This window comes from Caballeronia grimmiae, from assembly GCF_022879615.1.
Classification (GTDB): domain Bacteria; phylum Pseudomonadota; class Gammaproteobacteria; order Burkholderiales; family Burkholderiaceae; genus Caballeronia; species Caballeronia grimmiae.
In genome coordinates this window covers 57,672-171,458 of record NZ_CP084271.1, presented here as the reverse complement: position 1 = coordinate 171,458, position 113,787 = coordinate 57,672, and the positions used below count along the sequence as shown (strand labels likewise).

The 113,787-nt window shown below is 63.3% G+C and carries 100 protein-coding genes, 1 tRNA gene, 3 pseudogenes and 3 riboswitches (2 of these 107 running past the window's edge); of the genes and pseudogenes, 33 read left to right on the top strand and 71 right to left on the bottom strand.

Annotation, left to right across the window (positions count from 1 at the left end; translation table 11 throughout):
* The 5 genes from metF to LDZ21_RS00765 form a co-directional block, all read right to left on the bottom strand.
* A protein-coding gene (gene metF / locus LDZ21_RS00785; RefSeq protein ID WP_035962263.1) for a methylenetetrahydrofolate reductase [NAD(P)H] crosses the window boundary here: on the bottom strand, positions 1-599 show its 5' portion. 241 nt of this gene lie to the left of the window's left edge; only the first 599 of its 840 coding nucleotides appear in the window; its start codon is at positions 597-599; its stop codon lies off the left edge, out of view.
* 28 nt (positions 600-627) lie between these two features.
* Complete coding sequence (locus tag LDZ21_RS00780; protein WP_035962261.1) at positions 628-981, bottom strand: phage holin family protein; 354 nt, start codon at positions 979-981, stop codon at positions 628-630.
* A gap of 83 nt (positions 982-1,064) precedes the next feature.
* Positions 1,065-2,486, bottom strand: a complete 1,422-nt coding sequence (ahcY, locus tag LDZ21_RS00775) for an adenosylhomocysteinase (RefSeq protein ID WP_244793826.1) — start codon at positions 2,484-2,486, stop codon at positions 1,065-1,067.
* A gap of 32 nt (positions 2,487-2,518) precedes the next feature.
* Positions 2,519-2,660: riboswitch (S-adenosyl-L-homocysteine riboswitch) on the bottom strand.
* Positions 2,661-2,730: 70 nt separating this feature from the next.
* Positions 2,731-3,453, bottom strand: coding sequence for an LrgB family protein (locus tag LDZ21_RS00770; protein WP_035962430.1), 723 nt, complete (start codon positions 3,451-3,453; stop codon positions 2,731-2,733).
* Between the two features lie 17 nt (positions 3,454-3,470).
* The gene (locus LDZ21_RS00765; protein WP_404980550.1) at positions 3,471-3,929 is read right to left on the bottom strand and encodes a CidA/LrgA family protein; all 459 of its coding nucleotides are present in this window, start codon (positions 3,927-3,929) and stop codon (positions 3,471-3,473) included.
* Positions 3,930-4,051: 122 nt separating this feature from the next.
* Here LDZ21_RS00765 and LDZ21_RS00760 point away from each other — a divergent pair, with 122 nt between their 5' ends.
* Positions 4,052-4,981 (top strand): LysR family transcriptional regulator, encoded by a 930-nt coding sequence (locus LDZ21_RS00760; protein ID WP_244793825.1) that lies wholly within the window; start codon positions 4,052-4,054, stop codon positions 4,979-4,981.
* An 86-nt stretch (positions 4,982-5,067) separates the two neighbouring features.
* On the opposite strand, the gene LDZ21_RS00755 is transcribed toward LDZ21_RS00760, so the two are convergent.
* Together LDZ21_RS00755 and LDZ21_RS00750 are read right to left on the bottom strand one after the other, a co-directional pair.
* A complete protein-coding gene (locus tag LDZ21_RS00755; protein ID WP_244793824.1) occupies positions 5,068-6,516 on the bottom strand; it encodes an OmpA family protein in 1,449 nt (482 codons plus the stop codon).
* Positions 6,444-6,767: a DUF937 domain-containing protein gene (locus LDZ21_RS00750; protein WP_244794732.1), complete on the bottom strand. Its 324-nt coding sequence runs from the start codon at positions 6,765-6,767 to the stop codon at positions 6,444-6,446. Before LDZ21_RS00750 ends, LDZ21_RS00755 begins: the two co-directional genes overlap by 73 nt.
* A gap of 339 nt (positions 6,768-7,106) precedes the next feature.
* Here LDZ21_RS00750 and LDZ21_RS00745 point away from each other — a divergent pair, with 339 nt between their 5' ends.
* Complete coding sequence (locus LDZ21_RS00745) at positions 7,107-8,816, top strand: isovaleryl-CoA dehydrogenase (protein ID WP_244793823.1); 1,710 nt, start codon at positions 7,107-7,109, stop codon at positions 8,814-8,816.
* A gap of 21 nt (positions 8,817-8,837) precedes the next feature.
* On the opposite strand, the gene LDZ21_RS00740 is transcribed toward LDZ21_RS00745, so the two are convergent.
* The 5 genes from LDZ21_RS00740 to fliE form a co-directional block, all read right to left on the bottom strand.
* Positions 8,838-9,140 (bottom strand): EscU/YscU/HrcU family type III secretion system export apparatus switch protein, encoded by a 303-nt coding sequence (locus LDZ21_RS00740; RefSeq protein ID WP_035962253.1) that lies wholly within the window; start codon positions 9,138-9,140, stop codon positions 8,838-8,840.
* Positions 9,137-10,411, bottom strand: a complete 1,275-nt coding sequence (gene fliK, locus LDZ21_RS00735) for a flagellar hook-length control protein FliK (protein ID WP_244793822.1) — start codon at positions 10,409-10,411, stop codon at positions 9,137-9,139. Before fliK ends, LDZ21_RS00740 begins: the two co-directional genes overlap by 4 nt.
* 44 nt (positions 10,412-10,455) lie before the next feature.
* On the bottom strand, positions 10,456-10,785 hold the full coding sequence (locus LDZ21_RS00730) for a flagellar protein FliT (RefSeq protein ID WP_035962249.1): 330 nt from the start codon (positions 10,783-10,785) through the stop codon (positions 10,456-10,458).
* 30 nt (positions 10,786-10,815) lie between these two features.
* Entirely contained in the window at positions 10,816-11,235 is a 420-nt protein-coding gene (gene fliS / locus LDZ21_RS00725; protein ID WP_035962247.1) for a flagellar export chaperone FliS, read from the bottom strand.
* A gap of 235 nt (positions 11,236-11,470) precedes the next feature.
* The gene (fliE, locus tag LDZ21_RS00720) at positions 11,471-11,836 is read right to left on the bottom strand and encodes a flagellar hook-basal body complex protein FliE (protein ID WP_035962245.1); all 366 of its coding nucleotides are present in this window, start codon (positions 11,834-11,836) and stop codon (positions 11,471-11,473) included.
* 255 nt (positions 11,837-12,091) lie between these two features.
* On the opposite strand from fliE, the gene fliF reads away from it, so the two are divergent.
* The 6 genes from fliF to LDZ21_RS00690 are packed head-to-tail and all read left to right on the top strand — an operon-like array spanning position 12,092 to position 19,004.
* The gene (fliF, locus tag LDZ21_RS00715) at positions 12,092-13,867 is read left to right on the top strand and encodes a flagellar basal-body MS-ring/collar protein FliF (protein WP_244793821.1); all 1,776 of its coding nucleotides are present in this window, start codon (positions 12,092-12,094) and stop codon (positions 13,865-13,867) included.
* Entirely contained in the window at positions 13,857-14,852 is a 996-nt protein-coding gene (gene fliG / locus LDZ21_RS00710; protein WP_035962242.1) for a flagellar motor switch protein FliG, read from the top strand. Before fliF ends, fliG begins: the two co-directional genes overlap by 11 nt.
* Positions 14,845-15,513, top strand: a complete 669-nt coding sequence (fliH, locus tag LDZ21_RS00705; protein WP_244793820.1) for a flagellar assembly protein FliH — start codon at positions 14,845-14,847, stop codon at positions 15,511-15,513. Before fliG ends, fliH begins: the two co-directional genes overlap by 8 nt.
* The gene (fliI, locus tag LDZ21_RS00700; RefSeq protein WP_244793819.1) at positions 15,507-17,033 is read left to right on the top strand and encodes a flagellar protein export ATPase FliI; all 1,527 of its coding nucleotides are present in this window, start codon (positions 15,507-15,509) and stop codon (positions 17,031-17,033) included. The genes fliH and fliI overlap by 7 nt, the downstream gene beginning before the upstream one ends.
* A gap of 58 nt (positions 17,034-17,091) precedes the next feature.
* Complete coding sequence (gene fliJ / locus LDZ21_RS00695) at positions 17,092-17,541, top strand: flagellar export protein FliJ (RefSeq protein WP_035962237.1); 450 nt, start codon at positions 17,092-17,094, stop codon at positions 17,539-17,541.
* A 56-nt stretch (positions 17,542-17,597) separates the two neighbouring features.
* Complete coding sequence (locus tag LDZ21_RS00690; RefSeq protein ID WP_244793818.1) at positions 17,598-19,004, top strand: flagellar hook-length control protein FliK; 1,407 nt, start codon at positions 17,598-17,600, stop codon at positions 19,002-19,004.
* A gap of 826 nt (positions 19,005-19,830) precedes the next feature.
* On the opposite strand, the gene LDZ21_RS00685 is transcribed toward LDZ21_RS00690, so the two are convergent.
* Positions 19,831-21,027, bottom strand: a complete 1,197-nt coding sequence (locus LDZ21_RS00685) for an IS256 family transposase (RefSeq protein WP_244793817.1) — start codon at positions 21,025-21,027, stop codon at positions 19,831-19,833.
* Positions 21,028-21,246: 219 nt separating this feature from the next.
* Here LDZ21_RS00685 and LDZ21_RS00680 point away from each other — a divergent pair.
* From LDZ21_RS00680 to fliR, 8 genes and pseudogenes are all read left to right on the top strand, one after another.
* Positions 21,247-22,393: pseudogene (locus LDZ21_RS00680) on the top strand (IS481 family transposase).
* 376 nt (positions 22,394-22,769) lie between these two features.
* Positions 22,770-23,261 carry a flagellar basal body-associated protein FliL gene (fliL, locus tag LDZ21_RS00675; protein WP_035962232.1) on the top strand — a complete coding sequence of 164 codons (492 nt, stop codon included), beginning with the start codon at positions 22,770-22,772 and terminating at the stop codon, positions 23,259-23,261.
* 35 nt (positions 23,262-23,296) lie between these two features.
* Entirely contained in the window at positions 23,297-24,298 is a 1,002-nt protein-coding gene (gene fliM / locus LDZ21_RS00670) for a flagellar motor switch protein FliM (protein ID WP_244793816.1), read from the top strand.
* A complete protein-coding gene (gene fliN, locus LDZ21_RS00665) occupies positions 24,291-24,725 on the top strand; it encodes a flagellar motor switch protein FliN (RefSeq protein ID WP_035962228.1) in 435 nt (144 codons plus the stop codon). The genes fliM and fliN overlap by 8 nt, the downstream gene beginning before the upstream one ends.
* Positions 24,722-25,234, top strand: coding sequence for a flagellar biosynthetic protein FliO (gene fliO, locus LDZ21_RS00660; protein WP_035962226.1), 513 nt, complete (start codon positions 24,722-24,724; stop codon positions 25,232-25,234). The genes fliN and fliO overlap by 4 nt, the downstream gene beginning before the upstream one ends.
* A gap of 237 nt (positions 25,235-25,471) precedes the next feature.
* Positions 25,472-26,212: a flagellar type III secretion system pore protein FliP gene (fliP, locus tag LDZ21_RS00655; protein ID WP_229754047.1), complete on the top strand. Its 741-nt coding sequence runs from the start codon at positions 25,472-25,474 to the stop codon at positions 26,210-26,212.
* Positions 26,213-26,229: 17 nt separating this feature from the next.
* Positions 26,230-26,499 carry a flagellar biosynthesis protein FliQ gene (gene fliQ, locus LDZ21_RS00650; RefSeq protein WP_035962223.1) on the top strand — a complete coding sequence of 90 codons (270 nt, stop codon included), beginning with the start codon at positions 26,230-26,232 and terminating at the stop codon, positions 26,497-26,499.
* Positions 26,500-26,509: 10 nt separating this feature from the next.
* Positions 26,510-27,304, top strand: a complete 795-nt coding sequence (gene fliR, locus LDZ21_RS00645) for a flagellar biosynthetic protein FliR (RefSeq protein ID WP_244793815.1) — start codon at positions 26,510-26,512, stop codon at positions 27,302-27,304.
* A 139-nt stretch (positions 27,305-27,443) separates the two neighbouring features.
* On the opposite strand, the pseudogene LDZ21_RS00640 reads toward fliR, so the two are convergent.
* The 13 genes and pseudogenes from LDZ21_RS00640 to flgB all read right to left on the bottom strand — a co-directional run bounded on the left by LDZ21_RS00640 (position 27,444) and on the right by flgB (position 42,042).
* Positions 27,444-28,588 (bottom strand): annotated as a pseudogene (locus tag LDZ21_RS00640) (IS481 family transposase).
* A 799-nt stretch (positions 28,589-29,387) separates the two neighbouring features.
* Positions 29,388-30,626 (bottom strand): flagellar hook-associated protein FlgL, encoded by a 1,239-nt coding sequence (gene flgL, locus LDZ21_RS00635; RefSeq protein ID WP_244793814.1) that lies wholly within the window; start codon positions 30,624-30,626, stop codon positions 29,388-29,390.
* 11 nt (positions 30,627-30,637) lie between these two features.
* Positions 30,638-32,581, bottom strand: a complete 1,944-nt coding sequence (gene flgK, locus LDZ21_RS00630) for a flagellar hook-associated protein FlgK (RefSeq protein ID WP_244793813.1) — start codon at positions 32,579-32,581, stop codon at positions 30,638-30,640.
* Between the two features lie 1,012 nt (positions 32,582-33,593).
* Positions 33,594-34,346: a flagellar brake protein gene (locus LDZ21_RS00625; RefSeq protein ID WP_244794731.1), complete on the bottom strand. Its 753-nt coding sequence runs from the start codon at positions 34,344-34,346 to the stop codon at positions 33,594-33,596.
* Positions 34,347-34,542: 196 nt separating this feature from the next.
* On the bottom strand, positions 34,543-35,589 hold the full coding sequence (gene flgJ / locus LDZ21_RS00620) for a flagellar assembly peptidoglycan hydrolase FlgJ (protein ID WP_244793812.1): 1,047 nt from the start codon (positions 35,587-35,589) through the stop codon (positions 34,543-34,545).
* A 12-nt stretch (positions 35,590-35,601) separates the two neighbouring features.
* The gene (locus LDZ21_RS00615) at positions 35,602-36,729 is read right to left on the bottom strand and encodes a flagellar basal body P-ring protein FlgI (protein WP_035962211.1); all 1,128 of its coding nucleotides are present in this window, start codon (positions 36,727-36,729) and stop codon (positions 35,602-35,604) included.
* A 2-nt stretch (positions 36,730-36,731) separates the two neighbouring features.
* Positions 36,732-37,415, bottom strand: a complete 684-nt coding sequence (locus LDZ21_RS00610) for a flagellar basal body L-ring protein FlgH (RefSeq protein WP_244793811.1) — start codon at positions 37,413-37,415, stop codon at positions 36,732-36,734.
* A gap of 75 nt (positions 37,416-37,490) precedes the next feature.
* Positions 37,491-38,279 (bottom strand): flagellar basal-body rod protein FlgG, encoded by a 789-nt coding sequence (gene flgG / locus LDZ21_RS00605; protein ID WP_035962205.1) that lies wholly within the window; start codon positions 38,277-38,279, stop codon positions 37,491-37,493.
* A 27-nt stretch (positions 38,280-38,306) separates the two neighbouring features.
* Positions 38,307-39,059: a flagellar basal-body rod protein FlgF gene (gene flgF, locus LDZ21_RS00600; RefSeq protein ID WP_244793810.1), complete on the bottom strand. Its 753-nt coding sequence runs from the start codon at positions 39,057-39,059 to the stop codon at positions 38,307-38,309.
* A gap of 38 nt (positions 39,060-39,097) precedes the next feature.
* Positions 39,098-40,315 (bottom strand): flagellar hook protein FlgE, encoded by a 1,218-nt coding sequence (gene flgE, locus LDZ21_RS00595; protein WP_244793809.1) that lies wholly within the window; start codon positions 40,313-40,315, stop codon positions 39,098-39,100.
* Positions 40,316-40,362: 47 nt separating this feature from the next.
* Positions 40,363-41,079, bottom strand: a complete 717-nt coding sequence (locus LDZ21_RS00590) for a flagellar hook assembly protein FlgD (RefSeq protein ID WP_244793808.1) — start codon at positions 41,077-41,079, stop codon at positions 40,363-40,365.
* 22 nt (positions 41,080-41,101) lie between these two features.
* Positions 41,102-41,527, bottom strand: a complete 426-nt coding sequence (gene flgC, locus LDZ21_RS00585) for a flagellar basal body rod protein FlgC (RefSeq protein ID WP_035962196.1) — start codon at positions 41,525-41,527, stop codon at positions 41,102-41,104.
* A 26-nt stretch (positions 41,528-41,553) separates the two neighbouring features.
* A complete protein-coding gene (gene flgB / locus LDZ21_RS00580; protein ID WP_035962194.1) occupies positions 41,554-42,042 on the bottom strand; it encodes a flagellar basal body rod protein FlgB in 489 nt (162 codons plus the stop codon).
* A gap of 256 nt (positions 42,043-42,298) precedes the next feature.
* On the opposite strand from flgB, the gene flgA reads away from it, so the two are divergent.
* From flgA to flhA, 5 genes are all read left to right on the top strand, one after another.
* Positions 42,299-43,639 (top strand): flagellar basal body P-ring formation chaperone FlgA, encoded by a 1,341-nt coding sequence (gene flgA / locus LDZ21_RS00575; protein WP_244793807.1) that lies wholly within the window; start codon positions 42,299-42,301, stop codon positions 43,637-43,639.
* Positions 43,640-43,849: 210 nt separating this feature from the next.
* Positions 43,850-44,176, top strand: coding sequence for a flagellar biosynthesis anti-sigma factor FlgM (gene flgM / locus LDZ21_RS00570; RefSeq protein ID WP_244794730.1), 327 nt, complete (start codon positions 43,850-43,852; stop codon positions 44,174-44,176).
* Between the two features lie 82 nt (positions 44,177-44,258).
* Positions 44,259-44,693: a flagellar protein FlgN gene (locus tag LDZ21_RS00565; RefSeq protein WP_035962189.1), complete on the top strand. Its 435-nt coding sequence runs from the start codon at positions 44,259-44,261 to the stop codon at positions 44,691-44,693.
* A 178-nt stretch (positions 44,694-44,871) separates the two neighbouring features.
* Entirely contained in the window at positions 44,872-46,080 is a 1,209-nt protein-coding gene (flhB, locus tag LDZ21_RS00560) for a flagellar biosynthesis protein FlhB (protein ID WP_035962188.1), read from the top strand.
* Complete coding sequence (gene flhA / locus LDZ21_RS00555; RefSeq protein WP_035962186.1) at positions 46,077-48,182, top strand: flagellar biosynthesis protein FlhA; 2,106 nt, start codon at positions 46,077-46,079, stop codon at positions 48,180-48,182. Before flhB ends, flhA begins: the two co-directional genes overlap by 4 nt.
* Before the next feature lie 125 nt (positions 48,183-48,307).
* Here the strand turns inward: flhA and LDZ21_RS00550 are convergent, their stop codons facing one another.
* From LDZ21_RS00550 to LDZ21_RS00520, 7 genes are all read right to left on the bottom strand, one after another.
* Positions 48,308-49,696: an L-serine ammonia-lyase gene (locus LDZ21_RS00550; protein WP_244793806.1), complete on the bottom strand. Its 1,389-nt coding sequence runs from the start codon at positions 49,694-49,696 to the stop codon at positions 48,308-48,310.
* A 20-nt stretch (positions 49,697-49,716) separates the two neighbouring features.
* Entirely contained in the window at positions 49,717-50,835 is a 1,119-nt protein-coding gene (locus LDZ21_RS00545) for an alginate lyase family protein (protein WP_404980551.1), read from the bottom strand.
* Positions 50,836-50,945: 110 nt separating this feature from the next.
* A complete protein-coding gene (gcvP, locus tag LDZ21_RS00540; RefSeq protein WP_244793805.1) occupies positions 50,946-53,876 on the bottom strand; it encodes an aminomethyl-transferring glycine dehydrogenase in 2,931 nt (976 codons plus the stop codon).
* 55 nt (positions 53,877-53,931) lie between these two features.
* Positions 53,932-54,312: a glycine cleavage system protein GcvH gene (gene gcvH / locus LDZ21_RS00535; RefSeq protein WP_035962176.1), complete on the bottom strand. Its 381-nt coding sequence runs from the start codon at positions 54,310-54,312 to the stop codon at positions 53,932-53,934.
* A 64-nt stretch (positions 54,313-54,376) separates the two neighbouring features.
* Positions 54,377-55,501, bottom strand: a complete 1,125-nt coding sequence (gene gcvT, locus LDZ21_RS00530; protein ID WP_244793804.1) for a glycine cleavage system aminomethyltransferase GcvT — start codon at positions 55,499-55,501, stop codon at positions 54,377-54,379.
* Between the two features lie 115 nt (positions 55,502-55,616).
* Positions 55,617-55,750: riboswitch (glycine riboswitch) on the bottom strand.
* An 18-nt stretch (positions 55,751-55,768) separates the two neighbouring features.
* Positions 55,769-55,863: riboswitch (glycine riboswitch) on the bottom strand.
* A gap of 61 nt (positions 55,864-55,924) precedes the next feature.
* Positions 55,925-56,773: a hypothetical protein gene (locus LDZ21_RS00525; protein ID WP_244793803.1), complete on the bottom strand. Its 849-nt coding sequence runs from the start codon at positions 56,771-56,773 to the stop codon at positions 55,925-55,927.
* Between the two features lie 120 nt (positions 56,774-56,893).
* Positions 56,894-57,940 carry an oxidoreductase gene (locus LDZ21_RS00520; RefSeq protein WP_244793802.1) on the bottom strand — a complete coding sequence of 349 codons (1,047 nt, stop codon included), beginning with the start codon at positions 57,938-57,940 and terminating at the stop codon, positions 56,894-56,896.
* Positions 57,941-58,168: 228 nt separating this feature from the next.
* On the opposite strand from LDZ21_RS00520, the gene LDZ21_RS00515 reads away from it, so the two are divergent.
* Positions 58,169-60,256 carry a UvrD-helicase domain-containing protein gene (locus LDZ21_RS00515; RefSeq protein ID WP_244793801.1) on the top strand — a complete coding sequence of 696 codons (2,088 nt, stop codon included), beginning with the start codon at positions 58,169-58,171 and terminating at the stop codon, positions 60,254-60,256.
* A 109-nt stretch (positions 60,257-60,365) separates the two neighbouring features.
* On the opposite strand, the gene LDZ21_RS00510 is transcribed toward LDZ21_RS00515, so the two are convergent.
* Positions 60,366-61,259: a c-type cytochrome gene (locus LDZ21_RS00510; RefSeq protein ID WP_244793800.1), complete on the bottom strand. Its 894-nt coding sequence runs from the start codon at positions 61,257-61,259 to the stop codon at positions 60,366-60,368.
* A 283-nt stretch (positions 61,260-61,542) separates the two neighbouring features.
* Here LDZ21_RS00510 and LDZ21_RS00505 point away from each other — a divergent pair.
* Positions 61,543-61,618: transfer RNA gene (locus LDZ21_RS00505), tRNA-Arg, on the top strand.
* 729 nt (positions 61,619-62,347) lie between these two features.
* Here the strand turns inward: LDZ21_RS00505 and LDZ21_RS00500 are convergent.
* From LDZ21_RS00500 to flhF, 3 genes are read right to left on the bottom strand one after another with little or no spacing between them, the layout of a single operon-like run.
* Entirely contained in the window at positions 62,348-63,079 is a 732-nt protein-coding gene (locus LDZ21_RS00500) for an RNA polymerase sigma factor FliA (protein WP_035962420.1), read from the bottom strand.
* A 20-nt stretch (positions 63,080-63,099) separates the two neighbouring features.
* Positions 63,100-64,017, bottom strand: coding sequence for a MinD/ParA family ATP-binding protein (locus LDZ21_RS00495; RefSeq protein ID WP_244793799.1), 918 nt, complete (start codon positions 64,015-64,017; stop codon positions 63,100-63,102).
* Positions 64,010-65,734, bottom strand: a complete 1,725-nt coding sequence (gene flhF, locus LDZ21_RS00490) for a flagellar biosynthesis GTPase FlhF (RefSeq protein ID WP_244793798.1) — start codon at positions 65,732-65,734, stop codon at positions 64,010-64,012. Before flhF ends, LDZ21_RS00495 begins: the two co-directional genes overlap by 8 nt.
* A gap of 18 nt (positions 65,735-65,752) precedes the next feature.
* Between flhF and LDZ21_RS00485 the strand changes: the two genes are divergently transcribed.
* The 4 genes from LDZ21_RS00485 to LDZ21_RS00470 all read left to right on the top strand — a co-directional run bounded on the left by LDZ21_RS00485 (position 65,753) and on the right by LDZ21_RS00470 (position 68,559).
* Positions 65,753-65,935 (top strand): hypothetical protein, encoded by a 183-nt coding sequence (locus tag LDZ21_RS00485; protein WP_244793797.1) that lies wholly within the window; start codon positions 65,753-65,755, stop codon positions 65,933-65,935.
* Between the two features lie 49 nt (positions 65,936-65,984).
* Positions 65,985-67,676: a thiamine pyrophosphate-binding protein gene (locus LDZ21_RS00480; protein WP_244793796.1), complete on the top strand. Its 1,692-nt coding sequence runs from the start codon at positions 65,985-65,987 to the stop codon at positions 67,674-67,676.
* Between the two features lie 77 nt (positions 67,677-67,753).
* The gene (locus LDZ21_RS00475; RefSeq protein WP_244793795.1) at positions 67,754-68,017 is read left to right on the top strand and encodes a PepSY domain-containing protein; all 264 of its coding nucleotides are present in this window, start codon (positions 67,754-67,756) and stop codon (positions 68,015-68,017) included.
* Between the two features lie 20 nt (positions 68,018-68,037).
* On the top strand, positions 68,038-68,559 hold the full coding sequence (locus LDZ21_RS00470) for a cytochrome b/b6 domain-containing protein (RefSeq protein WP_244794863.1): 522 nt from the start codon (positions 68,038-68,040) through the stop codon (positions 68,557-68,559).
* A gap of 119 nt (positions 68,560-68,678) precedes the next feature.
* Here LDZ21_RS00470 and LDZ21_RS00465 read toward each other — a convergent pair whose 3' ends face one another.
* Positions 68,679-69,827, bottom strand: a complete 1,149-nt coding sequence (locus tag LDZ21_RS00465; protein WP_244793794.1) for a branched-chain amino acid ABC transporter substrate-binding protein — start codon at positions 69,825-69,827, stop codon at positions 68,679-68,681.
* Between the two features lie 97 nt (positions 69,828-69,924).
* Positions 69,925-73,854: a trifunctional transcriptional regulator/proline dehydrogenase/L-glutamate gamma-semialdehyde dehydrogenase gene (gene putA, locus LDZ21_RS00460; protein ID WP_244793793.1), complete on the bottom strand. Its 3,930-nt coding sequence runs from the start codon at positions 73,852-73,854 to the stop codon at positions 69,925-69,927.
* Positions 73,855-74,151: 297 nt separating this feature from the next.
* On the opposite strand from putA, the gene LDZ21_RS00455 reads away from it, so the two are divergent.
* A complete protein-coding gene (locus LDZ21_RS00455; RefSeq protein WP_160174715.1) occupies positions 74,152-74,310 on the top strand; it encodes a hypothetical protein in 159 nt (52 codons plus the stop codon).
* Between the two features lie 6 nt (positions 74,311-74,316).
* On the opposite strand, the gene LDZ21_RS00450 is transcribed toward LDZ21_RS00455, so the two are convergent.
* Together LDZ21_RS00450 and hemE are read right to left on the bottom strand one after the other, a co-directional pair.
* Positions 74,317-76,551: a primosomal protein N' gene (locus tag LDZ21_RS00450; protein WP_244793792.1), complete on the bottom strand. Its 2,235-nt coding sequence runs from the start codon at positions 76,549-76,551 to the stop codon at positions 74,317-74,319.
* Between the two features lie 418 nt (positions 76,552-76,969).
* Positions 76,970-78,055, bottom strand: coding sequence for a uroporphyrinogen decarboxylase (gene hemE, locus LDZ21_RS00445; protein WP_280519415.1), 1,086 nt, complete (start codon positions 78,053-78,055; stop codon positions 76,970-76,972).
* Positions 78,056-78,235: 180 nt separating this feature from the next.
* On the opposite strand from hemE, the gene LDZ21_RS00440 reads away from it, so the two are divergent.
* Positions 78,236-79,066: a transporter substrate-binding domain-containing protein gene (locus LDZ21_RS00440; protein WP_244793790.1), complete on the top strand. Its 831-nt coding sequence runs from the start codon at positions 78,236-78,238 to the stop codon at positions 79,064-79,066.
* 4 nt (positions 79,067-79,070) lie between these two features.
* On the opposite strand, the gene LDZ21_RS00435 is transcribed toward LDZ21_RS00440, so the two are convergent.
* From LDZ21_RS00435 to LDZ21_RS00295, 29 genes are all read right to left on the bottom strand, one after another.
* Positions 79,071-80,018, bottom strand: a complete 948-nt coding sequence (locus tag LDZ21_RS00435) for an alpha/beta hydrolase (RefSeq protein WP_244793789.1) — start codon at positions 80,016-80,018, stop codon at positions 79,071-79,073.
* A gap of 115 nt (positions 80,019-80,133) precedes the next feature.
* Positions 80,134-80,406, bottom strand: coding sequence for a hypothetical protein (locus tag LDZ21_RS00430; protein ID WP_244793788.1), 273 nt, complete (start codon positions 80,404-80,406; stop codon positions 80,134-80,136).
* Between the two features lie 214 nt (positions 80,407-80,620).
* Positions 80,621-82,351, bottom strand: coding sequence for an AMP-binding protein (locus LDZ21_RS00425; protein WP_244793787.1), 1,731 nt, complete (start codon positions 82,349-82,351; stop codon positions 80,621-80,623).
* A 175-nt stretch (positions 82,352-82,526) separates the two neighbouring features.
* Positions 82,527-82,952, bottom strand: a complete 426-nt coding sequence (locus LDZ21_RS00420; protein WP_035962143.1) for a F0F1 ATP synthase subunit epsilon — start codon at positions 82,950-82,952, stop codon at positions 82,527-82,529.
* Between the two features lie 91 nt (positions 82,953-83,043).
* Positions 83,044-84,438 (bottom strand): F0F1 ATP synthase subunit beta, encoded by a 1,395-nt coding sequence (atpD, locus tag LDZ21_RS00415; RefSeq protein ID WP_035962142.1) that lies wholly within the window; start codon positions 84,436-84,438, stop codon positions 83,044-83,046.
* Positions 84,439-84,479: 41 nt separating this feature from the next.
* Positions 84,480-85,364: a F0F1 ATP synthase subunit gamma gene (atpG, locus tag LDZ21_RS00410; RefSeq protein WP_035962140.1), complete on the bottom strand. Its 885-nt coding sequence runs from the start codon at positions 85,362-85,364 to the stop codon at positions 84,480-84,482.
* A gap of 62 nt (positions 85,365-85,426) precedes the next feature.
* Complete coding sequence (gene atpA, locus LDZ21_RS00405; protein ID WP_244793786.1) at positions 85,427-86,968, bottom strand: F0F1 ATP synthase subunit alpha; 1,542 nt, start codon at positions 86,966-86,968, stop codon at positions 85,427-85,429.
* A 57-nt stretch (positions 86,969-87,025) separates the two neighbouring features.
* Entirely contained in the window at positions 87,026-87,568 is a 543-nt protein-coding gene (locus LDZ21_RS00400) for a F0F1 ATP synthase subunit delta (RefSeq protein ID WP_035962136.1), read from the bottom strand.
* A gap of 2 nt (positions 87,569-87,570) precedes the next feature.
* Entirely contained in the window at positions 87,571-88,041 is a 471-nt protein-coding gene (locus LDZ21_RS00395; protein WP_035962134.1) for a F0F1 ATP synthase subunit B, read from the bottom strand.
* A 135-nt stretch (positions 88,042-88,176) separates the two neighbouring features.
* Positions 88,177-88,443 carry a F0F1 ATP synthase subunit C gene (gene atpE, locus LDZ21_RS00390; RefSeq protein ID WP_035962415.1) on the bottom strand — a complete coding sequence of 89 codons (267 nt, stop codon included), beginning with the start codon at positions 88,441-88,443 and terminating at the stop codon, positions 88,177-88,179.
* A gap of 90 nt (positions 88,444-88,533) precedes the next feature.
* Complete coding sequence (gene atpB, locus LDZ21_RS00385; protein ID WP_035962133.1) at positions 88,534-89,385, bottom strand: F0F1 ATP synthase subunit A; 852 nt, start codon at positions 89,383-89,385, stop codon at positions 88,534-88,536.
* A 180-nt stretch (positions 89,386-89,565) separates the two neighbouring features.
* Positions 89,566-90,090, bottom strand: coding sequence for an ATP synthase subunit I (locus tag LDZ21_RS00380; RefSeq protein WP_152562543.1), 525 nt, complete (start codon positions 90,088-90,090; stop codon positions 89,566-89,568).
* A gap of 283 nt (positions 90,091-90,373) precedes the next feature.
* On the bottom strand, positions 90,374-91,474 hold the full coding sequence (locus LDZ21_RS00375) for an SLC13 family permease (RefSeq protein ID WP_244794862.1): 1,101 nt from the start codon (positions 91,472-91,474) through the stop codon (positions 90,374-90,376).
* 50 nt (positions 91,475-91,524) lie between these two features.
* Complete coding sequence (locus LDZ21_RS00370) at positions 91,525-92,430, bottom strand: ParB/RepB/Spo0J family partition protein (RefSeq protein WP_244793785.1); 906 nt, start codon at positions 92,428-92,430, stop codon at positions 91,525-91,527.
* Positions 92,427-93,242: a ParA family protein gene (locus LDZ21_RS00365; protein WP_244793784.1), complete on the bottom strand. Its 816-nt coding sequence runs from the start codon at positions 93,240-93,242 to the stop codon at positions 92,427-92,429. The genes LDZ21_RS00370 and LDZ21_RS00365 overlap by 4 nt, the downstream gene beginning before the upstream one ends.
* Before the next feature lie 59 nt (positions 93,243-93,301).
* Positions 93,302-93,952, bottom strand: coding sequence for a 16S rRNA (guanine(527)-N(7))-methyltransferase RsmG (gene rsmG, locus LDZ21_RS00360; protein ID WP_244793783.1), 651 nt, complete (start codon positions 93,950-93,952; stop codon positions 93,302-93,304).
* Entirely contained in the window at positions 93,949-95,904 is a 1,956-nt protein-coding gene (gene mnmG, locus LDZ21_RS00355; RefSeq protein WP_244793782.1) for a tRNA uridine-5-carboxymethylaminomethyl(34) synthesis enzyme MnmG, read from the bottom strand. The genes rsmG and mnmG overlap by 4 nt, the downstream gene beginning before the upstream one ends.
* A gap of 154 nt (positions 95,905-96,058) precedes the next feature.
* Positions 96,059-96,808, bottom strand: a complete 750-nt coding sequence (locus LDZ21_RS00350) for an ABC transporter ATP-binding protein (RefSeq protein ID WP_244793781.1) — start codon at positions 96,806-96,808, stop codon at positions 96,059-96,061.
* The gene (locus tag LDZ21_RS00345; protein WP_244793780.1) at positions 96,805-98,589 is read right to left on the bottom strand and encodes a branched-chain amino acid ABC transporter ATP-binding protein/permease; all 1,785 of its coding nucleotides are present in this window, start codon (positions 98,587-98,589) and stop codon (positions 96,805-96,807) included. Before LDZ21_RS00345 ends, LDZ21_RS00350 begins: the two co-directional genes overlap by 4 nt.
* A 4-nt stretch (positions 98,590-98,593) precedes the next feature.
* Complete coding sequence (locus tag LDZ21_RS00340; RefSeq protein ID WP_244793779.1) at positions 98,594-99,649, bottom strand: branched-chain amino acid ABC transporter permease; 1,056 nt, start codon at positions 99,647-99,649, stop codon at positions 98,594-98,596.
* Between the two features lie 142 nt (positions 99,650-99,791).
* Positions 99,792-100,964 carry an ABC transporter substrate-binding protein gene (locus tag LDZ21_RS00335; RefSeq protein WP_244793778.1) on the bottom strand — a complete coding sequence of 391 codons (1,173 nt, stop codon included), beginning with the start codon at positions 100,962-100,964 and terminating at the stop codon, positions 99,792-99,794.
* A 239-nt stretch (positions 100,965-101,203) separates the two neighbouring features.
* Positions 101,204-102,370, bottom strand: a complete 1,167-nt coding sequence (locus tag LDZ21_RS00330) for an ABC transporter substrate-binding protein (protein WP_244793777.1) — start codon at positions 102,368-102,370, stop codon at positions 101,204-101,206.
* Positions 102,348-102,560 (bottom strand): hypothetical protein, encoded by a 213-nt coding sequence (locus tag LDZ21_RS00325; RefSeq protein WP_152562542.1) that lies wholly within the window; start codon positions 102,558-102,560, stop codon positions 102,348-102,350. Before LDZ21_RS00325 ends, LDZ21_RS00330 begins: the two co-directional genes overlap by 23 nt.
* A 338-nt stretch (positions 102,561-102,898) precedes the next feature.
* The gene (locus LDZ21_RS00320; RefSeq protein ID WP_244794861.1) at positions 102,899-103,870 is read right to left on the bottom strand and encodes a branched-chain amino acid ABC transporter permease; all 972 of its coding nucleotides are present in this window, start codon (positions 103,868-103,870) and stop codon (positions 102,899-102,901) included.
* Positions 103,870-104,754, bottom strand: a complete 885-nt coding sequence (locus LDZ21_RS00315) for a branched-chain amino acid ABC transporter permease (RefSeq protein ID WP_035962113.1) — start codon at positions 104,752-104,754, stop codon at positions 103,870-103,872. Before LDZ21_RS00315 ends, LDZ21_RS00320 begins: the two co-directional genes overlap by 1 nt.
* Before the next feature lie 72 nt (positions 104,755-104,826).
* On the bottom strand, positions 104,827-106,047 hold the full coding sequence (locus LDZ21_RS00310; protein ID WP_244793776.1) for an ABC transporter substrate-binding protein: 1,221 nt from the start codon (positions 106,045-106,047) through the stop codon (positions 104,827-104,829).
* Positions 106,048-106,103: 56 nt separating this feature from the next.
* Positions 106,104-106,865, bottom strand: coding sequence for an ABC transporter ATP-binding protein (locus tag LDZ21_RS00305; protein WP_035962109.1), 762 nt, complete (start codon positions 106,863-106,865; stop codon positions 106,104-106,106).
* Positions 106,862-107,641 (bottom strand): ABC transporter ATP-binding protein, encoded by a 780-nt coding sequence (locus tag LDZ21_RS00300; protein ID WP_244793775.1) that lies wholly within the window; start codon positions 107,639-107,641, stop codon positions 106,862-106,864. Before LDZ21_RS00300 ends, LDZ21_RS00305 begins: the two co-directional genes overlap by 4 nt.
* Positions 107,642-107,934: 293 nt before the next feature.
* On the bottom strand, positions 107,935-109,605 hold the full coding sequence (locus LDZ21_RS00295) for a GMC family oxidoreductase (protein WP_244794860.1): 1,671 nt from the start codon (positions 109,603-109,605) through the stop codon (positions 107,935-107,937).
* Between the two features lie 225 nt (positions 109,606-109,830).
* On the opposite strand from LDZ21_RS00295, the gene LDZ21_RS00290 reads away from it, so the two are divergent.
* A complete protein-coding gene (locus LDZ21_RS00290) occupies positions 109,831-110,733 on the top strand; it encodes a LysR family transcriptional regulator (RefSeq protein WP_244793774.1) in 903 nt (300 codons plus the stop codon).
* 60 nt (positions 110,734-110,793) lie between these two features.
* Positions 110,794-111,329, top strand: a pseudogene (locus LDZ21_RS00285) (class IV adenylate cyclase).
* Here LDZ21_RS00285 and LDZ21_RS00280 read toward each other — a convergent pair.
* Positions 111,305-111,790 carry an Lrp/AsnC family transcriptional regulator gene (locus LDZ21_RS00280; protein ID WP_035962102.1) on the bottom strand — a complete coding sequence of 162 codons (486 nt, stop codon included), beginning with the start codon at positions 111,788-111,790 and terminating at the stop codon, positions 111,305-111,307. The pseudogene LDZ21_RS00285 and the gene LDZ21_RS00280 overlap by 25 nt on opposite strands.
* 507 nt (positions 111,791-112,297) lie before the next feature.
* Here LDZ21_RS00280 and LDZ21_RS00275 point away from each other — a divergent pair.
* Together LDZ21_RS00275 and LDZ21_RS00270 are read left to right on the top strand one after the other, a co-directional pair.
* A complete protein-coding gene (locus LDZ21_RS00275; RefSeq protein ID WP_035962098.1) occupies positions 112,298-112,984 on the top strand; it encodes a response regulator transcription factor in 687 nt (228 codons plus the stop codon).
* An 89-nt stretch (positions 112,985-113,073) separates the two neighbouring features.
* Positions 113,074-113,787, top strand: partial view of a sensor histidine kinase gene (locus LDZ21_RS00270; RefSeq protein ID WP_244794859.1) — the beginning only. 771 nt of this gene lie beyond the right edge of the window; the window shows 714 of its 1,485 coding nt (coding positions 1-714); its start codon is at positions 113,074-113,076; its stop codon lies beyond the right edge, outside the window.

Below are 113,787 nucleotides of genomic sequence, written 5' to 3'. Positions count from 1 at the left end.
TTCGTGATCGGCATGATGCCCGGCGTGATCGGCACATCGACGCCGAGCTTCTTCGTTTCGTCGATGAACTCGAAGTACGCGTCGGCGTTGAAGAAGTACTGCGTGATCGCGGCGTTCGCGCCCGCTTTCACCTTGCGCGCGAAGTTCTCGAGATCGGCGCGCGGCGAACGCGCTTGCGGATGAAACTCCGGATACGCGGCCACTTCGATGTGGAACCAGTCGCCGTGCTCCTGGCGGATGAACGCCACGAGCTCCGACGCATAGCGCAGTTCGCCGACTTCGCCCATGCCCGAAGGCAGATCGCCGCGCAGCGCGACGATATGGCGAATGCCGTGCTCGCGATACGCGCCGAGAATCGCCCGCAGGCTTTCCTTCGACGAGCCGATGCACGAAAGATGCGGCGCCGCCTCGAAGCCTTCCGCCGCCATTTCGAGCACGGTGTCGAGCGTGCCTTGCTGCGTGGAGCCGCCCGCGCCGAAGGTCACGGAGACGAACTTCGGCGAGAGCTTCGCCAGTTGCGCGCGCGAAGCCCGCAACTTGTCCACGCCTTCCTGCGTCTTCGGCGGGAAAAACTCGAATGAGAGTTCGATCGGTTTCATGTTGGTGTGTGCGCGGGAAGCGCGGCGGCTACCCGAAGTTGCGCTGCCCGAAGATGAGCGCCGACAGCAGCCACGAGACGATGCTGTACAGAATCGAGCCGAAGAACGCGGACCAGAATCCCGATACTTCGAAGCCCTTCAGCAAGGACGAGCACAGCCAGAAGCACAGCGCATTCACCACGAGGATGAAGAGGCCGAGCGTGAGGACGGTGACCGGCAGCGTAAGGACGATGAGGATCGGGCGCAGCACCGCATTGATCAGCCCCAGCACGACCGCGATGATGAGCGCCGTGCCGAAACTGCGTATGTGAATCGACGGCACCAGATATGTGATGATCAACAGCGCGAGCGCATTGATCAGCCATGTCAGCAGCACGGTCATCGAGGTTCTCCGGGATGGTCGTCGTTAGGCGCAACGGCGCGCGGATGCACGAGGCGCCCGCGCGCGACAGCCGCCGCGTCCGATTAATAGCGGTAGTGGTTCGGCTTGAACGGACCGTTCTTTTCTACGCCGATATAGCCGGCCTGCTCATCCGACAGCACGGTCAGTTCCGCGCCGATACGGCCGAGGTGCAGGCGCGCCACCTTCTCGTCGAGTTGCTTCGGCAGCACGTAGACCTTGTTTTCGTAGTGGTCGCCACGCGTAAACAGTTCGATCTGCGCGAGCGTCTGGTTCGTGAACGAGTTCGACATCACGAACGACGGATGGCCCGTCGCGCAGCCCAGATTCACGAGACGCCCTTCGGCCAGCAGAATGATGCGCTTGCCGTCCGGGAAGATGATGTGATCGACCTGCGGCTTGATGTTGTCCCACGTGTACTGGCGCGTGGACGCAACGTCGATTTCGGAATCGAAGTGGCCGATGTTGCAGACGATCGCGTTGTTGCGCATCGCCTTCATGTGGTCGTGGTTGATGACGTGGTAGTTGCCCGTCGCCGTCACGAAGATGTCGGCCTTGTCGGCGGCATATTCCATCGTGACCACGCGATAGCCTTCCATCGCTGCCTGCAGCGCGCAGATCGGATCGATTTCGGTGATCCACACGGTCGCGCCCAGACCGCGCAGCGATTGCGCGCAGCCCTTGCCCACGTCGCCGTAGCCGGCCACGACCGCGATCTTGCCCGCGATCATCACGTCGGTTGCGCGCTTGATGCCGTCCACGAGCGATTCGCGGCAGCCATACAGGTTGTCGAACTTCGACTTCGTGACCGAATCGTTGACGTTGATGGCCGGGAACGGCAGACGGCCTTCCTTCTCCATCTGATACAGGCGATGCACGCCCGTCGTCGTTTCTTCCGTCACGCCCTGGATGTGCGCGAGGCGCGTGGAGTACCACGTCGGATCGGCGTCGAGGTGGCGCTCGATCGACTTGTACAGCGCGACTTCTTCCTCGTTCGTCGGCTTGGCGATCACCGAGCGATCCTTCTCCGCCTTCGAGCCAAGGATCAGCAGCAGCGTTGCGTCGCCGCCGTCATCGAGAATCATGTTGGCGAATTCGCCATTCGGCCATTCGAAAATGCGGTGCGAGAATTCCCAGTATTCGTCGAGCGATTCGCCCTTGAACGCGAACACCGGCGTGCCGCCATTGGCGATCGCGGCGGCAGCGTGATCCTGCGTCGAGAAGATGTTGCACGACGCCCAGCGCACGTCCGCGCCCAGCGCCTTCAGCGTTTCGATCAGCACGCCGGTCTGAATGGTCATGTGCAGCGACCCGGCGACGCGCGCGCCTTTCAGCGGCTGCTGCACCTTGTACTCTTCGCGGATCTGCACGAGGCCCGGCATTTCCGTCTCGGCGATGTCGAGCTCTTTGCGGCCCCATGCGGCGAGCGACATGTCGGCGACGACGAAATCTTTGGTGTTTTGGGAATCGAGAACTGCGGCGTTCATCACGCCCTCCTTTTCTAAAAAGACTAGAAATGTTGACGTGAGCGCCGTTCGAATGCGGTGGCTCTGCGTGCGCGTTCAGTGCTGAAGCGCCTTCGAACCGTCCGGATTGAATGCCTCCGAGCCTGGCAGATGGTGCTTTTCAGCGAACCGTCCGTCGCAACGCTCCTCGGGGGCGAAGGTCGATTGTAGCAAAGTCTTGTGAGATGGTTTGGCTCTTGATGCGCCGATTTTGTCGCGCGCTTGCTTAGAACGGCAACACTTGCAGCAAGGGCGCGAGCAGCACCATCACGACGCCCGCGATCATCATCGTGAGACTGGAGACGACGCCCTCTTCGCTCCCCAATTCGCGCGCTTTCGCGGTGCCGACGCCGTGCGCCGCCGCGCCGAACAATGCGCCACGTGCGAGCCGCGTGCGCAGCGGCACCAGCGCGAGCACGAGTTCGCCGAACAGCATGCCGCATACGCCCGTCGCGATCACGAAAAGCGCGGTGAGATCCCTGGAAGCGTGAATCTTGTCGGACACGGCGAGCGCAAACGGCGTCGAAACCGAGCGCGTCGCGAGGCTGCGCTGCAATTCCGGCGACAGATGCAGCAGTTTCGCGAGCGCGAGCGATCCGCCGACGCCCACGAGAATCCCGACCGTCACGCCGACCGTCAGCGAAATCCAGTGACGCTTGAGCAACGCGCGATACTCGTAGATCGGCACCGCGAACGCAACGGTCGCGGGACCGAGCAGCCACATCAGCCAGCGCGTGTCGGCGAAATAGACGGAATACGGGATGCGCGCGGTCACGACGATCAGCGCGAGCACCGCCGGGACCGCCAGAAGCGGCGTGAGCCACGGGCTTTTGTAGCGCGCGTACAGGCGCTTCGACGCGAAGTACAGCGCGACGGTCAGCACGAAGCACCCCGCCGCGATCAGCCGGCCGGCGTCGTCACCGAAAAGGGAAGCGTAGAAGTGGCTCATCGTCGCTTGGTCGCCGATCACGCACGCGCCGCGTGGCGGGCGACAAGCGCGCGCCGCAGCGCAAGACGCCGCTCGAGCCGTGCCGCGCGGTCGACGGCGAAGGCGACCGCGACCATCACCATCAGCGTCCCGCCGACGACGACCAGCGCGAGCCGCCAGCCGTCTTCCTTGAACAGCCCGCCGTATTGCACGACGGCGACCGCCGCCGGGATGAAGAACAGCAGCATGTCGGCGAGCAGCCAGTCCGCGCCGGCCTTGACCCAACGCGGTGCGATGCCGCCGCTCATCAGCAGGATCAGCAGCGCGACCAAACCGACCACACTGCCCGGCACCGGCAACGCCAGCGTGCGCGCGACGAAGTCCGCAGCGAACCAGATTGCGGCAATGCCCGCCGATTGCACCGCCACGCGAACGAACCGCGCGGCGCTGGCGCGGGTGTTCATTACGGGCGTTTGATTCGAGAGGACGGCGGACATGGCGTATTCCGGTAGAAGAATGACTAGGGTTAACCTTGAGTCCGAGTATATGGGCTGCCTTTCCATAAAAAAAATGACTTAAAATTATTTGCATCATTCCGATCTGGAATCCGGAGGCTGCGATGGAATTGCGTGCACTGCGTTACTTCGTCGAAGTGGTGAAGCAGAAGAGCTTCACGACGGCGGCCGAGCACATGTTCGTCACGCAGCCGACGATCAGCAAAATGGTGAAGGCGCTGGAAGACGAGGTCGGCTCGCCGCTGCTGCTGCGCGAGGGCCGGCAGATGGTGCTGACGGATGCGGGGCAGATCGTGTATCAGCGCGGCATCGAAGTGCTCGCGGCTCATGCGCGGCTCGAAGCCGAACTGAACGACCTTGGCACCTTCGGTCGCGGGGCGCTCACCATCGGCATTCCACCGATGGGCGGCTCGCTTTTCACGCCCGCCATCGCGGCGTTTCGGCAGCGGTATCCGAAAGTCGAGCTGAAACTGTTCGAGCGCGGATCGAAAGCGATCGAAGCCGCGTTGATCGAAGGTGAACTCGAACTGGGCGGCGTCTTGCAGCCGGTCGATACCGACATGTTCGACGTGCTGCCCGTCAGCCGCCAATTGCTGTGGCTCGTCGCGCAGAAAGGTTCGCGCTGGGAGGACATGCACGAAGTGCCGCTCGCCGATCTCGCCGCCGAACCGTTCGTGTTTTACGGGGAAAGCCTCGCGCTCAGCGATGTCGTGCTGCACGCCTGCCGCGAGGCGGGCTTTTCGCCGACGATCGTCGGCCGCAGCGGGCATTGGGATTTCATGGCGGCGCTGGTGCAGGCGGGCGTTGGCATCGCGCTGCTACCCGCGCCGTATTGCCGCCGCCTCGATACGGAGGCGTTCACCTGCCGCCCGGTGGTCGCGCCCGAGATTCACTGGGACATGGCGGTCGGCTGGCGGCGCAACGGATATCTGTCGCATGCGGCGCGCGCCTGGATCGAAGTTGCGCGCGAAACCTTGCCCGCGAATCTGGATCAGGACTTCATGGCCGATGGCCTGGCCCGCGGACGCCGCTGAAACGCGGCCCTGAAAGCGAAACGCGCCGGAACCGCCAATGGCGGCCCGGCGCGTGAATCAGCACGGGAACGGAACAGGAAGCCGAATCAACGCACTTCGTGGAACTCGATCCGGCGATTTGCCATGCGTCCGGCACGCGTCGTGTTGCTGGCGATCGGGCTGGCTTCGCCGAAGCCTTGCGCCGTGAGCGAACTTGCCGGAATGCCGTGCTTGACCAGGTAGGCACGCACCGCTTCCGCGCGCTTCTTCGACAGCGCCACGTTCAACGCCGGACTGCCGGTGTTGTCCGAATAGCCGGCGATCTCCAGCTTGATCGGCGACACGCGTTCGTCGCACGCCTTGAGCGTCTTGGCGGATTTGGCGAGCGCGGCCATCGCGGCGGCGGGAGGCGTGTTCGAGCCGATGCGGAAGTTGATCGGCTGCAGATTCAGCGTCCGGGCGATCGCCGGCGCGGTGCACGCTTCGGAATTCGCCGCGACGGAAACGGCGGAGGCAGCCGATGCAGCCGATGCCGGCGCATCGACGCTGCCCTTCGCAGCACCGATGTGCCAGCCCGAGCCCAACAGCGACGTCAGCTTGGCCGCCCAGCCGAGCTTCGCGTCGGCGGCGGGGCCTTCCAGTTCGATGTTGTCGCCCGCGATGCGCACGCGTGCGCCCGGCAGCTTCAGCACGGGAAGCAGCTTGTCGAGCTTGCCGATCCACGCGGACGGCTTCGTGTCCGGATCGACCGTCACGTTTGCGTGGAACTTGTCCGCACCGAGCGCGGACGACAATGCAGCGATCAGGCGTTGCCGCTCTTGCTCGCTGCCGACCTTGGCGGTGAGCGTCGGCACGCCGGACGCGTCGACCGTGAAAGAAGCCACCGCGTCCTTGCCGGCCGGCAGCGCCGGCACCGAAGCCTGAACCGGCGCGGATGCGGACGCATCCACGGCGATCGCGGCGGTCGAATCAGCCGTGGAATCCGACGCGGCCGAAGCGTCTGCTTGCGCATCGGCGGCCTGTTCCTTCGGCTTGTCGTCGGTCGAGCAGCCACGCGCGACGAGCGCCGCGAACAGCGCGAGCGCCGCCGCATTCGCCACCCACAGCCATTTGCGCTTGCCCGACGTGTCTTTCGCTTCGTCGTCCGCTTCGGGCGCGGCCGGGCGATCGCTATGAATCGGGAACGCCGCCGCTTCATGCGTCGCCGGATGCTCCAGATGCGACGACACCGCCTTCAGCCGTGACGCCACTCCCGCGAGAAACGCGCCGACGGAGCCGAGGCCGAGCGCCTGCGCGAAGGAGTCCGTCATGTTTGCGCGCACGACGGGCAGTTGATGCCCGAGCAGCGTCGGCAAGGAGCCGACCTGCCCGTTGTTCTGCGTAAAGTAGCGTTTCAGCAGCCCGAGGATGGTGGCCCCCACCACGCCCGTCAGCGTGCGGGTCGCGCCCGCCGCGACGCCGGTGTGCTCGGCGATGCGCTCACTCAGCAAGTCGAGGCTGTCGTGCGACGCAACCGCGCCTTCCACCGACGCACCCGTTGCCAGCAGCGACTGCATGCCTTCGTCATGGACGACGAAGCGCGGCGTTCGTCGGCGATATGCGTGTTCACGCTCGGCGACATGACCGATGCGAAGAGGTTGCGCGCGCCATCGAGCGACGACGCCTTGTTCATCATCGAGCCGATGAGCGCAGGACCGCACAACGAGATGACGCGCTTGGCGGATTCCGGCGTGCAGCCGACGCGTGAAGCGAGCTGCTGCAACACGCTTTCGTTTAAAGCGCCCTGCACCAATTGATTGAGGTTCATGCTCATTGCGGTTACTTCCTGAAAAGGCGTGGTCGCGCGGGCGATCGTGCCCGGCAAGTCGAGCCGATTATAGGTTCGCGCGACACCCAGTCAGCGTGGACGCCTAAACAATCGGAATTCTCTCAGCGCGCAACGCTTTCAGACTGCGCCCAAGAAAAGTTGACGATCTGTGACAACCGCGCCGCCACGCCCGGCCCGATTGAAGAGAGCGATGCCTCTACACTCCAGCCGAAAGCACGGCCTATGATGGATGAATTCGAGATGGCGACGATGGACCGGGCGACTGTCGCTTGGAAAAGACAGCGCCGTTGCCGCGTCACCGACGACGGAGACCGACGCATGGATTCGCCCTTGGCTGGCTCACACGATCACCCTTTCGGCGCGACACATCACGTGACCAACCAGGCGCCGCCGCTTTGCGATTACGACGCTTTCGCCGCCGATTGCGCGCTTGCCGCCGCCGTCGAACGCGAGGGCGCGCAGTGGCATGCCGGCGCGCTGTCCCGCGATGGCCGCGCGCTCACGCAGCCCGATGTGCTCACGCTCGCGGACCTCGCGAACCGCCACGCGCCGGAGCTCGCGACGCACGATTCGCGCGGCGAGCGCATCGACGCAATCGAGTTTCATCCGGCGTGGCACGAGTTGCTGCGGCGGCTGCGTCACGAGGGCCTGCAGGCGCTTCCGTTCGAACCGCAGGCGCGCGCCGGTTCGATGGCCGCGCGCTGCGCAGGCTACTTCCTGCATGGCCAGCTCGAATCCGGGTCGCTGTGTCCGATCACGATGACCTTCGCGAGCATTCCCGTTTTGCGCAACGAACCGGCGCTTTATGCGCGGCTCGCGGGGCCGTTGCTGTCGCGCGAACACGATCCGCGCGACATTCCGCTGGAAGCCGGCAAGCGTTCGATGATGATCGGCATGGGCATGACCGAGAAGCAAGGCGGCTCGGACGTGCGCAGCAATCGCACGCGTGCGCATGCCGTCGATGGAGGCGGCGGGCGCGGCGGCGCCTATCGGCTGATCGGCCACAAGTGGTTCTTCTCGGCGCCGCAATGCGACGCGCATCTCGTCCTCGCGCACACCGCCGACGAAGGCGGGCTGTCGTGTTTCTACGTGCCGCGCTTTGCGCCGGACGGACGCAAGAACGCGGTCCACGTGCAGCGGCTGAAGGACAAGCTCGGCAATCGCTCGAATGCGAGCAGCGAAGTCGAATTTTTCGATGCCTACGGTGTGATGATCGGCGATGAAGGGCGCGGCGTGCCGACGATCATCGAGATGGCGAACTTCACGCGGCTCGACTGCGTGATCGGCAGCGCGGCGCTGATGCGTGCGGCGCTCGTGCAGGCCATTCATCACGCGCGGCATCGAAGCGCGTTCGGCGCGCGGCTCGTCGATCAGCCGCTGATGCGCAATGTGCTGGCGGACCTCGCGCTCGAATCGGAAGCGGCGACGCTGCTGTTCATGCGGCTCGCGGGCGCGTTCGAGCAGAGCGCGGCGGGCAGCGCGCCGCACGAGCGCGCGTGGCGGCGCATCGTGACGCCCGCGGCGAAATTCTGGGTGTGCAAGCGCGCGCTCGAATTCACCGGCGAGGCGATGGAAGTCTGGGGCGGCAACGGCTACGTCGAAACCGGGCCGATGGCGCGTTTCTATCGCGAAGCGCCGGTCAATTCGATCTGGGAAGGCTCCGGCAATGTGATGTGCCTCGACGTGCTGCGCGCGTTCGAGCGCGAACAGGACGCCGCCCACGCGCTTTTCGACGACTGGCGCGAGACTGCGGCGCGGCATTCGGCGCTTGGCGCGGCGTTGCAGGGACTCGTCGCGATGCTGACGGGCGACCCCGCGTCCCGCGAAGCGTCGGCGCGCGGCATCGCGCAGCGACTGGCGTTATGCGCGCAAGGCGTGCTGATGGCGCGGCATGCGCCGGCGGACGTGGCGCAGGCTTTTATCGACACGCGGCTCGGCGATGCGCGCGGCGATACCGGGCGGGTGTATGGGACGTTGCCGGCGCGGTTCGATCACGAGGGGATCATGGCGCGGGCGTTTGCGGGGTAGCGCGCAGCGGTGCAGCCGCCGTCAGCGGATCGTCCGCCCCGCCTCCCGAATCGGCTCCTCGTTCTCCAGCCGGTAAACCCACGACAGCAATTCCGCCACCGCCTGATAAAGCGCGGGTGGAATATGCGCGTCCAGATCGACCTGCATCAGCAGCGACACCATTTCCGGCGAGTCGTGGACGTACACGCCCGCTTCCTTCGCGCGCTGCACGATCATTTCCGCGACGAGCCCGTAACCCTTCGCGACGACACGCGGCGTCGTCTCGCGATTCGCGGAATCGTAGGTCAGCGCCGTCGCCTGCTTGCGGCTGTAGGGCGTGCTCATGCCGAACCTCCGTCGCTCCGGAATAAATGCTCGAGCGGCGAGCGCACCGGCTTCGCGCTTGCCTCGTGCTCGCCCAAATCGATGTCGGCTGCACCGTCCGCCGCACGCACGGAAAACGACGTCAGCGCGATGCCCGCCGCATCGAGCTGACGCGCGAACGCCGCGCCCTCCGACGCCAGGCGGCTCGCGCCGCGATCGCTCGTCCGAATGCGCACCGCGAGTTGCTCGCCGGTCAGCACCAGTTCAGCGTCCACCGTGCCGAGCGCGGGCAGCGAAAGCGTCACACGGGTGCGCCAGGCGCGATCGTCGGCGGGCGATTCAGGCGTGCGGGCGTCGCGCGGCTCACGGCTGACTTCCCATTCGAGGCGCGTCCCCGGCCACGCCTCGCCCTGCCAGCGGAACTGTCCGTTGGCGAGCACGTCGAGTTGCTGACGCACGACATCGAGCGTCGCGGGATGAATGCCCGCGGTCACGGACGCCTGCACCGCCGATTCATGCGATCCCGGCTGCGCAGCCAGGGACGGCGCAGGACTCGCGGTCTGCGAATTCGACAGCACCGAAGGCGGCGCATCCCGCACCGACGCCGCGAGCGCGGCCGCCTGCTGCGGCGTCTGCGGCATCGCGACGGGGCGCGCGGGCATCGGCGGGGGCGTGTCGGGAATATCGGGGGCGGAGTGGAAATCGTCGGCGAAGTCGAGCGGCGCCGAGCGGGAATCGACGTGCGCCTGCGGCTCGTTGCCGAGCGATGCCGCGCTGCGCTGCCCCGCCAGCCACTGCGCGAGATGCGATTCGTAGAAGAGCCCGCTCTCGCCGACGGTTTTCGCCAGTTCGCCCGCGAGCACCGAAGCCGGCAGCGGCGGCAAGTTCAAGCTCGCGGCGCGCGCTGCGGCGACGGCGGCTGCGTTGGAAGAGAAAGCGGTATCGAAAAGGCCGGTCGTGAGCGCGGCGAAGGCGCTCGCGGGGCGCGGAGGCGTCGGCCATAGAGGCGTATCGCCGAGGACGGCGGGCGCTGCACCGCCCAGCCGGGAAATCACGTCGAGCGTGCGCGCGACGTCCGAAAGTTCGGTTTTCGCCGATGCCGCCGCGTTCGCCGCGACCGATGCGGGCGTGACGGGCGCATCGACGGAATGCGATGTGTCCGCTTGTGTGGTCGTCCGGCCAGCGGCGGCGCCGGCCGCGCCGTTGACGCCATCGGCCGCGCGGATCGCGGACAGGACGAGGTCGGTGCGGCTCGCAAGCAGCGCCGCCAGCGTGGAGTCGAGTCCTGTCATGCCGAAATCCTCAAGTGCGTCCGCTCAAGCGCGCGGCGCGTCGTTCAACGCAGTCCGACCATCTTCTTCAGAACGCGCGCCGTGCTGTTGACCGTGAATAGCGCCGACAGGCGCGCGAGACTCGGCGAGCTCAGATCGCGAATGGCGGCGTCGTCGGCGAGAATCTTCTTCACCAGGTCCAGCTTGCGCGCCCGGGCGCTTTCGTCGAGCTCCGAGCCGGCATCCGTCTCCTGCAACTGGTCGACCAAGCCGCGATACACGCCCTGCATCGCCTTTAGTTCGCTCCATTCGCCTTCGCGCGCCGCCACCAGCATCTGGGCGGAAAGCGCGGCGATGGCTTCGTAGTGAGCGAAGTATTCTTGTGTGGTTTTCATTCTTCTCTGGCAGTCGCCCGCCACTTCCGTTCAGACGGCTGCCGCGGTCATCTGCGCCACTTCCGGTCCAATTCCAACCCACGCTTCCTCGAGCGTCGCGAGCAAGTCGTCGACTTCAACGAGCATCTTCTCGTCCTGCTTCAGGTTCGCTTCCAGAAGCCGGCGCGTCATGTACGAGTACAGCGCGTCCAGCCGCTGCGCGATTTCGCCGCCCGCTTCCTTGTTGAGCGCCTGCTGCAAGCCGCTTTCGACGATGTTGATCGCCTTGCCGATCGCCGCTCCGCGTGCGCCGATGTTGTTCTGCTGCTGATGCATCCGCGCCTGCGCAATGGCCTGCCTCGCGCCCTGATAAAGCATCACGATGAGCCGGTGCGGGCTGGCTCCCATCACGCCCGTCTGAACGCCGACGCGCGCATATGCGTTGGCTCCCGCCTGTCCCTGCGAATACATCGATGGCTCTCCCTGAATGCAATGCCCGCGCGGCCCTCGCCGCCCGTCCGGACGCCCGTTGCGTGTCCGGCAATAAATCGGTGCCGGCGGAAATCACGAAGGCGCTGCCCGCTGTCGCGAGCGAACCATCGTTCGCCGTGCTGTTATCGGGGTTATCGGAGGAACGCGGCAAAGCTTTAGGGCGCAAGGCTTCGGGGCCAAAACGGCGGGCTCGCGCGGACGGCGCCTGAACGCGTCAGACGGAGATCTGCATGATGTCGTTGTACGCCGACACCAGCTTGTTGCGGACCTGCAGACCGAACTGGAGACCGACGTTCGCCTTTTGCATGTCGACCATTACGTCGTTGAGCGAGACGTTCGGCGCGCCGATTTCGAACGCGTGCGCTTCGCCGAGCGCCTTGGTCTGGTTGTCGCTGATTTTGTCGATCGACGATTTCAGCGCATCCGCGAAGCTGCCCGCGCTGACCGCGCCGGAGCTTCCGCGTGCCTTGGAGACCCCGCCGGTGACTGCGCCCGACGCCGACGCGCCGCCGGCCGCCTCCGCGGACATCGACTGGATGGCGCTCATCGCGGCGGAAAGCGGATTGATCGGAAAGTTCATGTTGACTCCGTGTGACTGCAACGCTATCTCAAAGAACAGAAGGGTGTCCGGGCGGCGCTCGGCAGCCTCTTCCAGGTTTGAAAAAGATTAGCAGCGGGGGCGTTTCCAAACCGTCCGAAGAACGGGGGAAACCCGGCTCTATTCATCGAATCGACTTGCAATCTTGTGCGGATAATCCCCATCGTGAAAAGACTCCTCAACCGCTGACGGACAGCGGCGACAGGAAGACGCCAAGATTCGGAGCATCGACGCCAAATGGAAACGCCCAACAACTCTTTGATTACGCCCGACGCCAGGATGGGCCTGGCCGGCGCGCAGCCTGGCGCGGCCGGCAGCGCCGCTGCGGGCGCGGGCCTTCCGGGCGGTAATTTCGGCGGCTTTGCACAGCGCGTGCCGATGCTTTCGCAATTCCGCTCGAACCCGCGCGTGCCGCTGATCATCGCGGTCGCCGTGCTCGCGATGGTCGTCGCCGGGCTGCTGTTGTGGTCGCGCCAGCCGGACTATCGCGTGCTGTTCAGCAATCTGTCGGACCGCGACGGCGGCGCAATCGTTACCGCGCTCCAGCAGGGCAACATTCCCTACAAGCTGTCCGAAGGCGGCGGCGCCATCCTCGTTCCGGCCGAGCAGGTTCACGAAACGCGCCTGCGTCTCGCGAGCCAGGGCTTGCCGAAGAACGGCTCGGTCGGCTTCGAACTGATGGACAACCAGAAGTTCGGCATCAGCCAGTTCGCGGAACAGATCAACTATCAGCGCGCGCTCGAAGGCGAACTGGAGCGCACCATCGGTTCGATTTCGTCGGTGAAGTCGGCGCGCGTGCATCTCGCCATTCCGAAGCCGAGCGTCTTCGTGCGCGACAAGGAACTGCCGACCGCCTCGGTGATGGTGAATCTCTATCCCGGCCGCGTGCTCGACGAAGGGCAAGTGCTCGCGATCGCGCACATGGTGTCGTCGGGCGTGCCGGACATGCCGGTGAAGAACGTGAACATCGTCGATCAGGACGGCAACCTGCTCACGAGCCAGAGCGCCGCAAGCGGCCTCGACGCATCGCAGCTCAAGTACATGCAGCAGATCGAGCACAACACGCAGAAGCGCATCGACGCGATCCTCGCGCCGCTGTTCGGCGCCGGCAATGCGCGGTCGCAAGTCAGCGCGGATATCGACTTCTCCAAGCTCGAACAGACTGCCGAAAGCTATGGCCCGAACGCGAATCCGCAAAGCACGGCGATCCGCAGCCAGCAATCGAGCGAATCGAGCGAAACGTCGGGCAGCGGTGCGACGGGCGTGCCGGGCGCGCTGTCGAACCAGCCGCCGCAAGCGGCATCGGCACCGATCGACGCCGCCGCATCCGGCGCGGCCGCCACGAAGTCCACGCCGCAAAACCTGCGCAAGGACACGACGACGAACTACGAAGTGGATCGCACCGTGCGCCACTTCGAGCAGGCGACGGGCGGCATCAAGCGCCTTTCGGTGGCGGTGGTCGTCAATTACGAGAAGAAGGTCGATGCGAAGGGCAACGTCACGATGACGCCGCTCGCCGCCGACAAGCTCGCGCAAGTGCAGCAGCTCGTGAAGGACGCGATGGGCTACGACGAGAAGCGCGGCGATTCGGTCAACGTAGTGAACAGCGCGTTCTCGTCGGACCTGAACTTGACGCCGGACGTGCCTTGGTGGCGCACGCCCGACATGATTGCGCGCGGCATCTCGCTGGCGAAGTACGTGGGCATCGGCATCGTCGCGCTGTTCCTGTACTTCAGCATGGTGAAGCCGGCGATGAAGCGCGCCTTCCCGCCGCCGCCCGAAATCGCGCCGACGCTAGCTGGCGCACCGGATGAACTCTCGCTGCTCGACGGCCCGACGATGGACGGCGAGAAGAAGGACGAAGAAGAAAAGGATGCCGAGGTCAGTCTCCTCGGTCATGAAAGCAACAAAGCCAAATTCGATCGCAATCTCGACTACGCCCGCATGGTTGCGCGGCAGGACCCGAGAATCGTTGCGACCGTCGTGAAGAACTGGGTGTCCGATGAACGCTGAAGGCCTGAATAAAGCCGCTCTCCTCCTGATGTCGATCGGTGAGGAAGAAGCCGCCGACGTTTTCAAATATCTCGCACCGCGCGAGGTCCAGAAAATCGGCGCGACGATGGCGGCGCTCAAGAACGTGACGCGCGAGCAGCTCGACAACGTGCTGACCGAATTCGTGCTGGAAGCGGAAAAGCACACCGCGCTGTCGCTCGATTCGAGCGAGTACATTCGCTCGGTGCTGACGAAGGCGCTCGGCGAGAACAAGGCCGGCGCGCTGATCGACCGCATTCTGCAAGGCAGCGATACGAGCGGTATCGAGGGCCTGAAGTGGATGGACTCGGGCGCGGTTGCGGAACTCATCAAGAACGAGCATCCGCAGATCATCGCGACGATCCTCGTGCACCTGGACCGCGATCAGGCTTCGGAAATCGTGTCGCTGCTGAACGACCGGCTGCGCAACGACGTGCTGCTGCGCATCGCAACGCTCGACGGCATCCAGCCCGCCGCGCTGCGCGAACTCGACGACGTGCTGACCACGCTCCTGTCCGGCAGCGACAACCTGAAGCGCGCGCCGATGGGCGGCATCCGCACGGCGGCGGAGATTCTCAACTTCATGTCGAGCAATCACGAGGAAGGCGTGCTGTCGAACGTGCGCGACTACGACGCCGAACTCGCGCAGAAGATCATCGACCAGATGTTCGTGTTCGAGAACCTGATGGATCTGGAAGACCGCGCAATCCAGTTGCTGCTGAAGGAAGTCGAGTCCGAAACGCTGATCGTGTCGCTGAAGGGCGCACAGCCCGGCTTGCGCCAGAAGTTCCTGTCGAACATGTCGCAACGCGCGGCCGAACTGCTCGCCGAAGACCTCGATTCGCGTGGTCCGGTGCGTGTGTCGGAAGTCGAACAGCAGCAACGCAAGATTCTGCAGATCGTGCGCAATCTCGCCGAAGCCGGCCAGATTCAGCTAGGCGGCAAGGCGGAGGACGCATATGTCTAACGCTGCTGCCGCGAAGACCAACGTGTCGGCGTATCAACGCTGGGAGATGGCGTCGTTCGATCCCGTCACCGTCGACAACAGTGCGGCCGACCAGGCCGCGCTCGAAGCGCATCTGCGGCGCGTCGAGGAAGATGCGCACGCGCAGGGGCTGGCCAAGGGGCACGTCGCCGGTCAGGCGCTCGGCTTCAAGGCGGGCTTCGAGCAGGGCGAGGCGCGCGGCTTCGAGGAAGGCCGCAAGGAAGCGCTTGCGCAGGCCGCGCAACTCGCACAGATCGCCGATACCTTCAAGACCGCGCTGCAGGCCGCCGATGCCGCCATCGCGGAATCGCTTGCCGCGCTTGCCATCGATATCGCGCAGCAGGTCGTGCGTCAGCATCTGACGCTCGATCCGACCGCGCTCGTCGCCGTGGCGCGTGAGGTGATCGCCTCCGAGCCGGAGCTTTCGGGCGCGCCGACGCTGGTCGTCAGTCCGGCGGATTTGCCGGTCGTCGATTCGTATCTGAAGGAAGAACTCGAAGCCGCCGGCTGGACGGTGCGGCCCGATCCGGCCATCGAACGCGGCGGCTGCAAGGCGCACGCCGCGACCGGCGAAATCGACGCGACCAACGTATCGCGCTGGGAGCGCGTCGTGGCGGCGCTCGGGAGGAACAAGCCGTGGTGAACAATCGAATCACGCAGGATGGCCTGAGCGCGCTGGAACAGGAACTCGCGCGGGCGTCGTTTGGACCGCTCGCAGGCGATGACGCTATCGCCGGCGATCTGCCCGATGACCACGCCGCGCGCACGATCGCCGAACTCGCCGCGCTCGCGGGCAATCCGCATATCGACACGTGGCGCGACAAGCTCGATGCGCTGAAGTCGCGCAACGCGATCGCCAAGCCGCTGCGTCCTTGCGGGCGCCTGACGCGCGCCGCGGGCCTGGTGCTCGAAGCCGTCGGCCTGAAGATGGGCGTGGGTTCGGAATGCATGATCGAGTTGCCGCCCGGCAGCGCGATCCCGACCGCCGAAGCGGAAGTCGTCGGCTTCGCGGGCGACAAGCTGTTTCTGATGCCGACGACCGAAGTCGCGGGCCTTTTGCCGGGCGCGCGGGTGTATCCGCTGGAAAGCGCGCCGATCAACGATCCGATGGCGGGCGCCAAGCGTCTGCCCGTCGGCTGGGAGATGCTGGGCCGCGTGGTCGACGCATCCGGCCGCCCGCTGGATGGCCTCGGCCCGCTCGGCGCGAAGATGGATGCGCCGCTGGCCGGGCCCGTGATCAATCCGCTGAACCGCGAGCCGATTCACAAGGTCCTCGACGTCGGCGTGCGCGCGATCAATTCGCTGCTCACGGTCGGACGCGGTCAGCGCATGGGCCTTTTCGCGGGCTCGGGCGTGGGTAAATCCGTGCTGCTCGGCACGATGGCGCGCTATACGAGCGCGGAAGTCATCGTGATCGGGCTGATCGGCGAGCGGGGCCGCGAAGTGAAGGAGTTCATCGAGCAGATTCTCGGTGAGGACGGACTCGCGCGCTCGGTCGTCGTGGCCGCGCCGGCGGACGTGTCGCCGGTGCTGCGGATGCAGGCCGCCGCGTACACGACCTCGCTCGCGGAGTATTTCCGCGATCAGGGCAAGCACGTGCTGATGCTGATGGACTCGCTCACCCGCTACGCGATGGCGCAGCGCGAGATTGCGCTCGCGATCGGCGAGCCGCCTGCGACGAAGGGTTATCCGCCGTCGGTGTTCGCGAAGCTGCCCGCGCTCGTCGAGCGTACCGGCAATGGCCCGGAAGGCGGCGGCTCGATCACGGCGTTCTACACGGTGCTCACCGAAGGCGACGACCAGCAGGACCCGATTGCCGATTCCGCCCGCGCGATTCTCGACGGCCATATCGTGCTGAACCGGTCGCTCGCGGAGGCGGGGCATTATCCGGCGATCGATATCGAACAGTCGATCAGCCGCGTGATGACGTCGATCATCGACGACAAGCATCTCGAGCGCGTGCGTCTCTTCAAACAGATGCTTTCGCGCTATCAGCGCAACAAGGATTTGATTAATGTCGGTGCGTATTCGCACGGACGGGACGCGTTACTGGACCGCGCGATTGCGTTATATCCGCGCATGGAGTCGTTTTTACAGCAAGGCTTTCGTGAGCAGGCAAATTTTGAACCGAGCCTCGATTTGTTGCACCAGCTTTTCGAATAGTATTCGGGCCATTCCTCAGAAGAACGCGTAGAACCACGACCACAGAGACCGCACGTCCATGTCCAAGAATCTGCCGATCACCACGCTCATCGAACTCGCGCAAGAAGAGCTCGACACCGCCACCAAAAAGCTGGGCAAGTTGCAGCAGGAAAAAACTGAAGCCGAGGCGCAGCTCCAATCGCTCGTGACGTATCGCGACGAGTATCACGCGAAGTTCACGGCATCCGCGCAGCAAGGCACGACGGCGCAGACGCTGCGCAACTTCCAGGCGTTCGTCGATACGCTCGATGCGGCCATTGCGCAGCAACGCGCGGCGATCGTGATGGCGGATCACCGCATCGAGGCGATGAAGCCCGAATGGCGGCTGAAGAAGCAGAAGGTCGGCAGTTACGAGGTGCTTGCGGCGCGTGGCGAAGCGGTGCTCGCGAAGCAGGCGGCGCGCGTCGAACAGCGCGAGGCCGATGAGCATGCGGCGAAGGTGCTTCGGATGCGTGCCGCGAGGGCCTGAGTTTTTTAGCGGCGTTTGTCCGCTTGTAGTTCATTTATCGAATTTCAGAGACTGATATGTCCTCCGTTTCATTCACTGGCGCGCTGACGGGTGTTTCGTCATCGTCATCGTCATCGTCTTCTGGCGCATCGGCGGCCAAGCGCGCGGCGAGCGCGGGCGCGTCGTTCGGGCTGACGCTGCAGAGCATCACCGATCGCGCCAATGCAGAGGCGCAAGCGGCGCAGGCGCAGACATCGTCCGACCAGTCGAGCGTGCATGACGCGCCGAAGCCCGACGACAGCGCCGCGAGTCAGGATGACGACGTGCAGGCTTCGTCGTCGTCGGATGCGAGCGCCAGGACGGACGCTGCGGCGGACGCATCGAAGCCCGCGGACAAGACCGAGAGCGCGGACGCATCAAAGGCGGCTGCATCGACCAAGCCGGCGGCATCCGCCGATGCAGCGGCCAAGGCTGCCGCCGACGCGAAGGCGCGGGCGGATGCCGCGAACGCAGCGAATGCGGACACGAACGCGGTGGCTGACGACGCCACGCTCGCCGATCTTGCAGATGCGGCAGCGAGCGGTTTGACGACGGCATCGACGGACGACGATGCATCCGCTACTGGCGACACGAAGAAAACCGGCGATGCGAAAGCGGCGCCGGACCCGTTGCAAGCCGCGCTCGCGGCGATGAACAACCCGCCGGCGGCTGCGGTCGTGACGGCGCCGGCTGGTCATGCGGGCGCGGATGGCGGCAAGGCTGGCGACGGCGACATGCCGCGTGGCGCGAAGGGTGCGCGGGGCGCGCTGCTGGCGAATGCGTCGGCGGGCGATGGCAAGAATGCCGCTGCGAGCGCGCAGGCCGACGCGACCGCATTGACCAATGCACAGGCGGCGCTGACGCCGGTTGCTGCCGATGGCGGGACGGCCGCGTACAAGCAGGCCGCGGATGCGGCGGCGCACGCGGTGGCGATGCAGACGGCATCGGCGAGTTCGGCGGTATCGAATCCGCAGGGCGCGATGACGGCGGCCACGAGCGCGGCGATTGCACCGCACGTGGGAGCGTCGGGCTGGGACGATGCGTTCAGTCAGAAGGTGGTGTTCTTGTCGAATGCGGATCAGCAGAGTGCTGAACTCACGCTCAATCCAAAGGATCTCGGGCCTTTGCAGGTGACTTTGCAAGTCGCCGATAACCACGCGCACGCGCTGTTCGTGTCGCAGCATGCGCAGGTCCGGGAGGCGGTCGAAGCCGCCATGCCGAAGCTTCGTGAGGCCATGGAGGCTAATGGCATCAGCCTCGGAAGCGCTTCGGTTTCCGATGGGTCTGCGTTTGCTCGTCAGGGGCAGTCGGGCGGGGATCGGTCGGAAAGTGGCGGCGGGCGGCGTGGGGGTTCTTCTGGCGGGGGTGGAGTGGGTGCTGCCGGCGGTTCGGGTTCTGTTTTGCCTCAGCGGCGGGTTGTTGGACTCGTGGATACGTTTGCCTGAGGGTTTCAGGCGGCTCTTTTTCGTTGAGCTTGTATTCGTGTCGGTTTATTAGCTCGCCCCTCCCCGGGGCGGGGGTCACTTTCTTTGCCGCTGCAAAGAAAGTAACCAAAGAAAGCAGCTTTTTTCTGAACCGCACGAAGCACTAAGTTGTGTGGTTACTTCGTAGAACATCCGTGGCACTCAGCTTGAAAGAGCCTTGAATCACCTTCCACGCCCACTGACTACTAACGTCCTCCGAGCCCCTTGGCTCGTCAACACCGACTGCGCGCTAGGCGCCACGCAAAAACTAAGGGCTGGCCGGATTCCCTCGAGACATGCTTACCAAGGCCTCTGCCGCTCAAGCTCTGCCTCCATTTACTGATTGCACCGCTTTTGTCGCGCGACGCTCGTGATGAGTCGGCCTGCCGCCGAGCCGCGTTCGATCCTGCAAAGGTATTCCCGCCTTTGGAAGGTGATTACTGCATGACCTTGCCGCTGTGCTCCTTACCTGTTCCGTATTCAAAACGTTCGATCAGCGTTGATGGTGTGTGGCACGTGGCGCGCGGCGCTCCACTGGTGTTGTCGAGCCAAGGGGCTCGGAGGACGTTAGTCGTCAGCGGGCGCGGAAGGTGATTCAAGGCTCTTTCAAGCTGAGTGCCACGGATGTTCTACGAAGTGACCACACAACTTAGTGCATCGTGCGGTTCGAAAAAAAGCTGCTTTCTTTGGTTACTTTAGTTGTGTGCGTCAAGTTGTGCAGAAACCGGATGCCGGTGGTTTCAGTTGATCCATCTGCGCTGAGTGCGGCGCGGAGGGCGTAGCCCGCAGCGCCGAACCCGCGCGCCCGCTATGCAGCCGCGCGCAAGAACTCCTTCTTCTGCTCGGCCAGCAAGGCCATGTTCAGATAACGGCTGTCTTCCAGCCACGTTTCATGCGTTTCGCTACACAGGGCCCTGATCAGCCGAAGGCACGACGCTTCGTTGGGAAAGATGCGCACGATACGCGTGCGCCGCCGGATTTCCTCATTCAGTCGCTCCAGCATGTTGGTGGACTTCAGGTGCTTGTGATGCGCGCGCGGCAATCGGTAAAACGTCAACGTCTCAGCGATGTTGCCTTCGACCCAGTCCACCAGCTTCGGATATTTTCCCTGCCACTTGCTGATCCACGCAGCCAGATCCCGTTGCGCTTCCTGCAGGTCGCGACGATCGTACATCCAGCGCAACTCCTGCAGGCAGTCGTCATCGGCCTTGCGCGGCAGATAGTCCAGCGCGTTGCGCAGGAAGTGGACGTAGCAGCGCTGCCAGGCGGCTTCCGGCAGCACCTCGCCGATCGCCTTCTTGAGCCCCGCGTGGTCGTCCGAGGCGACGAACTCGACGCCTGACAGGCCGCGCTTCTTTAGCGCCAGAAGGAACTCTTTCCAGCTCGAATGGCTTTCGCGGTTGGCCAGCTCCACAGCCAGCACCTGCCGGTGGCCTTCCCAGTTGATGCCGATGGCGATCAGCACCGCCTGCGACCGGATCACGCCCGACTCACGCACCTTCTCATAGCGCGCGTCGACGATCAGATACGGATACGCTTCCTCCAGCGGCCGGTGTGCAAACTTTGCCAGCGTCGCATCCAGCCCTTTGTTGATCGCCGAAATCGCCGAGGCCGAAAAACTGTGACCGCACAGCTCTTCGGTAATCGCCTTGACCTTGCGCGTCGACACACCCTGCACGTACATCTCGGCCAACGCCGCCACCAATGCCTTCTCGCTGCGCGCATAGCGCTCGAACAGCGCCGTTGAGAATTCGCCATGCCGATCACGTGGCACGCGCAACTCCAGTTTGCCGATGCGCGTCACCAGAGCGCGGCCGTAGTAGCCCGCACGATAGCCGCTTCGCGTCTCGCTGCGCTCATTGGGCGCAGCGCCCAGCAGCTCTGTCATTTCCGCTTCGAGCACTTCCTGAAGCGCATCCTTCATAAGCGCCTTCATCAGATCCCGGTCGCCGGCAACCAGCGCTTCCGCTGACGGCCGGTTAGTACTACGCTTGGTCGTGGCCATGGTGCAAGCCCTCCCGAGGGCAGGTTGACGAACTGGACATTCATCAACTTACACCACGGCCACCCCCGCCTCTGCGCTCCTGACGCCTCAGCGTTTTTGCACATCGTTCAGCACACTACCGTTACTTTCTTTGCAGCAGTGTATAGACCGGAGACATAGGTAACACCTGTTCCAGGACATAGGTAACACTTCGGACGAATGGTTCGTCCGGAGTCGAGCATGTCCTGGGATAGCAAAAACACCATGGAATTGCGGCTTGAATTCGTGCAGTTCGCGACGCAGCAAGGCGCCAATCGGCGCGCCTTGTGCCGCCATTACGGCATCAGCGCGAAGACCGGTTACAAGTGGATCCGACGCTTCGAGCAGGGCGATACCGCCTTGGCCGACCAGTCCCGACGTCCCCGCAGCAGTCCGGCGCGCACGGCGACCGAGCTCGAAGCGAAGGTGGTCGACATGCGTGAGGCGCATCCCGCGTGGGGCGCGGCCAAGATTGCCCGCCGCCTGAGCGATGTAGGGTGTGTCCAGACGCCGTCGCCCAGCACCGTGACGCGTATCCTGCATCGGCATGGCCTGATCACGGCCGAGGCCAGCGCCGATGCATCGTGCTGGCAGCGATTCGAGCACGCGCATCCCAACGATCTGTGGCAAATGGATTTCAAGGGCTGCATCGAGCTCGACCATGGCCGGCGCTGCCTGCCGCTGACGGTGCTCGACGATCACTCGCGCTTCGATCTGGCGCTCGATGCCTGCGGGCGCACGCCCACGCGGGTGGTGCGCGAGCACTTGCGCGCGGTGTTTCGCCGCTACGGGCTGCCGCTGCGCATCAACGCGGACAACGGGCCGCCGTGGGGGGAGTCCATCGAAACCGGGCCAGTTGACCGAGTTGGCGGTTTGGCTGATCCGGCTGGGCATCCGGATTTCGTACAGCCGCCCGAGGCACCCGCAGACGAACGGCAAGGACGAGCGGTTTCATCGGACGCTGAAAGCCGAACTGCTGGCGGGGCGGCACTTCAGGGATCTGAAGAGCGCGCAGCGCGCCTTCGATGCGTGGCGTCGCGTGTACAACCACGAGCGCCCGCACCAGGCGCTGGGCATGGCCACGCCGATTTCGCGCTATCGCCCGAGTGCGCGCGCGTATCCGGAACGGCTGGCGCCAATCGAGTACGGCGAGGCCGACGCGGTCGTTCGGGTGGGCACCGACGGCGAGGTGCGCTTTGGCGGGCGACGTTTCAAGGTATCGAATGCGCTCGCGAATCTGCACATCGCCTTCAGGCCGTGCGCAGAGTTCGACGGTGGTTACGATATGTACTTCGCTCATCACCGAATCGATTCGATCAGCTTGAAGCGAAGCGGTGAAGGGAGTTGAATGTGTTACCCATGTCCTGACACAGGTGTTACCTATGTCTCCGGTCTATACACAGCAGCAAAGAAAGTGACCCCCGCCCCGGGGAGGGGCGCGCCAATAGACCGACACGAATACAAGCTCAACGACAAACGAACGCCAGTTGCAAGGCAAAGAAAAAAGCTGCTTTCTTTGGTTATCCCCGCCCCGGGCAGGCGCAGGGGCGAGCAAACAGACCGACACGAATACAAGCTCAACAACAGAAAGAACACCGGCGCGGTTGCGCAAAAGAACCGAAAACCCCAAACGTACGAGATAGCCCCGAAACCCCCCTCTATTCCCCCCATCACAACCACCCGCGATAGCGAACAATGCATCCTATCGAAAGAGGCACGCATTCATGGCTACCACGACCGCAAACCAGCAACCCATCGTTCCCGCGAAGAGCGGCAAACTCAAGCGCATCCTGATCATCGCGATCGGCGCAATCGTCCTGCTCGGCGCAGGCGCCGGCGGCGCCTACTTCCTGCTCGGCAAGACGAACCACGGCCCCGCGAAACCCGCGCCGGTGCCGCCGCCCGTGTTCTTCCCGCTCGACTCGCTCACCGTCAACCTGCAAGCCGACGACGGCATCATGCACTACCTGCGCGTCGGCCTGACGCTCAAGCTCAAGGACGCAAAAGGCCAGGCCGCCCTCACCGAACGCATGCCGGAAATCCGCAGCCGCGTGCTGCTCATCCTGTCGGCCAAGCATCCGGAAGAACTCGCGACCATCGACGGCAAACGCAAGCTCGCAACCGAACTGCGCAGCGCAGTCGAAACCATCGGCAGCACGCCCGAGCAGCCCGCCCACGTCGATGATGTGCTCTTCACCGAGTTCGTCGTCCAGTAAGCCCGCGGCATCAATCTTAAGAAACGGAAAGAGTCATGGGCCACGAAGAATTCATGTCGCAAGAGGAGGTCGATGCCCTCCTCAAAGGCGTCACCGGCGAAATAGACCAGGTCTCGGACGAGAACAAGCCCGGCGCCGGCGTGCGTCCCTACAACATCGCGACGCAGGAACGCATCGTCCGCGGCCGGATGCCCGGCCTCGAAATCATCAACGACCGCTTCGCGCGACTCATGCGCGTCGGCATCTTCAACTTCATGCGGCGCTCGGCGGAAATCTCCGTCGGTCCCGTGAAGGTGCAGAAGTACAGCGAATTCACCCGCAATCTGCCGATCCCGACGAACCTGAATCTCGTCCATGTGAAGCCCCTGCGCGGCACGTCGCTGTTCGTGTTCGATCCGAACCTCGTGTTCTTCGTCGTCGATAACCTCTTCGGCGGCGACGGGCGGTTTCATACGCGCGTCGAGGGCCGCGAGTTCACGCAGACCGAGCAGCGCATCATCCACAAGCTGCTCAACCTCGTGTTCGAACACTACGCGGCGTCGTGGCGCAGCGTGCGCCCGCTGCAGTTCGAATACATGCGCTCGGAGATGCACACGCAGTTCGCGAACGTCGCGACGCCGAACGAAATCGTCATCGTCACGCAGTTCACGATCGAATTCGGCTCGACGGGCGGCACGCTGCACATCTGCTTCCCGTACTCGATGATCGAACCGATCCGCGACGTGCTCTCATCGCCGATACAAGGCGAAGCGCTCGAAGTGGACCGCCGCTGGGTGCGCGTGCTGTCGCAACAGGTGCAATCGGCGGAAGTGGAACTGACGGTGGAACTCGCGGAGGTGCGCTCGTCGTTCGAAAAGCTGCTCAACATGCGCGTGGGCGATGTCTTGCCGATCGACATTCCCGAGCACGTCGTCGCCAAAGTGGATGGCGTGCCCGTCATGGAATGCGGCTACGGAATTTTCAATGGTCAATACGCGCTGCGCGTCCAGAAGATGATCAGCGCAAGCGATTCCCCGAAGGAAGGTAGTTATGAGTGATTTGATGCAGGAAGACACGCAGCCCGGCGCGACCGTTTCGAACAACGAGGAAATGGCCATGGACGATTGGGCCGCCGCGCTCGCCGAACAGAACGGCAACGATACGCCCGTCGCCTCCGCCGGCGTATTCCAGCCGCTGTCGAAGGCCGCGACGCCGTCGACGCGCAACGACATCGAGATGATCCTCGACATCCCCGTGCAGATGACGGTGGAGCTGGGACGTACGAAAATCGCCATTCGCAATCTGTTGCAGCTCGCGCAAGGCTCGGTCGTGGAACTCGACGGTCTCGCCGGCGAGCCGATGGACGTGCTCGTGAACGGCTGCCTCATCGCGCAAGGTGAAGTGGTCGTCGTGAACGACAAGTTCGGTATTCGCCTGACGGACATCATCACGCCGTCCGAACGTATCCGGAAGCTGAATCGATGAAACGCATTGCCGCTGGCGCGCTGTTCGCCGCGCCCCTCCTCGCTCGCGCCGCCGACATGAACGCGGTGAATCATGCCGCGCAGATCGCATCGAGCGTCGGCGCGGGAAGCGCGGTGCCGTCGCTCGGTTTCGGCGCCGTGTTGCAGACGCTGCTCGGCCTCGTCATCGTGATCGGCTTCGTGTTCGGCTGTGCGTGGCTCGCGCGCAAGCTCGGCTACCAGGGCGGCAAGCGGAGCGGACTCGTGAAAGTGATCGGCGGCGCATCGCTCGGCAACAAAGAGCGCGTCGCGGTCGTCGAAGTCGGCGGTACGTGGCTCGTGCTCGGCGCGGGGCCCGGCAACGTGCGGCTCTTGCATACGATGCCCGCGGGATCGGCTGAAGTGGAAGGCGTCACGGATCAAGCGCCGTCGTCCGCGCAAACGTTGCAAGGCTCGTTCGGTCAGCGCTTCCGCGATGCTCTCGCGGGCGAAGCGAACAAGCGCATGCAGAAGTTCGTCGGCGGCAAGTAAGTCTTCGCAGTGCAGCGGTACAGGGCGCGCGGTCCGCGAGGATCGCGCGCCTTTGCGTTTCATCGCTCGAAAACGCGCTGAGACGTCGCTCGCAATGGAGCGAGTTAGCCCCAAATCCCCCCTCTTTTCCCGCCATCGTTTGCGAGCGGCGTGGTCAACAATTCAGCCTGTCGAACATGACTACGTTTTCGTAGGCGGGAGCAAGTAATGCAGTTCAGTCGGAACATCGTGCGCGGAATGAAACTCGCGCTGCCCGTTGTCATCGCGTTGATGCCGTACGCGGCCTTCGCGCAAAGCACGGCGGGTCTGCCCGCTTTCAACACGAGCCCCGGCCCTAACGGCGGCACGACGTATTCGCTCAGTGTGCAGACGATGCTGCTGCTCACGATGCTGTCGTTTCTCCCCGCGATGGTCCTGATGATGACGAGCTTCACGCGCATCATCATCGTGCTGTCGCTGCTGCGTCAGGCGCTCGGCACGTCGAGCACGCCGCCGAATCAGGTGATCGTGGGCCTGGCGCTCTTTCTCTCGTTCTTCGTGATGTCGCCCGTTCTCGACAAGGCGTATAACGACGCGTACAAGCCCTTTTCTGAAGGCACCATCGCGATGGAACAGGCGATGACGCGCGGCGTCGCACCCTTCAAGCAGTTCATGCTGAAGCAGACGCGCGAATCGGATCTTGCGCTTTTCGCCCGCATTTCCAAGGCTCCGCCGATGAACGGCCCCGAGGACGTGCCGCTGTCGCTGCTCGTGCCGTCGTTCGTCACCAGCGAACTGAAGACGGGCTTTCAGATCGGCTTCACGATCTTCATTCCGTTTCTCATCATCGACATGGTGGTAGCAAGCGTGCTGATGTCGATGGGCATGATGATGGTTTCGCCGTCGACGATCGCGCTGCCGTTCAAGCTGATGCTGTTCGTACTCGTCGATGGCTGGCAATTGCTGATCGGCTCGCTCGCGCAGAGCTTCGTTTCCTGATTCCGTGAGACTTTGAGATGACACCCGAATCCGTCATGACGATGGCGCATCAGGCGATGTATGTCGCGCTGTTGCTGGCTGCGCCGCTGTTGCTGGTGGCGCTCGTCGTGGGCCTGGTGGTGAGCCTGTTTCAGGCGGCCACGCAGATCAATGAGTCGACGCTATCGTTCATTCCCAAGCTGATTGCCGTTGCGGTGACGCTGGTCATCGCCGGGCCGTGGATGCTGTCCACGTTGCTCGACTACATGCGGCACGTGTTCACCATCACGCCCGGCATCACGGGCTGAGTTCGCCGCGATGTTCTCCGTCACTTATGCGCAGCTCAATGTCTGGCTGACCGCGTTCCTCTGGCCGTTCGTGCGTATTCTCGCGCTCGTGGCCACCGCGCCGATCCTGAGCCACATGGCCATTCCGATGCGGGTGAAGATCGCGCTGGCCGCCTTCGTGACGCTGATCGTTGCGCCGACGTTGCCGGCCATGCCGGACGCGACGGTGTTTTCGGCGGCGGGCGTGTGGATCATCGTGAATCAGTTTCTGATCGGCGCGGCTATCGGGATGACGATGCAGATTGCGTTTGCAGCCATCGATGCCGCTGGCGAGTTCATCGGGCAGCAGATGGGCCTCGGCTTCGCGATGCTCTATGATCCGCGCGCCGGCGGGAATGCGGTGGTTATATCGCGATACCTCAACACGCTGGCGATGCTCGCGTTTCTCGTCTTCGATGGGCATCTGCAGTTGATCGGCGCGCTTGTGACTACGTTTCAGAACGTGCCCATCGGGGCGAATGTCGTTGCTGCGGCTTCTCATGCACTGGGGTGGAAGGTGCTTGTTGGCTACGGCGGAAGCATCTTTGCCACTGGGCTTTTGCTGGCGCTGCCGGTTGTTGCAGCGTTGCTCATCGCCAATCTCGCGCTTGGGATTCTTAATCGGGCTGCGCCGCAGATTGGGATTTTCCAGGTTGGATTTCCTGTCACTATGCTCGTTGGGTTGCTTCTCCTGCAGCTCATGGTGCCGAATCTTTTGCCGTTCTTTTTAAGGGTCTTTGATTCGGGGATCGCACAGGTGGGGCGTGTTGCGCAAGGGATGTTCTGAAGGGCTTTTTTCTGTTGTTGAGCTTGTATTCGTGTCGGTCTATTAGCGCGCCCCTCCCCGGGGCGGGGGTCACTTTCTTTGCTGCTGTGTATAGACCGGAGACATAGGTAACACCTGTGTCAGGACATGGGTAACACATTCAACTCCCTTCCCCGCTTCCCTTCAAGCTGATCGAATCGATTCGATGATGAGCGAAGTACATATCGTAACCACCGTCGATCTCTGCACACGCCCTGAAGGCGATGTGCAGATTCGCCAGCGCATTCGACACCTTGAAGCGTCGCCCGCCAAAGCGCACCTCGCCGTCGGCGCTACCCGAACGACCGCGTCGGCCTCGCCGTACTCGATTGGTGCCAGCCGTTCCGGATACGCGCGCGCACTCGGGCGATAACGCGAAATCGGCGTGGCCATGCCCAGCGCCTGGTGCGGGCGCTCGTGGTTGTACACGCGACGCCACGCATCGAAGGCCCGCTGCGCGCTCTTCAGATCCCTGAAGTGCCGCCCCGCCAGCAGTTCGGCTTTCAGCGTCCGATGAAACCGCTCGTCCTTGCCGTTCGTCTGCGGGTGCCTCGGCCGGCTGTACGAAATCCGGATGCCCAGCCGGATCAGCCAGACCGCCAACTCGGTCAATTGGCCCGGTTTCGATGGACTTCCCCACGGCGGCCCGTTGTCCGCATTGATGCGCAGCGGTAGCCCGTAGCGGCGAAACACCGCGCGCAAGTGCTCGCGCACCACCCGCGTGGGCGTGCGCCCGCAGGCATCGAGCGCCAGATCGAAGCGCGAGTGATCGTCGAGCACCGTCAGCGGCAGGCAGCGCCTGCCATGGTCGAGGTCGATGCAGCCCTTGAAATCCATCTGCCATAGATCGTTGGGATGCGCGTGTTCGAATCGCTGCCAGCACGAGGCTTCGGCGCTGGCCTCGGCCGTGATCAGGCCATGCCGATGCAGGATACGCGTCACGGTACTGGGCGAAGGCGTCTGGACACACCCTACATCGCTCAGGCGGCGGGCAATCTTGGCCGCGCCCCACGCGGGATGCGCCTCACGCATGCCGACCACCTTGGCTTCGAGCTCGGTCGCCGTGCGCGCCGGACTGCTGCGGGGACGTCGGGACTGATCGGCCAACGCGGTATCGCCCTGCTCGAAGCGTCGGATCCACTTGTAACCGGTCTTCGCACTGATGCCGTACTGGCGGCACAAGGCGCGCCGATTGGCGCCTTCTTGCGTCGCGAACTGAGCGAATTCAAGCCGCAATTCCATGGTGTTTTTGCTATCCCAGGACATGCTCGACTCCGGACGAACCATTCGTCTGGAGTGTTACCTATGTCCTGGAACAGGTGTTACCCATGTCTCCGGTCTATACACCGCTGCAAAGAAAGTAACCAAAGAAAGCAGCTTTTTTTCGAACCGCCCAAAGCACTAACTCGCGTGGTCACTTCGTAGAACATCGGTGGCCCTCAGCTTGACAGAGCCTTGAATGACCTTCCGCGCCCACTGACTACTAACGTCCTCCGAGCCCCTTGGCTCGTCAAAACCGACTGCGTGCTAGGCGCCACGCTACAACTCAAGTGCTGACGGACTGACTCGAAGCTGCTTACTGAGGCTGCCGCTCAAACTCCGCGCTCCGTTGCTATTGCACCGCTTCTGTCGCGCGCCGCTCGTGATGAGTCGGCCTGCGCCGCCGAGTGGCGTTCGATCCTGCAAAGGTATTCCCGCCTTCGGAAGGTGATTACTGCATGACTTGCCGCTGTGCTCCATACCTGCTCTGTGTTTCGAAGGTTCAGTCAGCGTTGATGGTGTGTGGCACGTGGCGCGTGGTGCTCCACTGGTGTTGTCGAGCCAAGGGGCTCGGAGGACGTTAGTTGTCAGCGGGCGCGGAAGGTGATTCAAGGCTCTTTCAAGCTGAGGGCCACCGATGTTCTATGGAGTGACCACACAACTTAGTGCTTTGGGCGGTTCGAAAAAAAGCTGCTTTCTTTGGTTACTTTCTTTGCAGCAGCAAAGAAAGTGACCCCCGCCCCGGGGAGGGGCGCGCTAAAAGACCGACACGAATACAAGTTCAACGAAGAAAAAGCGGCAAACCTCAACCACCCAAATAATCAAACAACGACATCTTCTGAATTTGAGTAAAAGCCATCTGCGCGGCTTGAAGCGAAGTCTGTGTCAACTCATAAGAGCTAATCGCCGACACGAGATCGATGCTAGCGAGATTCGCCAGATCCGACGCGGTCTGCGTCTGCGTCGTCTGCATCGCCGCCTGCGTAGACTGCACTTCCTGCTCGCGTCCGCCCACAACCGTCTGCGCCGACAGCACGTTATTGAACGTATTGGTGATCTTGGTCCCGGCCGTCGTCAGCGCATTGACGAGCGCCGCCTGCGCGCCAGACGTACCCGTCGGCTGCTTCAGCGCATTAACCAGGTTATCCAGCGTCGCAAAGATGTCGTTGTTGTCCGTCGCCGCCGGCTGCACCGTGAACGTGTCGTTGTTCGAAGGCACGCCGCCGATCGTCACCTTCTGTCCGCCAAGCGTAATGTCCGTCTTGCCCGTGTACGCAGTCGGCGTCGTCGGCAGCGATGAATCCGGCGGCGTCGCCGTCACCAGATAGCTCGTCGTGCCAGCAGTCGCATCGACCGAAAACTTGATCGTGTACGTGCTCGCGTTGTTCGGATTGCTCGTGTCCTCCACGCTCACGGCACTGATCGTGCCCGTGCCCGTGTTGCCCAAAGCCGCACTCGATACCGGATCGCTCTCCGTCGCCGATACGCTGCGGAAAATCGATGCGCCCGTATCGCCCACGGCAATCGAGCGGCCCTCGCTGATCTGCATCGTGCGCTGGCCGTAATCGCCCGAATAGGTCGTGCCCACACCCGACGGATCGTCCGAGAACGGCTTCGTGCCGCCCTTCAGTCCCGAGAAGATGTAGTTGCCGCTGCCGTCCGTCGTGTTGGCCAGGCCCATCAACTGGTCGCGATAGCCCTTGATCGCATCGGCGACCGCCGCACGGTTCGAATCGTTGAGCGAGCCGTCGCCCGCCTGAACGAGCTTCGACTGAATGCTCTGCATCACGCTGCTCACTTCGCTGAGCGTCGAGTCTTCCTGCTGCAACGCGGACAGCGCCGTCGTCTGATTCGTGCTGTATTGCGAAAGCGCGCCGCTACGCAGCGTCAGCTGCACGGCCTGCGCGGCGCCGAGCGGATCGTCCGATGCGGTCAGAATGCGCTTGCCCGCCGAGATCTGCTGATACATCGACGCGAGCGTGCTCTGCTGGTCGCTCATCGAAGCGACGTTCATGTTGAAGTACTGGGAACTGGAAATACGCATCGCGGTTCGCCTTAATTGAAGATGCCGAGCAGCGTCTGGAACAGGCTCGACGCCGTCTGGATCACCTTGCTGTTCGCCTGGTAAAGCTGCTGATACTGAATCAGATTCGCCGCTTCCTCGTTCAGGTTCACGCCCTGCACGGATTGCTGCGCCGTCGTCGCCTGATTGAGCAGCGCGGTCTGCGACGAACTCGTCGCCTTGAGCTGGTTCGTCTGATTGCCGATGGTGTTCACGTACGCCGCGTACGAGTTCGTCAGCGTTTCGCTGCCGCCATCGAGCGATTTCGCCGACACGAGTTTCGCCATCGCGAGCGCATTGCTGCCATCGCTCGTGCCGCCCTTGTTCGGGGCGATGGTGAACGCGTCGTTATCGGCGGGCTTGCCGCTGATCGTCGCGGTGATGCCGTTCGACGTGACCGTCAAACCCTTCGACGAGTCGTAGGGAATCGTCGAATTCGCGGCATACGTGGTGCCGTTCACGGTCACATCGACATTGGACGTGAAGCCGCTCGCCGCCGAGTCGTACGTCAGCGTGATGCCCGATCCCGTCGGCATGGTATAGCCCGCCGCGGCCGTCGCCGATGTGATCGCCGCCGTGCCCGTATTGCTCGTCGACGCCGACGACACCGCCGGCGATGCCGCCGCAATCGCGCCGGCGCTGGTCGTCGCGAGTGCGAAGTTGTCGAGCGCGGCGCGCGTCGGCTGGATCGAGAAGGAATCGCCCTTCTGCATCGTGCCGGACACGGTGATCTTCAGGCCCGCGACCGTGCCTCCGCCATCGGCGGCGGAGAAGCTGCCGAGCGCCTTGCCCGATGCGCTGTCGGTCACCTGGTAGTCGGTGCCGTCGAAGGTGACGTCGAAGTCGCTGGTCGTCGGCTGGGTCGGATCGGCGAACGAAACGGAGACGCTGCCCGTGCCCTTGTTGCGAGCGTCGGCGTAAATGACGGGATCGCCCGTCGAGAACAGTGCGCCGCCCGGCTTGCCGTTGAGGTCGAGGCCGAGCGCGTTCTGCCCGTTGAGTTGCGCGGCGAAACTGGTGGCGATGGCGCCGAGTTGCGCCTGCGCCGGATCGAGCGTTTCGTTGCGGAAGGAGATCAGTCCGCCGACGACGCCGCCGGTGAGCGCCGAGTCGTCGATATATTGCGTCTGCGCGGCGGTCGGCGTGGAACCGTCGCGGCTCTTGAATGCGACGGTGAGTTCGCTCGGATCGGACGGCGACGCGACGGTTTGCAATCCATATTGCGTATTGCCGACGACGAGCGGCTGTCCGTTGCCGATGAACACGTTGTAATTGCCGTCCTGCTGCACGACTTGCACGCCGATCATCGAGCTGAGATTCGACACTGCCTGATCGCGCTGGTCGAGCAGCTGATTCGGCTGCTGTCCGGATGCGCCGGCGATGTTGATCTGCTTGTTGAGATCGGCGATTTGCTGCGCGTAGCTGTTGATCGACGATACGGCGCTGGTCAGTTGCGTGTTGACGCTTTGGCGCAGTTGATCGTATTGCTCGCCGGCCGACGTCAGTTGATTGGCGAGCGTTTGCGCGCTGCTGACGAGCGATTGACGCGACGCGGAGCTGCTCGCGGCGTTCGCGACTGACTGGAGGCCGGAGAAGTAGCTGGTGATGCCTGCAGCGATGCCTTCGGTCGGATCGCCGACGAGGTTGTTGAGCTGCGAGATCATCGTGTAGTACGTGTTCGCTGCGCTGCTCGACGATTGCGTGTTGTTGACTTGCGTCGTGAGGTACTGGCTGTACTGGCGCGTGACGGTGGCGGTTTGCACGCCGCTGCCGAGATAGCCCGAGCCGGTGTATTGCCCCGACGATTCCTGGTACGCGACCTTTTCGAGCGTATAGCCCGGTGTCGCGGCGTTGCTGATGTTCTGACCGGTCGTCGTCAGGCCCCACTGGGCCGCGTTCAAGCCCGACAGGCCGATGTTGAAGAGGTTGTTGGACATTGACGAGGGTTCCTTTTTTCGCTGCCCGCGGGGGCGTGCTTGCTGCTGCTGCGCTCGCGCTCTTGCCGTTGTGCCTTATATCGGCGGATGGTTTGCGTTCCTTTAGCCGGAACTTGGCTTTGTTGATTATCGGGTTTGTGTTTTTGTTTTTATCTGCCGAAATGGCGGTTGTTTTGGGCTCTTTTTGGTGAGCTTGTATTCGTGTCGGTCTATTGGTGCGCCCCTCCCCGGGGCGGGGGGTTACTTTCTTTGCCGCTGCAAAGAAAGTAACCAAAGAAAGCAGCTTTTTTTCGAACCGCACGATGCACAGACTTGTGTGCTCACTTCGTAGAACATCGGTGGCACTCAGCTTGAAAGAGCCTTGAATCACCTTCCGCGCCCGCTGACTACTAACGTCCTCCGAGCCCCTTGGCTCGACAACACCAGTGGAGCACCACGCGCCACGCACAATTAACGTTGATCGGACATCTGAGAAGAACAGGCACGGGTACAGCGGCAAGATCACGCAGCAATCAGCGTCTCAAAGGCGGGATAGCTTTGCACGGTTGAACGTCGCTCGCGTTGTAGTGGCTCATCATGAGCGTCGCGCGCCAGAAGCGGTGCAATAGCAACGAAGCGGGGAGTTCGAGCGGCAGCCTCAGTAAGCAGCTTCGAGTAAATCCGTCAGCTCTTGAGTTGTAGCGTGGCGCCTAGCACGCAGTTGGTTTTGACGAGCCAAGGGGCTCGGAGGACGTGGCGCTCAGTGGGCGCGGAAGGTGATTCAAGGCTCTTTCAAGCTGAGGGCCACTGCTGTTCTACGAAGTGACCACACAAGTTAGTGCTTCGTGCGGTTCAGAAAAAAGCTGCTTTCTTTGGTTACTTTCTTTGCAGCGGCAAAGAAAGTGACCCCCGCCCCGGGGAGGGGCGAGCTAATAGACCGACACGAATACAAGCTCAACGAGAAAAGAACACCCCGCGCCGCCGCGCAAGAACGAAAAGCGGCCCAACCGGCGGTTGTCAAGAACAACCGCCCTCACTTAGCAAGCGACCGCCGCTTCATCTCCAACTGCGTAATAAGCCGCTGAAGCGTATTCTCCGCCGACCCGGGCATGGAAATGAACTTGAACCCGAGCGTGAACCGCCGATCGCCCTTGGGCGTCAGCGACTCCCGGTGCGATACGAGCATGATATCGAGCGTCACCTTCCCCGTCGCGGTGAAGTGCAATTCAGCATCCTGAATCACAACACCCATCTCCATATCCGCAACCCGCTCATCCGACGTACGCAACGCAACGCCGCCTAGCGACAAATCATGCACTTCGAAGCGAAACCGATCCCCATCCGGCAACGTTCCGCTGCAAATATACGGATCGAGCACCGGCGCTTCCACACGGAAATACTCGCGACGCTGCATGTAATACAGCACCGGCGGAAACTCCGCTTCGAACGCAGGCCGGCCATCGAACACCGTCTCGCGCGGCGTCGCCGTCGTGAATTCGACCCGCACGCCCTCAGGCGCAGCATGGAAAATCAGCTTCTGCGCACGCAGCAGATCGCGATTCTGCTCCGCCACGCCGCCCCAGTCGAAAGTGAATCGATGTGACGTCACATCGACATCCAGCAGGCGCGTGACAATCTGCGCGTCGCCATATTGCGCCGTCAGAAAGTCGCCGCGATTCGCCAGATTGCGCAGCGATACGCCGATCTCCAGCGGATTTCGACGCCCGAAATCCACTTCGTGGTCGCAGTCGTCATCGGCAAAGTCATGCTTGTGATTGGTGTTCATGGTGCTGGCCGTGTTCATGTTTTCTCCCCGCATCGCCCGCCTCTCGACGCCACGCGGCGAGCCGCCCGCCTCGCTACGGTACTTGTCGTCCACGAGTTAGCGGCATGCCTCACGAAAAGTTTAGGGGCCGTCACGTAAATCTTGTGTGGGGAGGCGTGCGTTCAGACGTAAAACGTTTGCACCATTCAGGGCGCCGTCAAACGATCTGCTTCATGATCGAAATCAGCTTCTTCGCGTACTGCGGATCCGTCGCATAGCCCGCCTTCTGCATGCCATGCGCAAAGCCCGCCACGTCACGCGACGCTTCCACGACCGGCGCATAACGCGGATTGTTCTTGATGAAGCTCGCGTAATCGGTCAGCGCTTCTTCATACGAGTCATAAGCGCGGAACCGCTCCACGACCTTCTTCGGCTGGCCGTTGACGTATTCCGTCGTCACCGCGCTGACGGTCTTGCCCGTCCAGCTGCTCGTCGCCTTGATGCCGAAAATATTGTGGCTCGTCGCGCCATTCGCCTGCCTGATCTCGCGCTTGCCCCAGCCGGACTCCAGCGCCGCCTGCCCGATGATGAACCGCGCCGGAATGCCCGTCGCCGCGCTCGCCGCCTGCGCCGGGGCAGCCAGCCGCTCGACGAACGCGTTCACCTTGTCCGAACCGTTGCCGCGCACCGGCGGCTCCAGCGCACTCGCCGCCGTGTAGCCGCGTCCATCGCCGAGCGATGCGCCGTTCTTGTTCGCCTGCGCCGCCGCATAAGCCTTCGCCATCGCGTTCATTGCGGCGATGTTGCCCGCATTCGCTTCGATGTCGCCGCCGCTGCCGCCGCCCGATAACGCGTTCATCGCATTCATCGCGCCGGCGCTGCCCAGGCCGCCCGCATCCGCCTTGCCGCCCGCGTTGCGCATGAGCTGCTTGAGCATCATGTCCGCCACGCCAATGCCCTTCGACGACATCTGCTGCGACAACTGCTGATCCAGCATCGCGGTGAACGACTTCGAATCGTTCGATTCGAACGGGCTGTCCGATGGCGTCGCGTCGCGCATGCTCTTCAGCATCATCTGCGTGAAGACGGCGTCGAATTGCTGCGCGGCCGCCTTCAGGCCTTTCTGCGGATCCGCATTTGCCTGCGCCCGCAGCGCGTCGAAGCCCTGCGTGTCGAGCGCGAAGCGGTTCGACAGGTTCGACAATCCGCTCGTATCGGTCGATGCCAGCGCCGTGCTGGCGATACCGCTCGTATTCGAGTTCATGTGCCGTCCTCCTTAGATGATCTCGAGGTCGGCGCGCAACGCGCCCGCCGCCTTCATCGACTGAAGGATCGAGATCAGGTCTGCGGGCGTCGCGCCGAGTGCGTTGAGCCCCTTCACGACATCCGCGAGATTGGCGCCCGCCGCCAGCACCTTGAGCGCGCCGCTATCCTGCTTGAGCTGAATCTGCGATTGCTTCGCCGCCACCGTCTGCCCATTCGACAGCGCGTTCGGCTGACTCACCGCCGTCTGCGTATTGATGACCACCGACAGGTTGCCGTGCGCGACCGCGCAGTTCTGCAGCGTCACCATCTGATTCATCACGATGGAGCCGGTGCGCGCGTTGAGAATCACCTTGGCGGCGGCCTGCGCCGGACGTACGTCGATGTTCTGCAGTTGCGCCATGAACGACACCTGTTCGGCGGCGTCCGCCGGCGCGCGAAGCTGGATCGTGCGGCCATCGAGCGCGAGCGCCGTGCCCGTGCCGAACTGGTTGTTGACCGCCGCAACGACGCGCTGCGTCGTGTCGAAGTCCATCTCGCGCAATTCCATCTGCATCACGCCGCCCTGCTGCTGAAGCGCCGTCGGCACCGCGCGCTCGACGATCGCGCCGCCCGAGATGCGGCCGACCGCAAGCTGGTTGACCTGCACCTTGCTGCCATTCGCGCTCGCGCCCGCGCCGCCGACGACGAGATTGCCCTGCGCCATCGCATAAACCTGGCCGTCCGCGCCCTTCAGCGGCGCCATCAGCAGCGTGCCGCCGCGCAGGCTCTTCGCATTGCCGAGCGATGACACGGTCACGTCGATCGCTTCGCCGGGACGCGAGAACGGCGGCAGCGTCGCCGTCACCATCACGGCGGCAACGTTCTTCAACTGCATGTTCTGCGTCGTCGCCGGATTCACGGTGATGCCGAGATTGCCAAGCATGTTGGTCAAACTCTGCGTCGTGAACGGCGTCTGCATGGTCTGGTCGCCGGTGCCGTCGAGACCGACGACGAGGCCGTAGCCGATCAGCGGGTTGTCACGCACGCCCTGGAACGAGACGAGATCCTTGAGGCGCTCGGCGTGCGCGTGCTGCGCCGAGCCGATGGCGACCAGCGCGGCCGCGAGCGAGAACGAAAGAAAACGAAGAAGCGGAGTCATGATCAGAACGGCGCGACGTTGAGGAAGAAGCGCTGCAGCCAGCTCATGTTCTGCGCTTCGTCGATATAGCCCTTCGCCGAATATTCGATTTTCGCGTCGGCGATTTGCGTGGAGTAGACGGTGTTGCTGCCCGAGATCGTCGTCGGATTGACGACGCCCGAGAAGCGCACGAATTCGTTGCCCTGATTGATGAGCATCTGCTTTTCGCCGCTGACCATCAGGTTGCCGTTCGGCAGGACTTCGGTCACGGTGACGGTCAGCGTGCCGTTAAACGTGTTGGCCGCACTCGCGCCGCCCGCTGCGGTGAACTTGTTCGCGCCGGTGGCAGACAAGGTCGTATTGTTGAAGAGACCGCCGAAGATGCCCGGCGTCGTCGGCAGCGCGAAGGAGCCGGAGCCGCCACGGTTGGTGTTCGCCGCCGACGACTTCGTCGCGTTCACGTTCTCCGAGATGACGATCGTCAGGATGTCGCCGACATTGCGCGGCCGCTGGTCTTCGAAAAGCGGCCGGCCCGCGTAGCCCGCGTTGTAGATCGCGCCGGGCGAGCGCGTGCCGCCCGGAGGCTGCGGCGGACGAGCGGTCATCGGTTGCTGGATGATCGGCTCTTTCGGCACGAGGCCGCACGACGCAAGCGCCGCAGTGAGCACCGCGATCGAAGCACGCGCGAGGATTGGAGTAGGCGACATCTTGATAACTCGGTTGAAGCGAAAGATGTGTCAGTGTGACGCCATCTTCGTAAATCCCATCCGTCGAATAGAGGGTTAAACCTGCATTTGCGAGAGCGTCTGCAGCATTTGGTCGGACGTCGTCACGGCCTTGCTGTTGATTTCGTACGCGCGTTGTGTCTGGATCATGTTGACCAGTTCCTGCACGACGTTCACGTTCGACGCTTCGACATACCCTTGCTGCAGCGAGCCCGCGCCGTTCAAACCCGGCTGCGACACGTTCGGCGCGCCCGAGCTGCCCGTTTCCGAGAACAGGTTTTCGCCGCGCGCTTCGAGACCGGCCGGGTTGATGAACGTGGCAAGCTGGATCGCGCCGACGTTCGTCGCGGCGGTCGTGCCCGGCTGGGTGATCGACACCGTGCCGTCCGAGCCGATGGTGATCGACGTCGCGTTCTGCGGAATCGTGATCGCCGGGTTCAACTGATAGCCGCTCGACGTCACGAGCTGGCCTTGCGCGTTCGTCTGGAACGAGCCGTCGCGCGTGTAGGACGTGGTGCCGTCGGGCATCGTCACCTGAAAGAAGCCCTGGCCGTTGATGGCGACGTCCTTCGAGTTGCCCGTCTGCTGCAAATTGCCCTGCGTATAAAGACGCTCGGTCGCGACTTGCTGCACGCCGGTGCCGAGCTGAATGCCCGATGCGAGTTCGGTTTGCTGCGTCGAATTCGCGCCCGGCTGGCGGGTCGTCTGATACAGCAGGTCTTCGAACACGGCGCGCGAACCCTTGAAGCCGTTGGTGGCCACGTTCGCGAGGTTGTTCGAGATCACATCCATTTGCGCTTGTTGCGCATTCATGCCGGTCGCGGCGATATAGAGAGAGCGATTCATGTTCGATTCCTGGATTTACTTTGCCGCTTAGGAGAAGTTGAGCAGCTTGTTAGCCGACTGTTCGTTCTGGTCCGCCGATTCCATCAGCTTCGTTTGCATCTGGAACTGGCGCGCGTTGGTGATCATCGAGACCATCGCGGAGACCGGGTTCACGTTGCTGCCTTCCAGCGCGCCGCCGACCACGACGACGTTCGGGTCCGCCTCGGCGGGGTCGCCGCTTGCCGTGCGATAGAGGCCGTCGTCGCCGCGTGTGAGCGTCGCCGCATCGGGATTGACGAGCTTCAGCTGATCGACGGTCGCGATCGCGGTCGGCGGATCGCCCGGAATCAGCGCGGAAATGGTGCCGTCCTTGCCGATGGTGATTTCAGCGCCCGGCGGCACCGACAGCGGACCGCCGTTGCCGAGCACCGGCAGGTTGTTCGCCGTCACGAGCTGGCCGTTCTGATCCACGTGCAGATTGCCGGCGCGCGTGTACGCCTCGCCGCCGTCCGCCGTTTGCACGGACAGCCAGCCCGGCCCCTGCACGGCGACGTCGAGCGGATTGCCGGTCTGCTGGATCGGGCCGGCGGAGTAATCCGCCGTCGGCGTCGACGACAGCACGAAGGTGCGCGTCGTGCCATCGGCGGACTGGTTCTCGAACGACATCGGCACCTGACGGAAGGCCGCAAGCTGCGCCTTGAAACCCGTGGTCGATGCGTTCGCGAGGTTGTTCGCCACGACGGCTTGCTGCTCGAGCGACTGGCTTGCGCCGGTCATCGCGGTATAGATCAGACGGTCCATGAATCGCTTCCTTCTCTTCCTGTGCGTGCGGACGGTGCTTACAGATTGATCAGCGTCTGGTCGACGGTCTGCTGCGTCTTGATCGTCTGCGCGTTCGCCTGATAGTTGCGCTGCGCGGTGATCAGATTCACCAGCTCGCTCGTCAGATCGACGTTCGAGTTTTCCACTGCGCCGCCTTGCAGCGTGCCGTGGTTCGTCGAGCCCGGCACCGAGACTTGCGCCGCGCCCGAAGCCGCTGTCTGCGCGTACACGTTGCCGCCCATGTTCTGCAGGCCGTTCTGGTTGTTGAAGTTGGCAATCGCGATCTGGCCGAGCGCCTTCGTTTCGCCGTTCGAGTAGTTACCCGTCAGCATGCCGTCGGTGCCGACCGTGAAGCCCGTCAGTTCGCCGGTGCTGTTGCCGTCCTGATGCAGATTCGTGAGGCCGCTCTCCGCGCCGTATTGCGTGGTGCCGGCGAGGCTGAGCGTCAACGATTGCGTCGCGCCGGGCGTCGGGTCCGCGCCGTTCGGAATCGTGAAAGTGAAGCTCTTGCCGCTGGTCATGTTGCCCGACGCATCGAAGCTCACTGCGCCGAGATCCGTTTTCTGCGAGACCGGATCGCCATAGCCCGCGAACGCTTCCCACGTGTTCGTGCCGGTCTTCGTGAAGTAGACGGAGACCTTCTGCGTGCCGCCGAGCGAGTCGTACGCATCCACCGAAGTCGATGCGTTGTACGTGTTGCCGTTGGCCGGATCGAAGTCGGCGGCGGCCTTCACGGCGTCCTGCGAGTTCAGGTTGAACGCAGCGGTGATGGTCTTGGTCGCGGTCGGCGCGATGTTCGCGGTCGGCACGGTCAGCGGCACCGTGCTCGCGCTGTTGACGACGCCGCCCGAATCGGCCGCGTAGCCCATCAGTTGCAGGCCCGCCGAATTGACGATGTTGCCGCTGTTGTCCAGATGGAATACGCCGTTACGCGAGTAGACGACCGAGCCGTTGTTCGACAGCTGATAGAAACCGTTGCCGTTGATCGCGACGTCGAGCGCCTGGTTGGTCGTCGTGATCGTGCCTTGCGAGAACTGCTGCTGCACTTCCGAGAGGCGCGTGCCGATGCCGATCTGGTTCGACACGGCCGTGGCCATCGAACTGGCGTACATGTCGGCGAACTGCGCGGAGCCCTGCTTGAAGCCGACGGTATTCGCGTTCGCGATGTTGTTGCCGATCACATCGAGATCGCTCGAGGCGGCGCCCAGACCGCTCAGTGCTTGTTGGTAGCTCATGTTTTATCTCTCAGCCGGGCGCATCCCGGCAGCAAAGGAAGTTGGAATCAAAGAATCGAAGCGACGCTGGTCAGCGCAACCGTCGAGCCGTTCGCGAGCTTGAGGCCCGGCGCGCCGCCCGACATCTGCACGACGCTCTGCACTTGGGAAGCGGAGAGCGTCGCCGCGGTAGCCTGCTGGCCGTTGATCGTGCCTTGCGCGGTGATCGTGTAGCTGCCGTCGGCGAGCTTCGCGCCCTTCGAATCGACCGGCGTCCAGCCCGACACCGGAACCACGCCCGCGCCTTGCGCACCGAGATCCAGCGTGTTGACGATGTTCCCCGACTTGTCCTTCACGACGATCTGCAGGTCGCTGACATCTTTCGCGAGTTGCACGCCGAAGCTCGACGACGCCCCGCTCGATACCGTCAGCGCATTGCCCGGCGCGAGCACGTTGGAGCCGATCAGCAACGCCGCCTGCGTCGACTGGCCGGCGGACAGCTGCGTCGCGAGGGAACTCAACGAGGTATTCAACTGGCCGATGCCCGACACCGTGTTGATCTGCGCGAGCTGCGAAGTCATCTGCGAGCTGTCGGCGGGATTGGTCGGGTCCTGGTTCTTCAACTGCGTCACGAGCAGCGTGAGAAACGTGTTCTGCAGATCGGAGGCGGACGTGCCGCTCGTGCTGGCCGTCGAGCTGGACGCGCTCGATGCGCCGTTCATGGTGTCGAGCAGCGTCTGCGACACGGGGGTGCCGTTGCTGCCGATCGTGGTGTTGGTCGTCACGGGTTATTCCTCAGGTTCCGGTTCAGGTTCCGATGGTCAGTGTCTTGAGCATCAATTGCTTGGCGGTGTTCAGCGTTTCGACGTTCGCCTGATAGGAACGCGACGCGGAAATCATGTTGACCATCTCCTGCACGGGATCGACGTTCGGCAGCGTCACGTAGCCGTCCGCGTTAGCCGCCGGATTGCTCGGGTCGTAGCTGGTTTTCATGGGACTCGGATCGTCGATGACGCCCGTCACCTGGACGCCGCCGACCTGCTGGCCGGAGCCGCTCTTTGCGCCGCCGAGCGGATCGACGGCGAACACGACCTGCTTCGCCTTGTACGGCTGGCCGTCCGGTCCGGTCGTGCTGTCCGCGTTCGCGAGATTCGACGCGGTGACGTTCAGGCGCTGCGCCTGAGCCGACATCGCCGAACCGGCGACGCTGAATATGTTCATCAATGAAGGCATGATTCCTTGACCTTTCTTACCTGCGCTTAACTGTTGGACGTGATCGCGGACAGCATCGACTTGATCTGCGAGCTGAGCACCGTCATGCCGGCTTCGAAGTGCAGCGCGTTGTCCGCGAACTGCACGCGCTCGGCGTCGAGATCGACGGTGTTGCCGTCGAGCGATGGCTGGCTCGGCACGCGATACGCGAGGCGGCCATAGTCGTCGCTCGGACCGCCCGATGCGGTGAGCGTCGATGTGCCGGACAGGTGTCCCTTCGCGGTCACCGCCATCGACGCGCCGCTGCTGACGGATACCGGCTGCGCCATCTTCAGCGTCGATGCGTTCGACGCTCCTGCTGCGCCGCGGCCTTGCTTGAGCGCGCCGGCGAGCGCGGTCGAGAAGTCCACGTCGCGCGACTTGTAGCCGGGCGTGTCGGCGTTCGCGATATTCGACGACAGCAGTTCCTGCCGGTACGCGCGCACATCGAGCGCTTCGCGGCCGAACGCGAATTCCTTATCGAGCTTGTCTAGCATTCCCCGGGTTCCCCAAGTTCGTGGTGTCGCACACGCCCGCCGCACCGCGCGGGCCTTTTTGCATGACACGCATCTTAGGAGCGGCGCGCAATGACTGATCCGATGAATAACCGGGAAACGCGGCCTCTATTCGAGGCTTGAGCGTGACGCGGGCTATCTAGAATCTGGGTCGTGGTGAGAGGCGGATGAATTTCGCGCTCACGAATCCAGCCGAACAACGTGTCTGCGCCTGGCGCGGCGAGCAAGGGAGAGAGTGATGAGCAGGTCCGCCGGGCATCCGTCGAAAGCAGCCGCACCGCGCGCCGCGTCTTTTGCGCGCCGCGCGTTGCGATGCGTGACCGGCGCGTCGCTGCTCGTGGGCGTCGTCGCGGGCGCGGTTGCGCAGCAGAGCGACGGCTTCATCGCGATTCCCGGCAACGCGGAGACGAATCCGTCGGCGGTCGCGGAGATGGCGAAGAGCCTTCCCGCCGCAAAGCCTGCCGCTGTTTCCACTGTCTCCCCTGTCTCCCCTGTCTCCAGCGCTCCCGCTGTTTCCAATGTTTCCACGGCTGCGCCCACGCCTTATCTCGCGCCTGCGCCCGGCTACCGCGCCGCAGCCAAAGCCGCCGATGCCGCCATGCGTCACGCCGCGCTCGCGCTCGACGCCCGCGCCGACGCTGCCGACGACGCAATGGACGATGCCAGCGGACTGATCGTCATTCCCGGCGCGGGCCTTGCGAAGCCGGCGCCTGCTGCCGCTGCGGTCAAGCCGGCTGCCGCGTCTGCATCGGCGCCGCGCGATGTCGTTCCGGTCGTCGTCACGCGCGATGACGCCGCCGCGTCGCCCGCGGCCGGCGCACGGCCGATCGCGGCGGGCGTGGCATCGCCGGTCAAGCGCGCGAACTACACGCCGTCCGTCACCGATGCTCCTGCCCTCAAGCGGGCGAGCTTCACGCCGTCGCCCGCCGCCTCCTCAGCCTCCACCGCTCCCGCGACGATGCAGGACGGCGAATCCATCCGCGCCGCGGCGCTCGCGTTCCTTCAGCAGCAAGCCGCTGGCTTGCCCGGCAAAATCGACATCACGGTGACGCCCGTCTTTCCGCGCGGCCTCGCCGCCTGCACGGCGCTCGATCCGTTCATGCCGACGGGCGCGCGCCTCTGGGGCCGCGTGACGGTCGGCGTGCGCTGCGTCGGCGAGCGGCCGTGGACGCTATATGTTCAGGCGCGGGTGTCGATCAATGCGACGTATTACGTCGCCGCCCGCGCCGTTGCGCCGGGAGAAGTGCTCGGCAACGCCGACCTCGTCGCCCGCGACGGCGATCTGACCGCGATGCCGCAAGCCGTCGTCACCGATCCGTCGCAGGCGGTCGGCGCGGTGACGCTGTCGCGCGTACCGGCGGGACTGCCGCTGCGCACCGACATGCTGCGCGCCGCAAGCGCGGTCGCGATCGGGCAGACGGTTCGCGTCGTCACCGCCGGCTCCGGCTTCTCGATTTCCGCCGAAGGCAGCGCCATGAGCAACGCCGCCCCCGGCCAGCAGGTTCGCGTTAAAACCGCCGGCGGCCAGGTCGTGACCGGCGTCGTCAAGGATGCCCAGACGGTGGAGATCCGCATGTGACAGGCGGCGGCCGACCATTCCCGACCCGGCCATCACCGCCTGAAGAATTGATTACCGAATGTTTCATTTTGTTGCATTTAGGCAGGAGCCCCGCCCCATAAGGCTTTCCGGGCGATGATGCCGCCGAACGTGTGCTGCGCCACAGAGGCAGGGTAAAGTTTCCGAGACCCACCGCCGATAAAGGACTCAACACGTTCGGGAATGGACATCGTGAAAATCGAATCGAAAAGCAACACCACTCTGGCGAGCCTGCAAGAAGGCTCACAACGTGCATCGCAGAGCGATGCGAAGACTGCCGCAGTCACCGCGCCGGCGAACGGCGTGAAGGCGGACACGGCATCGCCGGTGAGTCTGTCGACGCTGTCGTCGGATTTGCGCGCGTCGAACGGCTCGGACATCGATACGGCGAAAGTCGAATCGATCAAGGCCGCGATCCGCGACGGCAGCCTGAAGATCGACACCAGCAAGATCGCCGACGGCATTTTGAGCACCGCCCGCGACCTGCTGCAAACGAGAACCCCGCCGACCGGCGGCTGAAGCGCAACGGCCCGGGCTCGCCCGGAGCACGACGTGGACGGCGCCGGGCGGCTTTGACGAACCCGCGTTTTAGCGAGCTGCAATGAGAGACGCCCTGCTTGCCACTGTCATCGAAGAAGTCGCCGCCGTTCAGGCGTTTGAATCCCTCCTCGCCCACGAGGAAAAAGCGCTGATCGCCGCGCAGCCGCTCGGCGCGCTGCCGGAGATCATCGAGCAAAAGACCGCGCTCACGGAACGCATCGGCGTACTCGAGAAGCAGCGGGACACGCAGCTCGGCGCGCTCGGCCTGCCGGGCGGGTTCATCGGCATGGAAGCCGCCGCCGAGGGCGATGCGCCGCTCGCCGAACAATGGGCGCTGCTGTGCGCCGCCGCCCGCCGTGCGAAGCAGGGCAACAACAACAACGGCGTGCTGATCCGCACCCGCATGGAATACAACCGCAAGGCGCTCGCGGCGTTGCAGGTCGCACCGTCGAGAAGCGGGTTCTATGGTCCGGACGGGCGCGTGCCTGGCGCGTAATCCGCCGTTCTGTCTTTTCTTCGCGGCGCATGACTTCACCGGTCATGCGCCGTTTCTTGCCCCGCCTCTTATCCATCGATTAACCCGGTTTTCCGCGGCCTAATCCGCCGATGGCCGCTCGACGCCTTCCGCAATAATCGCTTCCATCACAGAAAGCGAGCACGAAGCGGAGCAAGCGGTGGCGGAAGAAAGCGATCTCGAAAAAACCGAATCAGCCACTCCCAAGCGCCTGGAAAAGGCGCGGGAGGAAGGCCAGGTTGCGCGCTCGCGGGAACTCGCATCGTTTGCGTTGCTCGCGGCGGGCTTTTTCGGCGTATGGGGCCTGTCGGGCCCGATCAGCGGACACTTGCAGTCGATTCTGCGCGGCGCGTTCACGTTCAATCACGAGACCGTGCTCGACACGCGCCAGATGATGATCGGCGCGGCCAACGCCAGCAAGGAAGGCATGCTCGCCGTGCTGCCGGTGCTCGCGCTGACGGCCGTCGCCGCGCTCGCCGCGCCGATGGCCCTCGGCGGCTGGCTCATCACGACAAAGCCGCTCGCGCCGAACTTCGGACGCCTCAACCCGATCAGCGGGCTCGGCAAGATGTTCTCGTCGCAGGGTCCGATTCAGCTCGGCATGTCGATTCTGAAGACGCTCGTCGTCGGCGGCATGGCGGGTTCGGCGATGTGGACCCGCAAGGCCGAAGTGCTCGGCCTTCTCACGAAGCCGCTCGGCCTCGCGCTCGCCGATGTGATGCATCTGATCCTCGTGTGCTGCGGCATGGCGATCGGCGGGCTATTTCTCGTCGCGGTCGTCGACGTGCCGTATCAGATGTGGTCGCATGCGAAGAAGCTGCGCATGAGCAAGGAAGAAGTGAAGCGCGAGCACAAGGAAAACGAAGGCGATCCGCACATCAAGGGCAAGATTCGCCAGCAGCAGCGTGCGGCTGCGCGTCGCCGGATGATGCAGGCGATCCCGACCGCCGATGTCATCGTCACGAACCCGACGCACTTCGCGGTCGCGCTCAAGTATGCCGACGGCGAGATGCGCGCGCCGAAGGTGGTCGCGAAGGGCGTGAATCTCGTCGCGGCGCGCATCCGCGAACTGGGCCGCGAGCATAACGTGCCGCTGCTCGAAGCGCCGCCGCTTGCGCGGGCGCTGTATCACAACGTCGAGATCAACCGCGAGATTCCGGGCGCGCTGTACGGCGCGGTCGCGCAAGTGCTGGCGTGGGTGTATCAGCTCAAGCGCTACAAGGAAGACGGCGGCACGAAGCCGGACCGTCCCACCGATCTCGACGTGCCGAAGGAACTGGACAAAGGCGGCGTATCCGACGCCGACGCCGATCAGGAAGCCGCTGAAGCGCTTTCCGGCGACAACTCATCACAAGGAGCCGCAGCATGAACGCGCGCGCTGGATTTTTCGCGAAACGCCCCGACGCGCTCGGCACGCAGAACCTTCGGGCGCTGGCCGGCCCGATCCTGATCTGCATGATCCTCGGCATGATGATTCTGCCGTTGCCGGCGTTTCTGTTGGATCTGCTGTTCACCTTCAACATCGCGCTGTCGGTGATGGTGCTGCTCGTCAGCATGTACACGCAGAAGCCGCTCGATTTCGCGGCGTTCCCGAGCGTGCTGCTGTTCTCGACGCTGCTGCGCCTTTCGCTCAACGTCGCGTCGACGCGCATCGTGCTGCTGGAGGGTCACACCGGCCCGGACGCGGCGGGCCAGGTGATCGAATCGTTCGGGCACTTCCTCGTCGGCGGGAACTTCGCGGTCGGTATCGTCGTGTTCGTGATCCTGATGATCATCAACTTCATGGTCATCACGAAGGGCGCCGGACGTATCGCGGAAGTCGGCGCGCGCTTTGCGCTGGACGCGATGCCCGGCAAGCAGATGGCCATCGACGCCGACCTGAACGCCGGCCTCATCAACGAGGAAGTCGCGAAGAAGCGCCGCACGGCGGTGGCGCAGGAGTCCGAGTTCTACGGTTCGATGGACGGTGCGTCGAAGTTCGTGCGCGGCGACGCGATCGCGGGCTTGCTGATCATGGTGATCAACATCGTCGGCGGGCTGATCGTCGGCATGCTTCAGCACGACATGGACTTCGCGCACGCGGCGACGAACTACACGCTGCTGACCATCGGCGACGGCCTCGTCGCGCAGATTCCGTCGCTCATCATCTCGACGGCGGCCGGCGTGATCGTGTCGCGCGTCGCGACGGAAGAGGACATCGGCACGCAGCTGACCGGACAGTTGTTCCAGAACCCGCGCGTGCTGATGATCACCGGCGTGATCATCGGCATCATGGGCCTGATTCCGGGCATGCCGCACTTCGCGTTTCTGCTGCTCGGCGGCGGCCTCGTCTATGCCGCCCGTTCGATGAACAAGCGCGCGGAAGCGAAGAAGAAATCCGGCGTCATCACCGATGTCACGCCGATCGCCGCCGCCGCAGCCGCGTCCGCCGAAGGCGCGGAGGCGAGCTGGGAGGATGTCGCGCTCATCGATCCGCTGGGGCTGGAAGTGGGCTATCGGCTGATTCCGCTCGTCGATCGCAACGCGGATGGCGAACTGCTCAAGCGCATCAAGGGCATCCGCAAGAAGTTTGCGCAGGAAATCGGCTTTCTGCCACCCGTCATTCATATTCGCGACAACCTCGAGTTGCGTCCGAATGGGTATCGCATTGCGTTGAAGGGCGTGGAAGTGGGCGTCGGCGAGGCGTTTCCGGGTCAATGGCTCGCGATCAATCCGGGCCAGGTATCGGCGACGCTGCCGGGCACGCAAACCACCGATCCGGCGTTCGGCCTGCCGGCGGTATGGATCGACACGGCGATGCGGGAGCAGGCGCAGGTGTTCGGCTATACGGTCGTCGATGCGAGCACGGTGGTCGCGACGCATCTGAATCACCTTGTCGTAACGCATTCGGCGGAACTGCTCGGGCGACAGGAAGTGCAGGCGCTGCTGGAACGCATCGGCAAGGACACGCCTTCGCTCACCGACGACCTCGTGCCGAAGACGCTGTCGCTCACGACGCTGCAGAAGGTGTTGCAGAACCTGCTCGACGAGAGCGTGCCGATACGCGACATGCGCACGATTCTGGATGCGCTGCAGGAGCATGCGCCGCGCATTTCGGACCCGTACGAACTGACGGCGGCGGTGCGTCTCGCGCTGGGCCGTGCGATCACGCAGCAGTGGTATCCGGGCAGCAACGATTTGCAGGTGATGGGCCTCGATCCGACGCTGGAACGGGTGTTGTCGCAGGCGCTATCGACGGGGCCGAATCCGGGCCTGGAGCCGGGGCTTGCGCAAACGCTGATGACATCGACGCAGAACGCGATGATGCGCCAGCAGAATTTGGGACTGCCGCCGGTGCTGCTGGTGCAGCATTCGTTGCGGGCGATGCTTGCGCGCTTCCTGCGCCGGAGTCTGCCGCAGTTGAAGGTGATTTCTTATGCGGAAGTGCCGGATACGCGGAATGTGAAGGTGGTTAATTTGATTGGGGGGTGACGGATATATCGGCGCTCGTCTCTCGGCAGTATCGGGACCGCCGAAGGGGCGCTTGAAGCGCCCGGCCCAACCTGTTCGAGCGTCAGCAGGCGGTGGAACACGGGATATCAAACCCCATGTTCCCCTCAACACTCCACGATATTCACCGCCAACCCACCCCGCGACGTCTCCTTATACTTCGTCTTCATGTCCGCGCCGGTTTCACGCATCGTCTTGATCACCGAATCGAGCGAAACATAGTGGGACCCATCCCCGCGCATCGCCATGCGCGCCGCGTTCACGGCCTTCACCGACCCCATCGCGTTGCGTTCGATGCACGGAATCTGCACCATGCCGCCAACCGGATCGCAAGTCAGCCCGAGGTTGTGCTCCATGCCGATTTCCGCCGCGTTCTCCACTTGCGCCGGGGTGCCGCCGAGCACCGCCGCAAGCGCGCCCGCCGCCATCGAGCATGCGACGCCCACTTCGCCCTGGCATCCCACTTCCGCGCCGGAGATCGACGCGTTCATCTTGTACAGAATGCCGATAGCCGCCGCCGTCAGCAAGAAGTCGATCACGCCCTGCTCGTTCGAGCCCGGCACGAAGCGATCGTAGTAATGCAGCACCGCCGGAATGATGCCCGCCGCACCGTTCGTCGGCGCGGTGACGACACGTCCGCCCACCGCGTTCTCCTCATTCACGGCGATCGCGTAGAGGTTGATCCAGTCGATCATCGACAGCGGATCGCGCAACGCCTGCTCCGGCTTGCCCGCCAGCGCGCGATACAACTGCGGCGCGCGGCGCTTCACCTGGAACGGTCCCGGCAAGTTGCCATCCGCTTCCGGATTGCCGATACCGCACCCACGCGCGACGCAATCCTGCATCACGTCCCAGATGCGCAGCAGGCCCGCGCGAATCTCGTCCTCGCTGCGCCAGATGCGCTCGTTCTCCCACATCAGCTGCGCAATCGACTTGCCGGATTCCGCGCACATCTTCATGAGCTCGTCGCCGGTATGGAACGGATACGGCAACTGCTCGTGCGCCGTCAGCACCGCCGTGTTCGCCGCGCCCGCCGTCACCACGAAGCCGCCGCCCACCGACAGATACGTCGCATCGCGCAAGGGCTGGCCGTTTGCATCGAATGCATGCAGCTTCATGCCGTTCGGATGCTCGGGCAACGCCTGCCGATAGAACGCGATGTTCTCCTTCAACGAGAACGGAATGTCGTGCGTGCCGAGCAAGGCGAGCGTCTTCGACGCGCGGACCGCTTCGAGACGCGGCACGATGGTGCTGGCATCGACGGTATCGGGGGCGTCGCCCATCAGGCCGAGCATCACGCCGCGATCCGTGCCGTGGCCCTTGCCCGTCGCGCCGAGCGATCCGTACAACTCGCACTTCACCGATGCCACCGCGCCGAGCAGCCCGTCGCGTTCCAGCCCTTGCGCGAACATCAGCGCGGCGCGCATCGGCCCGACGGTGTGTGAGCTCGAAGGTCCGATGCCGATTTTGAAGAGATCGAAAACGCTGACTGCCATGACTGCCCCTGCGAAAGAAATTAGCGCGCCGGCAGCGGCAAACAGACCGCGAGCCACGCGGGAGGCGTGGGCGCGAGCCGCAATGCCACCGGCGCATAGCGGCCGTCGAGACGCGCCGCCAGATGAAAGAGTTCCGCCGCGTTCTTCGGGTCCCACTGGCCCGATGAACCCGGCAGGCCGGCCTCGCGACGCTTCGCATCGAAAGGTACGGTGGAGCGCACGAATTCCTCGTGCGTTCGAGTGCCGATCGCGTACGGCGTGAGCCAGTTGAGCGCATCGGCGAGCGTCGCGCCGGTCGCCGCGCGTTCCGGCAGCCAGTTGCGGTTGTGACGCCGCGCCGCAAGCGCCGCCGTCACGAGCGGCTGTAAATCGTAGGTGACGTAGTGCAGCGCATCGCGTTCGGAGAAATCGACCGTCGATCCATCCGGCGCGATGTTGTCGCCGATATGCTCGACAAAAAGCCGCTGCGCTTCGTTGATCATCTTGCGATCGTCGATGGTGAACGCACCCATCGCCACCAGCTTCACGCGATGACTCTGCCAGTTGTTCCGATACGTCCCGGTGAGCGGACGCGGCTGCTTGTCGATATCGGTGATATAGCCCGTCACCATCTTCGCGATGAACGCGTTCGCCGCGTTGCGCGTCTTGACCGGCAGCGCGCTCGCCGTCAGGTCGTACGCGAGAATCAGCGATTCGAAGTTGGTCTCGTCGATCGGATTGAAGCTCGGCTGGTAAGTCGTCGTCCACGCGAAGAGGAAGCGATCGACCAGACGCAGATACCGTTCGTTGCCCGTGGCCCGCCACGCGAGCGCCGCATCGCGCATGAGGCCGAGATCGCCGGCAGCCTCGACGCTTTCATCGTGAATGCCCTCGTGCGGCAGCGTGCCTTCGGTGTGCAGGGTGGCGCGCGGCTTCGGCTGATCGTCGACGTGGGATTGCACCGCTTTCACGAGCGCCTTCACGCCCGGATCGGCGTGCGTGCGCTCGCTCGTCTGCATGGCGGGCGCGGCGCAGAAGTTCATCGCCGCGTATGCGCCTGGCGCGATCATCAGCGCAGCGAGCACGCCCAGCGTCGCCAGCGTTGCGTGCGTCGTCCGGAAACGGCTTGCCTCGTTCACCCTTCGCACCTTCAGCGCCATATGCACTCCCTGATTGCTTTGGTCAGGGGTGAGATGTTAGCCGTTCCCGAACGCGCCGCAAGTTCACCCGACAATGCTTTACGCTTGCGGGCGACTTGCGGCTTTCATGCTCACGCGTCCGCGTACTCCGAAATCGGCACGCACGAGCACATCAGGTTGCGATCGCCATACGCGTTGTCCGCGCGGCCGACCGGCGACCAGTACTTGCGCGTCACGAGCGACTTCACCGGATACGCAGCCTGTTCACGCGTGTACGCATGATTCCACTCGTCGGCGGTGACGACCGCGGCCGTGTGCGGCGCGTTCTTCAGCACGTTGTCTTCGCGATCGGCGCGGCCTTCCTCGACCGCGCGGATCTCTTCGCGAATGGCGATCATCGCGTCGATGAAGCGGTCCAGCTCTTCCTTCGACTCCGATTCCGTCGGCTCGACCATCAGGGTGCCGGGGACGGGGAAGCTCATCGTCGGCGCGTGGAAGCCATAGTCGATCAGGCGCTTCGCCACGTCTTCCACGGAGATGCCGCTCACTTCCTTGATCGGCCGCACATCGAGAATGCACTCGTGCGCGACCAGCCCGCCGGGGCCGCTATACAGCACCGGATAATGCGGCGCGAGGCGCTTCGCGACATAGTTCGCCGCGAGGATCGCGCTCTCGGTGGCGGCGGTGAGGCCCGTTGCGCCCATCATCGCGATGTACATCCACGAGATCGGCAGAATGGCGGCCGAGCCATACGGCGCCGACGATACCGCGCCGATGCCCGCTTCGTCGCGCTTGTAACCCGTGGAGGTCTGATTCGGCAGGAACTTCGCGAGATGCGCGCCGACCGCGACCGGACCGACGCCCGGTCCGCCGCCGCCGTGCGGAATGCAGAACGTCTTGTGCAAGTTCAGATGCGAAACATCGCCGCCAAATTGGCCCGGCGCGCAGAGGCCAACCATCGCGTTCATGTTCGCGCCGTCGACATAAACCTGACCGCCGTGCTGATGCACGATGTCGCAGATTTCGCGCACGTTGCGCTCGAACACGCCGTGCGTCGACGGATACGTGATCATGATCGCCGCGAGGTTCGCCGAATGCTTCTCGGCCTTCGCCTTGAGGTCTTCGATGTCGACGTTGCCGTTAGCATCGCACGCGACGACGACGACCTGCATGCCCGCCATCTGCGCCGACGCCGGATTCGTGCCGTGCGCGGACGCCGGGATCAGGCACACATTGCGATGCCCTTCGCCGCGCGACTCGTGATACGCATGAATGATGAGCAGGCCCGCGTACTCGCCCTGCGATCCCGCGTTCGGTTGCAGCGACACCGCCGCGTAACCCGTACACGCGACGAGCATCTGTTCGAGCTGATCGATCATCGTGCGATAACCGAGCGTCTGTTCGGCGGGCGCGAACGGATGAATCTGCGCGAACTCGGGCCACGTCACCGGCAGCATCTCGGACGTCGCGTTGAGCTTCATCGTGCAAGAGCCGAGCGGAATCATCGTGCGGTCGAGCGCGAGGTCCTTGTCGGCAAGGCTGCGCAAATAGCGCAGCATTTCGTGTTCGGAGTGGTGGCGGTTGAAGACCGGATGCGTGAGGTAATCGCTCGTGCGCTTCAGTTCGGCGGGGAGCGAGTCCTTCAGCGCCGCGTCGAGCGCGTCGATGTCGAACGTTTCGGTCTTGCCCGCGACTTCCGCGAACAAGGCGAAGAGCTTCAGCAGGTCGTCGCGCGTGGTGGTTTCATCGAGCGATACGCCTACTTGCGTGGCGCTCACTTGGCGCAGATTGATATGCGCGGCGTGCGCGGCCTGATGCAGCGCGATGGTGTTCGCGCCGCTGTCGATGGTGACCGTATCGAAGAACGTCTCGTTGGCGATCGCATAGCCGAGCTTCGCGACGCCCGCCGCGAATATCGACGCGACGCGGTTCACGCGCAGCGCGATCGCCTTGAGTCCTTGCGGGCCGTGATAGACCGCGTACATGCTCGCCATGATCGCGAGCAGCGCCTGCGCCGTGCAGACGTTCGACGTCGCCTTCTCACGGCGAATGTGCTGTTCGCGCGTTTGCAGCGCGAGACGCAGCGCGGAATTGCCTTGCGCGTCGACGGTCACGCCGACGAGACGCCCCGGCATCTGGCGCTTGAACTCGTCGCGCACGGCCATGTACGCCGCGTGCGGACCGCCGAAGCCGACCGGCACGCCGAAACGCTGCGTATTGCCGATCGCCACGTCCGCGCCCCACTCGCCCGGCGGCGTGATGAGCGTCAGCGCAAGCAGGTCCGCCGACGCGACGACATGCCCGCCCGCCGCGTGAATCGCTTCGGCCAGCGCGCGGTAGTCGCGCACGTCGCCGTTCGAGCCGGGATACTGCAGCAGCACGCCGAATGCGTTGGCGCTCGCGGCGTCGGCCGCAGGGCCGACCAGAACGTCGATGCCCGCCGGCTTCGCGCGCGTCTTCACCACTTCGATGGTCTGCGGCAGCACGTCGTCGGCGACATAGAACACGTTCGACTTCGGCTTGCCGATGCGTTGCAGCAGCGTCATCGCTTCGGCGGCGGCGGTGGCTTCATCCAGCAGCGATGCGTTCGCCATCGCGAGGCCCGTCAGGTCCATCACCATCTGCTGGAAATTGAGCAGCGCCTCGAGACGGCCTTGCGAAATCTCGGGCTGATACGGCGTGTACGCGGTGTACCACGCCGGATTTTCGAGGACGTTGCGCAGGATCACGGCCGGCGTGTGCGTGCCGTAGTAACCCTGGCCAATGAAGGTTCGAAACACCAGATTCTCGTCCGCGAGTTTGCGCAGCGACGCGAGCGCTTCCGCTTCGCTCTTCGGCTGCGTGAACGCGCCGAGCGGCAACGTCTCCTTGCGGCGGATCGTTTCGGGAATCACCGCGTCGATGAAGGCCGCGCGCGACGCGAAGCCGAGCGCGTCGAGCATCGCGCGCTGGTCGGCGTCGTCGGGGCCGATGTGCCGGCTAGCGAATGCATCGTGGCATTCGAGCGCGGCGAGTGACAAAGAGGTGCGGTTCATCAGGCGATCCGGGTGTTCGAGCTTCATGTGAATTCCTGCGAAAGCGGCCTCTTTCGTGAAACCGCTCTCGTCTGATAGAGGGTTATTCGCCGATCGACTTGCCGTAGCCTTCGGCGTCGAGCAGCTTGTCGAGACCCGCGTCGCTCGCGGGCTTGATCTTGAACAGCCAGCTTTCGTACGGCGCGCCGTTCACCTGATCGGGCGATGCCGTCAGCGCGTCGTTGGCCGCGACCACTTCGCCCGAGACCGGCGCGTAGATATCGGAGGCCGCTTTCACCGATTCGATGACCGCGATGGCGTCGCCCGCCGCCACCGACTTGCCCGCCGCCGGCAGTTCGACGAACACGATGTCGCCGAGCGCTTCCTGCGCGTGATCGGTAATGCCGACGGTCAGCGTGCCGTCGGATTCCGTGCGGACCCATTCGTGCGATTCGGTGTATTTCAGATCGGCCGGGATGCTCATTGGATGCTCCTTGCGTGGTTCGTTCGTTCGTGAAGTTTTGACTGGAGAAACGCGCGCGTCCGGCTTACTGGGGTTCGACGAGAACCTTGCCGCTGCGCACGAACGGAAGTTTTACCACGCGCGCGGGGACTTGCTTGTCGCGGATGACAACCTGCACCGTATCGCCGGGCGCGACAGCCGTCGGCACGCGAGCGAACGCAATCGACTCCTGCATCGACGGCGAGAACGTGCCGCTCGTGATTTCTCCGTCGCCGTGCGGCGTCACGACTTTTTGATGTGCGCGCAGCACGCCGCCCGCACGGCCGTTTTCTTTGATGAGCACGAGCCCGATGAAACTCGCCTTCGCGCCGTTCGCCTCGAGCGCCGCGCGGCCGACGAAGTCACGCGGCGTTTTCAGATCGACGGTCCAGGCGAGGCCCGCGTCGAGCGGCGACACGGTTTCGTCCATGTCCTGACCGTAGAGGTTCATGCCGGCTTCGAGCCGCAGCGTGTCGCGCGCGCCAAGTCCGGCCGGCTTCACGCCTGCTGCGACCAGCGCGTTCCAGAGCGCCTCGACGTGCGTCGCGGGAACGACGATTTCGAAGCCGTCCTCACCGGTATAGCCGGTGCGCGCAAGCATCAGTTCGCCGTATTCGGTGGATGGAAACGTGACTGCGTTGAACGGCTTGATGTCCTGGGTCGCGGCGCGCGTGTCCGGCAGCATTTGCCAGACCTTCTCGCGCGCGTTCGGCCCTTGCACGGCGATGATGCCGAGATCGCCGCGCGGCGTGATCGACAGGTTGAAGCCGCCTTCGGCGTTCAGCTGACCGAACCACGCGATGTCCTTGTCCGCCGTGCTCGCGTTGACGACCACGCGGAAGTTCGTTTCGGAGAAGTAGTAGACGATGAGATCGTCGATCACGCCGCCGTCGCTCTTGAGCAGGCACGAGTAGAGTGCACGGCCGGGCGTCGTCAGCTTGTCGACGTTATTGGCGATCGCGTAGCGGAAGAAATCGCGGACGGCGTCGCCCTGGAAATCGACGACGCGCATGTGAGAGACGTCGAACATGCCGGCGTCGGTGCGCACGGCGCGGTGTTCGTCGATCTGCGAACCGTAGTTGACGGGCATGTCCCAGCCGCCGAAATCAACCATGCGCGCGTTGAGCGCGAGGTGAGCGGCATGCAGGGGCGTGTGTTGGAGTGCAGTCATCGGGGCCTCGGTTCGCGAAACAAGAAAGGCCACGCAGCGCGGTTTGCCTGTGGAATGCGGCTTCGCTCGCCGCCCGATGCGGCATACGAAGCGCAACCACGATGCAGTTGCGATGCGTGACCCCTCTGTCCTCGGTACCTGAGAGATTGCGCGGACTTCGGCGTGTGCCGATGGTCCCTCGCGCGCCCCTTCGGTGGGCAACTGGCTTTTCGTTCGACGAAGCCGTTGCCGCTCTCCAGAGTACGGAGGATTCGATCCTCCGACGCGGCCGGTCCTTTTGCCTGAGAGTTTGCGGGTGTGCCCCTTCGGCGGCGCGGCGCTCGCGGTGCGTTTGCACGACGACGGCCACGCGCTCTCCCGACGCGTGCGGCAGAATTTACGCGAGACGCTGACCGATGTCAATTTGGGCAAAATGGCTCGGCGTCACGCGTACATGTGGTAATCGCTTCGCAGGCAGGCTTGGAGATCCGGAAAAGTGATGCTGCGCGAAAAGTGCGTGGCCGTTAGCACGCCCAGCCCGTACGTGTTCAGAAACTGCCCACAACGTCCGCCGCTGGGAATCACGTTCGGTATGGGCTCGAACGTTTCCAGCAGACGATTCGCCTGCAACGCTTCCGCAATCGCGAAAAAGAACGACTGATTGCCGATGTAAAGCGACGCCTTCGCGATCTGGTCGCAGACATCGAGCGCATGACGGACAGGCGCGTAATCGACGGCCAAGTCTGGAAAGCGCGCGCGAAACGCGGCAAATTCGCGCTCCAGTCCGACAAAACCGATGCGCAAGCCCAGTTGCGCAAGCACGCCATAGTCGATGGCGACGTTCACGTAACGCTCGGATCGGCTGATCAGAATGTCGTATTGAACTGACGCCGACGCATCGCTCGGCGCGAGCCAGCGGCGCGGCGACTCGGCGAATACCGCAAAGGCCTTGAAGTAATTGTCCTTGATATTGCCCTTGACCAAATCGATGGCGCCGCAACGCACGCCATCGAAGTCAATCGCTCCGGCGGGAATCTCGTGCGATGGCACGAAATGGCACCCGTCGATGTACGGCTGGATGCAAAGCAGCGGCGCGAGGAAATCGAACAGGGCGCGGCTCACCATTTGCGCGCCGCCGGTGTGCTTCATCTCCGGCGGATACGCCGTCACGTTGTCGCTCGGGACATAGACCGCGATTTTCGTCGCGCCGACGCGGCCGGCCAGCGCCTGCATCGCCGGAAGCGCATAGACGATGTCTCCGAGATGCCCGGAGTGGCTGAAATTCACAACCATGATTCGTACCCCGACGGCGTGTTCGCGCAGCTAAATGACGGGATTTTAGATGGCCGGCCCGGCCGCGTCTTGCAACATTGTGTGAATGACGAAGCGCGATTCTCAAGCGGCGGCTGCGCGTTAGACGAGCCGCGCGAACGGCATCCGCATGCCCGTTTCGGCGCTTTGCGCGGCGAGTTCAATGACCGTCATCGTATCCACCGCATCCTGTGGCGTCACCGGGAACGGCTTGCCATCCAGCACCGACGCCGCCAGCGCACGATAGAACTCCACATACGCGCCATCGCGCGTGGCGAATTCGTGGCGCAGATCGTGGTCGCCATCCACTTCGCGCAGCAAACCCGGCGGATTCTTGCCGAAGCCCGCGTCGCCGGGGCGCAGTCCGGAGCGCAACTGATCTTCCTGTACGTCGAGGCCGGTCTTCACATAGCTGCCGCGCGTGCCGTGGATCGTGAAACGCGGCGGCTCCAGCGCAGCGAGCGCGCTCGCATGCAGGACCACTTCCTTGTCCGCATAGCCGAGCACGAGATGCACGTAATCCGGCGCGTGCGCGTGATCGCGATGCGCCTTCACGAAAGCCGTCACCGTCTGCGGCGCGCCGAAAAGCGCGAGCGCCTGATCGATCAGATGCGGCCCCAGATCGAACAGCAAGCCGCCGCCGCGCGCCGCTTCCTCGCGCCAGCGTTGCGGCACTTTGGGACGGAATCGATCGAAATGCGATTCGTAATGCGTGATGCGCCCGAGCCGCCCGCTCTCGATGAGCGCGCGTGCCGTCATGAAATCGCCGTCCCAACGACGGTTGTGAAACGGCGCGAACAGCAAGCCGCGCTCGGCGGCAAGATCGGCGAGCGCGCGGGCATCCGCTGCGCTGAGCGTCACCGGCTTGTCGACGACCACGTGCTTGCCCGACGACAGCGCGCGGCGCGCGAGGTCGAAGTGCGTATCGTTGGGCGTGGCGATGACGATGCACGCGATGTCGTCGATGGCGACGAGCGCATCGAACTCGGCGACGATCTGCGCGTCGGGATAGTCGGCCTGCGCGCGCTCCGCCTGGCTCGTCGCGATGGCCGTCACGCTCGCGCGGCCGCAATGCTCGATGACGGGAGCGTGGAACGTCGCGCCAGCGAGGCCATAGCCCATCAGGCCGACTTTCAGTGCTGAACTCATTGTGGGCATCATCCTGTTCGTATCGAGCAGATATTGTGGCACGCGGCCAAACGGCGGCAACCGTAAAGCGAACGAGGGCCAAAACCCGCCGCGTTTTATCGTGTTAACATCGCGCTCTCGAATTTCCCGCGCGCATGAACAGTGTGCCGCCAGGCAAATGCTCGCAGTCCATTAGCGGCGGTGTTTTTTACCGGTTGCCGCTCGCCTCACTCTCCAAAGTCCAGAACGATGTCCGCAGGTCTCAACGCCGCACAAAGCGAAGCGGTGCGCTATCTCGATGGTCCCTGTCTCGTGCTCGCCGGCGCAGGCAGCGGCAAGACGCGCGTGATCACGCAGAAGATCGCGCATCTGATCGAAGGCCGTGGCTTCGAGCCGAAGCACATCGCCGCGCTGACCTTCACGAACAAGGCCGCGCTCGAAATGCGCGAGCGGACCGCCAAGCTCCTCGAAGGCAAGACGCTGACGACGCCCGGCAAGGAAGGCCGCAAGGTGCCGGTCAATCAGTTGACCATCTGCACGTTCCACTCGCTTGGCGTGCAGATCATGCGGCAGGAAGCGGAGCACGTCGGGCTGAAGCCGCAGTTCTCGATCATGGATTCCGACGACTGCTTCGGCATGGTTCAGGAACAGCTCGGCACCACGGACAAAGGACTCATCCGCAAGGTGCAGTCGATCATCTCGCTGTGGAAGAACGCGATGGTCTCGCCCGATCAGGCAGCCGTGCTCGCGAACAACGAGGACGAGCATCAGGCGGCGATCGTGTATCGCAGCTATGCCGCGACGCTGCACGCGTATCAGGCGCTCGATTTCGACGATCTGATCCTGCGCCCCGCGCAACTTTTCGCGGAGAACGAGCAGGTGCGCGACAAGTGGCAGAACCGCTTGCGCTATCTGCTGATCGACGAGTATCAGGACACCAACGCCTGCCAGTACGAATTGCTGAAACAGCTCGCCGGGCCGCGGGCGGCGTTCACCGCCGTCGGCGACGACGATCAGGCTATCTACGGCTGGCGCGGCGCCACGCTCGAGAACCTCGCGCAGTTGAGCACGGACTTTCCGAAGCTGCACATCGTCAAGCTGGAACAGAACTATCGCTCGACGGTGCGCATTCTGACGGCGGCGAACAACGTCATCGCCAACAATCCGAAGCTCTTCGAGAAGAAGCTGTGGTCCGAGCACGGCATGGGCGACACGATCACCGTCACCGGCTGCAACGACGAAGAGCACGAGGCCGAATCCGTCGTCTTCCGGCTCTCGGCGCACAAGTTCGAGCGGCGCGCGGCGTTCCGCGACTACGCCATTCTGTATCGCGGAAATTTTCAGGCGCGCATCTTCGAGCAGGTGCTCCGGCGCGAGCGCATCCCGTATGTGCTGTCGGGCGGGCAGTCGTTCTTCGATCGCGCGGAGATCAAGGACATCATCGCGTATTTGCGGCTGATCGCGAATCCGGACGACGATCCCGCTTTCATCCGCGCCATCACGACACCCCGGCGCGGCGTCGGCAACACGACGCTCGAAGCGCTCGGCGCGTTCGCGGGCGCAGCGAAGGTGTCGCTGTTCGAGGCGGTGTTCATGGGCGGCATCGAGGCGCGGCTGTCGGCGCGGCAAGTCGAACCGCTGCGCACCTTCTGCGAATGGATACGCCGGCTCTCGGACCGCGCCGCGCGTGATCCGGCGACCGAAGTGCTCGACGACATGATGGAAGCCATCCACTACGAAGCCTATCTCTACGATGCCTTCGACGAGCGGCAGGCGCAATCGAAGTGGCAGAACGTGCTCGAATTCTGCGAATGGCTGAAGCGCAAGGGCACGAAGCCGGAGGCATCGCCGGAAAGCGAGCAGACCGGCTACGACACCGCCGATGGCCTCGCCGACGAGGGCAAGAATCTGCTCGGGCTGATCCAGACCGTGGCGCTGATGTCGATGCTCGAAGGCAAGGACGAAGACCCGGACGCGGTGCGGCTTTCGACGGTGCATGCGTCGAAGGGGCTGGAGTATCCGCACGTGTTTCTGGTGGGCGTCGAGGAAGGCATCATGCCGCATCGCGGAAACGCGGACGACGACAGTCCGGTCGACGATGCGCGCATCGAGGAAGAGCGCCGGCTGATGTACGTGGCGATCACGCGGGCGCAGCGAAGCCTGCATCTGAACTGGTGCAAGAAGCGCAAGCGCGCGCGGGAGACGGTGGTGTGCGAGCCATCGCGCTTCATTCCGGAGATGCTGCTCGACGATGCGCCGCCGCCGACGGCGGAAGAAGCGCCGTTGTCGCCGAAGGACCGGATGGCGATGCTGAAGGCGATGTTGCAGAAGAGCTGATAACTTTCCGCATTTGACAAAAAGCCCTGCGACGCTTCAAGCGTGCGCAGGGCTTTTCATTGCGACACCGGACGACAGCAGCCGGCTCACGATACCGCTAGCCGCGACGTTACTTCGACGCGTTCACCATGTAATCGACGGCCGCTTTCACATCCGCGTCCGGTGCGTTCGATCCGCCCTTCGGCGGCATCGCGCCCTTGCCGTGGAGCGCGTAGTTGTAGACCGTTTCCATCGGCTCCTTGAGGCGCGGCGCCCAGGCGGCTTTGTCGCCGAACTTGGGCGCGTTCAGCACGCCTGCCGCGTGACACGCCTGACAGACCTGTTCGTAGAGGGCCTTGCCGGCCTGAGCGGCGTCCGCGCTTTGCGCACCCGCAGCCGGCGCGGATGCGGTTTGCGGCACCGATGCGAGCGCCGCGAGTGCGGCTGCGGCCTGTGCGTTGTCCGTCGCGCCCGATGCGCCGGACGGAGCAGACGCCGCAGCCGATGCACTTGCCGCCGCTCCCGATGCAGGTTGCGCCGGTTCCGCGAACTTCGCGCCAGCGTTGTTCGCCATGTAGACGACGGCGCGCGCGATCTCGAAGTCACTGTAATCGTCGGGACTGGCGCCGCCGCGCGGAGGCATCGCGCCTTTACCGTTGAGCGCGTTGTGCAGCAGTGTGTCGTAGCCTTCGCTGATGCGCGGGGCCCATGCGCCGGCATCGCCGACTTTGGGTGCGCCGGCTGTGCCTGTCGCGTGACAGGCGGAGCACACGGCTTTGAACACTTCTTCGCCGGTTTTGTAGACGCGGGGGGCGTTGGCGTCGCGGATATCGACTTTCGCGGCGGGCGCGACGCGCTCTTGCACCGAAGCGTCGATGTTCGTGCCCGCGCCGGTGCGCGTCGAGGTATCGACGTAAACGGCGAGCAGGATGATGATGGCGACCGGGATGCCGAACCCCGCGATGATCGCCGCGATGAGTTGGCCGGGTGTCCTGATCGGAGCTCCGTGGGGTGCTTCGCTCATGCTTGTCTCGTCTCCCGTTTTTTGATTGAGTCGGTTCAGACAGCGTGACGGCTACCGCTTCGCCCTTGCGTCGTCAAAGGCACGGTCGATTATAGACGGAACGTTTAACGGAAGGCGGCGGGGCGGCGAGGCGGGTGACGGGCGTTTACCCGCAGTTCGAGGGTGCTGGATTTTGCGTTGAAGCGCTCGCCGTGGACGGATGTTTGAAAAACAGGTATCCTCTCGGATTCGCATGAGTCTTGCTGTCGCCTTTCGGCATCCCGCAAGCAAGGCTCCCGCCGATGCGCCCGTAGCTCAATGGATAGAGTACTGCCCTCCGAAGGCAGGGGTTGCTGGTTCGATCCCAGCCGGGCGCGCCATCATCATCGCTGAAGCAGAGGTCGATCGCTTCAAGCGCGCTTCCTGAATCAAGGCTTCGTGCTACCGCTCGCTTCTCCGCTTAAACAGTCGGGCCGAGACTCAACGCGGATGCGCCTATTTGCCGTTGCCTGGCCAATGTCGCCAAAAGGCGTGCAGAATCAAGACCGCATTCAAACGAGAGAAGCAAGGGTTGCTGCCGACTGCCGACTACGGCATCTTGGCGGCGGGAAGTGCATCGCATTCCCCTGGCTCTTTTTGCAACTTGCTTACCGCTACGCAACCGACAGTAGCCCGGACTGGGCTCACGCTGCCTGAGCTTCGACAATCGCGGCGTTGAGAGCAGTCTGCTGCCTGAATCATCTGTCGCGTTGAGCCGGGTCTGGGTCAATCTCGCGAGCAAAAGCGCGGCTCTCGATACTCAGCCGCTACCGCAGTCATCGCCCATGAAAGCTTAAGGCTCACTCCTCGCAGATCAGCCAAGCCCACGCGGCAAGAATTCATTCCGCGATATGCGTTGCTGACGTGCGTTTCCGCTACGGACCACCGAGATATCAGGCTCATCCCAGAAGACGACGAGTCTCCGCGCCATCCCCCGTAGCCAATCGCGCCAAACACCACGTCATCGACGACCAAGCGTCAGCCAACCAGCGCCAAAAGTTGGCATCTCTAACGGTGCGCGGGGCCGCAGGAACGAAGCGACATTGCACCGTCCCCGCAGTTCAGCCCCCTCAAGCCTCCACCCCCGTCCACTCCTGCTCCCGCAACTTCGCCCGCAGCCTCGCCACCGCCTGGCTATGCAACTGGCAAACCCGCGACTCGCTGACTTCCATCACCGCGCCGATCTCCCGCAGATTCAACCCGCGCTCGTAATACAGGCTCATCAGCAGCTTCTCCCGCTCCGGCAGCCGATCGATAGCCTCGATCAACGCGCCACGCAGGCTGTCATCGAGCAACGCCGAAAGCGGGTCCGACCGATCCACACAATGTCGATCCAGGAACGGTTCGTCGTCCGCCGAGCGGTCGAAGTCTTCGTAATAGATCAACTGGCTGCCGTGCAAGTCCTGCAGCATCGACTGATACTCGTCGAGCGGCAGCTTCATATGCTCGGCGATCTCCGTCTCGCTCGCCGAACGGCCAAGGCTCTGCTCGACCTTGTGCACCGCCGATTCCACTTCGCGCGACGTCTTGCGCATGCTGCGCGGCAGCCAGTCGTTCGCGCGCAGTTCATCGAGCATCGCGCCGCGAATGCGCTGGCTCGCATACGTCTCGAACTGCGCACCCTGATCTTCCTTGTAACGGCTCGCCGCATCCATCAGGCCGATCATGCCGGCCTGAATCAGATCGTCGAGGTCGACGCTCGCCGGCATCTTGGCGACGAGCTGCAGCCCCAGCCGGCGAACGAGCGGCGCATAGCGCGTCAACACGTCGGACTGCGAGAGTTTGCCTTGGGCGTTGTACATCTGGGTCACCTTTGTCTTGATCACATCGACGCCGTGCTGCTCAATGCATGGCCGGGAAACATCGACGCTCTTCGCGCCACTTCCCGCCCGCCCTTGTCAGACTCGCCATCCAAAAACTGCATTTCGTTTTCAACTTCAGCATCACGCCCAGCCGGCGTGGAACGCATCGGCCAGTGCAGAAGCTCGGCCGCAATCTGGCGATAGTCGCGCGCCGCAGCCGTAGCCGGAAACGCCTCCACCACCGAACGCGACAGCTCCCTCGCCCGAGTAATGCGCGCATCCTCGGACACATACCCCGCCTGCACGAGCGCCACCGCCAGATACCGGCTCGCCACGCCCGACAGGTTGTCGAACGCGACCGCCGCATCGGCCGGGTTCTGCACGTGATTGATCAGCACGCGGAACTGGCCGATTGCATGCGCGTAGTGCAGACGCTTCATGCACGCATACGCCTCGGTGATCGCCGGCGCAGCCGCCCGCGTGACGATCAGGAAGTCATGCGCCTGCGCCGCGAGCGACGACAGCGCGCCATGCCGATCCAGTTGCGTATCGATCAGCACGATGTCCGCCGGTCCGTCGAGCAGCGCGCGGCACTGCGCGGCGTCGTGACTCACGCGCTCCTCGCGGGGCGCGGCGATCAGCGAAAAGCCGAGCGGCGTGCGCGTGACGACTTCCTGCAACGCGTGACGGCCGGACATCACCGCACTCATCGCCTGCGATCCGGAAAGCCCCGCCATGCGGCTCACCGATGTTCCGTTCTGCCGCTCGTCGATGACGAGCACATCCTTGCCATGCACGGCCAGCGCCGCGCCGAGATTCACCACCGCCGACGTGCAACCGATGCCCGCCGGTCCGCCCGCGACCGCCACCACGCGCGAGCCTGCACGCGTCAGGAGCCGTCTCAGGCCTTCAGCCTGGTCGAGGACGAGCTTATCCAAAGCGAACCTCATGGAGTTCAGCCGCGGCACGCGCGGACAATGCGGACAACAGCGCCGGCACTTCCTCGTCCTGCGGCACGAACGGCGAACCGTCGCGCGGAATGCAGAACGCGCTCTTGATCAGGAAACGCTTGGTCGCCACGTAAAGGTTTTCCGGCACCTTCTGTCCGGTCGATACGTAATGCACCGGCAGCTTGTAGCGGATGACCGTATCGAGCACGCCGCCGAGGTTCGTCGCTTCATCGAGCTTGGTCAGGATGCAGCCCGCGAGCGGCGGCTGATCGGCCGCGCTCTTGTAGGCCTGCACCACTTCATTGAGCGTGTCGCCGTGGCTCGTCGCGTTCAGCAGCAACAGGCGCTGCACCGGATGACCCGCGCCGCACAGCATCGAAATCTGATCGGACACGGTGCGATCGCGCTGGCTCATGCCGATCGTGTCGATCAGCACGATGTGCTTGTTGCGCAACTCCGAAAGCGCGAGTTGCAGATCGGCCGCGTCCTTCACCGCGTGCACCGAGACGCCGAGAATCTTGCCGAAAATGCGCAACTGCTCGTGCGCGCCGATCCGGTAGCTGTCCGTCGTCAGCAGCGCGACCTTGCTTGCGCCGAAGCGCATCACGCAGCGCGCGGCGAGCTTCGCGGTGGTCGTCGTCTTGCCGACGCCCGTCGGGCCCATCAGCGCGAACACGCCGCCACGTTCCATCAGCGCGTCTTCGCTCGCCATCACCGGCAGGTTCGATTCGAGCACTTGCTGCACCCATTCGAGCGCGTGCTCGGCGTTTTCCATTTCCGGCATGTTGTCGATGACCATGCGCACGAGTTGCGCGGAGAAGCCCGCGGCGAACAGGTGCTTGGTCAGCGCGGCGTTGCTCGGCATGCGGCGCTGGCGATCGCCCCACAGCAGGCCGGAGAACTGTTCTTCCATCATCGAGCGCATCGACGACAGCTCGTTCATCACCGTATCGTTGACGACCTGCTCCATGCGCGCACGAATCGCCTCGGTGACGACAGCCGCCGCATTCGCTGGCAAGCCTTCGAACGCACCTTCAGGCGATGCCGGCGATGCTTCCGCTTGCGGCGCGCTTGCGTTGATCTTCTGCGCGGCGCGGCGTGCGGCGACTTGCGCGGCTTCGCGCGCCCACTCGGGCGTGTCGACCTTCGGTTGCGCGGCCTGGCGCAGCGGGTAGTTCGCCGTCTCCGGCTTGTCGGCGGCTTGCGCTTTCGGCGCCACCGGCACGCCCATGCCGCGTGCAATTGCCGACGATGCCGTCAGCGGACGATTCGACGGCGTCGCGGCCTGCTCGGCGATGCGTCGCGCATGCTCGATCAGCCACGGATTCGAATCGGCCATCGTGCGGGATGCTTCGTCGGCGAGTGCTTCGTCGGCTGCGTCGGCATCGGCGTCGGGCTTCGCGCCGAACACGGACGAGAACACATCGCCGCTCGCATACGGATTCGGTGCGGCGTGCTTTGCCGCAGCGGCTGCTGCCTGCGCCAGCGCGGCGCGCGGTGTGGCGCTCGCGAACGTCGCGGGCGCGGCCAGCTCTTGCGATTTCGGCGAGATCGACGCGATATCGCTATCCGCGCAACCGGCGATCTCCACGGAACCATCGTCCAGCGTACGGTTCGACAGCACGATTGCATCGGGGCCAAGCGCTTCCCGAACCTGTCGCAGTGCGTCGCGGCTGTTCGCGCCAATGAATTTACGGATGTTCAAACTTGCCCCCGATGAGGAATGACTGCGATCTTTGCGAGGCGGGCGTCGCCGGATGTTTCGACGTGTCCGCTTTTCAGTGAAGCCATTATTGCGAAGAAGCGCCTGCGTCTATCGCTGGATAAGGGGTGTGAAAAAGGGGTATTTCGGCTGATGGAGCAGATCGCGGTAAAGATTCGGCTCGCCGTGCCGACCACGGCGTAAGCTATAGGGCGCTTTTCTGCCAACCTGAACCGACAGGAGACTTTTACGCATGGCGTCCGATGTTTCCCCCGCTTCCACTCAAACCACCGGCGCGCGTCTCGTCGTCGATGCGCTCGTGCAACACGGCGTCGAGCGCGTGTTCTGCGTGCCCGGCGAGAGCTTTCTTGCCGTGCTCGATTCGCTGCACGACGAAACGGACCAGATCCAGACCATCGTGTGCCGCCACGAGGCGGGCGCGGCGAACATGGCCGAAGCGGTCGGCAAGCTGACCGGCCGGCCCGGCGTCGCGATCGTCACGCGCGGGCCGGGCGCGACGCACGCATCCATCGGCGTGCACACCGCGTATCAGGATTCGACGCCGATGATCCTGCTCATCGGCCAATGCGCGCGCGACCACATGGATCGCGAGGCGTTTCAGGAAATCGACTATCGGCGCATGTTCGGGCAGATGGCGAAGTGGGTCGCGCAGATCGACGATCCGCGCCGCGTGCCTGAATACATGAGTCATGCGTTTCACGTCGCGACGGCGGGGCGTCCGGGTCCGGTCGTGCTCGCGCTGCCCGAGGACATGCTGACCGAAGCCTGCGATGCCGCGCCGGCCGCGCCGCGCTATCAGCGTGTGGCGGCATCGCCCGCGCCGGCGCAGATGGAACGGCTACGCGACATGCTCGCCAATGCGAAGAAGCCCTTCGTGATCGCGGGCGGCAGCGGCTGGACGGAAGCTGCCACACAGGACTTCGCGCGCTTCATCGAGCGATGGCAGTTGCCGGCCGGCTGCGCGTTCCGCTTCCAGGACACGCTGAACAACGAGCATCCGAACTATGCGGGCGATGTCGGCCTCGGCATCAATCCGGCGCTCGCTGCCCGCGTGCGCGACGCCGATGTCCTCTTCGTGCTCGGCCCGCGCATGGGCGAATCGACGACGGGCGGCTACACGCTGCTCGATATCCCGAAGACGAAGCAGACGCTCATCCACGTGCATCAGGGCGCGGAAGAGCTCGGGCGCGTCTATAGCGCGGATTTGCCGATCGTGTCGGGCATGCCGGAAATCGCGTCGATGCTCGCGGCGCTCGAACCGCCCGCCGCGATCGCATGGACGGGAGCCGCCGAGGCCGCGCACGCCGCGTATCTTGAATGGCGCAAGCCCAGGCCGATGATGGGCGATGTCCAGCTTGGCGAAATCATGCGCGCGCTCGCCGAACGGCTGCCCGCCGATGCCATTCTCACGAACGGCGCGGGGAATTACGCAACGTGGCTGCATCGACACTATTCGTATCGGCACTTCCGCTCGCAGGTCGCACCGACGAGCGGCGCGATGGGCTACGGCGTGCCCGCCGCCATCGCCGCGAAGTCGCTGTATCCGGATCGCACGGTGATTGCCTTCGCCGGCGACGGCTGCTTCATGATGGCGAGCCACGAAATCGCCACGGCGATGCAGTATCGGCTGGCGGTGATTTTCGTCGTCGTGAACAACGCGCAGTACGGCACGATCCGCATGCATCAGGAGCGGCACTATCCGCATCGCGTGCATGGGACGGGGCTGACCAATCCGGATTTCGTCGCGTATGCGCGCGCGTTCGGGGCGCATGGGGAACGCGTCGAGACGACGGACCAGTTCATGCCCGCGTTCGATCGCGCCGTGGAGTCCGGGCTGCCCGCGCTCATCGAAATCCGCATTCCACAGGATCAGAGCACGCCGGCGGCGACGCTGGAGCAGGTTCGTCAGCAAGGCAAGCGTTGACCGCCAGCTTTCGATTTGCTTGCTCTTAACCCCCGGTGGCAGTAGAGTAATTCGCTCCAAATTACTGGGGGTTAGCGATGCTCAAAATTCTTGCGGTTGCATTGGCGCTAGGCTTCTCCGGTGCGGCGTTCGCGAAAGCGGACTGCACGGCGCATCCGAAAGGCGAGTGGATGAAGGAATCGGATGCGAAGGCCAAGATCGAGTCGCAGGGCTACAAGATCCGCAAGTTCAAGGTCGATGGCAACTGCTACGAAATCTACGGTCGCGACAAGGACGGCAAGAAAGTCGAGATTTACTACGACACCAAAACGCTCGATGTCGTGAAGTCCGAAGTCGACTGAGCACGCTGTTCGTCATGTCGATGCGCGTAAAGGTCTGGGACATCTGGGTCCGGCTGACGCACTGGGCGGTCGCGGGCATCGTCGTGTGGAATCTTTTCGGGCCGACGGATTCCACGCATCGGCTGCTGGGGTACATCGCGGCGGGACTCGTGGTCGCGCGCATCGTGTGGGGGTTCATCGGCTCGACGAATGCGCGCTTCTCGGCGTGGTGGCCGACACCGGCGCGTCTGCGCGAATACTTCCGCTCCCTCGCGGCGGGCCGGCCGCTGCATCATCAATCGCACAATCCGCTCGGCGGCTTGATGGCGCTCTTCCTGTGGCTTCTGATCCTCGCGCTCGGCGTGTCGGGATGGCTCATGCGGCTCGATACCTTCTGGGGCGAAGACTGGCCGCAGCAGATTCATACGTGGCTTTCGCTCGTCATCGAGATCTTCGCTTGCGTGCATATCGCCGCGGCCGTGCTGATGACCGTCTGGACGCGTGAGGAACTCATTCGCGCGATGGTGACGGGGTATAAGCGGGTCAATAAGCCGTTGGAATAGCCGTTTGGCGGCGCGGTCAGCCGTTTGCCTGCAAAATTCAAACGGCCACCTCAATGCAAAACGGCCCGGTCGCTTACGCGAACCGGGCCGTTCCAACACTCAAGGCGAAAGCCTAAACCTTACTTGCCGCCCACGCTCTGCAGCGTCGTCCACTTGCCGCCGACGACCTTGTACAGCGTGATGCCGCCGTTCTTCAGATCGCCCTTGGCGTCATACGACAGATGCTTCGCCGTCACGCCTTGCATGTCGGTCTTCGCGAGCATCGGCAGGTACTTTGCCGGGTCCGTCGAGTTGGCCGCCTTCATTGCGGTGAACATGGCCATTGCGCCGTCATAGGCGTACGGCGAGTACGTCTGCACTTCTTCGTTGAAGCGCTTCTTGTACTTCGCTTCGTATGCCGCGCCGCCCGGCATTTCGTTCATCGGCAGGCCAGCCAGCGATGCCACCGTGCCGTCGGCCGCGTCACCCGCGATCTTCAGGAACGTGTCGGTCTTGACCATTTCGCCGGCCATCAGCGGAGCGCGGAAGCCCAGCGTCTTCATCTGCTTGGCCATCGGGCCGGCTTGCGAATCGGCGCCGCCGTAGTAGACGAGGTCCGGGTTCGTCGCCTTGATCTTCGTCAGAATCGCCTTGAAGTCGACAGCCTTGTCGTTCGTGAACTCGCGATCGACGATCGTGCCGCCCGCCGACTTCGCCGCCTTCTCGAACTGGTCGGCGAGACCCTGGCCGTAGGCCGTGCGGTCATCGACGATGGCGATCTTCTTGACCTTCAGGTTCTTCACCGCGAACTCGCCCGCGACGGAACCTTGCTGCGTGTCCGACGTCATCATGCGGAACGTGGTCTTGAAGCCCTGCGTCGTGTATTCCGGCGCGGTGGCCATCGCGATTTGCGGAATGCCCGCGTTCGCGTAGATGCGCGAAGCCGGAATGGTCGTGCCCGAGTTGAAGTGACCGAGCATGCCCTTGATGCCGTCATCGACCAGCTTCTGCGCGACGGTCGTGCCCGTGCGCGGGTCGGCCTGATCGTCCGCCGAATCCAGCACGATGCGAACCGGCTTGCCGCCGATCACCGGCTTCGTCGCGTTGAAGTCTTCGACGGCCAGCGTGATGCCGTTCTGGAAGTCCTTGCCGTAGTGCGCTTGCGCGCCGGTCATCGGACCCGCGAAACCGACCTTCACGTCTTCGACTTGCTGTGCAACTGCCGTCCCCGCCAGCGACAGGCCAGCGAGCGTCAGGGCTGCTGCCAGCTTGTTCATCGTGTACTTCATAGCTTCTCCTAGTACCAGTGTGGATGGCAGCTTCTGCCGGGATCGCCGTGCTGGCTGCCGTTTGTTTGAATTTGTTGAATCGAGCGCCGCGAAAGTCTCAACCGATCGTCATCAAATTCGCATTGCCGCCCGCCGCCGCTGTGTTCACGCTCACCGAGCGTTCCGTCAGCAGACGTTCGAGCGCGTAGTCTTCGCCGTCGTGGCCCGCGTCGGCGAAGGCACCCGCCGCCACGCCCTGCACCGATACGATCGGTCCCGGACGCTTGGCGATTTCCTTCACGAGCGACAGCAGTTCATCGCTGTCGCCCTCGAACAGCACGGCATCGAAGCCGGCTGCAGGATCTTTCCTCACTGCTGCATGGCCCTTCAGCGACGCCGGCAGCGACGCCACCAGCTGCTCGCCCGCCGGCCCCGCGAAGAGCGCCTTGTTGCCCGTCGCCAGCACGGCAGCCAGCTGCGCGCGTGCGCCGCTGTCCGTCGACGCCACGCACAGCACCGTGCCGCGCGCGCTCAACGTGTACGTGTTGCGCTCGCCCGTCGGGCCGGCCAGCACCGCCGTCGCGCCCGCCAGCACGTGCTGCAGATGGCCGTCGCAACGCGCGGCCGTCTGCGGATCGCGCTCTCCGATGGCCCAGTCGCGCAATGCGGTCAGGGCGGCGGCAGGCGTATCGGCGGAAGCGACTTGATCGACGACGAGCGCGCTCGCCAGCGACTTCGGCAGGCCGGTCGGACGCTTCGCCAGCAGGCGCTGCAGATACAGTGCGCCGCCCGCTTTCGGACCCGTGCCCGACAAGCCTTCGCCGCCGAACGGCTGCACGCCGACGACCGCGCCGATCACGTTGCGGTTCACGTAGATGTTGCCCACGTGCGCCCGCGAGATCACATGCGCGATGGTTTCGTCGATGCGCGTATGGATGCCGAGCGTCAGGCCGTAACCCGTCGTACGAATTTGGTCGAGCAGTTTATCAAGAGACGCGCGGCGATAACGCACGACATGCAGCACCGGTCCGAAGACTTCGCGCTTCAGTTCGTCGATGCTCTCCAGTTCGATCAGCGTCGGCGGCACGAAGGTGCCTTGCGCACAGCCTTCCGGCAACGGCAGTTGCACGACCTTGCGGCCCTTCTCGCGCATGGAGGCGATGTGCGCGTCGATGCTGCGCTTCGCGTCGGCATCGATGACCGGGCCGACATCCGCCGACAGCCGGTCCGGATTGCCCACCGCGAGTTGCTTCATCGCGCCGGTCAGCATTTCGAGCGTGCGATCGGCAACATCGTCCTGCAGGCAGAGCACGCGCAGCGCGGAGCAGCGTTGACCGGCGGAATCGAACGATGACTGCATCACGTCCGCGACGACCTGTTCCGCGAGCGCCGACGAATCGACGATCATCGCGTTCTGGCCGCCCGTTTCGGCGATCAGCGGGATCGGCCGGCCTTCCGGATCGAGCCGCTCCGACAGCGTCTTGTTGATGAGGCGCGCCACTTCGGTCGAGCCGGTGAACATGACGGCGCGCGTACGGGCATCGGAAACGAGCGCCGCGCCGACGGTTTCGCCGTCGCCCGGCAGCAGTTGCACCGCGCCCGCCGGCACGCCGGCTTCGCGCAGAAGGCGCACGGCTTGCGCGGCGATCAGCGGCGTCTGTTCTGCCGGCTTCGCGAGGACCGGATTGCCCGCCGCGAGCGCCGCCGCCACTTGACCCATGAAGATTGCGAGCGGGAAGTTCCACGGGCTGATGCAGACCACCGGGCCGAGCGGACGATGCGTGTCGTTCGAGAACTCCGCGCGAATTTGCGAAGCGTAGTAACGGAGGAAATCGACGGCTTCGCGAATTTCAGCAATCGCGTTCGGCAGCGACTTTCCGGCCTCGCGGATGATGAGGCCCATCAGCGTGTGCATCTGCGCTTCGAGCAGATCGGCGGCGCGCGAGAGGCAGTCGGCGCGGTCTTCGACGGGCGTCGCCTGCCAGATCGGCGCGGCAGCCACCGCGTTCGCGAGCGCGGCGCTCACCTGTTCCGGCGACGCTTCGATCACGGTCCCGACCACATCGCGATGATCGGCCGGATTGCGGATATCGCGGGCGACGCCGTTGGCGGGCGAACCGCCTTCGAGCATCGGCGCGGCCTGCCACGGATGGTTGCCGCTCGCCAGCAGCGCCGACGACAGCGACGCCAGCCGATGCTCGTTCGACAGATCGAGGCCCATCGAGTTGAGGCGCTCGTTGCCGTAAAGGTGACGCGGCAGCGGAATCTTCGCGTGCGGCGCGCCGAGCGGCACGATCTTCTGCGCTTCGTCGATCGGGTCCTGCACGAGATCCTTCACCGGAATCGATTCATCCGCGATCCGGTTCACGAACGACGTGTTCGCGCCATTTTCGAGCAGCCGCCGCACGAGATAGGCGAGCAGCGTTTCATGCGTGCCGACCGGCGCGTACACGCGGCACGGACGGTTCAGCTTGTCGCGGCCTGCGACTTCTTCGTAGAGCGGCTCGCCCATGCCGTGCAGGCACTGGAACTCGTACTGGCCGGGATAGTAGTTCTGGCCCGCCAGGTGATAGATGGCCGACAGCGTGAACGCGTTGTGCGTCGCGAATTGCGGATAGACCGCGTCGGGTGCGGCGAGAAGCTTCTTCGCGCACGCGAGATACGAGATGTCCGTGTAGATCTTGCGCGTATAGACCGGATAGCCTTCGAGGCCGTCCACTTGTGCGCGCTTGATTTCGGTATCCCAGTACGCGCCCTTCACGAGACGAATCATCAAACGATGACGGCTGCGGCGCGCGAGATCGATCAGATAGTCGATCACGAACGGGCAGCGCTTCTGATAACCCTGCACCACGAAGCCGATGCCGTTCCAGCCCGCGAGTTCGGGGTCGAAGCACAGGGCTTCGAGCAGATCGAGAGACAGTTCGAGACGATCCGCCTCTTCCGCGTCGATGTTCAGCCCGATGTCATAGCGGCGCGCGAGCTGCGCCAGCGCGCGCACGCGCGGCAGCAATTCGGTCATCGTACGTTCCTGCTGCGAGCGCGAGTAACGCGGGTGCAGCGCAGAGAGCTTGATCGAGATGCCGGGGCCTTCGTAGATGCCGCGCCCGCCCGCCGCCTTGCCGATGGCGTGAATCGCCTGCTCGTAGGAGGCGTAGTAGCGCTGTGCGTCTTCCTCGGTCGTCGCGGCTTCGCCGAGCATGTCGTACGAGTAGCGGAAACCGCGCGCTTCGAATTTGCGGCTGTTCGCGAGCGCTTCGGAGATGGTCTCGCCGGTGACGAACTGCTCGCCCATCAGGCGCATCGCCATGTCGACGCCCTTGCGGATCAGCGGCTCGCCGCCCTTGCCGATCATGCGCGTCAGCGCCGACGACAGGCCCGCTTCGCTGTTCGTCGTGACGAGCTTGCCGGTGATCATCAGGCCCCACGTCGCCGCGTTCACGAACAGCGACGGCGCCTGGCCCATGTGCGAACGCCAGTCGCCCTTGCTGATCTTGTCGCGGATGAGCGCGTCGCGGGTCGCGCGATCGGGAATGCGCAGCAGCGCTTCGGCAAGGCACATCAGCGCCACGCCTTCCTGACTCGACAGCGAGAACTCGTGGATCAGCCCTTCGACGCCGCCGCCCGTGCTCTTCGCACGCAGCGCCTCGACGAGCTTCGTCGCGAGCTTTTCGGTTTCTGCCGCGACGTTCGCAGGCAAGCGCGCCTGACCGATCAGGAACGGCACGCACTCCGGCTCCGGCCGCCGATACGCCGCCGTGATCGCCGCGCGCAGCACCGATTGCGGCTGCACGTTCTGCGCGAAGTCGAGGAACGGATGCGGCGCGCCGTCTTCATCGGTGTCGACGGTGGCTGCGTCGGTCATGTCGGATGCGCCGTTCACGCCTGACAATTCCGGCGGAAGCTGGCCGTGCTCGATGCGTTCGAGATAGGCGAAGATCGCCTGCTTGATGAGCCAGTGCGGGGTGCGTTCCAGCCGGGTCGCGGCGTCTTTCAGCCGGGACCGCAGCAAATCGTCGACTTTCACGCCAAGGGTTGTGCTCGCCATATTTCCTTCGTTTGCCGGTCGGGCCTACCCGGCGAAAGACTAAAAAGTTGGCGAATCGTACCCCGCTGATTTAAAAGGTGCAACCGGCGTTTTAGGCAGGGTTGCACCACTGTCGAACCCTTTACCGGCAAGGCTTTGCGCGGTGAAACGCGTCGCTGGCGAAAGGCGGAATCCGCCTAGTACTTTCCCTAACTCAAGTTTTTTGGGATAAAGCCCTAAGTAAATGCATCTCCGCAGCCGATATAACGACCGAGGCCCGCCGCCGGCGCGGCTTGAGGCTACGGGGAGAAGAGCAGCATGAGCACTTGGATGTGGATTGTCGGCGTCTGGATCGTTTTCGCGGCCTGCGTCGTGTTGTTCATTCGTGGCGCGTCGCCGCGCACGGATGCGGTCGATGAATCGCGCGATGAGGTGGCGCCCGCGCCGAACGACCGGTCGCGCGTGAACGGAGTGTGATCGCGCTCAGACGTCGAGCGGATCGACTTCGACGTTCCAGCGCAACACGCCTTTGAGCGTGCGCAGGATGGGTTGCCACGCGCGCAACGCGGACTGCAGCGCGCCCCGCGATCCGCTTTCCAGCAGCAACTGGGCGCGATGCACGTTGAACACCTTCACAATCGTGAGCGGCACCGGATCGTAGACCGTCACGCGATCCGCGCCCGGCAACGGGGCGAATGCCGCGGCGGCATCTTCGAGAAAAGCGATGGCCGCCTCGAGCGTGCGGCCTTCGGCGCGCAGCATCGCCTGATAGACGAACGGCGGCAGGCGGGCGTCGCGCCGCTCCGCGAGCGTCGCGTTGGCGAAGCCGACATAGTCTTGCCGCGATAAGGCCAGATACAGCGCGTGGCGTGGATAGCGCGTCTGAATCAGCACTTCGCCCGGCAGACCGGCACGGCCCGCGCGTCCGCTGACCTGCGTGAGCTGCGCGAAAAGCCGCTCGCTTGCGCGGAAGTCGTGGGAAAACAGCGCGGTGTCCGCATTCAGCACGCCGACCAGCGTCACGCGGCGGAAGTCGTGTCCCTTCGCGATCATCTGCGTGCCGACGAGGATATCGACTTCGCCGGCGTGGACATCCGAGAAAAGCGCCTGCGCGCTGCCTTTGCGGCGCGTACTGTCGGCGTCGATACGCAACACCCGCGCGCCCGGCACCACGCTCGCGAGCGTTTCCTCGACGCGCTGCGTGCCGCGACCCATCGGCGCGATATCGACGTTGCCGCATTCCGGACACGACTTCGGAATGCGCGATTCCCAGCCGCAATGGTGGCAACGCAGCGCGCGCTCGGGCTTGTGGAGCACGGCGTACGCGCTGCAGCGCGGACAGCCCGCAACCCAGCCGCACGCTTCGCAAGACAGGATCGGCGCATAGCCGCGACGATTCAGGAATACGAGGCTTTGCTCGCCGCGCTCGAGCCGCGATTGCAACGCGCTGATGAGCGGCCCCGACAGTCCATCGACGGAAGCGCGCCCGCGCCGGTGTTCCTCTTCGAGATCGACGAGCCGCACCGCCGGCAGCACGGCCTCCGCTACGGCGCGGCGCGTGAGCGTCAGGCGCGTGTAGCGGCCCTGCTCGGCCTGCCACCAGGTTTCGAGCGATGGCGTCGCGGAGCCGAGCACCACGGGAATATCCAGTTGCTTCGCGCGATAGACCGCGAGATCACGCGCCGAGTACCGCAACCCTTCCTGCTGCTTGTACGCGGGGTCGTGTTCTTCATCGACGACGATCATCGCGAGTTGCGGCGCCGACGTGAGAATCGCGAGCCGCGTGCCGAGCACGATGCGCGCGCTGCCGGTATGCGCCGCGAGCCAGTTCCGCGCGCGCTCGCCTTCGGCCAGGCCGCTGTGCATCGTCACGATGGAACCTTCGGCGAGCGCGGCGAAGCGCGAACGGAAGGCGGCTTCGAACTGCGGCGTCAGGTTGATTTCCGGTACGAGGACGAGCGCTTGCGCGTCGGGCCGCGCGGCGAGCAATTCGGCGAGCGCGTGGAGATACACCTCCGTCTTGCCGCTGCCCGTTACGCCGTGCAGCAGGAACGGCGCGAAGCCTTGCGCGCCAGCGATGGCTTGGACCGCTTCGCGTTGTTCATCGGTGAGTTGGGGCAGCTGCGCTGCGCCCATCGGGGACGCTTGCGGCGGCGGCATTTCAGGCGCTGCCCGGTCGATCCAGCCGCGCGCGAGCCACTCGTCGAGAATCGCGGCTGCTTTCGGATGGACCGCGCGTGCATCCGATAAGCCGACGGACGTTTCTGCTGTCAGGGCGTCGGCGAGGCGGCGAAGCGCCGTTGCGCGTGCGGGCAGCGCGTCGTGCATTTCGGCGCGGCCGGACGCCAGCAGAACGAAGCGCGGCTCCACCGCCAGAAGCCGCTCCCAGCGCGATGCATCGCGCAAGGCTTGCGGCAGCGCGGGCAATGCGACTTCGCCGAGGCCGCGCTGGTAGTAATCCGCCGCGAAGCCGGCCAGCGCGATCCATTGCATCGAGAGTGGCGGGCAGTCGACGCAGATTCTGCTGACGCTGCGCAGCTTGCTGGCGGGTACGTCGGTCGTGGACGCGATTTCGCAGATCAGCCCGACGACCTCGCGCCTTCCGAACGGCACGAGCACGAGCATGCCGGGAGCCGGTGCGTGCGGTAGCGCGTATCGATAGTCGAACAGGACGGGCATCGGCTGGTCGACGGCGACGCGCACGAATACGTCGGTCATTGCGTGGCGCGCTCGTCGGCAGCCGCCGCGAGGCCGTCCCACGGCCGCGCAAGCCCGGACGGGACGAAGTTAAAGTGGAACGTCAGAAACGCCCGTAAGTAAGCGATTTTTTTTGGTTTTGCAGTGCTTTCCACAGGCCTGTGGATAACTTTGTTGAGAAGTGGGCTGTGCTTCGCCGGAATCAATGTCACGGATCGCTTATGTGCGTCTGCCCACATTTCGGACAAAACTCAGTAAAGTTGTTTTAAATCAGCCGCTTGCTTCACGAATAGAGCCGATTTATGGATGGCCCCGGCTCATATGTCTGATGGCGCGACGCAACGAACAAAATGTGCATAAGTCGATCTTGACATCCCGGCAGGCCGCGAAGGGCGGGCGTTACGGATGACGCTGCACCGCAGCATCGTCCGGTCGGGAATCACGCGGCGCGCATCGCGCGGCTGTGCTTGTGGACTTCGTCGACCAGTTCGGCGACGTGATCCGGCGGCGTGAACTGCGAGATGCCGTGGCCGAGATTGAAAACATGGCCCGGAAAATTCCCGAAACTGTCGAGCACGCCGCGCGCTTCGGCGCGAATTGCCTCGGGCGGCGCGAAGAGCACGGCCGGGTCGATGTTGCCCTGAAGCGCCACGCGGCCGCCGACACGCTTGCGCGCGACGCCGAGGTTCACCGTCCAGTCGAGGCCGACTGCGTCCACGCCGGTTGCGGCGATCTCTTCGAGCCACAGTCCGCCGCCCTTCGTGAACGTGATGACCGGCACGCGTTCGCCGTCGTGCTCGCGCTTCAGCCCCGCGACGACCTTCGCGATGTAGTCGAGCGAGAAGCGCTGGTAAGCGCCATCGGCGAGGGCGCCGCCCCACGTGTCGAAAATCATCACCGCTTGCGCGCCCGCTTCGATCTGCGCGTTCAGATACGCGGTCACGGCTTGCGCGTTCACGTCCAGAATGCGATGCATCAGGTCGGGCCGGGCATAAGCCATCGACTTCACGGTTCGATGATCGTCCGAGCCGCCGCCTTCGACCATATAGCAGGCGAGCGTCCACGGACTGCCGGAGAAGCCGATCAACGGCACTTTCTGGCGGCCTTGCGCGTCCGTCAGCGCGCGGCGAATCTGGCTCACGGCATCGGTGACGTAGCGCAGCGTGGCGTCGATGTCCGGCACGGCGAGGCGCTTCACGTCGTCTTCCGTACGCACGGTGCGCTCGAAGCGCGGGCCTTCGCCCTGAACGAAGTTCAAGCCGAGGCCCATCGCGTCGGGGACCGTCAGGATGTCCGAAAACAGAATGGCGGCGTCGAGCGGAAAGCGTTCGAGCGGTTGCAGCGTCACTTCGGTGGCGAAATCAGGATTCTTCGCGAGTCCGAGGAAACTGCCGGCGCGCGCCCGCGTCGCGTTGTACTCGGGCAAGTAGCGGCCAGCCTGGCGCATCAGCCATATCGGCGTGTAGTCGGTCGGCTGGCGCAGCAGCGCACGCAGGAAGGTGTCGTTGAGAAGAGTCTGTGCCACGTCGCTCGGTGCTGAAGCCAGAAGAGAATCGCCCATTCTACCGGACCGGCTGCCCGTTTCCGCAGCAGCGCGGCGGCAAATCCGCGCGGACCGGCGTCTTTTCGAGATGATTCTCAGACGACCGCGTGCTCGCTATCATCGATGGCCGCCTCGTCGTCACAACAACAATCAGGAGCATCGATGAAACGCACGTCCTTCAGTCTCGCCGCGGGTGCAGTCGCGTGGTCGGTTTTCGTATCGGGCGTCGCGTGCGCCCAGACGGTCCAGGCGGGCAGCGTCGCGCAAGCCGCGCCCGCGTCCGCACCGGTCGCCTCGCGACTCGATGATGTCCTCGCGCGCCACACGATGCGCGTCTGCACGACCGGCGATTACAAGCCGTACTCGTTCCTCAAGCCGGATGGGCAGTTCGAAGGCATCGACATCGATCTGGCGGACAGCCTCGCGAAGTCGCTCGGCGTGAAGGCCGAGTACGTGAAGACGTCGTGGTCGAACCTGATGAACGATTTCATCGCGAAATGCGATATCGCCGTCGGCGGCGTGTCGACGACGCTTGACCGGCAGAAGCGCGCGTTCTTTACCGCGCCGTACATGGAGGACGGGAAGACGCCGATCGTGCGTTGCGCCGACGTCGACAAGTATCAGACCGTCGCGGCGATCGACCAGCCGGGCGTGCGGACCATCGTCAATCCCGGCGGCACGAACGAGCGCTTCGCGAAGCAGTTCTTTTCACACTCGCAGTTGATCGAGTATCCGGACAACGTGACGATCTTCAAGCAGATCCTCGACGGCCACGCCGACGTGATGGTCACCGATGCCTCCGAAACGCTGCTGCAACAGAAGCTCAATCCCGGCCTGTGCTCGGTGCATCCCGACAAGCCGTTTCAGTTCGGCGAGAAGGCGTATCTGCTGCCGCGCGGGGATGTCGCGTGGCAGCAGTACGTCGATCAGTGGCTGCATCTGACGCGGTCGACGGGCGAGTTTCAGGCTGTCGTCGACAAGTGGCTGAAGTAGCCTTTCACCGCTCGGCGCGCAGCAACGCGCCTGCGCGTTCGCCAATCTTCTGCAGCCAGCCGAGCGCCGCGTCGGACTGCGTATGCAGGCGCGCGAATCCGTGCGTCATGTCCCTGGCGTCGATGACTTCGACGGGACCGCCGTTCGTTTCGAGGAAGCGTTTGAGCTCGAAAGCGTCGTCGTAGAGCGGATCGTAGGCGGCCGCGACGATCAACGCGCGCGCCGGCGTGCGCTCGAACGGCTCGGCGAGAGGAAAGGCGCGGACGTCGTGATCGCCGGGCGTGACGCCGGACAGGAACTGCGTCCAGTACCACTTCATCTCGTCGTTCGTGAGTCCGGGGCCGTTTGCATTCGCGATGCAACTCGGACTCTCGAATTGCCGCCGCATGACCGGATAAAGCAGCAGTTGCAAGCCGACGAGACCCGCCACGCGCTCGTTCGCGCCGCGCGCCGCGACGACCGCCAGGTGCGCGCCCGCGCTGTCGCCGCCGACGCCCAGCCGATCCGTCGCGAAGCCCAGCCGCGAGCGATGCTCCGCGAACCAGATCAGCGCATCGAGTGCGTCGTCGCAAGGCGCGGGAAACGGATGCTCGGGCGCGAGACGGTAATCGACGCTCGCCACCGCGCACTGTGCGTCCAGCGCAAGGCGGGCGACGAGCGCGTCGTGCGTGTCGATATCGCCGACGACCCAGCCTCCGCCATGAAAATAGACGAGCAGCCGCAGCGGACCACTCGTCGCACGCGGCTTATAAATGCGCGCCGCAAGCGTCCGTTCTTGTAAAACAATGTCAATGTCCTCGACGGTCACAGCGTTGTCACGTTCGCGTGCGTACGCCTGCGCCACGGCCTTGAACCGCTCACGTATCGCGGTTGCGCCGGCGCCCGGTGCGAGCGCCGGAAACGCCTCGGCGACATCGCGGTAATAGCGGTGCAAAGCTGCGTCAATGGTCATGCGAGTCTCCAATAGAATTGGTTATGGGAATCGAACGAGTGTGTAGGCTTTTTCTAATCGATTTCTTCCGCGCACACGTGCTATTTTTCTGAGGATTTGCAGTTTAGCGCGTGGGTCAAAAAGCGGTATTTTGACGTGTAAGTGCGGCGACAGAATAAATCGGCGGAATAAGCGAGAATATTTGCAAGACAAAAGGTGGATTCGCGCGAGATTGTTTATCGGCGCCTTGTCCGGCGCGGGTTACAACCTGAAACACTTTGTTACGCCGATCCAGATTCAATTCGCCCACAATCTGTTCAAACGGTTTCAACACGGATGGATTCGAACGCGCAGTGCAAATGCCGTGCGTTCGGGTGGTCGGCGAAGGTCGACGCTCTTCCAGGGACATCGGTGTTGGGATCGTTCTTCGATTTGAAAATCGAAGTCTCCCACAGTTGGTCTCCTCGCGCTAACCCCGTAGCGTGTGGTTTTTAGCGGGCTCCAGGCCCGCTTTTTTTTCGCCTGAACAAACGTTTGCGATTGTCGCGCGGACGTTTGTCCCATGACAGAAGGGAGCGCCCACGCGCTCCCTTTGTCTTTTCCGCCGTCCTACGCCGAACCGCTTATGCGGTCCTGGACTCCGCCAGCTTGAGTTCGTCGATCATGCGTGCCCGCATCACGAACTTCTGCGCTTTCCCGGTGACGGTCATCGGCAGTTCATCGACGAAGCGGATATATCGCGGGATCTTGTAATGGGCGATTTGTCCTTGGCAAAATGCGCGAATATCGTCTTCGCTCGCCTGTTCGCCGGGGCGCACGACGATCCACGCGCACACTTCCTCGCCATATTTTTCGTCGGGCACGCCGAAGACCTGCACGGACTGAATCTTCGGGTGACGGAAGAGAAACTCTTCGATTTCGCGCGGATACACATTCTCGCCGCCGCGTATGACCATGTCCTTCAGGCGGCCGACGATGTTGCAGTAGCCTTCGGCGTCGATGGTCGCGAGGTCGCCGGTATGCATCCATCCGTCGATGATTGCTTCGCGCGTCTTTTCGTCTTCGCCCCAGTAGCCTTTCATCACCGAATAGCCGCGCGTGCAGAGCTCGCCCGTCTCGCCGACCGGCACGATCTCTCCGAGCGGATCGACGATCTTCACTTCCAGATGTGGCTGAATGCGCCCGACGGTCGTCGTGCGCTTGTCGAGCGGGTCGGTGGTCGAGCTTTGGAACGACACGGGGCTCGTCTCCGTCATGCCGTACGCGATCGTGATTTCGGCGAGATGCATCGTTGAAACGACGCGCTTCATCGTCTCGATCGGACACGGCGAACCCGCCATGATGCCCGTACGCAGGCGGCTGAGATCGTATTTCGCGAAGTCCGGGTGATCCAGTTCCGCGATGAACATCGTCGGCACGCCGTGCAGCGCGGTGCAGCGTTCTTCGTGGACGGCGGCGAGCGTCGCGGCGGGATCGAACGCTTCGCCGGGGAAGATCATCGCCGCGCCGGTCGAGACGCACGCCAGCACCGCCAGCACCATGCCGAAGCAGTGATACAGCGGCACCGGAATGCACAAGGAGTCTTCCTCGGTAAGCCGCATCGCCATCGCGATGTATCGGGCGTTGTTGACGATATTCCGATGCGTCAGCGTCGCGCCCTTCGGATTGCCGGTCGTGCCGCTCGTGAACTGGATGTTGATCGCGTCGTCCGGGGCGAGCTTTGCTTCGAGCGCGTCGAGGTTCGCCGTATCGACGGCGGCACGGCCTTTCGCCATCACGTCATTGAAGTTCAGCATGCCGGGCGTGACGGCGTCGCCCATGCGGATGACGGCGCGCAGTTCAGGCAACCGCGCCGCATGCAGCGCGTTGGGCTCGGCGTCGGCGAGTTCAGGCGCGAGCGTCTGAAGCATCTCCAGATATTTCGACGACTTGAACTGCTCCGCCGCCACGATCGCTTTGCAGCCGACCTTGTTCAGCGCGTACTCGAGTTCGGCCAGCCGATAAGCCGGATTGATATTGACGAGGACAGCGCCCATGCGCGCCGTCGCAAATTGCGTCAGCAGCCACTCCACGCGATTCGGCGACCAGATGCCGACGCGATCGCCCGCTTTCAGTCCGAGCGCGAGCAGGCCGCTCGCGAGCACGTCGACTTGATGCGCGAACTCACGCCACGTCCAGCGGATGCCCTGCTCGCGGAAGACGACAGCCGGCCGGTCCGGGAAACGCTCGACTGTGTCCAGAAGAAAACGCGATACGGTCGCGTCGCTCAAGGGGATATCGGTTGCGCCGCGGACATAGGAAAGCCCGCCGCGCGGTTCGATCTGCGCGCTGGCCTGCGTCGGTTCAGTTGCCATCGATGGTCTCCGCCCGAATGAAGGCTGATTGGAAGGCCATTGTGCCCGGCGGTCGCGCGTGACGGCATTCAGTGTTACCCGCAGCGCATAGCGACCGGCCATGCTGCGCTGACGGCAGGCGTAAAAAAAGCAGCCCGAAGGCTGCCTTCTCTGACTGCTTGCGAAGCGTGACTGCTTAGTGCTTCGCGTGCGCCTTGCGCAGACGCTGAATTGCTGCGATCTGAGCTGCCGCATACGCCAGTTCCGCTTGCGCGGTGGCGTATTCGAGCTCGGAAGTGTTGTTCTGCAACGCTTCCTCGGCGCGCTTTTTCGCTTGCTCGGCCTTCGCTTCGTCGAGATCGGCGCCGCGGATAGCGGTATCCGCGAGCACGGTCACGATGCCCGGCTGAATTTCGAGAATCCCGCCGGCGACGAACACGAACTCTTCCGAGCCGTCTTCCGCCTCGATGCGAACCGCGCCCGGACGAATGCGCGTGATGAGCGGCGTGTGACCCGGCAGAATGCCCAGCTCACCCGATTCGCCCGGCAGCGCGACGAACTTCGCCTGGCCCGAGAAGATTTGCTCTTCCGCGCTAACGACGTCTACTTTGATGGTTGCCATTTATGTCGACTCCAAGCCGAGGGTCAGTGTCATCCGTGGACGTCAGCGCGCGTGTGAAAACGCGGCTGGCGTCCGCCCGAAGAACCCGACCTTACTGGATCTTCTTGGCCTTTTCGAAGGCTTCGTCGATCGTGCCGACCATGTAGAACGCCTGCTCCGGCAGATGATCGCACTCGCCTTCGACGATCATCTTGAAGCCGCGAATGGTTTCCTTCAGCGGCACGTACTTGCCCGGCGAGCCCGTGAACACTTCAGCAACGTGGAACGGCTGCGACAGGAAACGCTGGATCTTACGAGCGCGCGCGACCGACAGCTTGTCTTCCGGCGACAGTTCGTCCATGCCCAGAATCGCGATAATGTCGCGCAGTTCCTTGTAGCGCTGCAGCGTCTGCTGAACGCCGCGCGTGATCGAATAGTGCTCTTCGCCGATCACGTTCGGGTCGATTTGACGCGAGGTCGAATCGAGCGGATCCACAGCGGGGTAGATACCGAGCGATGCGATGTCACGCGACAACACGACGGTTGCGTCCAAGTGGCCGAAGGTCGTAGCCGGCGACGGGTCGGTCAAGTCGTCCGCAGGGACGTACACGGCCTGAACCGACGTGATCGAGCCCGTCTTGGTCGACGTAATGCGCTCTTGCAGCTTGCCCATTTCTTCAGCCAGCGTCGGCTGATAGCCCACTGCCGAAGGCATACGGCCGAGCAGTGCGGACACTTCCGTACCCGCCAGCGTGAAACGGTAGATGTTGTCGACGAAGAACAGCACGTCGAGGCCTTCGTCACGGAAGTGCTCGGCCATCGTCAGGCCGGTCAGCGCGACGCGCAGACGGTTGCCCGGCGGCTCGTTCATCTGGCCGTACACCAGCGCGACCTTGTCCAGAACGTTCGAGTCCTTCATTTCGTGATAGAAGTCGTTCCCTTCACGGGTACGCTCACCCACACCCGCGAACACGGAGTAACCGCCGTGTTCCTTCGCGATGTTGTTGATGAGTTCCATCATGTTCACGGTCTTGCCCACGCCTGCACCGCCGAACAGACCCACCTTGCCGCCCTTTGCGAACGGGCAGATCAGGTCGATAACCTTGATGCCCGTTTCGAGCAGTTCGGTCGACGGCGACAGTTCGTCGAACGACGGCGCAGCCTGGTGAATCGAGCGCAGATTCGCGCTTTCGATCGGGCCTGCTTCGTCGATCGGACGGCCGAGCACGTCCATGATGCGGCCGAGCGTCGGCTTGCCGACCGGCACGCTGATGGGCTTGCCGGTGTTCTTGACCATCGTGCCGCGGCGCAAGCCGTCCGATGCACCCAGACAGATGGTGCGAACCACGCCGTCGCCCAGCTGCTGCTGGACTTCGAGCGTCAGCTCGGTGCCTTCCAGAATGAGCGCGTCGTAGATTCTCGGCATTTGCGCACGCGGGAATTCCACGTCGATAACGGCGCCGATGCACTGTACGATCTTGCCTTCTACCAAAGCAGTAGTACTCATCGCATTTCCTTTAGATACTGTGTTCTTTCACGCGGTCAAGCTTAGACCGCAGCGGCGCCGCCGACGATTTCCGACAATTCTTTCGTAATCGCGGCCTGGCGGCTCTTGTTGTAGACGAGCTGCAGTTCGTTGATCACGGTCTTCGCGTTGTCGGACGCGGCCTTCATCGCGACCATGCGCGCCGACTGTTCCGACGCCATGTTTTCCGCGACCGCCTGATACACGAGCGCTTCGACGTAGCGCACGAGCAGGTCGTCCACCACGGTCTGAGCGTCCGGCTCGTAGATGTAATCCCACGACGTCTTCGGCGTCTCGCCGTCCGCGCTCTTCTGGTTGAGGTCGTCAACCGACAGCGGCAGCAACTGCTCGATCACCGCTTCCTGCTTCATCGTATTGACGAAGCGCGTGTACGCCAGGTACACCGCGTTGATCTTGCCTTCCGAATACAGGTCGAGTTGCACCTTGATCGCGCCGATCAGCTTTTCCAGATGCGGCGTATCGCCCAGTTGCGTGACTTGCGACACGACCTTGGCGCGCAGCCGGTTCAGGAAGCCGAGCCCCTTGCCGCCAATAGCCGACGCCTCGACGGACACGCCGCTCTGGTCCAGCTCTTTGATCTTGGCCAGCGACGCACGCAGGATGTTCGTGTTCATGCCGCCGCACAGACCCTTGTCGGTCGTGACGAGGATCAGGCCGGCCGTCTTCGCGCCCTCGTTCGTCACCATGAACGGGTGACGATACTCGGGGTTCGCTGCGCTCATGTGCGCGGCGATTGCGCGGACCTTGTCGGCATACGGACGGGCGGAACGCATGCGCTCCTGGGCGCGGCGCATCTTCGATGCGGCGACCATTTCCATCGCTTTCGTGATCTTGCGCGTGTTTTGCACGCTCTTGATCTTGCCGCGAATTTCCTTCATTCCAGCCATTGCTTACTCCTTGATCGAAGCCGCGCGGCGCTTTCGCACCGCGCGTTGCTCCTCTGTCCCGATCAATAAGCGCCCGACTTCTTGAAGTCCTTCAGCGCGGCATGCAGTGCGCCTTCGTCGTCCTTCGACAAGTCTTTGTTGTCTTCGATGCGCTTAATCAGATCGGCATGGCTCGTCTTCAGGTATTCGCGCAGGCCCTTTTCGAACGGCAGGACTTGCGAGACTTCCAGATCGTCGAGATAGCCGTTGTTGGCCGCGAACAGCGCCACCGACAGTTCCCACACCTGCAGCGGCTGATACTGCGGCTGCTTCAGCAGTTCCGTCACGCGGCGGCCGCGTTCCAGCTGCTTGCGGGTGGCTTCGTCGAGGTCCGACGCGAACTGGGCGAACGCCGCCAGTTCACGATACTGCGCGAGGTCGGTACGAATACCGCCCGACAGCTTCTTCACGACCTTGGTCTGAGCCGCACCGCCGACGCGCGACACCGACACGCCCGCGTTGATCGCAGGGCGGATACCGGCGTTGAACAGGTCGGTTTCCAGGAAGATCTGGCCATCGGTAATCGAAATCACGTTCGTCGGAACGAACGCGGTCACGTCGCCGGCCTGGGTTTCGATGACCGGCAGCGCCGTCAGCGAACCGCTCTTGCCCTTCACTTCGCCGTTGGTGAACTTCTCGACGTACTCTTCCGAGACGCGAGCAGCACGCTCGAGCAGACGCGAGTGCAGATAGAACACGTCACCCGGATACGCTTCACGGCCCGGCGGACGGCGCAGCAGCAGCGAAATCTGACGATACGCCCACGCTTGCTTGGTCAAGTCGTCATAGACGATCAGCGCGTCCTGGCCGCGGTCGCGGAAGTACTCGCCCATCGTGCAGCCGGCGTACGGTGCGAGGTACTGCATCGCAGCCGATTCCGAAGCCGAAGCCGCCACGACGATGGTGTACGCCATCGCGCCGGTTTCTTCGAGCTTGCGCACCACGTTCATGATCGACGATGCCTTCTGTCCGATCGCAACGTAGATACAGATGAGGTCCTTGCCCTTCTGGTTGATGATCGCGTCGACAGCCACGGCGCTCTTGCCGCACTGACGGTCGCCGATGATCAGCTCGCGCTGGCCACGGCCGATCGGCACCATTGCGTCGATCGACTTGAGACCCGTCTGCACCGGCTGCGACACCGACTTACGCCAGATCACGCCCGGGGCGATCTTTTCGATCGCGTCGGTCATCTTCGCGTTGACCGGACCCTTGCCGTCGATGGGGTTGCCCAGTGCATCGACCACGCGGCCGATCAGTTCCGGGCCCACCGGCACTTCGAGAATGCGGCCCGTCGTCTTGACGATGTCGCCTTCCGTGATGTGCTCGTACTGACCGAGAATAACGGCGCCGACCGAGTCGCGCTCGAGGTTCAGCGCGAGGCCGAAGGTGTTGCCCGGGAATTCGAGCATTTCGCCCTGCATCACGTCCGACAGGCCGTGGATACGAACGATACCGTCGGTCACGGAGATCACGGTGCCCTGGTTGCGAACGTCCGCGCTCGCTTCAAGGCCCTGGATCCGGCTCTTGATCAGCTCGCTGATCTCAGAGGGATTGAGTTGCATTATTCGCTCCTGATAGTCAATTCTGTTGCGTGCCAGCTAAGGCGCTTCCGGGAAGCGTCAGGCGGTCAGAGCCGTCTGCATGCTGGCGAGGCGCGCGCGGACCGAGGTATCGAGCACTTCGTCGCCGACCGTCACGCGAACGCCGCCGATCAGCGACTGATCGATTTCGACGATCGGCTTCAGCTTGCGCTCGAACTTGCGTTCGAGGCTTGCGACCAAGTCGTTCAACTGTGCGCCTTCGAGGGGGAACGCGCTGACGATATGCGCGTCGGCCGCACCTTCACGGGCGTTCTTCAGCTCGTCGAACTGGACGGCGATTTCCGGCAGCAGCGGCAGACGATGATTCTCCACCAGCATGCGCACGAAATTCTTCGCCTGAGCACTGCTCTGAGCCAGCGGCGACTTCACCGCGGCGAGCAGCAAGTCCGTGATCTGCTCGCGGCTGACCTTCGGGCTCGAGGCGACCGTTTCCACTTCGGGCAGACGCGCAACCTGTGCCAGCTCCTCGACGAAGGTGGACCAGACCGCGAGATCGCCGGTTTCGGCCACGCGGAACAGCGCTTCTGCGTAAGGACGAGCGATGGTTGCAAGTTCGGCCATGATCAGAGCTCGGTTTTGAGTTGATTCAGCAGATCGGCGTGAGCCTTCTGATCGACTTCGCGCTTCAGAATTTGCTCGGCGCCCTTGACGGCCAGCGCGGCGACTTCGGCGCGCAGTGTTTCGCGAGCCTTGACGACTTGCTGGTCGGCGTCCGCCTTGGCTTGCGCGACGATGCGCGCAGCTTCCGCGTGAGCGTTGGCCTTGATTTCGTCGGCGACGGCTGCCGCCCGCTTTTCGGCGTCAGCGATACGTTGCTGACCGTCATTGCGTGCCTGGGCGAGTTCCTGGTCGACGCGCTTGTGCGCAGCTTCGAGTTCCGCCTTGCCCTTGTCGGCGGCGGCGAGGCCGTCGGCAATCTTTTTCGAGCGCTCGTCGAGGGCGTTGATCAACGGCGGCCACACGAACTTCATCGTGAACCACGCGAGGATCAGAAACACGACCATTTGCGCAAACAGGGTTGCGTTGAGATTCACGGTGTTTCCTTAAACGTTGCTTTTCGGGAGAGTGAAACGGTTAAAAGGCGCTAACCGGCTGTTGTGCTCGATCAGCGCCTCACCGTTCCGCTTTGCGTCGTGTCCAAAAGATCAGACGCACACTTCCGAGTAACCTCAGCCGAGACGTGCGAGCAGCGGGTTCGCGAACGCAAACAGCATTGCCACACCAACGCCGATCAGGAACGCCGCGTCGATCAGACCAGCCAACAGGAACATCTTGGTCTGCAGCGGGTTCATCAGTTCAGGCTGACGAGCGCAAGCCTCGATGTACTTGCCGCCCATCAGACCGATACCGATACAGGCGCCGATTGCACCCAGGCCGATGATGATGCCGATACCGACGGCGGTCAGACCCTGGATGTTGGCGATGAAAGCTTGCATGATCACTCCTTTGATTAAAGACTTTGGAACTTGATTTATAAAAATTGAAACTTAGAACCGTTGGCGATTCCGAACTGCCGCAATGCCGCGTTAATGCGTGTCATGAGCCTGGCCGATATACACCAGCGTCAGCATCATGAAGATGAAAGCCTGCAGAAACACGATCAGGATGTGGAAAATCGCCCAGACCGTACCCGCGACCACGTGGCCGATAAAGCCAAGTACAGAGGCGTCCGCGCCGAAATGCCACATGCTGCCGAGCAATGCGATAAGCAGGAACAGCAGTTCGCCCGCGTACATGTTGCCGAACAGCCGCATGCCGAGCGACACAGTCTTGGCCACGAACTCGATGATGTTCAGCGCAAGGTTCGGAATCCACAAGACCGGATGCGCGCCGAACGGAGCGGACAGCAGTTCGTGCACGAAGCCGCCGGCGCCCTTGATCTTGAAGTTGTAGTAGATCATCAGAATGAACACGCCCAGCGCAATGCCGATGGTGCCGTTAAGGTCGGCCGTCGGAACGATGCGGTGATGGGGCACGACGTTCTCGAGACCCAGCCAGCCGATCACGCGGCCAGGCAAGTCCACGGGGATGAAGTCGAGCGAGTTCATCAGGGCGACCCAGACGAACACGGTCAGTGCGAGCGGAGCGATGAAGCGGCGGTTGCCGTGGATCATCGACTTCGACTGGTCTTCCACCATTTCCACCAGCATTTCGATGGCGCACTGGAAGCGGCCGGGAACACCGGACGTTGCCTTACGCGCCGCGAGGCCGAGGATGATGATGGTCAAGAGGCCACACAGAATGGACCAGAACAGCGTGTCCAGATTCCAGACGTGGATGTCGAAAATCGACGTCTGGTGGTCCGTGGAAAGATTCTGCAAGTGGTGCGCAATGTACTCGGACGGATCCAGAGCGTGCGTTCCTTCGCTAGCTGCCATATCGTTAAAGCCACCCAAATTGTCAAAAATCTTTCGACGCCTGCCGCTCCGAGCCGCCGCTTCGCGTTGCGGCTCCAGGGCGGAAGGCCCGTGTGCGGAACACGCTCCGCACATATGTATGCTAGTGGCAGCTCTGCCGTCCCGCACTTACCTGGGAGGTCATCGCCGCACGTTGCTGCGTCACCGCAGAGCCATTGCGATCCAGTACGCCTTCAACGCGACGATGTACGTGACGAGCAGCGGCAGCCACAGCGCACTCTTGTACCAGAACGCGACCGCGACGAACATAGCAATCGTCGCTCCCATCTTGACCGCTTCGCCGATCATCCAGCTCATGATCGTCTCGGCGCCTGTCTTCGCTTGCAGACGCGCCGCAAACAAGGCGGCGGGCAGCCAGCAGATCGCTCCTCCCAGAAAGGCGGACAGCGCAGCATCTCCCGGCGGCTTGTAAAACAGCCACCACAGTAGCGTCGCACCCAGGGACAAAACCATTTGCGCTGCCACGACCTTGAATGGCGTGACACGCGATGGACGACTCACTTCGGGTCCAAACAGCTCTTCTGCCTGATCCCGCGTGAGCGGAACGATATTGTTATCTTGCGCTTCGGCCTCCCACGAGTCGTCCGACGAACTGCGTGGCTGGTTCCCGGTGGCGTTGGTGTCGCCGGTTGAGCGAGCGCTGACTTGCATGTTTCGTTCGCGCATTTGCTTCGCGTTTTGCTCGAGACTCGCGCGGTGTGCTCTCGCGCCGTCTCCGAGCCCTCAACCGAGAGAACCGAGAGTCCGGAAAATCACCCTGCGCTTTCGACGCGCTTTCGAGGTGGCCTAGCTGTTAAATCCGGGCGATTGTAAGCGATTGTTGTCACGGATTCAATAGTTTAGGTGTGTCAAAAGCCAAGCAGACGGAGCTTAAAAATCGGTCTCGAAAGCGAGATTTTTCTTGTGACTGCAAGCAGATTTTCAGAATCCAGCCGATGCGCGCGAGGCATCAGACAAGCGCCCATCCGATCACTGCAGCGGCGATCCAGAATGGAATCGAGACGGCGTGGAAACGCATCCAGATGGCCTTTTCGCCGGACAGGCGAACCGCGATGAGATTCGCAAGCGAGCCGATCGCCACGCCGAATCCACCGACGCTCACGCCGAACGCAAGCGCCCGCCAATCCTTCGAGAACTCGGCGAGCACGATCGCAGCGGGTACGTTGCTGATGCCTTGCGACAGCAACGCGCCGGCCGCAAACGCGCGCACAGGTGACTGAATGCCGATTTGCGCGATCGCGCCGTGAACCGACGGCAACGCCGCCGCGCTGCGCAGCACGATGAACATCAGCACGAAGATGAGCAGCAGCAGCCAGTCGATCTTGAGCACGATTTCCCGCCGCCATAACAGGAATCCGACGGCGACCGCCGCAAGTCCTGGCCCCGCGTGATGCGCATCCGCGAGCGCGACGAACGCCGCAAACGCCACTGCGCTCACGCCGCATAGCACGCGGTCCACGGAATGCGCTTCGACATCGCCCGACAGGTCGAGCGGCGTGGCGCGGAACATCACGAACGTGACCGCTGCGAGCAGCGCCATCAGCGCCGCGCATAGCGGCAACAGCGTCCAGACGAACGCGCCGAACGAAACGCCGCTCGTCTGCCAGAGGAACAGATTCTGAGGATTCCCAAGCGGCGTCAGAATCGAGCCGGCGTTCACTGCCAGCGCGATCACGATCACGAGCCGTTTCATCGGCAACGGCGCGAGCTTGTTCAGCGACAGCGCGAGCGGCACGACGGCGAATAGCGCGACATCGTTCGTCAGCACGGTCGACAAAGCAGCCGCCAGCGCGACGAGAAACAGCGCAAGCCCGCGCTCGCCGTGGATGTGATGCACGAGCCGATGCGCGGCCCACATCAGGAATCCTGAATATTCGATCGCCTTGGTTAGGATGAGCAAGCCCGCCAGCGTCAGCACCGTCTGCCAGTCGACGAGACCCGGCAGCGACATCCACGGACGAGGCCGCACCAGTTGCAACAGCACGAGCGCCGCAACAAGGATCGCGAGAACCGGCTCTTTGCAGACGGCTCTCCAGACGCGCGTCAGCATATCAGGCTGAACGCCCTTCGCGTTATATTCGGACAAGGTCGGCTGTGCGGTCAGACGGCCGGCGCCGGCGTCTCGACGTTGCTGCCGCGCAGCTTCGTCAGAATGCCTTCGAGCGCGTCGAGATTGCCGAAGTCGATCGTGACCTTCCCACGGCCCCTGCCGCCCAGCTTGATCTTGACGCTGGCCGCAAGCAGGTCCGACAGTTCTTCTTCGAGGCGTCGCGTATCGCGGCCGCCGTCGTTGGCGGGACGCGCCTTGGTGGCAGGCGCCTGCTTCAACGTCGCCGCGACGAGGCGCTCGGTTTCACGCACCGACAGACGCCGGTTCACGACGTGATTCGCCAATTGAATCTGCGTGGCGGCATCGACGGCGAGCAGCGCGCGCGCGTGGCCCATGTCGAGATCGCCCGCGAGCAGCATCGTTTGGACAGGGGTGGCGAGATTCAACAAGCGCAGCAGATTCGATACCGCGCTGCGCGAGCGGCCAACAGCTTCCGCTGCCTGCTCGTGCGTGAACGTGAACTCGTCGAGCAGACGCTGAATGCCCTGCGCCTCTTCCAGCGGGTTCAGGTCCTCTCGCTGAATGTTCTCGATCAGCGCCATCGCGGCGGCGGCCTGATCCGGCACGTTCTTCACAAGCACGGGCACTTCTTCGAGCCCGGCCAGGCGCGCGGCGCGAAACCGCCGCTCGCCCGCAATGATTTCATAGTGCTGATCGCCGACCGAGCGCACGAGAATCGGCTGCATCAGGCCCTGCGCGCGGATGCTGGCCGCTAGCTCCTGCAGCGCGCCTTCGTCCATGCGCGTGCGAGGCTGATACTTGCCGGCTTGCAGCTTGTCGAGCGACAAAACTGTCGGCGTGCCCTCACCGCGCACGGCTTCCGTGATATCCACGCTACCGCCGAGCAACGCGTCCAGGCCGCGGCCAAGACCCTTCTTCTTCATCACAGCGCTCATTTCGGTTCCTCCGTCGGCGTTTCCTGCCGCATCGAATGGGGTTGCAGCGCGCGGACGCGCTCGATCATCTCAGTGCCGAACTGGATATACGCCTGGGCGCCGCGGGAAGACTTGTCGAACACGACGCCCGGCAGCCCGTAACTCGGCGCCTCGGCAAGGCGCACATTGCGCGGAATCACGACATCGAAGACTTTGTCGCCGAAATGCGACTTCAACTGATCGGACACTTGTTGCTGCAGCGTGATTCGCGGGTCGAACATCACGCGCAGCAAACCGATTACCTTGAGGTCGCGGTTCAAGTTGGCGTGAATTTGTTTAATTGTGTTGACGAGGTCCGACAGGCCTTCCAGCGCAAAGTACTCGCATTGCATTGGGATGACGACGCCGTGCGCGGCGCACAGCGCGTTCAGCGTGAGCAGCGAGAGCGCCGGCGGGCAATCGATAAGCACGAAGTCATAGTCGTCTTCTATGTCGACAATGGCGGAGCGAAGAATGCGCTCACGGTTCTCCATCGAAACCAATTCGACTTCGGCGCCGGCCAGTTCACGGTTCGCCGGGAGGACGTCGTATCCGACCGCATCCGGCCGCACGCGCGCTTCGCGCAGAGTGACGCCATCGACGAGCACTTCGTACACCGTGCTCTCGCATGCTGCTTTGTCGACGCCGCTGCCCATCGTCGCGTTACCCTGCGGGTCGAGGTCGATCAACAAAACGCGCTGTCCGAGCCCGGCGAGACTGGCCGCGAGATTGACCGCAGTCGTCGTCTTTCCAACGCCGCCCTTCTGATTTGCGACGCAGAAGATTTTTGCCATCGTTAGTGTCCTCGTTTCTTCGCTGTCAGAAGATCAGCATGGCTGAGTCGTTGCGGGGCTCAGGCATCGAAGGCGACTTCGATCAGGTGCCGTTCAGCGTCGAGCATCGGCACCATCAATCGTTCGACGCCCACGACGCTCGCACCGGCGGGCAAGCGTGAGATCTCCGCGTCCGGCCGGATACCTTTCATCGCGAGAATGCGACCGTTCTCGGCAACTAGATGACGCGCAAGTGTAACGAAATCCGCGAGCTCTGCGAATGCGCGCGACACAATTGCGTCGAATTTTTCCGGTACTTCGACGCCCGGCGACAGACTCTCCACACGGCCAGTGACGACGGAAATGTTGGACAGTCCCAGATGCGCCTTCGCCTGCGATTGAAACGCGGTCTTCTTGTGAACGATATCGTTCAGCGTGACGCGGACGTGCGGCAGCGCGATCGCGACCACGATGCCTGGCAATCCGCCGCCCGAGCCGACATCCAATACTGTCGAAGCACCGCGCGTCTGAATCGCCGGGACGATGGCCAGCGAATCCAGGATGTGCTGAATCAGCATTTGCTTCGGATCGCGGATCGCCGTCAGGTTGTAGACGGCGTTCCACTTTCCAAGCAGCGCAACGTAATCGAGCAATTGCTGCTTCTGCCCTGCCGACAGCGCGACGCCCAGTTGCGCAGCGCCATCGTCCAACATCGTTGCCAGGTCGGTCATTGGGCCGCCGTTGTGGTTGCTGAGGAACCATCGGCTTGCTTGCCGCGCCGTCCGAGGCCACGCTTGAGGTGCACCATAAGAAGCGAAATCGCCGCTGGCGTGATGCCCGATATCCGCGATGCCTGCCCGATCGTCTCCGGCCGATGCTGCGACAGCTTTTGTCGCGCTTCGAAGGAAAGGCCGCGCACCTCGCTGTAGTCGATGCCCTCGGGCAAGCGGGTGTTTTCCTGCGCGCCGTTGCGAACGATTTCGTCGGCTTGGCGATCGATATAGCCCTGATACTTCACGCCAATTTCAATCTGTTCCTTGATCTGCGCGAGCAGCACAGGATCGTCGGCTAGCGGTGCTTCTGGTCCGCACTGCCCGTCGCGCAGCGCGCAAATGCCGTCGTACGAAACGCCGGGACGACGCAGCAAATCGGCCAAACTGTATTCGTGGTCGATTGGTTTGCCGAGCAACGCTGTCGCTTCTTCTGCAGCCAACGTCTTTGGGTTCACCCAAGTCGAACGCAGTCGCTCTGTTTCACGTGAAACAGCGTCGCGCTTGCGATTGAATTCGTCCCAGCGAAGATCGTCGATCACGCCCAATTCGCGCCCGACTTCAGTCAGACGCATGTCAGCGTTATCTTCGCGCAGTGAGAGTCGATATTCCGCGCGGCTGGTGAACATGCGATACGGCTCGGAAACGCCGCGCGTCACGAGGTCATCCACCAGAACGCCGAGATAAGCCTGATCGCGACGCGGCGACCACGCGTCCTTGCCCAGAACCTGCAAGCCCGCGTTGATCCCTGCCAACAATCCTTGCGCAGCCGCTTCCTCGTACCCGGTTGTCCCGTTGATCTGCCCGGCGAAGAACAGTCCACTGATCGCCTTCGTTTCCAGCGACGCCTTCAGCGCGCGGGGATCAAAATAATCGTATTCGATCGCGTAGCCCGGGCGCAGGATGTGAGCGTGCTCGAGTCCGCGCATGGAGCGAACCAGATCCAATTGAACGTCGAACGGCAAACTCGTAGAGATACCGTTCGGGTAGAACTCATTCGTTGTCAGCCCTTCCGGCTCGAGGAAGATTTGATGCGCATCCTTCGACGCGAATCGGTGAATCTTGTCCTCGATTGACGGACAGTAGCGCGGCCCAACGCCCTCGATGACACCCGTGTACATCGGCGAACGATCCAGCCCCGAACGGATGATGTCGTGCGTTTGCGCGTTGGTATGCGTCACCCAGCACGGCACTTGTCGGGGATGCTGCTCGACGCGTCCGAGAAAAGAGAACACCGGAATCGGATCGAGATCGCCCGGTTGCTCTTCCAGCTGCGAAAAATCGATGGTACGACCGTCAAATCTCGGTGGTGTGCCGGTCTTCAAGCGGCCTTGCGGAAGCTTCAACTCCTTCAGACGCGCTGATAAAGACACTGCAGCCGGATCGCCCGCGCGTCCACCAACGTAGTTATTGAGGCCAACGTGAATCTTCCCGTCGAGGAAAGTACCGGCTGTCAGCACCACAGCACGCCCACGAAAGCGCAGGCCTACCTGCGTGACCGCACCGACGACGCGATCGCCCTCCACCATCAGGTCGTCGACCGCTTGCTGGAACAGCCAGAGGTTCGGCTGGTTCTCGAGTCGATGGCGAATCGCCTGCTTATAAAGCAGCCGGTCGGCCTGCGCACGCGTGGCCCGCACAGCCGGCCCCTTGGACGAGTTAAGTATCCGAAACTGGATGCCCGATTCGTCCGTTGCGGCAGCCATAGCGCCGCCGAGCGCGTCGACTTCCTTAACGAGATGCCCTTTGCCGATGCCGCCAATCGACGGATTGCAGCTCATCTGCCCGAGCGTCTCGATATTGTGCGTCAAGAGAAGCGTCTTGCAGCCCATTCGTGCGGATGCAAGGGCCGCCTCGGTGCCAGCGTGACCGCCGCCAACGACGATCACATCAAATTCTGTGGGATAAAGCATTGGGATTTCGTGTGCGAACGACACGAACCTGGAGATGGAATATCGCAGAATTATATCGGTTTCCGCTACGGCTCGAATCGCGTCGCTTCGACGGCGCGAAAAAAATGGCATGTTTCACGTGAAACACGCCACTCTGTTCCGCCCATCAGACTGTTCAAACTGCCTTTTTCGCTAGCCCCAGATAAGTCTCGATGACTTGCGGATTATGCTGAAGCTCTTCCGCCTTGCCTTCGAGCGCAACTTCGCCCGTTTCCAACACATACCCATAATCAGAGATTTGCAGGGCGGCTCGGGCATTCTGTTCGATCAGAAGCGTCGCCACACCTGTTTGCCGCAGCGCGCTGATGATGTGAAATATCTCCTTAACGATCAGCGGTGCGAGACCCAAGCTCGGTTCATCGAGCATAAGCAGTTGCGGCTTGCCCATCAGCGCACGCGCGACGGCCAACATTTGCCGCTCACCACCGGAGAGCGTGCCGGCCGCCTGCTTCCGACGCTCCTTGAGACGCGGAAATAACTCGTATACGTGATCGAGCTGGTCGAGAAAGTTACGCTCCCCGGCCCGCTTCCGTCGATAAGCGCCCAGCACCAGATTGTCCTCAACCGCCATCGACGAGAAAAGCTCGCGCTTCTCCGGCACGAGGCACATGCCACGCGCGACGCGACGCTCGATAGCCAGCGCCGACACATCTTCACCGACGTACTGAACCTTCCCTTTCGCGTGCCCTGTCTGCGGCAGCGCCCCCATGATGGCGTTGAGCAGCGTCGATTTCCCTGCCCCATTGGGGCCGATGACCGATACGATCTGCCCCGCCCCCACTGTGAGCTTGGCGCCGTGCAACGCTTCAACTTTCCCGTAACGCACGGACAAGCCGCTGACTTCCAGAATCGGTCCGTTCATCATTCCACCCCGCCCAAATACGCTTCGAGAACCGCTGGATTTTTCTGTACTTCCTTAGGCAAGCCCTCAGCGATCTTCGTCCCGAACTCCATCACGACGAGCCGATCCGTGAGGTTCATCACGAAATCCATGTCGTGTTCGACCAGCAGAATGCTCATACCCTCGGCGCGCAGCTTACGGAGCAAGTCGGCGAGTTGCTGCTTCTCCTGATAGCGCAGGCCGGCAGCCGGTTCGTCGAGAAGCAACAGCGTTGGATCACAGCAGAGCGCGCGCGCGATTTCGAGAATGCGCTGCTGTCCGAGCGCAAGGCTGCCCGCCTCGCTATATAGGTGCTTCTCCAGTCCGACGCGCACGATCTGCTTCGCGGCTTCGGCCATTAGCCGAGCTTCTTCCGCCGCATTGAGACGAGCGATGCTTCGCCACACCCCGGTCTTCCCACGCAGATGCGCGCCGATGGCAACGTTCTCGAGCACGGTCATCCCCGGCAGCATCTTGACGTGCTGAAACGTCCGCCCGATGCCGCGCTTCACGATCTGACGCGACGTCAGCTTGTCGATGCGTTCGCCGTGAAAAGTGATCGCGCCGCTCGTGGCCTGCAGAACGCCCGTCACGAGATTGAAGGTCGTTGACTTGCCCGCGCCGTTCGGACCGATCAGGCCGATAATCTCCCCCGCTTTGACATCGAAACTGACGTCGTTCACGGCAACGAGGCCGCCAAACTGCTTACGCGCCTTATCGACGGTCAGCAGCGGCTCGCCTGCGACAGGTTTGCTGCGCTGCGGCAACGCCTCGCCGTGCTCCGGTACATGCGCTCGCGGTCCGCGCGGGAAAAGCCGCGCGACGAAGGGCCAAACGCCCTGCCGCGCGTACTGGAGCAGCAGCACCATCACGACGCCGAAGACGATGATCTCAAAATTCCCGTTTGCGCCAAGCAGCTTCGGTAGCAGCGTCTGCAGATAGTCCTGCAAAACGGTAAGGATCGTCGCACCGAGAATCGCACCCCAGACATGCGAAACGCCGCCTACCACGGCCATAAACAGGAATTCGATGCCGTGGTTCAGCCCGAACGGCGTTGGGTTGACCGCGCGCTGGAGGTGCGCATAAAGAAAGCCGGAAATCGCCGCAAGAACCGCGGCGTAGATGAAGATCACGACGCGCATCCACGCCGTGTTAACGCCCATCGCCTCAGCCATGATGCCGCCGCCGCGAAGCGCGCGAATCGCGCGGCCGGGCCGACTATTAAGCAAATTCTGAACAGATATCACCGCGAGCAACACCACGACCCAGATCAGGTAGTAGATGCTTCGCCCCGATTCCAGTTGCCAGCCGAAAAGATTGAGCACCGGAATGCCGTTGATGCCGTCGTATTTGCCCAGCAGTTCCATGTTGCCGAACAGATAGAACAGCGACAGCCCCCACGCGATGGTCCCGAGCGGCAGGAAGTGGCCGGATAGCCGCATCGTGATAAGCCCGAGCAGCAGCGCGATGAACGCCGTGAGCACCACGCCCGCGATCAACGCGATCCAGGGCGAGACGCCGAATCGCGTCGTCAGGAACGCAGTGGCGTACGCGCCGACGCCCACGAATGCGGCCTGCCCGAAGCTCGTCATGCCGCCGATGCCCGTCAGCAGCACCAGCCCGATCGCCACGATCGAATAAAGCCCGATGTAGTTCAGCAGCGTGATCCAGTACTCCGGCACGGCGACCGCGCCAGGCAGCACGGGCAAAGCGAAGACCACGACGAGAAACAGCCACAAAAATCCATATCGATGTAGGAATGTCATCCGATTACTCCTCGTCTTCGTCCGAATGCGGGCTCGCCAGGCTTCGCCACAGCAGCACCGGAATGATCAGCGTGAAGACGATGACCTCTTTGTAAGCACTCGCCCAGAACGACGAATAGGACTCGAGCAAGCCGACCAGAAGCGACCCCGCCGCCGCGAGCGGATAACTCACCAGGCCGCCGACGATCGCGCCGACGAATCCCTTCAGACCGATCAGGAAGCCCGAGTCGTAGTAGATGGTCGTAATCGGCGCGACGAGCACGCCGCACAGCGCGCCGAGGCCCGCCGCCAGCGTGAAGGCCAGCCGCCCAGCCTGCGTAGTGCCGATGCCGACAAGCCGTGCTCCCAGCCGATTCACCGACGTTGCCCGCAGCGCCTTGCCGGAGATCGAGCGATCGAAGTAGAAGTACAGCGCCGCGATCAGCACGACAGCCGTGCCGACCACCCACAGGCTTTGCCCGTAAATCGACACGCTGCCGATGTTGAAGTTGGCGTCCGAAAACGCCGTCGTGCGCGAGCCTTCCGCGCCGAACATGACGAGGCCGAGGCCGACCATCGCGAAGTGCACCGCCACCGCGACGATCAGCAGCAGCAGCGTGCTCGCCTCCGCGATCGGCTCATACGCGAGCCGGTAGACGAACGGTCCCATCGGCACGACGATCAGCAGCGTCAGCGCGATCTGCGCGATCATCGGCAGCGGCTGCGCGAACACCGCTTGCGTGATGCCCCACACAGCGACCGGAAACAGCAGATACTTGCCCGCGAGCACGGCAAGCAGGCGGCCGATCTGGTGATAGCGCCCGGGATGCCGCGCGATCGATACGCTCTCGGCGATGAAACAACCCATGCCCATCGCGATCAGCAGAAAGCACGTCGCGGGCAGCTTCTGCGTCTGAAGCGCGGCGAGCGTGAGCGCGCCATACGCGACGAATTCGCCTTGCGGAATAAAAATGACGCGTGTCACGGAGAACACGAGCACCAGGGCGAGCGCGAGCAAGGCGTAGATCGCTCCCGTCGTGATGCCGTCTTGCGCGAGAATCGCCGCAATCGATAAGTCCATACTTCCTCTTGTGAGCTACCTGAAATCTGCGGACCGTCAGAGTCCGTGGAACATGGGAAAAGCGGCGCACCATCGGCGCGCCGCTTCCCTATCTTGAAAATCGGAGACGGGGACGCTCAAGAATCGCTGCGTCCCGCGTCGGTCAGTCGTTCAGCAGCTTCCACTTGCCGTCGACGATCTGCACCATCACGCGCGCGCGATCGTCGAAGCCGTTGTGATCGCTCGGCGTCGTGTTCATGATGCCGTGCGCGACCGGCAGATCCTTTAGGCTCTCGAGCGCGGCCCGCAGCGCTTCGCGGAATTCGGGCGTGCCGGGCTGCGCCTTCTTCAGCGCCTCGGGGATCGCGCGTGTGAGCATCTGACCGGCATCCCATGCGTGACCGCCGAAGGTCGACAGCGAACCCGCGCCATTGGCCTTCTCGTACGCGTCCTTGTAGGCCGCCGACGACTTCTTCACCGGATTGCTGTCCGGCAGTTGCTCGGTCACGAGCACAGGACCGGCGGGCAGAATCTCACCTTCGCAGTCCTTGCCGCACACGCGCAGGAAGTCGTTGTTCGCCACGCCGTGCGTCTGATAGACCTTGCCCTTGTAACCGCGCTCCTTCGACGCCTTCGCCGGCAACGCCGACGGCGTACCCGCGCCCGCGATCAGCACCGCATCCGGGTTCGCGCCCATCGTCTTCAGCACTTGCCCCGTGACGGACGTATCCGTGCGGTTATAGCGTTCGTTCGTGACGATCTTCAGCTTGTGCGCCGAGGCCGCCGCGTTGAAGACGTTGTACCAGCCGTCGCCGTACGCATCCGCGAAGCCGATGAAACCCACGGTTTTCACGCCGTGCTTCTCCATGTAGCCGGCGATCGCGTCGGCCATGAGCGCGTCGTTTTGCGGCGTCTTGAACACCCACGCGCGCTTGCTGTCCATCGGCGCGATGATCGCGGCGGAGGCGGCCATCGAGATCATCGGTGTCTTCGCGCTTGATGCCGCATCGATCATCGCGAGCGAATTCGGCGTGACGGTCGAGCCGATGATCGCGTCCACGTGATCCTCGTCGATCAGCTTGCGCGTGTTCTGCACGGCGCGGCTCGTGTCGGAGCCATCGTCGAGCACGATGTATTGCACCGACTTCCCGCCGATTTCCTTCGGTAACAGCGCGACGGTATTTTTCTCGGGAATCCCAAGCGATGCCGCCGGCCCCGTCGCCGATAACGTCACGCCGATCTTCACCTGTGCGAGTACCGCACTCGTGCTGAAAACCGCGCTGCCGGCGATGGCAAGCGCGATGCTTTTGCTAACCCATGATTTCTTCGTTTTCATTGCTCGTCTCCAAACGCGACTGTGCTGCTGCGAGTATTTGTCGATGCGGTCTGCCAGAGGCGCACTCAATCTATTTACCGCGTTACACCATGCCTAGGCTCGTTTTCCCTGACCGTCGACGACAGTCGCCCAGTTCATCCGCGAGGCTTTGCGCCCTCTTCTTTCCACTTCCGCACAACAAAAAAGGCGCGTTCGTTGCAACGCGCCTTTGATGTCAGAATCGATTCACATATCGCTGTTCAGTTGGCCGACAACTTCCACTTGCCGCCGACGATCTCGACCATTACGCGCGCCCGCTGATCCAGCCCGGAGTGATCGTTCGCGCTCATGTTGAAGATGCCATGCGACGCAGGCAGATTCTTCGTCTCTTCGATGGCCGCGCGCAACGCCTCGCGGAACGCCGGCGTGCCCGGTTGGCCCTTCTTCAGCGCGATGGGTATCGCACGTTGAAGAATGAGGCCCGCGTCCCATGCGTGACCGCCGAACGTCGACACCGAACCCGCGCCGTACGCGCCTTCATACGCCTTCTTATAAGTGAGCGCGGCCTGCTTCACCGGATTGCTGTCAGGCAACTGCTCGGCCACGAGCAACGGACCCGCCGGCAAGAACGTGTTCTCGCAGTCCTTCCCGCATACGCGAAGAAAGTCGTTATTGGCGACGCCGTGCGTCTGATAGAGCTTGCCCTTGTATCCGCGCTCCTTGAGGGTCTTCTGCGGCAGCGCGGCCGGCGTACCCGCGCCGGCGATCAACACCGCGTCAGCGTTCTGCGACATCATCTTCAGAACCTGACCGGTCACCGAAGCGTCGTTGCGTGCAAAGCGCTCGTTCGCGACGACCTTCACCTTCGCCAGATCCGCCGCCTTCGAGAATTCCTTGAACCAGCTCTCGCCATACGCATCCGAGAAGCCGATGAAGGCGACCGTCTTCACGCCATGATTGGCCATGTGCTGTGCGATGGCCGTCGCCATGAGGATGTCGTTCTGCGGCGTCTTGAAGACCCACGCGCGCTTGCTGTCCATCGGTTCGACGATGCTGGCCGCGGCGGCCATCGAGATCATCGGGGTGCTGGTTTCGGCGGCGATGTCGATCATCGCGAGTGAATTAGGAACGACGGTGGAACCGATGAGCGCATCGACATGATCTTCGCTCGTGAGCTTGCGCGCGTTCTTGACGGCTTGCGTGGAATCCGTGGCGTCGTCGAGCACGATGTATTGCACCTTTTGTCCCGCGACTTCCTTCGGCAATAACGCGAAGGTGTTTTTCTCCGGAATACCGAGCGATGCGGCCGGGCCTGTCGCCGATACCGTGACGCCTATTTTCACGTCTGCCCAAACTTGCGTGCTTATAACCGCTGCCATTCCCGCAATCGCCATAGCGACCGCTTTACCGCGCAATGCCCACTTCATTGATTTGCACCCCGTAAATCGTCAGTTCGAATTGAAGTCTTGCCGGATGATTCTTTGCTTCGAAGCCCGCGGATTTATTTATGTCGCGAATCGCCGACCAGCGGGTCGGGAAATGCAGTTTAGCGGAGGCAAGCGCCGCCCAGCAAGCGTTTTGAAGGGCTTGCGGCAGGCTGCGTGAGGCGTAGCGCACGCCCCGCCATGCTGTTGGATGTCCCGCCTGGATTATCTGTCTGGTGAATCGCGCGATCGCGATACGTATTATCGGCGGACAAATAAAAAAGCGCTGTTGGAGTCATCCAACAGCGCTTCCGATTTGGGCACTTTGTGCCTCATGTCTCCTCGTTCTCCACCTCAAAAATTCGGGTGCAACAGAACTAGACGCATAGTAATGTCGTGACCGTTTAGCGACAACCTAGCATTTACCCTAGTGGTGCATGGAAGCACCTCAAAGGGGCGCGTTAAATGCCGTTAATTAAGCCTTCGCATTGGCATTCCGCATGGTCCCTTCGGAATTCCAACTAAATTGCGTCAGCCCTGCAACGGCCGAATCCGCGCGACGATCTCCCCCACGATGCCGCGGCGAAACGCCAGCACACACGCAATGAAGATCACGCCGGTCACGATCGTCACCGATTCGCCGAGCGACTGGAACCACGCAACGCCCGTGAGATTCGCGATACCCGTGCCGATATCGCCGAGGCGGTCTTCCAGCGCCACGATGATCGCAGCGCCCAGCAGCGGCCCGAACATCGTGCTCATGCCGCCGACGAGCGTCATCAGCACGACGAGGCCGGACATCGTCCAGTAAGCATCGCCGAGTGTTTCGAAGCCGAGCACGAGCGTCTTCGTCGCGCCCGCGAGACCCGCGAGCCCCGCCGACAGCACGAACGCAAGCAGCTTGTAGCGCGCGGTGTCGTAGCCGAGCGATATGGCGCGCGGCTCGTTCTCCTTGATCGCGATCAGCACCTGCCCGAACGGCGAATGCACGATGCGCACGATGAGCGCGAACGCGAGCAGCATCACCAGCAGCACGACGTAGTAGAGCGTAACGTCGTTGCTCAGGCTCACGATGCCGAACAGCTTGCCGCGCGGCACGCCTTGCAGCCCGTCTTCGCCGTGCGTGAACGGCGCTTGCAGGAACACGAAGTAAACCATCTGCGCGAGCGCGAGCGTGACCATCGCGAAGTAGATACCCTGACGGCGAATCGCCAGCAGGCCGACGACCAGACCCAGCAGCGTCGCGACCGCCGTGCCGGCAAGCACGCCCAGCTCCGGCGTGAAGCCGAGCGTCTGGATCGCGTAACCGGCCGTGTAGCCTGCGCTCGCCAGGAACATCGCGTGTCCGAACGAGAGCAGTCCCGTATAGCCGATCAGCAGATTGAACGCCGCCGCGAACAGCGCGAAGCACAGCACTTTCATCATGAAGACCGGATACACGCCCGCGAACGGCGCGATGACCAGGGCGATCAGCAACAGGACGTATAGCGCTTTTCTCTGCATCATTTTTCCTTGCCGAAGAGCCCTGCCGGACGCACGAGCAGCACGAGCGCCATGATGACGAAGACGACCGTCGCGGACGCTTCCGGATAGAACACGCGCGTGAAGCCTTCGATCACGCCGAGCAGCAGACCCGTGAGAATCGACCCCATGATCGATCCCATTCCGCCGATCACGACGACGGCGAACACGGTGATGATCATCGACTGCCCCATCAGCGGCGATACCTGGATGACCGGCGCGGCAAGCACGCCCGCGAATGCCGCCAGCGCGACGCCGAAGCCGTACGTCAGCGTGATCATCAGCGGCACGTTGACGCCGAACGCCTCGACGAGCTTCGGGTTCTCCGTGCCCGCGCGCAAGTAGGCGCCGATGCGCGTCTTCTCGATGACGAACCACGTCGCGAAGCACACGATCAGCGACGCGACCACGACCCACGCGCGATAGTTCGGCAGGAACATGAAGCCGAGATTCGTCGCACCGGACAAAAGCGACGGCACGTCATACGGCTGCCCCGACGAACCATAGATGGAGCGGAACACGCCTTCGATCACGAGCGTGAGTCCGAAGGTGAGCAGCAAGCCGTAGAGATGGTCGAGCTTGTAGAGCCAGCGCAGCATAGAACGTTCGATGAAGACGCCGAGCACGCCGACGATGACGGGCGCGAGCACGAGCATCGCCCAATAGGGAACGTTGAAGTACGAGTAGCCCATCCACGCGAGCATCGCGCCCAGCATGAAGAGCGCGCCATGCGCGAAGTTGATGACGTTGAGCAAGCCGAAGATCACCGCGAGCCCGAGACTCAGGATCGCGTAGAACGATCCGTTCACCAGTCCGAGCAGCAGCTGGCTCATCATGGCGGCGAGCGGTATGCCGAATATTTCCATTGAACCTGCCGTCAGAATCGTTGTGGCGACGGGCAGCCCGCGAGCCGCCCGCCACGTCTCTCCACCGCGAGCTTACTTCCAGGCCGCGCAGCGCGATTCAGCCTTGGTGGCGAACGCCTGCTCGCCCGGAATCGTCGCCGTGATCTTGTAGTAGTCCCACGGTTCTTTGGATTCCGAAGGTTTCTTCACTTCCATCAGGTACATGTCGTGGATCATCGAACCGTCCTGGCGGATGTAGCCCTTCGCATAGAAGTCGTCGATCTTCGCCTTCTTCAGTTCGCCCATCACCTTGTCGCTGTCGGTGCCGCCTGCTGCCTGCACCGCCTTCAGATAGGTCGTGACGGCGGAATAGTCGGCGGCCTGAAGGCTCGTCGGCATCTTCTTCATCTTCGCGAAATAGCGCTTCGCCCACTCGCGCGTCTTCTCGTCCTTGTTCCAGTACCAGCTATCCGTCGCGACGAGACCTTGCGTCGTTTCCAGTCCGAGGCTGTGAATGTCCGTCAGGAAGATGAGGAGCGCGGCGATCTTCATCGACTTGGTGATGCCGAATTCCTTCGCCGCCTTGATCGAATTGATCGTGTCGCCGCCCGCGTTCGCAAGGCCGAGCACTTGCGCCTTCGATCCCTGCGCCTGCAGCAGGAACGACGAGAAATCCGACGCCGACAGCGGATGCCGCACGGTCCCGAGCACCTGCCCGCCGTTGGCCTTCACGACATCCGACGTGTTCTTTTCCAGCGCCTTGCCGAACGCGTAGTCGGCGGTCAGGAAGTACCACGACTTGCCGCCCTGCTTCGTTACGGCCGAGCCGGTGCCCTTCGCGAGCGCCATCGTGTCGTAGGCGTAGTGCACGGTGTACGGCGAGCACTGTTCGTTCGTGAGGTTGTCCGCGCCCGCGCCGATGTTGATGTACGGCACCTTCTTCTCGGCCGCGACTTGCGCGGTGGACAGCGCGGTGGCCGAATTGGTCCCGCCGATGATCGCGTTCACGCCGTCACGGTCGATCCACTCGCGTGCCCGCGATGCCGCGATATCCGCCTTGTTCTGGTGATCGGCATAGACGAGTTCGATCGGCTTGCCGTTCACCTTGCCGCCGAAATCGGCGATCGCCATGCGGATGGCTTCGAGGCCGCCTTGTCCGTCGATATCGGCGTAAAGCCCCGACAAGTCCGTGACGAAGCCGATCTTGACGCTGTTGGCGTCAGCAGCCTGCGCGCCGCTGCTCATCAGCGCCACACTCGCCGCCGCAGCCGCAAAGCAAAGAGAAGAGAGGCGCGCGAGGGTCTTCTTTTTCATTCCAGTCTCCGTGAGTTTTGGTTCTTGCTGTCAAGCTGGCGTTACGCGTGTTGCTGTCACACCCCGAGCAGTTCATGCAGCACGGGCATCTTCGCTTCGAGTTCCCCCGCGCCGAAATGCTCGACGATGTTTCCATGCTCCATCACATAGAAGCGATCCGCGAGCGGCGCCGCGAAGCGAAAATTCTGTTCGACCATCACGATCGTGTACCCGCGCGACTTCAGCATGAGGATCATGCGCGCGAGCGTCTGTACGATGACGGGCGCAAGTCCCTCCGATATCTCGTCGAGCAGAAGCAGATTCGCGCCGGTGCGAAGAATGCGTGCGACGGCGAGCATCTGTTGCTCGCCGCCCGAGAGGCGCGTGCCCTGGCTCGCGCGCCGCTCCTTGAGATTCGGGAACATCGAATAGAGTTCGTCGAGCGGCATTGCCTCTTTCGCATTGCCGACGAGCGGCGGCAACAGCAGATTCTCTTCGCACGACAAGCTGGAGAAGATGCCGCGCTCTTCCGGACAATAGCCGATGCCGTAATGCGCGATCTTGTGCGTCGGCAGCCCGATGGTCTCGCGTCCGCCGACGCGGATCGATCCGGTGCGCCGGCCAGTCAGGCCCATGATCGCGCGAAGCGTCGTCGTGCGGCCCGCGCCGTTGCGCCCGAGCAGCGTGACCACTTCGCCGCGATCCACCTTGAGATCGACGCCATGCAGGATGTGCGATTCCCCGTACCACGCCTGCAGTCCCGCGATTTCCAGCGCAGGCGCATTGCCCGCCGCGCCGTTCGCCTCGCGCGAGCGGCGCTCTTCCACGATCGTGCTCATGCGTGCGCTCCGGTGAGCGCCGCATCGGCGCTGCCCATGTAGGCTTCCATCACGAGCGGATTCTTCGATACTTCCGCATAGTTCCCTTCGGCGAGCACTTCTCCGCGCTGCAAGACGGTGATGGTGTCGGAGATGCCGGCGATTACGTTCATGTTGTGCTCGACCATCAGAATGGTGCGCCCCGCCGATACCTTCTTGATGAGCGCCGTCACGCGATCGACGTCTTCGTGTCCCATGCCTTGCGTCGGTTCGTCCAGCAGCATGAGTTCGGGTTCCATCGAAAGCGTCGTCGCGATTTCGAGCGCGCGCTTGCGTCCGTAGGAAAGCTCGACGGTTTTCGTATCGGCGAAATCGGTGAGGCCCACTTGCGTGAGCAGGTCCATGGCGCGATCGTTCAGCGCATCGAGCGAACGTTCGCTGCGCCAGAACTGAAACGACGTGCCGAGTTGCCGCTGCAAGCCGATACGCACGTTCTGCAACACGGTCAGATGCGGGAACACGGCGGAAATCTGAAACGAACGAATGATGCCGCGCCGCGCGATATGGGCCGGCCGTTCGCGGGTGATGTCGGCGCCGTTGAAGACGATCTGGCCCGCCGTGGGTTCGAGGAACTTGGTGAGCAGATTGAAGCAGGTGGTCTTGCCTGCGCCGTTCGGTCCGATGAGCGCATGGATCGAGCCGCGGCGCACGCGCAGGTTCACGCCATTCACGGCGGTGAAGCCTTTGAATTCCTTGGTGAGCCCTCGCGTTTCCAGAATGGTATCGCCGAGAATCATGTCCCCTTCCATGGAAGTGAGGCGCTAAACGATCGGTTCGCCTGCGCCTTATTGTTCTTTACGCGCGCACCCGAACGTTGCTTCGATTCCGGTACGGTTCGCTTCGTGCTGCCGTTGCATCGATATTGCGTGCTGCACAAAGCGGGCACGAGGTAAGCCGAGCATCACTCTGATCCGGGGCCATTGTCGCGCCAATGATGCAGCGCAATCATTGGGATTTGCACTAACTCATGCGGCGCGCAAAGTGGCCGCCGATGCACGCAATCAGGGCACGCTGCGTGCTGCGGCGAACATCATGCAAGCGCCGACGCGATCACTTCTTGCGTCTGCAACGCGCCGCGGTCTTCGCGGATCATCTCGCTCGCACGCTCCGCGATCATCAACGTGGGCGAATTGGTGTTGCCCGATGTGATGACCGGCATCACCGATGCATCGACCACGCGCAAGCCACGCACGCCTAACACGCGCAAGCGGCTATCGACGACCGCGGCGGGATCGTTGTCCGCGCCCATGCGGCATGTGCCGACCGGATGAAAGATCGTCGTGCCGATCTGCCCCGCTGCTTCGACGAGTTCTTCCTGCGTCTGAAACTGAATGCCCGGCAGAATCTCTTCGGGCGCATGACGCGATAACGCCGGCGCGCTCACGATACGTCGCGTGAGCCGGAGCGAATTGACGGCCACTTCGCGATCGCGCTCTGTCGACAGATAATTCGGCGCGATCAAAGGCGCGGCATGCGCATCCGGCGATTCGATATGCACGCTGCCGCGTGACGTTGGCCGCAGATTGCAGACCGACGCCGTGAATGCGTTGAACGGATGCAACGGTTCGCCGAAGCGTTCGAGCGATAAGGGCTGCACGTGATATTCGACATCGGGCCGCCTGATCGAAGCATCATCCGGATTCGACTTCGCGAATGCGCCGAGTTGCGATGGCGCCATCGACATCGGGCCGCTTCGCATCAACGCGTATTGCATGCCGATGAAGAGCTTGCCCCACCATCGCGCGGACAAGGTATTGAGCGTGCGTGCGCCGTTCACCTTGTACGCCATGCGCAATTGCAAGTGATCCTGCAGGTTTTCGCCGACGCCGCGCAGATGACGCACGACATCGATGCCGAGCCGCTGCAGGCGCGCGCCATTGCCGATACCCGATAGTTCGAGAATCTGCGGTGAATTGACCGCGCCCGCGCTCAGGATGACTTCGCAACGCGCCCGCGCGATGAAATCGACATCGCCGCCGCGATACGCTACGCCGACGCAACGTGCGCCTTCGAACACGAGCTTTTGCGTGTGCGCGCCGGTGATCGTCGTCAGGTTGGGACGCTTCATCGCTTCGCGCAGAAATGCCTTTGCCGCGTTCCAGCGGATGCCGCCGCGCTGGTTCACATCGAAGTAGCCGACGCCGGTGTTGTCGCCGCGATTGAAGTCATCGGTGGCGGGGATGCCCGTCTGTTGCGCGGCCTGTGAGAACGTTTCGAGAATCTTCCACTTCAGGCGCTGCTTCTCCACGCGCCATTCGCCGCCCTTGCCGTGCCATTCGCTGGCGCCGCCGTAGTGGTCCTCGCTGCGCTTGAAGATCGGGAGCACGGAATCCCATGACCAGTTCGAATCGCCGGTAATGTGCGCCCAGTCGTCGTAGTCTTCGCGCTGACCGCGCATGTAGATCATGCCGTTGATCGACGAGCATCCGCCCAGAACTTTTCCTCTCGGGTATGACAACGCCCGGCCGTTCAGGCCCGGTTCGCTTTGCGTCTTATAGAGCCAATCCGTTCTCGGGTTGCCTATGCAGTACAGGTAGCCTACCGGGATGTGGATCCAGTGGTAATCGTCCTTGCCGCCTGCTTCGAGCAGCAACACGTTTATCGCCGGGTCTTGCGTCAGGCGGTTTGCCAGCACGCAGCCGGCTGTGCCTGCGCCAACGATGATGTAGTCGTAGCTGCCTTCTTCCTTGCGCTCGTTCATTGCGTTGTCTCCTTTCTTTGCTTTGCCGTCTTCGATGCGGCTTTTGATGTTCATCTGTTACTTCTTAGCGCCGAATGCTCCGCCGGCTCGCTGCGTAGTCGACCGCATAAGCGATCACTCTCCACGCGCTTCATTCGCTCGATCGTCTACGAAGACTAGTGCGAGGTTTCTTCCGAATCCAATGAGTTCTGTTCAACTACGATATAAGTAGCGCTAATATCACGCATGGACTACATCCTCCTGCGCGCTTTTCTCACTGTCGCCCGCGAAGGCAATCTCACGCGGGCCGCCGCCCAGCTGCACCTCACGCAGCCGGCCGTCAGCCTGCAGATCAAGAACCTTCAGGAGATGCTCGGGGTTGTCCTCTTCACACGCACGTCGCACGGACTGCTCCTCACACGCGACGGCGAAGCGCTTCTTCCCCACGCCGAGCGCGCCATCGCCGCCGCGTCCGAAGTTCAGCGGGCCGCTGCCGCGCTGCGTCATGAAGTAAGCGGCACCCTTCGTATCGGGACCATTCTCGATCCGGAATTCCTGCGGCTCGGCGGATTCTTGCGGCAGTTCGTCGAAACGTATCCGCGTATCGAAACAGCACTTCGGCACGGCATGTCCGGATGGGTGCTCGAACGCAAAAGAACTCGCGATCTCGATGTCGGCTATTACATCGGCGATCCGGCCATCGACGGCACGCGCGACGGCGAACGCTTTCATGTCGTGCGTCTCACGCCGTTCTCCTATCACGTGCTCGCGCCCGCCGGATGGCATAACCGCGTCAATAAAGGCAAACGCAGCTGGGCTGCCCTCGCGAGGCTGCCGTGGATCTGGACGCCGCCTGAATCCGCGCATAACCGGCTGCTGTCGCGCGTCTTTCGCGAAGCCGGCGCGATGCCCGTGAAAGTCGCCGAAGTCGACCAGGAGCCCTCGATGCTCGATCTCGTGAAGTCAGGCGTCGGGCTGTCGCTGGCGCGCGATTCCATCGCGCTCGCGCAGGCACACGCGCACGCACTCACCATCGTCGATGGCGTCACCGTGCCGACGCAGCTATCGTTCGTCGCGCTTGCCGAACGTCGCGAGGAACCGGCGATCGCCGCTGCGCTGAAACTCATCGACGCTCAGTGGTCCGTGTAACGCCAGATTCACGATAAGACTGGTACGCTGAGCGACGCCCCACCACCGGAGAGTTCCTTCATGGCACGCAACATCGAAATCAAGGCACGCGCGCATCGGTTCGACGAACTGCGCGAGCGCGCATCCGCGCTTGCCCCCGATGCGCCGCTCGTCTTTCGCCAGCAGGATTTCTTCTACGACGTGCCGACCGGCCGCCTCAAGCTGCGCCAGTTCGACGACGGCACGCCGTCCGAGCTGATCTTCTATCAGCGCGACGATCGCGATGGCCCAAAAGTCTCCTATTACTCCCGCAGTCCGGTGACGAACGCCGAAGCCATGCACGCGCTGCTCGCGCAGGCACTGACGACGCGCGGCATCGTCTCAAAGGAGCGGCATGTCTATTTGGTCGGACGCACGCGCATTCATCTGGACCGGGTGGACGGGCTCGGCGATTTCGTCGAACTGGAAGTGGTGCTAGGCCAGGACGACGACGAGCCGGCGGCCATCAGGAAGCGCACGACATGTTCGCGCGCCTGGGTGTGGCGCAAGCGGACCTGGTGCCGCTCGCGTACGTGGACTTGCTGAATCCCGCTCAGGCCGCGTCGCCGGAAAGGTGATCGAGCGGCAATGGGCCGTTGCGCTTGAACGTCGTCAGAACGATGTTCGAGCGCACGCTGTCCACGCCCGGCACGCGCATCAGCTTTTTCATCACGAAGCCCGACAGCGCGTTCAGATCCGGCGCGACGATGCGCAGCAGATAATCCGCGTCGCCGACGGTCGCGTGACATTCGAGCACCTCGGGCAACGCGTCGATCTCCTGCTGAAACTGTTCGATGACGGTGTCGCCATGATGCTTGAGCTTCAGGCTCGTGAACGCCGTCACGCCGAGGCCGAGTTTCTCGGGGCGCAACATCACGCGATAGCCCTCGATCACGCCCGTCGCTTCGAGCCGCTGCAAGCGCCGCCCGATCTGCGACGGCGATAGCGGCACTTGCTCCGCGAGCTGCTGATGCGTGGCGCGCCCGAAGCGCTGAAGGACATCGAGCAGGGCAAGGTCGAAATGATCGAGTTCCAGCATGATGCGAATGTGCGCGAAAGCGGAAGGAGATGCGACTTTAGCGCATCGCCCGGATGAGCGACGCGCCGCACGATCTTCCGGGCGCGGATTAATACCGGCTTACAGCGCCCGACAAGGTAACAGGCGTATTACGAACTGTGACATCGACGCGAGCCGTTGAACGTCCGATGCATGACCGAATCGCCCCATTGCAAGGCGATCCGAAAGCAGACGTAAGCGGAATCCCGGCGTATCTTTCAGTGATGAAGGCCAATTTTGAACCGCTCGTAAACTGCGTGAACGGTGCAAGATACCGCCTTTCGGACGCGGGTCGGCGTGCGAGTTCGAAGCGGTACAATCAGCAGCGCACAAGGCCCGAAGACGGCAATCGCCCGCGCCGCTCGAACTCAAGCCGCGCGGCGCCGCATGAGAAGTAACGGTTTTGATCCGGCCGACCCCGCGCTATCCCGCCGCATTGCGCGGACCAGAGCGCCGGATCGACTTCAACCCATTGTACTGAGCGACTTCATGCGAATCCTCCTGATCGAAGACGACCGCCCCATCGCGCGCGGCATTCAAAGCAGCCTCGAGCAATCCGGTTTCACCGTCGACATGGTTCACGACGGCATCTTCGCCGAGCAGGCGCTCGCGCAGAACCGCCACGAACTCGTCATTCTCGATCTGGGCTTGCCCGGTATCGACGGCATGACGCTGCTCTCGCGCTTTCGCCAGGGCAATCGCCATACGCCGGTCATCATCCTCACGGCCCGCGACGAACTGCACGACCGCGTGCAAGGCCTTAACAGCGGCGCCGACGACTACATGCTCAAGCCGTTCGAGCCGCAGGAACTCGAAGCGCGCATTCGCGCCGTGATGCGCCGCAGCGGTCCCCACGGCGACGTGCCGCGTCCCGAAGTCACGCTGGGCGGCCTGCGCCTGTCCGGTGTCGATCGCCGCATCTTCAACGACGAGCGTCCGCTCGAACTGTCGCCGCGCGAATTCGCGGTTCTTGAAATGCTGCTGCTGCGTCACGGCCGTGTCGTCAGCAAGGCGCAACTGCAGGATCATCTGACGCACTTCGGCGGCGATCTCGGCGATACCGCTATCGAAGTCTATGTGCACCGCGTGCGCAAGAAGCTCGAGAACACGCGCGTGGAAATCGTGACGGTGCGCGGCTTCGGTTATCTGCTTCAGGAGATCCGGCAGGCGGCGTGATGCATCGGCCACTCTCGCCCTAGAACGCTTTGCGACTTCCCACCCGGCGCGCGGGCGATCAGCGTTTCGCCCGCGAAGACTGGCTCGATCTGGCGCGATCGACGCCCACCCGACCTCCCGCCCCGCCGAGCCTGCGGCGCACGCTGCTGCGCCGTCTCGCCGCGCCGCTGTCGCTGCTCGCGCTGATGTCCGGCCTCATGGCGTACTGGCTCGCGTGGCAGTACACACAGCACGTCGTCGATCGTTCGCTCGCCGATCTCGCCACCGCCATCTCGAAGCAAATCCAGCTCGCGGGCGTCGATGCGCCCGTCACCGTCCCGCCGCTCGCCCAGGCGATGTTCTCCGATCCCGTCGAACAGCTCGTCTATCGCATCAGCACGGGCGACGAGGAAATCGCCGGCGACCCCGACCTTCCACTCACCGGCACGTCCGTGCGGCGCATCCATTACGCGTACGTCTTCGAGACGCACTATCAGGGCACCAGCGTTCGCGCGGCGCAAGTGCGTGTGCCGCAGCAAACCGGCAATCCGATCGTCGTGGAAGTGGCGCAGCGCGTGGGATCGCGGTATCGCATCGCGGTGGAGTTTCTCTTCGCGATCATGATGCCGCTGCTGCTTCTCCTGCTGGCCGGCTGGGTGATCGTGTGGCGCGTCGTGAATCAGCAGTTGAACCCGCTCACCGATCTCGCCGACGCCCTGAACCGGCAGACGCACGTCTCGCTCGAACCGGTCGACGAATCGCATGTGCCGAGCGAAATCCGTCCGCTCACGAGCGCGATGAACGGCCTGCTCGTGCGCCTGCAG

What these genes read in the sequence shown, in the direction of transcription:
- LDZ21_RS00780 (WP_035962261.1), bottom strand. Translation starts at nt 981, where the DNA reads ATGACCGTGCTGCTGACATGGCTGATCAATGCGCTCGCGCTGTTGATC.
- ahcY (WP_244793826.1), bottom strand. Translation starts at nt 2,486, where the DNA reads ATGAACGCCGCAGTTCTCGATTCCCAAAACACCAAAGATTTCGTCGTC.
- LDZ21_RS00770 (WP_035962430.1), bottom strand. Translation starts at nt 3,453, where the DNA reads ATGAGCCACTTCTACGCTTCCCTTTTCGGTGACGACGCCGGCCGGCTG.
- LDZ21_RS00765 (WP_404980550.1), bottom strand. Translation starts at nt 3,929, where the DNA reads ATGTCCGCCGTCCTCTCGAATCAAACGCCCGTAATGAACACCCGCGCC.
- LDZ21_RS00760 (WP_244793825.1), top strand. Translation starts at nt 4,052, where the DNA reads ATGGAATTGCGTGCACTGCGTTACTTCGTCGAAGTGGTGAAGCAGAAG.
- LDZ21_RS00755 (WP_244793824.1), bottom strand. Translation starts at nt 6,516, where the DNA reads ATGCAGTCGCTGCTGGCAACGGGTGCGTCGGTGGAAGGCGCGGTTGCG.
- LDZ21_RS00750 (WP_244794732.1), bottom strand. Translation starts at nt 6,767, where the DNA reads ATGAACCTCAATCAATTGGTGCAGGGCGCTTTAAACGAAAGCGTGTTG.
- LDZ21_RS00745 (WP_244793823.1), top strand. Translation starts at nt 7,107, where the DNA reads ATGGATTCGCCCTTGGCTGGCTCACACGATCACCCTTTCGGCGCGACA.
- LDZ21_RS00740 (WP_035962253.1), bottom strand. Translation starts at nt 9,140, where the DNA reads ATGAGCACGCCCTACAGCCGCAAGCAGGCGACGGCGCTGACCTACGAT.
- fliK (WP_244793822.1), bottom strand. Translation starts at nt 10,411, where the DNA reads ATGACAGGACTCGACTCCACGCTGGCGGCGCTGCTTGCGAGCCGCACC.
- LDZ21_RS00730 (WP_035962249.1), bottom strand. Translation starts at nt 10,785, where the DNA reads ATGAAAACCACACAAGAATACTTCGCTCACTACGAAGCCATCGCCGCG.
- fliS (WP_035962247.1), bottom strand. Translation starts at nt 11,235, where the DNA reads ATGTATTCGCAGGGACAGGCGGGAGCCAACGCATATGCGCGCGTCGGC.
- fliE (WP_035962245.1), bottom strand. Translation starts at nt 11,836, where the DNA reads ATGAACTTTCCGATCAATCCGCTTTCCGCCGCGATGAGCGCCATCCAG.
- fliF (WP_244793821.1), top strand. Translation starts at nt 12,092, where the DNA reads ATGGAAACGCCCAACAACTCTTTGATTACGCCCGACGCCAGGATGGGC.
- fliG (WP_035962242.1), top strand. Translation starts at nt 13,857, where the DNA reads ATGAACGCTGAAGGCCTGAATAAAGCCGCTCTCCTCCTGATGTCGATC.
- fliH (WP_244793820.1), top strand. Translation starts at nt 14,845, where the DNA reads ATGTCTAACGCTGCTGCCGCGAAGACCAACGTGTCGGCGTATCAACGC.
- fliJ (WP_035962237.1), top strand. Translation starts at nt 17,092, where the DNA reads ATGTCCAAGAATCTGCCGATCACCACGCTCATCGAACTCGCGCAAGAA.
- LDZ21_RS00690 (WP_244793818.1), top strand. Translation starts at nt 17,598, where the DNA reads ATGTCCTCCGTTTCATTCACTGGCGCGCTGACGGGTGTTTCGTCATCG.
- LDZ21_RS00685 (WP_244793817.1), bottom strand. Translation starts at nt 21,027, where the DNA reads ATGGCCACGACCAAGCGTAGTACTAACCGGCCGTCAGCGGAAGCGCTG.
- fliL (WP_035962232.1), top strand. Translation starts at nt 22,770, where the DNA reads ATGGCTACCACGACCGCAAACCAGCAACCCATCGTTCCCGCGAAGAGC.
- fliM (WP_244793816.1), top strand. Translation starts at nt 23,297, where the DNA reads ATGGGCCACGAAGAATTCATGTCGCAAGAGGAGGTCGATGCCCTCCTC.
- fliN (WP_035962228.1), top strand. Translation starts at nt 24,291, where the DNA reads ATGAGTGATTTGATGCAGGAAGACACGCAGCCCGGCGCGACCGTTTCG.
- fliO (WP_035962226.1), top strand. Translation starts at nt 24,722, where the DNA reads ATGAAACGCATTGCCGCTGGCGCGCTGTTCGCCGCGCCCCTCCTCGCT.
- fliP (WP_229754047.1), top strand. Translation starts at nt 25,472, where the DNA reads ATGAAACTCGCGCTGCCCGTTGTCATCGCGTTGATGCCGTACGCGGCC.
- fliQ (WP_035962223.1), top strand. Translation starts at nt 26,230, where the DNA reads ATGACACCCGAATCCGTCATGACGATGGCGCATCAGGCGATGTATGTC.
- fliR (WP_244793815.1), top strand. Translation starts at nt 26,510, where the DNA reads ATGTTCTCCGTCACTTATGCGCAGCTCAATGTCTGGCTGACCGCGTTC.
- flgL (WP_244793814.1), bottom strand. Translation starts at nt 30,626, where the DNA reads ATGCGTATTTCCAGTTCCCAGTACTTCAACATGAACGTCGCTTCGATG.
- flgK (WP_244793813.1), bottom strand. Translation starts at nt 32,581, where the DNA reads ATGTCCAACAACCTCTTCAACATCGGCCTGTCGGGCTTGAACGCGGCC.
- LDZ21_RS00625 (WP_244794731.1), bottom strand. Translation starts at nt 34,346, where the DNA reads ATGAACACCAATCACAAGCATGACTTTGCCGATGACGACTGCGACCAC.
- flgJ (WP_244793812.1), bottom strand. Translation starts at nt 35,589, where the DNA reads ATGAACTCGAATACGAGCGGTATCGCCAGCACGGCGCTGGCATCGACC.
- LDZ21_RS00615 (WP_035962211.1), bottom strand. Translation starts at nt 36,729, where the DNA reads ATGACTCCGCTTCTTCGTTTTCTTTCGTTCTCGCTCGCGGCCGCGCTG.
- LDZ21_RS00610 (WP_244793811.1), bottom strand. Translation starts at nt 37,415, where the DNA reads ATGTCGCCTACTCCAATCCTCGCGCGTGCTTCGATCGCGGTGCTCACT.
- flgG (WP_035962205.1), bottom strand. Translation starts at nt 38,279, where the DNA reads ATGAATCGCTCTCTCTATATCGCCGCGACCGGCATGAATGCGCAACAA.
- flgF (WP_244793810.1), bottom strand. Translation starts at nt 39,059, where the DNA reads ATGGACCGTCTGATCTATACCGCGATGACCGGCGCAAGCCAGTCGCTC.
- flgE (WP_244793809.1), bottom strand. Translation starts at nt 40,315, where the DNA reads ATGAGCTACCAACAAGCACTGAGCGGTCTGGGCGCCGCCTCGAGCGAT.
- flgC (WP_035962196.1), bottom strand. Translation starts at nt 41,527, where the DNA reads ATGCCTTCATTGATGAACATATTCAGCGTCGCCGGTTCGGCGATGTCG.
- flgB (WP_035962194.1), bottom strand. Translation starts at nt 42,042, where the DNA reads ATGCTAGACAAGCTCGATAAGGAATTCGCGTTCGGCCGCGAAGCGCTC.
- flgA (WP_244793807.1), top strand. Translation starts at nt 42,299, where the DNA reads ATGAGCAGGTCCGCCGGGCATCCGTCGAAAGCAGCCGCACCGCGCGCC.
- LDZ21_RS00565 (WP_035962189.1), top strand. Translation starts at nt 44,259, where the DNA reads ATGAGAGACGCCCTGCTTGCCACTGTCATCGAAGAAGTCGCCGCCGTT.
- flhA (WP_035962186.1), top strand. Translation starts at nt 46,077, where the DNA reads ATGAACGCGCGCGCTGGATTTTTCGCGAAACGCCCCGACGCGCTCGGC.
- LDZ21_RS00550 (WP_244793806.1), bottom strand. Translation starts at nt 49,696, where the DNA reads ATGGCAGTCAGCGTTTTCGATCTCTTCAAAATCGGCATCGGACCTTCG.
- LDZ21_RS00545 (WP_404980551.1), bottom strand. Translation starts at nt 50,835, where the DNA reads ATGGCGCTGAAGGTGCGAAGGGTGAACGAGGCAAGCCGTTTCCGGACG.
- gcvP (WP_244793805.1), bottom strand. Translation starts at nt 53,876, where the DNA reads ATGAAGCTCGAACACCCGGATCGCCTGATGAACCGCACCTCTTTGTCA.
- gcvH (WP_035962176.1), bottom strand. Translation starts at nt 54,312, where the DNA reads ATGAGCATCCCGGCCGATCTGAAATACACCGAATCGCACGAATGGGTC.
- gcvT (WP_244793804.1), bottom strand. Translation starts at nt 55,501, where the DNA reads ATGACTGCACTCCAACACACGCCCCTGCATGCCGCTCACCTCGCGCTC.
- LDZ21_RS00525 (WP_244793803.1), bottom strand. Translation starts at nt 56,773, where the DNA reads ATGGTTGTGAATTTCAGCCACTCCGGGCATCTCGGAGACATCGTCTAT.
- LDZ21_RS00520 (WP_244793802.1), bottom strand. Translation starts at nt 57,940, where the DNA reads ATGAGTTCAGCACTGAAAGTCGGCCTGATGGGCTATGGCCTCGCTGGC.
- LDZ21_RS00515 (WP_244793801.1), top strand. Translation starts at nt 58,169, where the DNA reads ATGTCCGCAGGTCTCAACGCCGCACAAAGCGAAGCGGTGCGCTATCTC.
- LDZ21_RS00510 (WP_244793800.1), bottom strand. Translation starts at nt 61,259, where the DNA reads ATGAGCGAAGCACCCCACGGAGCTCCGATCAGGACACCCGGCCAACTC.
- LDZ21_RS00500 (WP_035962420.1), bottom strand. Translation starts at nt 63,079, where the DNA reads ATGTACAACGCCCAAGGCAAACTCTCGCAGTCCGACGTGTTGACGCGC.
- LDZ21_RS00485 (WP_244793797.1), top strand. Translation starts at nt 65,753, where the DNA reads ATGACTGCGATCTTTGCGAGGCGGGCGTCGCCGGATGTTTCGACGTGT.
- LDZ21_RS00480 (WP_244793796.1), top strand. Translation starts at nt 65,985, where the DNA reads ATGGCGTCCGATGTTTCCCCCGCTTCCACTCAAACCACCGGCGCGCGT.
- LDZ21_RS00475 (WP_244793795.1), top strand. Translation starts at nt 67,754, where the DNA reads ATGCTCAAAATTCTTGCGGTTGCATTGGCGCTAGGCTTCTCCGGTGCG.
- LDZ21_RS00470 (WP_244794863.1), top strand. Translation starts at nt 68,038, where the DNA reads ATGCGCGTAAAGGTCTGGGACATCTGGGTCCGGCTGACGCACTGGGCG.
- LDZ21_RS00465 (WP_244793794.1), bottom strand. Translation starts at nt 69,827, where the DNA reads ATGAAGTACACGATGAACAAGCTGGCAGCAGCCCTGACGCTCGCTGGC.
- putA (WP_244793793.1), bottom strand. Translation starts at nt 73,854, where the DNA reads ATGGCGAGCACAACCCTTGGCGTGAAAGTCGACGATTTGCTGCGGTCC.
- LDZ21_RS00455 (WP_160174715.1), top strand. Translation starts at nt 74,152, where the DNA reads ATGAGCACTTGGATGTGGATTGTCGGCGTCTGGATCGTTTTCGCGGCC.
- LDZ21_RS00450 (WP_244793792.1), bottom strand. Translation starts at nt 76,551, where the DNA reads ATGACCGACGTATTCGTGCGCGTCGCCGTCGACCAGCCGATGCCCGTC.
- LDZ21_RS00440 (WP_244793790.1), top strand. Translation starts at nt 78,236, where the DNA reads ATGAAACGCACGTCCTTCAGTCTCGCCGCGGGTGCAGTCGCGTGGTCG.
- LDZ21_RS00435 (WP_244793789.1), bottom strand. Translation starts at nt 80,018, where the DNA reads ATGACCATTGACGCAGCTTTGCACCGCTATTACCGCGATGTCGCCGAG.
- LDZ21_RS00430 (WP_244793788.1), bottom strand. Translation starts at nt 80,406, where the DNA reads ATGTCCCTGGAAGAGCGTCGACCTTCGCCGACCACCCGAACGCACGGC.
- LDZ21_RS00425 (WP_244793787.1), bottom strand. Translation starts at nt 82,351, where the DNA reads ATGGCAACTGAACCGACGCAGGCCAGCGCGCAGATCGAACCGCGCGGC.
- LDZ21_RS00420 (WP_035962143.1), bottom strand. Translation starts at nt 82,952, where the DNA reads ATGGCAACCATCAAAGTAGACGTCGTTAGCGCGGAAGAGCAAATCTTC.
- atpD (WP_035962142.1), bottom strand. Translation starts at nt 84,438, where the DNA reads ATGAGTACTACTGCTTTGGTAGAAGGCAAGATCGTACAGTGCATCGGC.
- atpG (WP_035962140.1), bottom strand. Translation starts at nt 85,364, where the DNA reads ATGGCTGGAATGAAGGAAATTCGCGGCAAGATCAAGAGCGTGCAAAAC.
- atpA (WP_244793786.1), bottom strand. Translation starts at nt 86,968, where the DNA reads ATGCAACTCAATCCCTCTGAGATCAGCGAGCTGATCAAGAGCCGGATC.
- LDZ21_RS00400 (WP_035962136.1), bottom strand. Translation starts at nt 87,568, where the DNA reads ATGGCCGAACTTGCAACCATCGCTCGTCCTTACGCAGAAGCGCTGTTC.
- atpE (WP_035962415.1), bottom strand. Translation starts at nt 88,443, where the DNA reads ATGCAAGCTTTCATCGCCAACATCCAGGGTCTGACCGCCGTCGGTATC.
- atpB (WP_035962133.1), bottom strand. Translation starts at nt 89,385, where the DNA reads ATGGCAGCTAGCGAAGGAACGCACGCTCTGGATCCGTCCGAGTACATT.
- LDZ21_RS00380 (WP_152562543.1), bottom strand. Translation starts at nt 90,090, where the DNA reads ATGCGCGAACGAAACATGCAAGTCAGCGCTCGCTCAACCGGCGACACC.
- LDZ21_RS00375 (WP_244794862.1), bottom strand. Translation starts at nt 91,474, where the DNA reads ATGCTGACGCGCGTCTGGAGAGCCGTCTGCAAAGAGCCGGTTCTCGCG.
- LDZ21_RS00370 (WP_244793785.1), bottom strand. Translation starts at nt 92,430, where the DNA reads ATGAGCGCTGTGATGAAGAAGAAGGGTCTTGGCCGCGGCCTGGACGCG.
- LDZ21_RS00365 (WP_244793784.1), bottom strand. Translation starts at nt 93,242, where the DNA reads ATGGCAAAAATCTTCTGCGTCGCAAATCAGAAGGGCGGCGTTGGAAAG.
- rsmG (WP_244793783.1), bottom strand. Translation starts at nt 93,952, where the DNA reads ATGACCGACCTGGCAACGATGTTGGACGATGGCGCTGCGCAACTGGGC.
- mnmG (WP_244793782.1), bottom strand. Translation starts at nt 95,904, where the DNA reads ATGCTTTATCCCACAGAATTTGATGTGATCGTCGTTGGCGGCGGTCAC.
- LDZ21_RS00350 (WP_244793781.1), bottom strand. Translation starts at nt 96,808, where the DNA reads ATGATGAACGGACCGATTCTGGAAGTCAGCGGCTTGTCCGTGCGTTAC.
- LDZ21_RS00345 (WP_244793780.1), bottom strand. Translation starts at nt 98,589, where the DNA reads ATGACATTCCTACATCGATATGGATTTTTGTGGCTGTTTCTCGTCGTG.
- LDZ21_RS00340 (WP_244793779.1), bottom strand. Translation starts at nt 99,649, where the DNA reads ATGGACTTATCGATTGCGGCGATTCTCGCGCAAGACGGCATCACGACG.
- LDZ21_RS00335 (WP_244793778.1), bottom strand. Translation starts at nt 100,964, where the DNA reads ATGAAAACGAAGAAATCATGGGTTAGCAAAAGCATCGCGCTTGCCATC.
- LDZ21_RS00330 (WP_244793777.1), bottom strand. Translation starts at nt 102,370, where the DNA reads ATGAAGTGGGCATTGCGCGGTAAAGCGGTCGCTATGGCGATTGCGGGA.
- LDZ21_RS00320 (WP_244794861.1), bottom strand. Translation starts at nt 103,870, where the DNA reads ATGCAGAGAAAAGCGCTATACGTCCTGTTGCTGATCGCCCTGGTCATC.
- LDZ21_RS00315 (WP_035962113.1), bottom strand. Translation starts at nt 104,754, where the DNA reads ATGGAAATATTCGGCATACCGCTCGCCGCCATGATGAGCCAGCTGCTG.
- LDZ21_RS00310 (WP_244793776.1), bottom strand. Translation starts at nt 106,047, where the DNA reads ATGAAAAAGAAGACCCTCGCGCGCCTCTCTTCTCTTTGCTTTGCGGCT.
- LDZ21_RS00305 (WP_035962109.1), bottom strand. Translation starts at nt 106,865, where the DNA reads ATGAGCACGATCGTGGAAGAGCGCCGCTCGCGCGAGGCGAACGGCGCG.
- LDZ21_RS00300 (WP_244793775.1), bottom strand. Translation starts at nt 107,641, where the DNA reads ATGATTCTCGGCGATACCATTCTGGAAACGCGAGGGCTCACCAAGGAA.
- LDZ21_RS00295 (WP_244794860.1), bottom strand. Translation starts at nt 109,605, where the DNA reads ATGAACGAGCGCAAGGAAGAAGGCAGCTACGACTACATCATCGTTGGC.
- LDZ21_RS00290 (WP_244793774.1), top strand. Translation starts at nt 109,831, where the DNA reads ATGGACTACATCCTCCTGCGCGCTTTTCTCACTGTCGCCCGCGAAGGC.
- LDZ21_RS00280 (WP_035962102.1), bottom strand. Translation starts at nt 111,790, where the DNA reads ATGCTGGAACTCGATCATTTCGACCTTGCCCTGCTCGATGTCCTTCAG.
- LDZ21_RS00275 (WP_035962098.1), top strand. Translation starts at nt 112,298, where the DNA reads ATGCGAATCCTCCTGATCGAAGACGACCGCCCCATCGCGCGCGGCATT.